Consider the following 115,343-nt stretch of genomic DNA (forward strand, 5'->3'; position numbering starts at 1 on the left):
AGCTTCGCCAAGTACCGTCATCGACCTCGAAGGCCAGACCTACTACGCCGAAAGCGCGGCGGATTTGCCAGCGCTGTTTCAGGAAGTAGCCGACGCCTGGGCCGACGCGCTGGAAAGCGGCGCGCGCTTTGGTGATATCCAGCAGGCCATTCGCGACCGCGATGTGCCGCGCCTCAAGGAGCTGTGGAACACCCTGGTACCGCTGTGGGACGACCGCACGTTCTATGACTTTGTCGCCACTTCCAAGGCCTTCGCCAAGCTCAGCTTCCAGCACCGCGAGGTGTTTGGTCAGGTTGGCTTCGGTACCGGCGGCTGGGACTCGGACTTCCCCAACTCGATGCTGGAAATCTTCCGCGTGGTAATGACCAACTGCGACGATCACCAGCACTTGATCGTCGGCGGTGTCGAGCAGGTGCCTCAAGGCATCTGGCGCCATGTGCCGGAGCGTTGCGCGCACTGGCCGGCAGGCACCAGCCTGAGCTCGCTGCATGGCGGCGCGCCGCGCACCGGGGTCAAACGGATTGCCCGTGCCAGCGATGGCCAACTGGCGGTCACCGATACCTGGGGCGGCTGCCGCCACTACGCCGCTGTGCTGACCACCTGCCAGAGCTGGCTGTTGACCACCCAGATCGACTGTGAAGAGTCGCTGTTCTCGCAGAAGATGTGGATGGCTCTGGACCGCACCCGCTACATGCAATCGTCGAAGACCTTCGTCATGGTCGATCGGCCGTTCTGGAAGGACAAGGACCCGGAAACCGGCCGCGATCTGATGAGCATGACCCTCACCGACCGCCTGACCCGTGGCACCTACCTGTTCGACAACGGCGACGACAAGCCGGGGGTGATCTGCCTGTCCTACGCGTGGATGAGCGACGCCCTGAAGATGCTCCCGCACCCGGTGGAAAAACGCGTGCAGCTGGCACTGGACGCCCTGCACCGGATCTACCCGAACACCGACATTGCCGGACATATCATCGGCGACCCGATCACCATCTCATGGGAGGCCGACCCGTACTTCCTCGGCGCCTTCAAAGGTGCGCTGCCGGGCCACTACCGCTACAACCAGCGGATGTACGCGCACTTCATGCAGGACCACCTGCCGAGCGCGCAACGCGGCATCTTCATCGCCGGTGACGATGTGTCGTGGACCCCGGCCTGGGTCGAAGGCGCGGTGCAGACTTCGCTGAACGCGGTGTGGGGTATCATCAACCACTTCGGCGGCAAGACCCACCCGGAAAACCCCGGCCCAGGTGACGTATTCGACGAGCTTGGGCCGATCGCCCTGCCCGACTGACCAGGAGGCGGCATGCACATCGCTCTGTTCCAAGGCCAGCCCGGCCCCCTCGACCTGGCTGGCAACCTCGAACGCCTGCAGCAGCAGGCGCACCAGGCAGCCGCCAGCGGCGCGCAGTTGCTGGTGTGCCCGGAGATGTTCCTGACCGGCTACAACATCGGCAGTGAACAGGTCGAGCAGCTGGCTGAGGAATCGGACGGGCCCTCGGCCATGGCCGTGGTCGAGATCGCCCAGGGGCTCGGGATTGCCATTGTCTATGGCTATCCCGAGCGCGGCGAAGACGGCGCCATCTACAACAGCGTGCAGTTGATCGACAGCCATGGCCGCAGCCTGGCCAACTACCGCAAGACGCACTTGTTCGGTGAGCTGGACCGGGCCATGTTCGATGCCGGCAGCAATCACTTCCCGGTGGTCGAGCTGAATGGGTGGAAGGTCGGCATGCTGATCTGCTACGACATCGAGTTTGCCGAGAACGCCCGGCGTCTGGCGCTGGATGGCGCCGAGCTGATCCTGGTGCCGACGGCGAACATGAAGCCATACGACTTCGTCTGCCAGGTGACGGTGCGTGCACGCGCCCAGGAAAACCAGTGCTACCTGGTCTACGCCAATTACTGTGGCGCGGAAGGCGATATCCATTATTGCGGGCAGAGCAGCATCATCGGCCCGGACGGCGCTGTGCTGGCGCTGGCTGGAGAAGATGAATGCCAGCTGCACGCGGAGCTGGACAGGCACCAGGTCGTGGCCGGGCGCCAGGCATTCCCGTACTTGCAGGACCTGCGGCGCGACCTGCACCAGCGCTGAGCGTGAATGCGCTAGCATGCGCACTCGCCCCGGGAGAATTCATGCCTGACGCCACTCGCCATCTGACCCTGGCCAACGGCCTGCACCTTACCTTGCGTCACGCGCCGCGCCTCAAGCGTGCGGCGGCGGCTTTGCGCGTGCATGCGGGCAGCCATGATGCAGCGACGCGCTGGCCTGGCTTGGCGCACTTTCTCGAGCACCTGTTTTTCCTCGGCACCGAGCGTTTCCCGCTGGAGGATGGCCTGATGCGCTACGTTCAGGGCGTTGGCGGCCAGGTCAACGCGGGCACCCGCGAACGCACCACTGACTTTTTCTTCGAAGTGCCGCCCGCTGCACTGGCCGGTGGTCTCGAGCGCCTGTGCCAGATGCTCGCCGAGCCGGACCTGAGCCTAGTGCGGCAAGTCAGTGAGCGCGAGGTGATCCACGCCGAGTTCATCGCCTGGTCGCGCAATCGTGAAGCGCAGGACCAGTTCACGCTGCTCCAGCGGCTAGCGGCGGATCATCCGCTGCGCGCCTTTCATGCGGGCAACCGATACAGCCTGAACCTGCACAATCCGCAGTTTCAGCGCGAGCTCAGGGGCTTTCACCAACGCTTCTATCAGGGCGGGCAAATGGTCCTGAGCCTGTGCGGGCCGCAGTCGTTGGACCAGCTGCAAGCCATGGGCGAGCGCTACGCCAGCGTTTTCGCCAGCGGCCAGCGGGTGATTCAGGCACTGCCACCGGCTTTGAAAGAGCAACTGCTGGTGCCGCCAGCGCCCAAGCACGGCCAACTCGAGCTGCTGTTCGCCCACGATGGATTGCCGGCGGGTGCACAGCAGGCCATGGAATTGCTGCTGGGGTGCATCAGCGACAGCCGCGAAGGCACTTGGCTGGACGCACTGCGCCAACGCGGCTGGGTGCGTGAATGCCAGCCAAAACTGTTGTATGCCTTCGCCGGCCAGTTGCTCTGGACGATACGTCTGCGCTTGACCGACACCGCGCAGGTCGATGAGGTACGAGCGCTGCTGCACGGCTGGTTGCAGTTCATCAGGCAAGCAGACTTCGACGCGTTGAACGCAGCCTATGCTCAGCTGCAACAGCGCCGGGCGATGTCCGCCAGCGCATTGGAGCTGGCGCAGCGAGACAGCCGTGAACACCCGCTGCAAGCACTCGATGCGCAATCGCTCCAGGCCCTGCCTGCAGTATTGGATAGCCTGCCGCTGCAGGCATACGGAAGCTGGCAACTGCCGCCCGCCAATCCTCTGCTGCTCGCGAGCCTGCCCAACACGACGGCAGCGCTACCAGCCGCCCTGAGCATCAGCGCCTGCCTGCCCAGCTCGCGTCAATACGCCGCGCTGTATCTGCGCTGGAGGATCGCAACACCTCTGCGCCAGCGCCTGCACGCAGTGCTGGTCAACGCACTGCGGCCGCTCACCGAGCGCGCCGAGCAGGCCTCGCTACAGATGGACTTCAGCAGCAGCGGCGAGTACTGGCAGTTACGCTGCGCCGGGCTCCCCGCGGCCGTGGTGCGGCTGGTTGAAGAGGCGCTGGCAGTGTTGAACCAACCTGCTGCTGACTGCTGGCAAGCACCCGTAGCGGATGAACCTGCGTTGATTCCGATCAGGGCGCTGCTCAAGCGTTGGCCCGACGAGGTAGCGATTGCGCCTACCGCTCAGCCAGATACTGCCCGAGTGCTGGATCAGGCGATCCTCGACCAAGTCTGGCGGAGCACCAGCTGCCGAGGCCTGGCGGTCGGCTTCGGCGACCCGGAACTGACAGCATTGGGCTCGGCAGTCACCCGCACGATGTGGGACGAGGCTGCCGACCAAGAGCGATTGCTCGGTACTGGCGCTGTACCGGGCAAACGCTGGCTATATGCCGACGTCACAGGCAGCGAACACGCGCTGTTACTTTTCTGTCCGCTGCCGGCGCAGCTACAAGGCGCCGGACGGCTGCTTGCACAACTGCTGCAGGGCCCGGTGTACCAGCGCCTGCGGGTCGAACTGCAATTGGGCTACGCAGTGTTCAGCGCCTTCCGCCAGACCGACGGCATCGGCGGCCTGCTGTTTGGCGTGCAATCGCCCCACGTCCGGCCGGAGCAGATCCTCGCACATCTGCTTGAGGTGTTCAGCGCAGGCGTGACTCTCGACAACGCCGCTCGGCAAGCTTTGGCTGATAGCTTTGACGAGGCAGCGATGCCCGACGCCGAGGTCGCGCAGTGGGCTTGGCAAAGCCACCTGGCCGGTGCAGCGGCCGATCTCGGGGGGCTGCAAGCAGCTATTCTGGACACCGATCAAGCCAGTCTGGACGCCTTGCTGACAGCCCTGATCACGGCCCAGCACGGCTGGTTATGCCTGGCCAACAGCCCAGCGCCTGACTCGCACTGACCGAGATTGTTACTCGCCACGCAACAACCCTTCTCGCAAAATGAACCTTCTGGTACATAATTATCTTGTAAGATAGCGCAACCTCAGCAAATGGAACCTCCTGCCTCAGGGGGTACCAAATAAGTAGCTGACAACCCTCAAGCCCCATCCTGAAGGAGTAATCCCATGTGGACCAAACCTGCTTACACTGATCTGCGTATCGGCTTTGAAGTGACCATGTACTTCGCCAACCGCTAAGCCTGGCTTGCGGTTAGACGCCTCGGTCCCGCCGGGGCGTTGTTGTTTTTGCCTACAGCATTTTGCATAGAGGGTGGCCATGTACGTCCAGATTCTTGGTTCAGCTGCCGGTGGCGGATTTCCGCAGTGGAACTGCAACTGCGTCAACTGCAAGGGTTTCAGGGATGGCTCGCTGCGCGCGCAGGCGCGTACCCAGTCATCGATCGCGCTGTCCGACGACGGCGAGCACTGGGTTCTGTGCAACGCTTCGCCAGATATCCGCGCGCAACTGCAGGCGTTTGCACCGATGCAGCCGGCCCGTGCACTGCGCGACAGCGGCATCGACGCGATCGTCCTGCTCGACAGTCAGATCGACCACACCACCGGCCTGCTCAGCCTGCGTGAAGGCTGCCCGCATCAAGTCTGGTGCACTGACATGGTCCATCAGGACCTGACCAGCGGTTTTCCGTTGTTCAACATGCTCAGCCACTGGAACGGCGGCCTGGCCTGGAACCGTATCGAACTCGAAGGCAGCTTCGTTATCCCTGCCTGCCCCAACCTCAAGTTCACCCCGTTCCCGCTGCGCAGCGCCGCGCCGCCGTATTCGCCGCACCGCTTCGACCCGCATCCAGGCGACAACCTCGGCCTGCTGGTCGAAGACCTGCGCACAGGCGGCAAGCTGTTCTACGCCCCAGGTCTCGGTCAGGTCGACAACTCCCTGCTGGAAATGATGCAGGGTGCCGACTGCCTGCTGGTCGATGGCACGCTGTGGCGTGATGATGAAATGCAGCAGCGTGGCGTCGGTACCCGCACCGGTCGCGAGATGGGTCATCTGGCGCAGAGCGGCCCAGGCGGCATGCTTGAAGTGCTGGACGGTTTCGCCAGCCAGCGCAAGGTCCTTATCCACATCAACAACACCAACCCGATCCTCGATGAAGACTCGCCCGAGCGCGCCGAAGTCGAACGCCGCGGCGTCGAAGTCGCCTACGACGGCATGAGCATCGAGCTGTAGGAGCCGCACATGAGCGACGCAACGCCGATGTCGCCTGCCGAATTCGAGCAGGCTCTGCGCGCCAAGGGCGCCTACTACCACATCCATCACCCCTATCACGTGGCGATGTATGACGGCCGCGCCAGCCGCGAGCAGATCCAGGGCTGGGTCGCCAATCGTTTTTACTATCAGGTGAATATTCCACTGAAGGACGCCGCGATCCTCGCCAACTGCCCGGATCGAGAGATTCGCCGCGAGTGGATCCAGCGCCTGCTCGACCACGACGGTGCGCCCGGTGAAGACGGTGGTATCGAAGCCTGGCTGCGCTTGGGTCAGGCGGTTGGCCTGGACCCGGAGCAACTGCGCTCGCAAGAGCTGGTGCTGCCCGGCGTGCGCTTCGCGGTCGACGCCTACGTCAACTTCGCCCGCCGCGCCAGCTGGCAGGAAGCCGCCAGCAGCTCGTTGACCGAGCTGTTCGCGCCGCAGATTCACCAGTCGCGGCTGGACAGCTGGCCACAGCATTACCCGTGGATCGATCCGGCTGGCTACGAGTACTTCCGCACCCGTCTTGGCCAAGCCCGGCGCGACGTTGAGCACGGCCTGGCGATCACCTTGCAGCACTACACCACCCGCGCCAGCCAAGAGCGCATGCTGGAAATCCTTCAGTTCAAGCTGGATATTCTCTGGAGCATGCTCGACGCCATGAGCATGGCCTATGAGCTGGACCGCCCTCCCTACCACTCCGTCACCCGCGAGCGGGTCTGGCACAAGGGGATCACACTATGAGTCTTGACCGTCAACAGGTGCCCAGCTGGCGCCCAGGCTACCGCTACCAGTATGAGCCGGCGCAGCAAGGCCACGTCTTGCTGTACCCGGAGGGCATGATCAAACTCAACGAGAGTGCCGCGCTGATTGGCGGCCTGATCGATGGCCAGCGCTCGGTCGCGGTGATCATCGCCGAGCTTTCCCAGCAGTTCCCCGATGTGCCCGAGGTCGCTGACGACATCGAGCAATTCATGGAGGTGGCCCGTGCCGAACACTGGATCGTCCTCGCCTGAAACAGCCGGCAAAGCCGGCGTCGGCCTACCGCTGTGGCTGCTCGCCGAGCTGACCTACCGCTGCCCGCTGCAATGCCCGTACTGCTCCAATCCGCTCGATTTTGCCGAGCAAGGCCAGGAGCTGACCACGGCACAGTGGTTCAAGGTCATGGCCGAAGCGCGCGAGATGGGCGCGGCACAGTTGGGCTTTTCTGGCGGCGAGCCGCTGGTGCGCCAGGACCTTGCCGAGCTGATCGGCGAGGCCCGCCGGCTGGGCTTCTACACCAACCTGATCACCTCCGGCATCGGCCTTACCGAAAAGCGCATCGCCGAGTTCAAGACCGCCGGGCTGGATCACATCCAGATCAGCTTCCAGGCCAGTGACGAGCAGGTCAACAACCTGCTCGCCGGCTCGAAAAAAGCCTTCGCGCAAAAGCTCGAAATGGCCCGCGCCGTCAAAGCCCACGGTTACCCGATGGTGCTCAACTTCGTCACCCACCGGCACAATATCGACAAGATCGACCGTATCATCGAGCTGTGCGTGGCGCTTGAGGCCGACTTCGTCGAGCTTGCCACCTGCCAGTTCTATGGCTGGGCGCAGCACAACCGCGCCGGGCTGTTGCCAACCCGTGCGCAGCTCGAGCGGGCCGAACGCATCACCAACGAGTACCGCGAGCGGCTCAAGGCAGCTGGCAACCCATGCAAGCTGATTTTCGTCACCCCTGACTACTATGAAGAGCGACCCAAGGGCTGCATGAATGGCTGGGGCAGTATCTTTCTTACCGTCACCCCCGACGGCACCGCACTGCCCTGCCATGGCGCGCGGCAGTTGCCGGTGCAGTTCCCCAATGTGCGCAAGCACGACCTTCGGCACATCTGGTATGACTCGTTCGGCTTCAACCGCTACCGCGGCTTCGACTGGATGCCCGAACCCTGCCGCTCGTGCGACGAGAAGGAAAAGGACTTCGGCGGCTGCCGCTGCCAGGCGTTCATGCTTACCGGCGATGCCAGCAACGCCGATCCAGTGTGCGCCAAGTCGGCCGAGCATGGCATCATCCTCCAGGCACGTGAGGAAGCCGAGCACGCCCATCAGGCCATCGAAGAGCTGACATTCCGCAATGAACGAAACTCCCGAGTCATCGCCCGCGGCTGAGTTCAGCGCCGCCCAGGCCGTCGCCGCCGGCACCGACTTCGCCGACCTCAAGGTCGGCGCGGCCGGGCTGTTCTGGAACGAATTCCGCCCTGCCGACGGCGCTTGCCGCCTGTGGCACTGGCGCGAGCAGCAAGCCCATTGCCTGACGCCGGACGGTTTCAGCGCACGCAGCCGTGTCTACGAATACGGCGGCGGCAGCTTCTGCCTGGGCGAAGAGCTGCTGGTATTCGTCAACGAGTCCGATCAGCAGATCTACCTGCAAGGCCTCGATGGCTCTGCGCCACGCGCCCTGACCGCTGCCGCCGACTGCCGCTATGGCGATGTGCTGTGGCATGCCGGCGCAGTGCTCGCTGTCGAAGAGCAGCACGCTGACAGCGTTGTCCACCGCTTGGTCTGCTTCGCCGATGAGGGCCGTCAAGTGCTGGCCGAAGGCGCCGACTTCTATTCGGCACCGACCCTGAGCGAAGACGGCCAGCGCCTGGCCTGGATCGAATGGGACCGCCCGGCACAGCCCTGGACCCGCACTCGATTGATGTGTCGCCAGCGCGACAGACACGGCGAGTGGACTGCCGCGCTATGCCTGGCCGGCGATATCGACCCAGAGCAGTCCTTGCAGCAACCCCGCTTCGACGGGCAAGGCAGGCTGTATTGCCTGTCTGATCGCAACGGTTTCTGGCAGCCATGGGGGGAGATCGAGGGCAATTGGAAAGCACTACCAGCAGTCGCCGCCGACCACGCCGCCGCGCCCTGGCAACTGGGTGCCAGCAGTTGGCTGGCAATCGCACCTGATAGCTATCTGGCCAGCTGGTTCGAAGACGGTTTTGCCCAGCTTGGCCTGCACAGCGGTGATCAGGTTCAGCGCTTCGCCAGCGAGTACACCCGCTTTCGCAGTCTGGCCCTGGACGACCGCCATATCTACGCCATCGCCGCCTCGCCGATCAGCCCAGCCGCAGTCATCGCCATCGAGCGTGTCAGCGGCCAGACCAGCGTGCTTAGCGGCGGTGGCCTGCCGCTGCCCGCCGAGCGGGTCAGTCGCCCGCAGCCGATCCGCTATCCCAGCGGCGACGCCCATGCCCATGGCTTCTTCTACCCGGCGGCCAACCAGCCGCAAGGCGCCGCGCCGCTGGTGCTGTTCATCCACGGCGGGCCGACCTCGGCCTGCTACCCGGTACTCGACCCGCGCATCCAGTACTGGACCCAACGCGGCTTTGCCGTGGCCGACCTCAACTACCGCGGCAGCAGCGGTCATGGCCGCGCCTATCGGCAAGCGCTGCACTTGCGCTGGGGCGAAGTCGACGTCGAAGACGCCTGCGCTGCAGTCAGTTACCTGGCGGGGCTGGGCCTGATCGACCCGCAGCAGGCGTTCATTCGCGGCGGCAGTGCTGGGGGCTACACCACCCTGTGCGCGCTGGCATTCGCCGATGTATTTCGCGCCGGCGCCAGCCTCTATGGCGTCAGCGACCCGCTGGCGCTGGCACGGGCGACGCATAAGTTCGAAGGGGATTATCTGGACTGGCTGATTGGCGATCCTGAACGAGACGCCGAGCGCTACCGCCAACGCACACCGCTGCTGCATGCCGAGCAAATCAAGGTGCCGATGATCTTCTTCCAGGGCGAACTGGATGCCGTGGTGGTGCCCGAGCAGACTCACGCCATGCTGGCGGCGCTGAAAGCTAACGGGATCGAGGCTGAAGGGCATTTTTATGCCGGTGAGCGGCACGGTTTCCGCAAGGCCGAGAACCTTGCGCATGCACTCGAGGAAGAATGGAAGTTCTATTGCCGGGTACTCGACCGTTGAGCCGAGTTCGCCGCAATTGCAACAGAGGGCCGCAGCGCGGCCCTCGTCACGTCAGCGCTTGGCGATGATATACACCGCGTGGATGATGCCGGGGATATAACCCAGCAACGTCAACAGGATGTTCAGCCAGAACGCACCGGCAAAGCCGACCTGCAGGAACACGCCAAGCGGCGGCAGAAGGATCGCGATAATGATGCGAATGAAGTCCATGCATGTTTCTCCGTCAGTGGTTACTACACAGACTCGCGCGCTTGCGCAGAGGTTCCGCAGGCACAACATCTTGCGCTAAAGGCAAAAAAACGCCCCGGGCCGAATAAGACAGGCCCGGGGCGATGCGCAGAAACGCCAGACGGTTCGTTGAAATAAGTGAGCGCTATTGCCGATCAGGCGCGCATCTCGCGACGGTTGTGCTGTTGCCCGTGCAGCCGGGCAAAGGCTCTGGCCAGCTTCAGCAGCATCTCGTCGACAAGCCCGCGGCTGATCGTCAGCGCCGGGGCAAAGCGGACTACATCAGGCTGGGGCGCCTGCAGCAACAAGCCCTCCTGCAATGCCGCCTGTACCAACGCTAGCGCCACCTCATCGTGTAACTGCAGCGCCCACAGCAGACCCTGCCCGCGCACCTCGCCATGACCATAACGGCCGGACAACCTGCTCAGACCTTCGCGCAGGTGGCGGCCGCGGTCCTTGATCTGCTCGAAGAAGCCAGGCGCGAGCACGCTCTGCAATACCGCCAGGCCGGCCGCGCACATCAGTGCATTACCGTGCTGGCTGCCTTGCAGCTCGCCAGGCTCGGCGCAGCAGGCGCTGCCGCGGGCCAGCAGCGCGGCGACCGGCACGCCACCCCCCAGCCCTGTGCCAAGGGCGATGATGTCGGCACGCACGTCATATCGCTGTTCGGCCAACAACGCACCGCAGCGGCCGATGCCGGTCAGTGCTTCGTCGAAAATCAGCAGAATGCCCAGCTCGCGGCACAGCCGTTCGACACCCTGGAGATACTCGCGGCTGGCCGGGATAACGCCGGCCTCGCCCTGGATCGGTTCGAGCATGATCGCGACTGTGCGCGAGTCGACGGCGGCGTGTAGTGCGCTCAGGTCGTTGAACGCCACCTGGCTGAAGCCCGACGTATCCAGACCGCGCCCGTGGCAGGCCTGGCTGGCCGTAATGACATGATCGGCGCCGCTGCGATGCAGTTGGCCCCATTTACGCGCCAGGCGGATCGCCGCTGCGCACGCTTCGGCACCGCTGTTGAGCAGGTACGCCTGGTCACTGCCGGTGCTCTGGCAAAGTTTCTGCGCCAGCAGCAACTGGTTGTGGTTGGTTAGCTGCCCGCCGCAGTTAAGCAATGTCTGGGCCTGAGCACTCAGCGCTTCGCTCACCACTTGCGGGCAATGGCCGAGACTGTTGCCTGCACTGCCTTGGGTGAAGTCCAGATAAACCCGACCGTCGTTGTCCCATAACCACGAGCCCTGCCCACGCACAAAAATCGGCGCAGGCAGCGCGGCGGACGCCATCAGCCATTCGCTCGATAGCGACGCGGCAGCTGCCGGTGCTGCTGGTACAGGTTCGACCACCGCGACAGCTGGCCGACGCAGCTTGAACAGATTCATCAGAACTCCAGACCGATATTTCAGCGTGGCCTATCAAAAGTGTTTTTCAGCGACTGCAACAATCGGTCGCTGCAACAGCAGGTAAATGCTTGAAAACGCCGCTAGACTAGGCACAACCGGGCACCCTGGCCATTTCGATTTCCCAGCTTTTTCGATAAGTGTTGCTTATGGATTTTCGCCAACTGCGTTATTTCGTCGCGGTCTATGAAGAAGGCCACGTGGGCCGTGCTGCCGAACGCCTGTCACTGTCGCAGCCGGCCTTGTCCCAGCAGATTCGGCAGCTGGAACACAGCCTCGACCTGAGCCTGTTCGAGCGCAGCAACAAGCGCCTGCTGCCGACACTGGCCGCGCACACCTTGTACAACCATGCCCAGCCCTTGCTCGACGGCTTGCAGCGCGCCCATGAGGCTATGCGCAGCTTCAAAGGCCAGGCACTGCGTACCCTCGCCATCGGTGTCCTGCAGACCGTCCGCCCCGGGCTGGTACCGCAGTTGCTGGAGCGCGTGCGCCGGGCGCAGCCGCACCTGGTGGTGCAGATCTACGAACTGTCGGGGCTGGAGATCGAGCGGCGTCTGCTCAATGGCAATCTGGATATCGGCATCAGCTATCTGCCGCCGCGCCAGGCAGGCCTGCACGGGCTGATGCTGTATGAAGATGAGCTGCAACTGGTCATCCCCAACACCCACCCGTTGAAGGACTTCAAGAAGGTCTCGATCAGGCAGGCAGCTGAATTGCCGCTGCTTATGCTGGGTGAAGAGTTTCAGATCCGCCAGATCTGGAAGGAGCAGCTGGCCAGCCAGGGCCGCAGGCCGCAGGTACAGGCCGAGATGAACAACATGGCGGGAATCCTCGACAGCCTGCCGCACACCTCGCTGGCAACCATCCTGCCAGGGCGCGCCAAGGCAGCGGCCGAGGATGATCAAGGGCTGCTGTGGAAGCCCCTCAGCGAGCCGCGCGTACCACTCAAGGTTGGCCTGGTGTTTCGCGATGCGCAGCGCCAACAGGCGTCGCTGGAGCTGTTGCGCACATTGCTCGAAGAAGAAACCGACGGGCGCCCGCTGGGCGTGTCGCCGCTGGACGTACTGGGCTGACGGTAAAAACCACGCAACAAAGAAAACCCCGCCTAAGCGGGGTTTTCCAGACTGTTTCCCTGACATCCCTATCGCCTCACCATCCTGGCGAGATTCCTTCGTGTCCCTGTTCTGTCCTTTACGCTTCCTGCGTTCCGTCCATGTGAGAAATATTAGCTGTGGATCCAATCTGAAGATAGAGGCGAAAAGTCACCACGTCGTGTAGGAAAAGGCTTACAAATCACCCCAGCTTTGTTACGGCATGTGATCGAGGCGTCAGAACTGCGCAGCGTCCAACAGATACAGCGACTCGCTACCCGCCTTGACTGACGCCACCAACGAATCCACCCGCGGCAGCAACCGCGCAAAGTAGAAGCGCGCCGTGCCCAGCTTGCCCTGATAGAAGGCCGCATCGCCCTCGCCTGCCTTGGCTGCCTGGGCCATGCGCGCCCACATATAGGCATAAGCGACATAGCCGAACGCGTGCAGGTACTCAACCGAAGCTGCACCGATCTCGTTCGGGTTGAGCTTGGCCTGCTCGATAACCCACTCGGTCAGCCCATCCAATTGATCCAGGGCAGTGGCCAATGGCTGAGTAAACTCGCCCAGCTCGCTATCGGCACCAGCCACGAACTGGCGAATTTCGTCGGCAAACACCTGGTAGAACGCGCCACCGCTGGCGACCACCTTACGGCCCATCAGGTCCAGCGCCTGAATGCCGTTGGTGCCTTCGTAGATCTGGGTGATGCGCGCGTCGCGCACCAGTTGCTCCTGGCCCCACTCACGGATGTAACCGTGGCCGCCAAACACCTGCTGGCCATGCACGGTGCACTCAAGCCCGGTGTCGGTCATGAACGCCTTGGCCACCGGTGTCAGCAACGCCACCAGGTCCTCGCTGCGCTTGCGCGTGGCCGGGTCTTCGCTGTACTTGGCGTTGTCCAGTTGCAGGGCGACGTAAGTGGAGAACGCCCGGCCGCCTTCGATCAAGGCTTTCATGGTCAGCAGCATGCGCCGCACATCCGGGTGGACGATGATCGGGTCGGCGACTTTGTCTTTTGCCTGTGCGCCGACTGGCGAGCGGCTTTGCAGGCGATCGCGGGCGTACTCGACGGCGTTCTGATAAGAGCGCTCGGCCGAGGCCAGGCCTTGAATACCGACGCCCAGGCGCTCGTAGTTCATCATGGTGAACATGGCCGCCAGGCCCTTGTTCGGCTCGCCGACCAGGTAGCCGACCGCGCCGTCGAAGTTCATCACGCAGGTCGCCGAGCCCTGAATGCCCATCTTGTGCTCGATCGAGCCGCAGTGGGCCGAGTTGCGCTCACCCAGGCTGCCGTCGTCGTTGACCAGGAACTTGGGCACCAGCAGCAGGGAAATGCCCTTGGGCCCCGCGGGTGCGTCCGGCAGCTTGGCCAGCACCAGGTGAATGATGTTTTCGGTCAGGTCGTGCTCGCCACCGGTGATGAATATCTTGGTCCCACTGACCTTGTAGCTGCCATCCGCCTGCGGCTCGGCCTTGGTACGGATGATGCCCAGGTCGGTGCCGGCATGGGCCTCGGTCAGGCACATCGAGCCCGCCCAGACGCCGCTGTACATGTTCGGCAGGTATTTGTGCTTGAGCGCTTCGCTGGCATGAGCGTTGATCGACAGGCAGGCGCCTGCGGTGAGCATCGGATACAGCCCGAACGACAGGCTCGAGGCGTTGATCATTTCCTCGACCTGAGCCGAGATCGCCTTGGGCATACCCATGCCGCCAAACTGCGGATCACCGCCAACACCGACCCAACCGCCTTCGGCGTAGGTCTGGTAGGCCTCGATGAAACCGGCTGGGGTGCGTACGCTGCCGTTGTCCCAGTGGCAGCCCTCTTCATCGCTGGCGCGGTTGAGCGGCGCGATGCTGCGGGCGGTGACCTTGCCGGCTTCTTCCAGCACCGCCAGAGCGGTGTCCTGGTCGACCGCCTCGGCCAGCTCGGGCAGCTGTGCCCACAGCGTGGCCACGTCGAAGACTTCATTGAGAACGAAGCGCATATCACGCAGGGGCGCTTTATAGTCAGCCATGGACAACCTCTCACTAGTCGGGTCGGGGCGGTCCTGGCAAGGACCGCGGCACTGGAGTGAAATCAGTGTAACCGAACAACTTTTGCGAGACATAGGGTCATCACGTGACCCTATAGTCAACCCCAGTCAACCTAAGTCATGCCATTCGCACAGCGCCGCGGCGTGATTGGTGGCCGAACATCACTACACAGTTACGCCCGGCAGCCTTGGCGCTGTACAGCGCCTCGTCGGCAGATTTGAGCACCGCCTCGGGGTTGCGGTGGTCGATCAAGCGTTCGGCCACGCCGATGCTGATGGTGACCGATACGGTAGCGCTGGCCGAGCCGCTGCGCCGTTGCCGGCCGGCGCTATCGTCCTGCGGGCGGCTGTTCTGGTCACGCAGCTGGATGGCGTAGTTGGCGATCATCTCGCGTACCGCTTCCAGGTGCGGCAGACACTCTTCGGCAGTCTTGCCGGCAAACACCAGGGCGAACTCTTCGCCGCCATAGCGGTAAGCCCGACCGCCCCCCGTCACTTTCGACAGCCGGCTGGCAACCAGCCGCAGCACCTGATCACCGACGTCGTGGCCGTGGGTATCGTTGAATTTCTTGAAGTGGTCAACGTCGGTCATGGCAATCACGTAGTTGCGCCCCAGGCGCTGCATACGCTCGTTCAGCGCACGCCTGCCGGGCAAGCCGGTGAGCTCGTCGCGGAAGGCCATCTGATAGGCCTCATGGGCGACCGCTGCGGCAATCATCAGCATGACCTGGCTGCACATGATGTTCAGGGTGAACGGCAGGATGAAGGTTTTCGGCAACATCCACAGCAGGCCCAGCAAGCCGATGATCTGCGCCGCATGCAGCGGTCGCGGCTGGCGCAGGTACTGCACCGCCAGCAGGATGAAAACGATGACGAAGACCGGGTACGCCAGCTGGATCAGGCTCATCCACTGACCGTGCAGCGACGGCCAGCGGATCTCCGCCAGCCAGCCCAGCAGCGCCTCCGGAAAGCTCTGCTGCAAGGCCACCGCCACGCTGCCGACGGCAAACAGTACGGCAAAGCGGGCGAGCATGTCCTGGGCCAGATGAGTGCGTTCCTGCCAGGCGGCGAACAGGCCGAACAACGCAGGTAGCAGCAGGCAGACCAGATGAAAGATCACTGCAGCGTCTTCACGCACGCGGCCGTTGTCGCGATAGAAGTCGGTCTGGGTGTCGAGCAGGTAGTAAGCGATATACACCGTGACCATCACAAACAGCTCACGCTGCCGGCGGTACACCGCGCAATAGGCGCCGCCGAGCAGCAGCACCATGGTTGGCAGCACATTGAACAAAGACGTGAAGAAGACGCTGAGGTCTCTCACATAGGCCGCCGCCAGCCCCGACACCAGTAACACCAGTGACGGCAGGAAATGGCTTACGCGTACAGCGGATAACTGAAACAAGGGTATCTCCAACCCGGCAGATCAATAATGGCATTGTGCCTTTACTTCATCGGCAGCGCACATGAATAGATGAATACACCAGATGTTTAACGGCAGGCGTGGAGCCAGGCTTAGCTTTTTCTGTGCATGGGGCTACGCGGCCCGGACGAGCGCTCACAAAAAAACCGCCTGCCGGTGAGGGCAGGCGGTTTTTGATGTTGCCAGCGCGGCTTAGATGGCCAGGCCGAAGTCTTCTTCTTTCATCGCCATCAGGTTACCGGCACCGGACAGCATGGTCGCTGCATGGGTGCGGGTACGCGGCAGGATGCGCTGGAAGTAGAAGCGTGCGGTCTGCAGCTTGGCGGTGTAGAACGCTTCTTCGCTGGTGCCGGCGGCGAGTTTTTCAGCTGCCAGACGGGCGATATCAGCCCAGAAGTAGGCCAGGCAGGCGTAGCCCGAGTACATCAGGTAATCGACCGACGCGGCACCGACCTCTTCACGGTCTTTCATGGCGGCCATGCCGACTTTCATCGTCAGTTCGCCCCACTCCTTGTTGATCGCCGCCAACGGCTCGACGAATTCCTTGACCGCTTCGTTGCCTTCCTGGGCCTGGCAGAACTTGTGCACGATTTTGGTGAAGCCCTTGAGCGCTTCGCCCTGGGTCATCAGCACTTTACGCCCGAGCAGGTCGAGGGCCTGGATGCCGGTGGTACCCTCGTAGAGCATCGAGATGCGGCTGTCGCGCACGTTCTGCTCCATGCCCCACTCGGCGATGAAGCCATGGCCGCCGTAGATCTGCACGCCATGGTTGGCGGCTTCGAAACCGACCTCGGTCATGAACGCCTTGGCGATCGGGGTCATGAAGGCCAGCAATGCATCGGCCTTCTTGCGAGCTTCTTCGTCCTTGCTGTACTTGACGATATCGACCTGCTGCGCGGTGAAGTAGACCATCGCCCGGTTGCCTTCGGCAAAGGCCTTCATGGTCAGCAGCATGCGCCGTACATCAGGGTGGACGATGATCGGGTCAGCGGCCTTTTCAGGTGCCTTGGGGCCGGTCAGCGAGCGCATCTGCAGACGATCGCGGGCGTATTTGAGGCCACCCTGGAATGCCACTTCAGCGTGGGCCAGGCCTTGCAGCGCGGTACCCAGGCGAGCGGTGTTCATGAAGGTGAACATGCAGTTCAGGCCTTTGTTGGCCGGGCCAATCAGGTAACCGGTAGCGCCGTCGAAGTTCATCACGCAGGTGGCGTTACCGTGGATGCCCATCTTGTGCTCGAGCGAGCCGCAGCTGACGCCGTTGCGCTCGCCGATGGCGCCATCGGCGCTGGGCAGGAACTTGGGCACGATGAACAGCGAAATACCTTTGGTGCCAGCAGGGGCATCCGGCAGCCGCGCCAACACGATGTGGACGATGTTGTCGGCCATGTCGTGCTCACCGGCCGAGATGAAGATCTTGGTCCCGGAAACCTTGTAAGAGCCATCCGCCTGCGGCTCGGCCTTGGTCCGCAGCATGCCCAGGTCAGTGCCGCAGTGCGGCTCGGTCAGGCACATGGTGCCGGTCCATTCACCGGTGACCAGTTTGCTCAGGTAGGTGTCCTGCTGCTCGGCGGTGCCGTGCTCGGAAATGGTGTTCATCGCGCCATGGGACAGGCCTGGGTACATGCCCCAGGACCAGTTGGCTTCACCGACCATCTCGCTGACCGCCAGGCCCAGCGACTCAGGCAGGCCCTGGCCGCCGTGAGCAACATCATGGGCCAGGCTCGGCCAGCCGCCTTCGACGAACTGTTTGTAGGCTTCCTTGAAGCCAGTCGGGGTCTGCACACCCGACTCGCTCCACTTGCAGCCTTCGAGGTCGCCAACGCGGTTCAGCGGCGCCAGCACGTTCTCGCAGAACTTGGCACCTTCCTCAAGGATCGCATCGACCATGTCGGGCGTGGCTTCCTCGCAACCCGGCAAGCTCTGGTAGTGCGCTTCATAGCCGAGCAGTTCGTCGCGAACGAAGCGAATATCACGCAGAGGGGCTTTGTATTCAGGCATTGCGATGAACCTCTTGAGGAGTCCGGTGGAGTGAGCGCCGACAGCAACCGGCACTCGGTCAAACAGTTGTTTGAAACTTACGTTTAGGTGCAAACAAAGTCAAGAAGGGACTATGGTGCCATTTACGTCGCGAAACATGGCGTATCTGCCATGTGCCCGTAAATGCAACTGCGGGCCTCACTGCAGAGGGCAACCGAGCAGACAACGGTGTTGTCTGGTCAGCGCCATCGCAGTCAGGCCCGCAGAGGTTTCAGCGAGATTAGCAATCAGGCGTAGGTGTCGATGAAGCGGCCGAGCAGTTCGTCGGAAGCCTTGGCGACTTTCACACCGAGCTCGACCTCAGTCTTGCCCAGCGCCAACTGCACCGTGCTGGTGGCCATGTCCATTTGCTGGCTGCGGTCGACGGCGCGCAAGCGCTCGGCCTGATAGTCGCTGGACTGGCTGGTGGCGGCACGTTCGACGGTGCCGTTGGCGATCTGGCTGGCGGCCTGATCAACGCGGTTCTGGCCCGCCTGAATGGCGCCAAGACCTGCGTAGTAGGCAGAGCTACCGGTGATTTCCATGTCAAAACTCCGATGACGCTGGATAACGGACAAACTTCATTAAAGCAGGCCAACGCCGAAAAGGCCCGTTTAAATCGCTAATAGCCTAGTGCCATTCGATAGACCGAGGGTATGCGCGCGGAGCTTAATCAAGCAGGTCAAGCTGCAGATGTTCGGCCACGGCATCGGCACTGGCTTGCTTGAGTTTGGGCACCCGCCCCAGGCACGGCGCGGGCAGGCGTTCAGCGAGGCTGGCCAGGTTTTCTTCCAGCCGCGAGGTGCGCGGCTCAATCACATTGGCCACCCAGCCGGCCAACTGCAGGCCATCGCGGGCAATCGCTTCGGCACTTAACAGCGCGTGATTGATGCAGCCCAGGCGCACGCCGACCACCAGGATCACCGGTAGCTTCAGCGCGATCGCCAGATCGGACAGGTTGGCATGGTCCGACAACGGCACCCGCCAACCGCCGGCACCTTCGATCAAGGTGAAGTCGGCGCCCTCTGCCAGAATCCCCTGCATCGCCTTGAGCAAAGCAGGCAGCGCCAGCGCCACGCCCGCTTCGCGCGCAGCCAGGTGCGGGGCGATTGCCGGCTCGAAAGCGAACGGATTGACCCGTTCATAAGGCAACTGGACGGTACTTTGATCAATCAGCGCTAACGCATCGGCATTGCGCAGGCCCTTGCTGGTCACCGCGCATCCCGACGCCACCGGCTTGGCCGCGAGGGTGCTCAGACCTTGCAGCCGGGCCGCATGGAGCAAGCCGGCAGCGATGGTGGTCTTGCCCACGTCTGTGTCGGTACCGGCAATGAAATACGCTTGGCTCATGTCATTCCCCAGCCTGCTGAGGCTTGCGCAGCACGGCATACACCACCTGATAGGTGGCCGGCAGGCCGGACGGCTGGCGCCAGTGTTCGTAGGCCTGCAGCAAACCCTGCATGCGCGCCCGCCCCGTTAGGCCAGCCGGCCGGCCAGGGTTGAGGTTATGCGCACCCAGCGCCTTCAGTTCATGGGTCAGGCTGCGTACATCGGGGTAGTGCAGCACCTGCGCACGCTGTTGCAGATCAAGCAGCTGCAGGCCGCTGCCGGCACACAGCCGCTGGTAATCGTCGAACCGGCGGAAGCGGTTGACGTGGACCATGCCGTCTACTGCCTGCCAACTGGCGCGCAACTCTTCCAGAGTGCCTACGCACAGGCTGCTGAACGCCAGCACTCCACCAGGGCGCAACACCCGCTGTGCTTCGCCGAGCACGCTGGCGAACTGGCTGCACCACTGCACGGCCAGGCTACTGAAAATCAAATCGACACTGGCGTCCTGCAGCGGCAGGCGTTCGGCATCGCCGACCACGTGGAACTGCGCGCCACCTTGCTGCCGAGCGTGACCTAGCATGCCTTCGGCAATGTCGACGGCCACGCCGACAGCGCCGGCAAAGCGCTCGGCCAGCACGCGGCTGAAGTGACCGGTACCGCTGCCCAGGTCGAGCCAGCGGCTTGGGGTCAGATCAGCCGGCAACTGCTCGAGCAAAGCCACACCGACGGCGCGCTGCAACGCGGCAACGCTGTCATAACTGGCAGCAGCCCGAGAAAACGACGCCGCCACCTGGCGTTTGTCAGGCAAGCCGCCCGGCAGGGTCGGATGGGACAGATCAGTCATCGCCGCTCTCGTGCAAAAAAATCTTGATGCCCGCCGCCAGGTCCTGCGGATATTCCAGCAGGAAGGCATGCGAGGTGTTTTCAACCAGACCGACCTCGACGTCCGGGACCAGCTCGCACAGCGCCTTGGCTGCCTCTGCCGGGACCAGCACATCGCTGCCGGCAAACAGGTGCAACTGCGGCCCGGTGTACTCCACCAAGGCGTCGCGGGTATCCAGCTTGCCCAACACCTCCAGGCCGCTCATCAGGTACAGCGGATCAGTGCTCGGCAGGCCGACATTGAGTTGCTTGAGCACGGCCAACTGATCCGGCGCACCCTGGGTGCACAGCGAGCGAAAGCGCTTCAGGGTGACCTGCAGATGGCTGCGACAGCCGTCGGCAAAGGTGCTGAAGGTGTCTGCCGGCATGCCGTGCGGCCAGTCGGCGCGGCTGACGAAACTAGGATTACTGGCCAGGGTCAGCAGGCCGCAGCAGCGATCACCGCGTTTGCGGGCCAGCTCGCTGGCGAGCATCCCGCCCAGTGACCAGCCACCCAGCCAGGTGTCCTGGGGCAGGGTGCGATCAAGATGGTCGACCCAGGCCTGGACATCGCCGTCGGGCAATTCCGGCAGCGCCAGCAGGTCGACCTGCAAGCGCGGATCCTGCGCGCGCAGGCTTGCCGCCAATGGATGCAGTGCAGCAGTACCCAGCCCCCAGCCGGGCAAGAGAATCAGGCGATTACGCATCGGCGCGCTCCAGTTGTGGATAACAGTCTGCCAATGCATTCAACAATAGCTGCACCTGCGCCTCGGTGTGCGCCGCGCTCAAGGTCACCCGCAGCCGCGCACTGCCGGCCGGCACTGTCGGCGGGCGGATAGCGGTCACCAGCAAGCCGCGTTCGCGCAGCATCTGCGACAGGCGCACAGCACGGCCGCTGTCGCCGATCAGGATTGGCTGAATCGGCGTCTGGCTGTCCATCAGTTGCAGGCCGATCTGCTCTGCGCCCTCGCGGAACTGGCGGATCAACGCCGCCAACTGCTCGCGCCGCCAGCTTTCGTCACGCAGCAGCTGCAGGCTCTTGAGCGTGGCGCAGGCCAGCGCCGGCGGTTGGCTGGTGGTGTAGATGTAGGGCCGAGCGAACTGCACCAGTGCCTCGACCAAGTCATCACTGCCGGCAACAAACGCACCTGCGGTGCCGCAGGCTTTGCCGAGGGTGCCGATCAACACTGGCACCTGATCCAGACCAAGGCCGAAGTGCTCGACGATTCCGCCGCCGTTGGCGCCCAGGGTGCCGAGGCCGTGGGCATCATCGACCATCAGCCAGGCATTCGCTGCGCGGGCGGTCGCGGCCAGTGCGGGCAAGTCGGCGAGATCGCCATCCATGCTGAACACGCCATCGGTAACCACCAGGGTATTGCCGGTCGCCCGCTGCAGGCGGCTGGCCAGGCTCTGCGCATCGTTGTGCAGATAACGATTGAAGCGCGCACCGCTGAGCAGGCCGCCATCGAGTAGCGAAGCGTGGTTGAGGCGGTCTTGCAGCACCGTATCGCCCTGCCCGACCAATGCGGTAATGGCACCGAGGTTGGCCATGTAGCCGGTGGAAAACAGCAGCGCACGCGGCCGCCCGGTCAGCTCGGCCAGGGCTTCTTCAAGCTGGTGATGCGGGGTGCTGTGGCCGATGACCAGATGCGAAGCACCGCCACCGACCCCCCAGCGCTCGGCGCCGGCGCGCCAGGCAGCGATCACCTCAGGGTGATTGGCCAGGCCGAGGTAATCATTGTTGCAGAAGGCCAGCAGCGGCTGGCCATCGACCACCACCTGCGGCCCCTGCGCGGTCTGCAGCAGCGGCCGTTGCCGATACAGGTCGGCCGCACGCCGTTCGGCCAGGCGCGCGGTGAGGTCAAAGGCCATTTCAGGCCGACGCTGCGTCGTAGAACATCTCGCTGCTGCGCTGCTCGACCAGGGCCTGCTCGATGGCTGCCTGATGCACTTCGTCAGCATGCTCTTCGCGCGCTTCCGGCTTGATCCCGAGGCGGGCGAACAGCTGCATGTCCTTGTCGGCTTGTGGGTTGGCCGTGGTCAGCAGTTTTTCGCCGTAGAAGATCGAGTTGGCCCCGGCCATGAAGGCCAGCGCCTGCATCTGCTCATTCATCTGCTCACGCCCGGCCGACAGCCGTACGTGCGACTTGGGCATGAGAATCCGCGCGACCGCAAGCATACGGATGAAATCGAATGGGTCGACGTCGGCTTCTTCAGCCAGCGGCGTGCCGGCAACCTTGACCAGCATGTTGATCGGTACCGACTCAGGATGCTCGGGCAGGTTGGCCAGCTGAATCAGCAGCCCGGCGCGGTCGTCCAGCGACTCACCCATGCCGAGGATGCCGCCGGAGCAGATCTTCATGCCGGCGTCGCGCACATAGGCCAGGGTCTGCAGGCGCTCGCTGTAGGTGCGGGTGGTGATGATGCTGGTATAGAACTCAGGCGAGGTGTCGAGGTTGTGGTTGTAGTAGTCCAGGCCAGCCTGAGCCAGCGCGACAGTCTGGTCCTGGTCCAGCTTGCCGAGGGTCATGCAGGTTTCCAGGCCCAATGCCTTGACCCCTTTGACCATCTCCAGCACGTAAGGCATGTCTTTGGCCGACGGATGCTTCCAGGCCGCGCCCATGCAGAAGCGCGTCGAGCCAATGGCTTTGGCGCGGGCGGCCTCTTCCAGCACCTTTTGCACTTCCATCAGTTTTTGCTTTTCCAGCCCGGTGTTGTAGTGGCCGGACTGCGGACAGTATTTGCAGTCTTCCGGGCAGGCGCCGGTCTTGATCGACAGCAGGGTCGAGACCTGCACACGGTTGGGATCGAAATGCGCGCGGTGCACGCTTTGCGCCTGGAACAACAAATCATTAAAGGGCTGCTGGAACAGCGCCTTGACCTCGGCCAGGCCCCAGTCGTGACGTGTTGTAGCAATTGTGCTGGCGCTCATCGGCGTTTCCTTATCTAGGCTCTGACTGGCGCGCAGGCCAAGAAAGCCGCCAGCGCATCACGGATAGGCGCAATATTTACGGAAGGGCCATGGACTGTCAACCAATACTCAGATGGCTGGTTTACAAGTGTACAAATATTAATCAAATGTGTTTGCTGTGTGATGAACACGCTTATCAGCCCTACCCGCTGTGCAGCGCCTGCGAGCAGGAATTGCCCTGGCTGGAGGAACAATGCCTGCGCTGCGCGTTACCGCTGGCCATTGCCGGCCTGTATTGCGGCCCCTGCCACCGCAGGCCACCGGCCTTCAGCCAGGTGATTGTGCCGTGGCATTTCGGCTTCCCGCTGGACAGCCTGATCAGTCGCTTCAAGCATCGCGGGCAGTGGCCCCTCGGTCGTTTGCTGGCGGGCTTGCTCGGGGATGCGTTGGCGCATCGCTACGCCGAAGGCTTGCCCAGGCCGGAATACTTGTTGCCAGTGCCTTTGGCGGCGCGTCGGCTGCGCCAGCGCGGCTTCAATCAGGCCGGTATGCTTGCGCGCTGGCTGTCAGGCCAACTGGGCATCGCCTGCAACGAGCGCTGGCTGCTGCGCACTCGCGACACCCCGGCCCAGCAAAAACTCGGCGCCAAGGCGCGCCGGCGCAATCTGCGCGAGGCGTTTACCCTGGCGCCAGGCGTTGATGTCGAAGGGCGGCACCTGGCAGTGGTCGACGACGTGCTGACCACCGGCGCCACTGCCCAGGCCATTGCCAAGCTGCTGCGCAAGGCCGGCGCCCAGCGGGTCGATGTCTATTGCCTGGCGCGCACGGCCAAACCTGGCCAGGCCTGAGCGGGCGCCGGGGTTGACTGATGACGCTACGGGAGGCAACTTCGCCAGTCTCACACCGCCTGGCTCAAGCGCATGTCTCTGCCCACCCAGCTCACCCAACACATCGCCCGCCGCCCGCAGCGCATCGCCCTGCTGCAGCACATCGCCGAGCAGGGCTCGATCACCCGCGCGGCGAAGGCTGCCGGGATCAGTTACAAGTCCGCCTGGGACGCCATCGACGAGCTCAACAACCTTGCCGCGCAGCCCCTGGTCGAGCGCAGCACCGGCGGCCGTGGTGGTGGCGGCGCGCAGTTGTCGTCAGAGGGCCAGCGCGTGCTGCGCCTTTACTTGCGCCTGCAAGCGCTGCAGGCGCAAGTGCTCGAGGCCGCCGAACACAGTAGCGACCTCGACCTGCTCGGCCGGCTGATGCTGCGCACCAGCGCGCGTAATCAGTTGCAGGGTGAGGTCAGCGCAGTGAGCAGCGAAGGTCGGCATGACCGGGTGACCCTGGCGCTGAGTGGCGGGCTGCAGATTCAAGCGCTGATCACCCGCGACAGCACCGAGCGGCTGGAACTGGCGCCAGGCAGCCAGGTAGTGGCCTTGCTCAAGGCCGGCTGGGTGCACCTGCTCGGCCCGGAGGACACCGCAGAACCAGGCAGCAACACGCTCGGCGCCACGGTCGCCGAAGTGCTCGCTGAAGAAGAGGCCAGCTGCGAAGTGCGCCTGCAACTGAGTAATGGCCAGACCCTCTGCGCTTTTGCCGAGAGCCAGTGGCTGACAGCTCATGGGGTGACCACCGGCAGCGAACTACGTGCGCAGTTCCATCCGGCTTATGTACTGCTGGGCGTGCCGGCCTAGCGACCTCCGGTGCGCGGGGTAATGGAGTACCATGGTGCTCACGATGTCGCCCTGCGGAGCTCCAATGTCCCACCCTTTCGATACCCTCACCCCCGACCTGGTCCTTGATGCGGTAGAAAGCCTGGGCTTTCTCAGCGATGCCCGCGTGCTGGCGCTCAACAGTTACGAGAATCGGGTCTATCAGGTGGGCATCGAAGACCAGCAGCCGCTGATCGCCAAGTTCTACCGGCCGGGGCGTTGGACCGACGCACAGATCCACGAAGAACACGCCTTTACCGCCGAGCTTGCCGACTGCGAAGTGCCGGTCGTGGCGCCAATCAGCCATGAAGGCCAGAGCCTGTTCGAACATCAGGGCTTTCGCTTTGCCTTGTTCCCACGCCGCGGCGGCCGGGCGCCAGAGCCGGGCAATCTCGACCAGCTGTATACCCTAGGCCAGTTGCTCGGGCGCCTGCACAAAGTCAGCGCCACGCGGCCGTTCGTGCACCGTGAGTCGCTCGCTGTGGATAACTTCGGGCATGCCTCGCTGCAGACCTTGCTCGACGGCAACTACGTGCCCAAGGAACTGCTGCCAGCTTATGAATCGGTCGCTCGCGATCTGCTCAAACGGGTTGAAGCGATCTACGCGCGCACCCCGCACCATACCATCCGCCTGCACGGCGACTGCCACCCAGGCAACATCATGCACCGCGAAGACGCCTACCACCTTGTCGATCTGGACGACTGCCGGACGGGCCCGGCAGTGCAGGACCTGTGGATGATGCTCGCCGGCAGCCGCGAAGAACGCCTGGGCCAGTTGGCCGAGCTGATCGACGGCTACAACGAGTTCCACGACTTCGACCCGCGCGAACTGCCGCTGATCGAGCCGCTGCGGGCCTTGCGTCAGTTGCACTACAGCGCCTGGCTGGCGCGGCGCTGGGACGACCCGGCGTTCCCGCGCAGCTTCCCCTGGTTTGGTCAGCCGCGTTACTGGGGCGATCAGATCCTTGCCCTGCGCGAGCAGATCTCGGCGCTGGACGAAGCGCCGCTGAAATTGTTCTAGGAGCAGGTGCAGGTCTGTCTACAATAGGTGCTGTTATTTAGCTACCTAAGCAAGGATTCGGCATGCACGCTGCAAACCCGCGTCGCGGGTATATTCTCGGCCTTACGGCCTACATCATCTGGGGCCTGTTCCCGCTGTACTTCAAAGCCATTCAGAGCGTGCCGGCGGTCGAGATCATCGTCCACCGGGTGCTCTGGTCGGCGTTGTTCGGTTCGCTGTTACTGTTGGTGTGGAAGCACCCCGGCTGGTGGCGCGAGTTGCGCGATAACCCCAAGCGCCTGGCAATCCTCGCCTTGAGCGGCACATTGATCGCCGGCAACTGGCTGACCTATGTCTGGGCGGTAAACAACGGGCGCATGCTCGAAGCCAGCCTCGGCTATTACATCAACCCATTGATCAACGTGCTGCTGGGCATGCTCCTGCTCGGCGAGCGTTTGCGGCGACTGCAGTGGCTGGCGGTCGGCCTGGCAGCGGTCGGGGTCGCACAGCAGGTGTGGCAGGTCGGCAGCCTGCCGTGGGTGTCGCTGGTGCTGGCGCTGACCTTTGGCTTCTATGGGCTGATCCGCAAGCAGGCACCCGTCGCGGCACTGCCCGGGCTGGTAGTGGAGACCTGGATGCTGGTGCCGCTGGCTGCGGGCTGGCTGTTGCTGCACCCGGCTGCCAGCAGCACGCAGGGGGATTTCTTCAGCAGCACTGAAGCGCTCTGGCTGATTGCCGCCGGGCCGGTCACGCTGGTCCCGTTGGTGTGCTTCAACGCAGCCGCGCGACACCTGCCCTACACCACCTTGGGTTTCCTGCAGTACCTGGCACCGAGCCTGGTGCTGTTGCAGGCGGTGCTGCTGTTCGACGAGCACTTGTCGTCGAGCACGCTGGTCGCATTCATGTTCATCTGGGCCGGTTTGGCGCTGTACAGCGTGGATGCCTGGCTTAGAGTGAGCAAGCGCACCTGATCAATAAATAACCAAAAGCCTGCAGGCCACAGCTGGCGTGGCCTGCAGCAACCTCTCCAGAGGTTATCCACATGCTGATCCCCGCGCTTTGTGCACAAGCGCCTGATTACTGAGCGTTTTTTGCTCAATCCTCGGCAAGCGGCATGGGCATTGGGCTGAAGCGGTACGCCCCCAGGTTATCCACAGGGACGTCCCCGTAAATCAGGGATAACCGCACCGCCCTGGCTGTGGACTATTCTTCGGCGCGCAGCTCAAGTTCGACCATCAAATCATCGGCCAGCGCTTCCAGGCTCTGCTGCAGATCCTCCAACGAAAGCGCCATCGGCAACGCCAGCAGCGCGTTGGCGTGGAACAATGGCTCGCTGCTCATCGGCGCCGGGCGTACTTCAGTGGTGAAGCGCTCCAGATTTACCCCCTTGTCTGCCAGCAATCGGGTAATGTCGCGAACGATACCTGGGCGGTCATTGCCCACCAGTTCCATACTGATTGGCTTCCAGTTAGCCGCAGGCTCGGCGCCGCTCTCGGCGACCAGTACGCGGATGTTGTGGCTGATCAGTTGCTCCAGCGCTTTGACCAATTCAGCGTGGGACTCAGCCGGCACCGCCACCCGCAGGATCCCGGCAAACTGCCCGGCCATGCGCGACATGCGGCTTTCCAGCCAGTTGCCGTTGTGGCTGGCGATGCACTGGGCAATGCGTTCTACCTGCCCAGCCTGGTCGGGGGCGATCACGGTCAATACTAGGTGGTCCACTGCGTACTCCTCTGCCCTGCCAAGGTTTCAGCCAGGCCGAACATGGCGCAAAGGCTGGCAATCGAGTGAGTATAGGCAAGCTGTGGCAACCTGCCGCAGGGCAGTCTGAATGACTAATCGTGTACTGTTTCAAGATTTATCTGGAACAATCTACCTGTTTTTTGCGAACATGCGGCTTCCCAGCGTGACCCTATGCGACCAAATGGTCGCACAGCGACGCTTTTAGTCTGATGTTCACCCGCCTGCTGCTTCATGTAGTATGCCCCGACGCGGACTACAAAACGTCGCTGGATGTCTGCCGATGGCGCCTGTGAAAATACGCAAACCGCCCGCCAGCGCGTCTGGCAGGCCGCACCCAGCCGCCTGCGGGCATGTACTGGTGCGTGTTTGAAGAAGCGCTACAGGCTTAATACGATGAGCGAAATAGCTGAGCAGAGTGAGGCAAGCAATGACTGAACACGTTCAAGTCGGTGGCCTTCAGGTCGCCAAGGTGCTGTACGACTTCGTCAACAACGAAGCCATTCCAGGCACCGGCATCGTCGCCAAGGATTTCTGGCTCGGTGCGGAAAAGATCATCAACGACCTCGCTCCGAAGAATAAAAACCTGCTCGCCAAACGCGACCAGCTGCAAGCCCAGATCGACGCCTGGCACCAGGCGCGTCAAGGCCAGGCTCACGACGCCGCAGCCTACAAGGCATTCCTCCAGGAAATCGGTTACCTGCTGCCAGCAGCTGAAGACTTCCAGGCAACCACGCAAAACGTCGACGAAGAAATCGCCAGCATGGCCGGCCCACAGCTGGTAGTACCGGTGATGAACGCGCGCTTCGCCCTCAACGCCGCCAACGCGCGCTGGGGTTCGCTGTATGACGCGCTGTATGGCACCGACGCCATCAGCGAAGAAGGTGGCGCCGAAAAAGGCCAGGGCTATAACAAGGTCCGTGGTGACAAGGTCATCGCCTTTGGCCGCGCCTTCCTCGACCAGGCTGCGCCACTGGCTGCTGGCTCGCACGTCGACTCCACCGGCTACCGCATCGATGCCGGCAAGCTCGTGGTTGCGCTCAAGGGCGGCAGCAACAGCGGCCTGCGCGACGATGCACAGTTGATCGGCTACCGTGGCGAGGCCGCGGCGCCAACCGCAGTCCTGCTCAAACACAACGGTCTGCACTTCGAAATCCAGGTCGACGCCAGCACCCCGGTCGGCAGCACTGACGCCGCCGCCGTCAAAGACATCCTGATGGAATCGGCCCTGACCACCATCATGGACTGCGAAGACTCGGTTGCTGCAGTCGATGCCGACGACAAGGTGGTGGTTTACCGCAACTGGCTGGGCCTGATGAAAGGCGACCTGTCCGAAAGCGTCAGCAAGGGCGGCAAGACCTTCACCCGGACCATGAACCCGGACCGCGAGTACACCGCACCGAACGGCGGCGGCAGCGTAAGCCTGCACGGTCGCTCGCTGCTGTTCGTGCGCAACGTTGGTCACCTGATGACCAACCCCGCAATCCTCGACGCGCAGGGCAATGAGATCCCGGAAGGCATCCAGGATGGCCTGTTCACCGGCCTGATCGCCTTGCACAACCTCAAGGGCACCACCACCCGCAAGAACAGCCGCACCGGCAGCGTCTATATCGTCAAACCGAAAATGCACGGCCCGGAAGAAGTGGCGTTTGCCGCAGAAATCTTCAGCCGCGTCGAAGACGTGCTGCAGATGCCGCGCAACACCATGAAGGTTGGCATCATGGACGAGGAGCGCCGTACCACGGTCAACCTCAAGTCGTGCATCAAGGCTGCGGCCGAGCGCGTGGTGTTCATCAACACCGGCTTCCTTGACCGTACCGGTGACGAAATCCATACCTCGATGGAAGCCGGCGCCGTTGTGCGCAAGGGCGCCATGAAGAACGAGAAGTGGATCGGCGCCTACGAGAACAACAACGTCGATGTCGGCCTCGCCACTGGCCTGCAAGGCCGTGCCCAGATCGGCAAGGGCATGTGGGCCATGCCTGACCTGATGGCGGCCATGCTCGAACAGAAGATCGCTCACCCATTGGCCGGTGCCAACACCGCCTGGGTGCCGTCACCGACCGCCGCGGTACTGCACGCCCTGCACTACCACCAGGTTGATGTGCAGGCGCGTCAGGCGGAACTGGCCAAGCGCCCGCCGGCCTCGGTCGATGACATTCTGACCATCCCGCTGGCAGCCGACACCAACTGGTCCGACGAAGAAATTCGCAACGAGCTGGACAACAACGCCCAGGGCATCCTCGGCTATGTCGTGCGCTGGATTGACCACGGTGTGGGCTGTTCGAAGGTGCCGGACATCAACAACGTCGGCCTGATGGAAGACCGCGCGACCCTGCGTATCTCCGCACAATTGCTCGCCAACTGGCTGCGCCACGGCATCGTGCGCGAAGAGCAGGTGCTGGAAAGCCTCAAGCGCATGGCGGCAGTGGTCGATCAGCAGAACGCTGCCGACAGCTCGTACCGGCCAATGGCGCCGAACTTCGACGACAACGTTGCCTTCCAGGCAGCGCTGGAGTTGGTGCTCGAAGGTGCCAAGCAGCCGAACGGCTACACCGAGCCGGTGCTGCACCGTCGCCGCCGCGAGTTCAAGGCGCGCAACGGGCTGTAAGTGGAGAATGCTAGGGCCGCTTTGCGGCCCTAGCTTCACTCAATCCGCAATTCCTTCCTCACCAGCCGCAACAGCTTGTCCAGATCCGGCGGCTTGACCATGAAGTCCAGCACCCCAAGGTGCATCGCCTTGACGGCCTCTGGCACCTGCGACTCCCCCGACACCACCACAATGGGCAAATCTGCCCGCACCGAACTGCGAATCTGCTTGATCAGTTCAAGCCCATCCACTGGCCCCATGCGCAGATCGGTGATCATCATGCCAATACGCGGTTCACGCCTGAGTGCCCGCAACGCAGCCAATGCGCTCGACGCACTGATGCAGCGAATACCTTTGCGATTCAGATACCAGGCCAGGGCCCTACGGCTGAGGATGTCGTCGTCGACCACCAGCACCAGCGGCAGTTGCGGCGGTGGCGCGCTGACCAAGGCCAACGCCTCGCGCTCGGCGTCACTCAGAATGTCGTCATGCTCACCCATGGTCTTCCCGTTGAAATATCGTCTGCACAGCGTATGACCACAAATTCGCCGAATGTGCTATCCGCCCGTGCAGCCAACGTCGCCGAACGGGCGTTATGCCCTCATAGACTTACGTCCAATGGGCACGAACCGGCCGCCAGCCGACCATGGGGACCGAGAACAACAAGGCCGACTTCACTATATATAGTTAGATATATATAGTTCGGCACAGCGATACGGTCAGCTCATGAGTAAAAAGGACGCCTACAGCCAAGCCGGCAGAACCGCGGTGTTGCAGAACATCCAGGGCACATTGCAGTTCCTGCAGCGCTTTCCGCCGTTCAAGCAGATGGAACACAGCCATCTGGCCTTTATGGTGGAGCAGTGCCAACTGCGCTTCCACGCCAGCGGCGAAAGCATCATCAAGCCCGCCGATGGCCCGGTCGAGCACTTCTATATCGTCAAGCAAGGGCGGGTCGTCGGTGAGCGCCAGCACGTCAGCCAGGCCGGGGTAGAAACCACCTTCGAGATCACCAGCGGCGAATGCTTCCCGCTGGCGGCCTTGCTTGGCGAGCGTGCGACCCGCACCGAGCACGTTGCCGGCGAGGACACCTTCTGCCTGCAGCTGAACAAAGCTGCGTTCATTCGCCTGTTCTCGATGTCGGATGTGTTCCGTGATTTTGCTCTGCGCGGCGTCAGCAGCCTGCTCGATCAGGTTAATCAGCAGGTGCGCCACCGTGCGGTAGAAAATCTCGGCAGCCAATATTCCCTGAATACACCTCTGGGCGAGCTGGCCATGCGTCACCCGGTGGTGTGCACTCCGGACATGCCCTTGCGCGAAGCGGTGCGCCTGATGCACGAACAGCAGGTCGGCAGCATCGTGATCATCGATCCGCAGCGCTTTCCGATCGGCATCTTCACCCTGCGCGACCTGCGTCAGGTAGTGGCCGATGCCAGCGCCGAACTGAGCGCGCCGATTGCCCTGCACATGACCGCCGCGCCGTTTTACCTGGCGCCGGATGCAACTGCGTTCGATGCGGCCATGGCGATGACCGAACGACATATTGCCCACGTCTGCCTGGTACATGAGCGGCGCCTGTGCGGGGTGGTGTCCGAACGCGATCTGTTCTCCTTGCAGCGGGTCGACCTGGTCCATCTGGCGCGCACCATCCGCCATGCGCCACGGCTGGACACATTGGTGTCGCTGCGCGGCGAGATCAGCCAGCTGGTCGAGCGCATGCTCGCCCACGGTGCTTCGTCGACGCAGATCACCCAGATCATCACCCTGCTCAACGACCACACCGTGTGCCGGGTGATCGAGCTGGCCCTGGCCGAGCGTGGCGATCCCGGCGTAGCATTCAGCTGGTTGTGTTTTGGCAGTGAAGGCCGCGGTGAACAAACCCTGTTCACCGATCAGGACAACGGCATCCTGTTCGAGGCCGACGATACTGCCCAGGCCGACGCCCATCGGCGCGCTCTGCTGCCGCTGGCGCAGTACATCAACCAGTGCCTGGCGCAGTGTGGTTTCAGCTTGTGCCAAGGCAATATCATGGCCGGCAACGCCGACCTGTGCCTGTCGCGCAGCGAGTGGGCGCGGCGCTTTGCCGGGTTCGTCCGCGAGGCCAGCCCGGAAAACCTGCTCGGGTCTTCCATCTACTTTGACCTGCGCGCGGTCTGGGGCGATGAGCAGGCGGTCGAACAATTGCGCCAGGGCATGCTTGCCCAGGTCCGCGACAATCGCATTTTCCAGCGCATGATGGCCGACAATGCCTTGCGCCAGCGGCCACCGGTGGGGCGCCTGCGCGACTTCGTACTGACCCGTCAAGGCAACGACAAGGCCGCCACCCTCGACCTCAAGGTGCAGGGCCTGACGCCGTTTGTCGACGGCGCCCGTCTGCTCGCCCTGGCCAACGGCATTGGCGCCTGCAACACCCTCGAACGCCTGCGTCAGCTGGTCGCCAGAGAAGTCATCGATGCCCTGGACGGCGCCGCCTTCGAAGAGGCATACCACTTCATCCAGCAAACCCGCATGCAGCAGCATCAACGCCAGAGCCGCGCCAACCAGGCCTACTCCAACCGGCTTGACCCGGACAGCCTCAACCAGCTCGATCGACGCATCCTGCGTGAGTCGCTGCGCCAGGCTCAACGCCTGCAAAGCAGCCTGGCCCTGCGGTATCAGCTATGAGTCTGTTTACCTGGCTGCGCCCTTCCCTGCCTGCCGCCGTCGACCCGGCCATGCGCCAGCGCCTGGCGCAATTGCCCAAGCCAGCGCCGCCAGGCGTGCATTCGCTGCGCGAGCAGCGCTGGGTGGTCATCGACCTGGAAACCAGCGGGCTCAACCTAAACCGTGATCAGGTGCTGTCGATCGGCGCAGTGGCTATCGAAGACGGCGCCATCGATTTCAGCCAGCAGTTCGAACGCACCTTGCACCGCCCGGCGCAGAAGACCAACCCCAGCGTGTTGATCCACGGCCTCGGCCCGGATGCCCTGGCCGCCGGCTCAGCGCCGGCAACGGCGCTGCTGGAGTTGCTCGAGTTCATCGGCGACAGCCCACTGCTGGCGTTCCACGCGCCGTTCGATCAGCACATGCTCGGCCGCGCCTTGAAAGACAGTCTTGGCCATCGCTTGCAGCACAGCTTTTACGACGTGGCCGAAATCGCGCCGATGCTCAACCCCGACACGGTAATGCGCGAGGCCGGCCTGGACGACTGGATCGGCCACTTCGGCCTGCAGGTGGATGAGCGCCATCACGCCAGTGCCGACGCCCAGGTCACCGCCGAGTTGGCCCTGATCCTGTTCAGCCAGGCCCGCCGGCAGCAGCTCGACAGCCCCCTGCAACTGAGCACGCGCCTGCAGCAATGGCGGCGGCGCAAGGCTCAGAGTCACAGTTGGTAATAGCTATCCGATAGACGTGGATTGCGTGCGGCCACCCGCCTCTGTAACAATCGCGAATAATTATCGTTAGTTAACGCATTCTTTCCGGGGAACGCTCTTGCCGTCTGCGCACAGTCCACATGCTGATCTGATCGGTGCGCTTTATCGCGACCACCGCAGCTGGCTGCTGGCCTGGCTGCAACGCAGCACGCGCTGCCAGCAACGCGCCGAAGACCTGAGTCAGGACACCTTCGTGCGCTTGCTCGGGCGTGACCAGTTGCCGGTGCCGCGTGAGCCAAGGGCGTTTCTTGCTGCAGTGGCCAAGGGTTTGCTGTTCGATCATTTCCGCCGGGCTGCGCTGGAGCAGGCTTACCTGGCTGAACTGGCGCAGATGCCCGAAGCCGAACAGCCCTCGCCGGAACTGCAACTACTGATTCTCGAAGACCTCAAGGCCATCGACCGCTTGCTTGGCAAACTGTCGAGCAAAGCCCGCGCTGCGTTCCTGCACAACCGCCTGGATGGCATGGGCCATGCCGAAATCGCCGAGCGTCTGGGCGTTTCCGTCTCCCGTGTGCGTCAGTATCTGGCCCAGGGGATGCGCCAGTGCTACATCGCTCTGTATGGCGAGCCGACGTGAGCACCAGCCCGGTCTCGAACAAGGTGCTGGACGCTGCAATCGCCTGGAAGCTATGCCTGGACGACAGCCCCGGCGTGCCAGAGCAGCGTAGTGAGTTTCTACGTTGGCACGCTGCCAGCGAAGAGCACGCTCGCGCCTGGCGCCAACTGGGCATGCTCGACCAGCGTTTCAGCGCCGCAGTCGGCCCAGCGCGCAAGGCACTGCTGCAGTCGCGGGTCAGCTTGCGCCGGCGGGTTGGTACCCTTGGCGGCGGGCTCGCCAGCGTGCTACTGGTCGCCGCGCTGGTCCTGCAACTCGATGCACCGTCGCTGTCGCCGGGTTACTGGCTGGCAGATCAGCGCACCGCCACCGGCGAATTGCGCACCCTGCGCCTGGAAGACGGCACGTTGCTCAGCCTCAATACCCATAGCGCCGTGGATATCGATTTCGAAGGCAGCCAGCGCGTGATCGTTCTGCATCAGGGCGAAATCTCGGTTGAAACCGGCCATGACGACCTGCGGCCGCTGCTGGTGCGTACCGATGATGGTCGCCTGCGCCCACTAGGCACACGCTTCCTGGTCAAGCGCGAAGCGCAAGGCACGCGTCTTGAAGTGCTCCAGTCGCAAGTCGCGGCAATGCCGTCCAACCGTGCAGATGAGCAGGTCCTGGCAGCAGGCCAGCAGGTCATGATGACGGCCAATGGCCTCAGCCAGATCAGCCCGGTTGCGGCCGGCGCCGATGCCTGGACCCGCGGCATGCTGGTGGTGGACAACGTGCGCCTGGCAGATCTTATCGCTGAGCTGGGCCGCTACCGCAGCGGCCATCTGGGCGTCGCGCCCGAGGTAGCCGACCTGCGCGTGACCGGCAGCTTCCCGCTGACCGATATCGACCTGGCACTGGCCTCACTGACCCCTGCATTGCCGGTCAAGGTCGAGCAGCGCACGCCATGGTGGGTCAAGGTCGTCGCGCAATGAGCCGCTAGCGGCAGCGCCGATAAATTTATTTCGACAGGCCCCTGTCACTTTTCAATTCTCGCCCGGCAAGGAAGCACAAAGCACTTATCCGTCGAGGAGCCGCTGCATGTCCCGTGCCGTTGATCGTATCCTGCGCCCCAGCCTGATGGCTCTGGCGATTGCCCTGTCTATCCCGATGGCCAGCCCTGCTCTGCATGCTGCCGAGCAATCGCAACTCGCCTATGACTTGCCCAGCGCGCCACTGGCGACGACCCTGAATCAGATCGCAAGCCAGGCGGGTATCGCCCTGGCGATCGACCCAGCCCTGGTCAGCGGGCGCACCGCGGCGCCGGTCAAAGGCCAGTACGATGCCCTCGGCGCACTGCAGGCGGCCCTGCGCGGCAGCGGCCTGCAACTGCAGCAGAGCAGTGTCGGCAGTTACAGCCTGGTGGCCACGCCGGAAGGCAGCCTGGCGTTGCCGGAGACAAGTATCAATGCCAACTCCAGCTATGAAAGCGCATGGGGCGCGGTCGACGGCTACACGGCAACGCGCACCGCAGCCGGCAGCAAGACCGACACCGCCATCGCCGAACTGCCGCGCTCGGTCTCGGTGATCACCCGCCAGCAGATGGACGATCGCCCGGTGCTCAGCCTCAACGACGCCTTGCGCTACACCGCTGGCGTACAAAGCAGCGGCTACGGCTCCGACTCGCGCAACGACTGGTTGCTGGTGCGAGGTTTTGTCCCGACCCAGTTCCTCGACGGCCTGCCGTTGCCCCGAGGCAATTACGCGACTCCCAAGATCGAGCCGTGGAACCTGGAGCGCATCGCCGTGTTGCGCGGGCCGGCTTCATCGGTTTACGGGCAGACGCCGCCCGGCGGTCTGCTCGACATGACCTCGCGCCGGCCGCAGGCGCAGAGTGCACACGAGATCGAAGTGCAGGCTGGCAGCAATCAACACAAGCAGATCAACTTCGACAGCACCGGCAAAGTCGACGAGCAAGGTGAGTTTCTTTACCGCGTCAGCGGCACGGTGCGTGACAGCAATTCCCCGGTTGATCACATTCCAGACAAGCGCTACAACCTGGCTCCAAGCCTGACCTGGAACATCAACGACGATACCAAGCTGACCCTGATCACTCAGTTCACCCGCGACGATACCGGCATTACCGGGCAGTTCCTGCCGCTGCAGGGCACCAAGCTCGACAGCCCGGCGGGCAAGATTTCCCATCACAAGAACCTCGGTGATCCGGACTGGGAATCCTACGACCGCACTTACTATCACCTGGGCTACGCCTTCGAGACCCGTTTGAACGATGTCTGGCAGTTCCGCCAGAACCTGCGTTACGCGCGCAACGAGCTGGACTTCAAGGGTATTACTGCAGGCGGTCAGATCTGGCCCGCCGGTCCGGATGAAGCGGTAAGCGCCGACGGCACCGTGCAACGCACCGCCGGTATCGTTGAAGAAGACATCAGCCAGTTTGCCGTGGACAACAACTTCCAGGCCGACTTCAACACCGGCGTCGTCAGCCACACCGTGCTGCTGGGCCTCGATCACCAACGCTCCGACAGCAATGCTCGCTGGCGCTGGGGCTCGGCTGGCGTGCCGGCGAGCAACATCCACAACCCGATCTATGGTCAGGACTTCTCCAACGTCCAGTACTTCGACATGTACGACTACGACCAGAAGACCCAACAGACCGGCTTGTACGTGCAAGACCAGATGGCCTTGGACAATTGGCGCCTGACCCTCGGTGGTCGTGAGGACTGGGTTCACACCGGCACCACCTTCCACAATCAGGGTGATGCCACCAGCACCCAGCGCGACAAGAAGTTCAGCAGCAACGCCGCCCTGAGCTACGTCTTCGACAACGGCATCACGCCGTATATTTCCTATGCCGAATCATTCCAGGCGGCCATGGGTTCAGTGGTCAACAGCACCACTGCCTTCAAACCCACCGAGGGCAAGCAGTACGAGTTGGGCATCAAATACCAGCCACCGGGCAGCAGCGCGTTGTTCAGCGCAGCCGTGTTTGACCTGACCCAGGAAAACATCTCGGTTACCGAAGGCGGCGTGACCCGCCAGGTAGGCGAAGTGCGGGTCAAGGGCGTGGAGCTCGAAGCCACTGCCGACGTCAACGAAAACCTCAAGCTGGTGGGTTCCTACACCTACAACGATAGCGAAATCGTCAAAGGGCTCAGCGCTGAAGAAGGCAAGCGCATGGCTCAAGTACCGCGTAACCAAGCCACTGCCTGGGCGGACTACACTTGGCACAGCGGTGCGCTGGACGGCTTCGGGGTGGGTGTCGGCGTACGCTATGTGGGCGATACCTACGGCAACACGATCAACAGCGACTGGGGCCATGTCGGCTCGTACACCGTCTATGACGCCTCCGTGCATTACGACCTTGGCCGCTTGAACAACTCCTTCAAAGGCGTAACCGTCGCGGTAGACGCCAAGAACCTGTTCAACAAGGACTACCTGTCGACCTGTGATGGCTACTACTGCTATTACGGCGACGAGCGCAACGTGGTCGCCAGCGTGAATTACAAGTTCTGATGCAACGCTCAGCGGGCCTGCCGCAGTCTGGCATGCCCACTGACGCCCTCGTCAAGAGCCCGAAAAGATGAAAAGCCTCACCATCCGCCGCTGGTCGCAGGTCCACACCTGGAGCAGCCTGGTATGCACCGTGTTCCTGCTGTTGCTGGCAATCACCGGCCTGCCGCTGATCTTCCATCACGAACTGGAACACCTGCTCGGCGACGCCCCCGTACTGCGCCAGATGCCTGCCGATACCCCGCACCTGGACCTGCAGCAACTGGTGCTCAAGGCAGAACAGTATCGTCCTGGCGAAGTCATGCAGTACTTCGGCTATGACGAGGACGAGCCCAACGGCGTAGTCGCCATCACTGCCGCCACGGCAGGCAGCGATCCCAACGACTCGCACACCTTCATGCTCGATGCGCGTACCGGCGAAGCCGTGCCCATGCCGGCTGCCAACGGCGGCTTGATGATGACCATCCTGCGCCTGCACGTGGACATGTTCGCAGGGCTTGCCGGCAAACTATGGCTGGCGTTCATGGGCCTGTTGTTCGTCGTCGCGATCATCTCCGGCACGGTGCTGTATGCGCCGTTCATGCGCCGCTTGCCGTTCGCCAGCGTGCGCCAGGACAGATCGCCGCGCCTGCGCTGGCTCGACCTGCACAACCTGATCGGCATCGTGACCCTGACCTGGGCGCTGGTGGTTGGCGTCACCGGGGTGATCAGTGCCTGTGCTGACCTGGTCATCGCCGCCTGGCGCAACGACAGCCTGGCAGCAATGGTTGCACCCTACCGCGACGCGCCGCCGCTGACCGAGCGTGCGTCGGCCAGCCAGCTGCTGCAGATCGCAACTGCCGCTGCACCGGGGATGCGTGCCGACTTCATCGCATTCCCCGGCACACGCTTCTCCAGTGAGCACCACTATGCCGTGTTCATGAACGGCGCCACGCATCTGACCTCGCACCTGTTCACCCCAGTCCTGATCGACGCCACCACCCTCGCCGTCACAGCAGTCGGCGAGCGGCCCTGGTACATGGACGCGATGGGCCTGTCGCAACCGCTGCACTTTGGCGACTACGGCGGACGGCCGATGCAGATCCTTTGGGCACTGCTCGACGTGCTGACCATCGTCGTGCTCGCCAGTGGCGTTTATCTCTGGTGGGGCAAGCGCCGTACCGGCGCGAAGGCCAAGCCATGAGCCATCGCTCGCAATCCACCTGGCGGATCTTTACCTGGCCTGTGCTGATCGCGCTGCTGGGTGCAGGGGGGCTGTTCGCCGCGCTGCTGGGTGACGATGGCTGGGATGTTCTGGCCTGGGTCGGCCTGGGCATTCCTGGCGTGCTCGGCGTGCGGGCACTGATCAGGCGCAGTTGAGTTATCTGGCTACAACCACAGCAGGTTTGCCGTACCTAGGATGCAGGGTCCCCCATGACAAGGAGCGGGCCATGCAACCTCTCGAACTTATCCAAACACTCACCGGCCAGATCAAGGCGCTGCTCGAACCCCTGCCGGTCATCGAGCAGCCGCTGCACAATGATCTGCAGACGCGACGCAAGCTCCACAGCAACCTGGCCAGCTACTGGTCAGAACTCAATGCTCAAGGCTTGAACCGCAAGCAGTCGCTGATCGCCCTGCGCCAGATTTACCTGCTGGCCGAAATCGACCTGCGCATCACTGACGACACGCTGAGCGCCGATCAGGCCGCACCGCTGCGCACTTGCATCGAGCAACCGCGCGCCTGGCAACGCCAGCAGATAGCGGCAGCACACCGACCTCAGGTCTACCGGCCCCTGCTGGTGAACCTGCAGCCCAACTGGCGCAGCTACCTGCCGGGGGTGATGGTGATCGTCGCGGGCACCCCTGAGGGCACGCTGCTCGACGCCGACAGCGAAACCGGCGAGGCACTGCTGTGCTGCCTGTCACAAGGCATCGAGGTATTTCCCTCGCTCAAGGCCTTGCATGACGAACTGTGCGAACGGCTGGACGACCCTCTACTCAGCAGCACGTTGCTGCACCTGTACGCCGACCCGCAATCCGCCGAGCAGGCGCGTCTGGCTGAGCGTCTGCGTTATGAGTGGTATGCCGATGATCCGATCGAAGCGCAGGTACAGCAACTGATCGACACCCAGCGCCAGCGCCTGAACCTGCCGTCGCTATGGGGCGACGACCAGCCGTCATCGACCACCACGCGACACGCGCAGGTCATGGCGGCACTCAGGCTCGAGGATGATCTTGGTAGCAAGGCAACGCTGAACACGCGCTATTCGCGGTTACTGGAAAAACACATGCCGGCATGGCTGCGCGATGCTGACACGCAAAGCCTCAGCCACATCATGCAGACCATGCAGGAACTGGTGGTGGCCAGTGAAAGAGCAGCGGCTCCAGGCATCCCCACCCAAGCGCAGTTTATTCAGCAGAACGATCTCAGGACATGGACGCGAGCCCGCCTGCAAGAGCGCCTGCTCGATGATTTCGGCCTGCAACTACTACCACAGGACATAACGGTGAGCATCACGCGCGCCCGCCAGGTCGGGCCGCAGCCCTACCCGTTCAACCCATCCCTGTTCATTACCTGGCAAGGCCTCAAACAGGTCGGCAATGAAACCATTGAGATGGTCACCGAGCGCTTGCCACTGGACGATCTGGCCTTGGTCAACCTCGCCTGGTTCAATTACGACTACTGGTTGACCGCCCGTGTCAGCCATACCGAGGCACGCACGCTGCCCCCGGAGCTGACGCCGGCCTACGTGAAGACACTGGTGCGCAGCCTCAATGCCGGCGGGCGCTATGCAGATTTTCTCTACACCCAACTGGTCGACTCGCGCACGGGCCGCTGGCGCCTGCTGGCCCATACTCGAATCAACCGCGCCCGAATGCGTGCCGAAGCGGTCAAGGCCCGGTATGCCGGGCACTTCGCCGAACATCGCGCCGAGCGTGGTTACCGCTGGGCAACGGCGGTACTGGACCAACCCCACAACGCGCTCCGCCCGCCGGTAGATGGCCATACGGTCGTGGTGCGGCAGCTACTGATCCAGGGCCATACGGTGCAGGGGGTGCTACTGATAAACACTGCACAAGGCAGTGTGCCGTCGTTTCTCATGTACACCCCAGACGCGCCAGACCGACGCAACTGGCGCGAGTTTTCCAGCACCCGGCAATTGCTGCGCACCCTGCGCGACAAACCGGCGCTGCGCCAGTACCTGGCCGCTCGGCTACCACAGGTCGAGGAGAGCGAGCTGCAACGGCTGTTGCTCAAAGGGGGCCTGGGCAGTTCTCTACGCCTGCCAGCCATTCACGACGATCTGTTCTTCGCATTGTATATGGCAGAGGTCCGCGCCCAACTTGCAGCAGTCGACACCAGCAGCCGGACGACCCGCGAGGTCAATGTTCAGTCAGTCATCGACCTGTCCTGGCGGTTGCTGGACCTGATAAGCCTGGTACTGCCTGCCAAGCCCCTCATGGCGTTATCGATCGGGCGAATGATCCTGGACATCTGCGATGGCATCCAGGCACACCAGCGAGGCGATATGGAAGGCGTGTTGCGCCATCTCTACAACACCATCAGCCATGCCACGGATGCGGGCGGCAGCTTCTTCGCTACCAGCGTCCTGCGCCGAGCGCTGCGCGGCTTGCCCAAGCAACCGCCACTGCCATTGCCGGCCCGCTACCAAGTCAATGTCGACACCAGCTCGTTGCGCTATCGCATCGATGGTGTGCATGACATCGGTGTCTACGAGCAGGTTTCGGCGTTTGGGGGCTTGTCGTTGTACTTCGTCAGGGACAACCACGGCAGTCATTACAAAGTCAGCTTCGATGGCGAACGCTGGCGGGTTATCGACCCTGAGCAACCGGATGCCTATCTACAGCAGCCGATCAAACGCCTGCGCAGCGGCGAGTGGGTGATCGATTCACCTGTGCTCTGGTATGACGGCCTGCCAGATCTGGCAGCGTTGTGTCATGACTGCCTGCTCACGCCAGCCCGCGCCGGCACCCCTTTGAGCAGCGCAGCGGGCTTGCACGCTGATGGCCAGCAGCTGTACCTGCAGACCCGCAGCGGGCAACTGGGCTTGCGCAGGCATTTGCTGGCAGACCAGTACCACCTGCTGATTCCCCCGGCTGAGCAGACAGGCGTCAAGCCTTGGGCGGTGCTACGCTGGCAGGCGGACGAATGGCGCATCCGGGTGCGCCAGTCGGGCCGCAGCAGCGACTGGCTGGCGCTGCCCGAAGCCTATTCGGCGAGCCGCGGCAACAGCTGATCAATCCGCTTGTGCAAGGCGCTGTCACTCGGCCAGTTTCGCAGCATGCGCGCCCGGTCACGGGCATAGGCAGCCGCGAAGCTGAGTTGAGTGGCGTGCTGGCACATGGCGTCGAGGTCGATCAACGACCATTGGCCGTGCTGCCAGAACAAATTATGGCCTTTCATATCGCCATGGCTGATGCGCTCGCGGATCAACTGCTGCATCAACCTCAGCAAGGCCTGCAACTGCTCGTCGGGCGCATCGCCACTGGTGACGAAGGGCGCAAAACACTCGAGCAGATCCGGTCCATCGGCGTATTCGGTGACCAGATAGGCACGGCTGCGCAGGCCCATGACCCGTTGTTCAAGCACCGCCAGCGGCTTTGGCGTGGCGATGTCGAGAAAGCGCAGACGCTGCCCTTCGATCCACGAATGCCAGGCCCGGCTCGGGCGCCAGAAACGCTTCAACCAGTGCACGGTGTTCTTGATGTTGTAGCGCTTGAGCACCAGCGGCCGGCCGCCAACGTCGACCCGGGCAACGCTTGCGGCGCCACCGGTCTTGTACAGGTGGCCTTGGGCGATCAGCGCATCGGCCTGCTCCAGCACCGGCTGCATGGCTGCCACTTCGCTACGATCGATAGCACGCAGGCCAGACAGGCTGCGTTCGACGCTGAACAGGCTGCACTCGCGACCGGCCTTGTCCAGGAAGTCCTTGAGGCGCCAGGCGCGAACCTTGTCGACCTGCTTCTGCAGGGCTTCCAGCGGCAGCGCGTGCTCACCGTTGGCCAGCAGGTAATGCACCAGCAGCTCTTCGGTGAACGGCTCGAGGCGCTTGGGTAACTGGGCGAAGAATACGCCGAGGTTTTCCAGCACGCGCGGGCGCGACAGGTTTTGCCCCGGCGTCTCGGCCTTGATCCCGGCACCATCGATCAGGTACAGCTGGCCACCGTGGCGGAGCAGGTTATCCAGATGCAGATCAGCCTGCCACAAGCCCTTGGCGTGCATCTGCGCAACCGCCCCAAGCGCCTCTCCCAGTACCTGTTGCTGCTCATCGGCCAGCGGCGCCAGCGCCTCGACCTCAGCCCAGGCAGCGCCCAGGCTCTGGGCGTTTTCCAGGTACTCGAACAACAGCCAGCCGCCCTCGCCCTCTTGCAGACCGTCAGCCAGCAGTTGCGGAGTGGTCAAGCCTTGCGCGGCAATCAGCTTGACGCCATCCAGCTCGCGCTGAAAATGCCGTGCAGCATTGCTGCCGACCAGCAGCTTGGCCAGCACCGGCTTGCCGCGCCAAATACCAGCACCGACGTAGCGTTGCCCAGGCAGCACCCGCAGCAGGCTGAGCAGCTGCAGCTCAGCGCTGCCAGCAGCATCGGCCAAGGTAATGTTCAGCGGCAGGCTCGGCGTGCGCCCAGCCGCCTTGAGTTCAGACAAACGCATCAACGGGCCTCTTTTTCATGCTGGCGGCGCACCAGCCGCTGCAGCCAGGTAGTCACCAGCGCGCTGTCGGCCGGTTGCTGCAGATAGGCCGCCAGCAGACTGCGCACATCGCCTTCGCTCCAGGCGCGGGCACGGCGCAGCAAAGGTTCCAGATCTTTCAGCCGGTCGCGCATGCCAAGCAGCAGCGGCCGGGTCTTTTCCAGGTCGATCAGTTGCGCCTGCCAGCCTTCGCGGCGCTCGCGCAGGAAGATGTGCTTGGGATAGAAGCAACCGTGCACCTGACCGGCGGCGTGCAAGGTACGCCCCAGTTGGCCGCAGGCCTGGAGGATGCCCAGGCGTTTTTCGGCGGCCAGTTGCGGCCACTGCGCCAGCAGGCTGTCGAGGTCGTTCCACTCATCCAGGGCGCGAGTCATGAGCATCGCGCGGTGCTCGCCGTTGCCCTTGCGCTCACCGTAGAACACCGCCTGCAAGGCCGGGATCTTCAGCTTCTGGTAGCGCGTGATATTGCGAAACTCGCGGGCAAATGTCGGCTCACCGAAGGGCCGATGCAGGGTGCGAGTGAAGTAGTTGAGCTGGCGTTTGAGGTAGTAGCCCTTGCCCTCCAGCTCCAGGCGAAACACGCTGCTCCAGCCGCCACGGCCGGTATTGGGTTCGTCCACCGCATCGAGTTGCAGCGCCCACAGCGCTTCGAAATCGTTCAAGCCGTGGCGTTGCAGCAGGGCAAGCTCGCTACTGGCCAGATAGTCGGTCATTCCCTTCCCTCGAAAAAGCGCACCACTTCGCGTACCCGTTTTTTGTCGCTCGCGTTCAACCGCTGGTGCCCGCGGTACTGCAGGTAGAAGCGCAGGCGCTGAGTCGCCGACAGGTGATACTTGGCGACCTTGTCCAGGCAGGCCAGGTCCTTGATCACTCGATGGCGGAGCATGAAGCCGCGCCAGAAATCGCCGGTCGGGCAATCGATGAAGAATAGCGTGCCCTGATCGTCCACCAGCAGGTTGCGCCACTTCAGATCGTTATGGGTGAAGTGGTTGTCGTGCATGACCCGCGTATGCCGGGCCAACTGACGGCTGACGTGGTCGACCCAAGCGCGGTCGGCCAGGCGCGGATCATTGCGCTTGGCCAGTTCGGACAGGTCTTCGGTACGCGGCAGCTCGCGGGTGATCATCGCCCCACGGCCAAAGGCCAGGCCATTGCGCTCCAGGCCCCAGCCGATCACTTCGGCGGTGGGAATGCCCCACTTGGCGAACTGCTTGAGGTTCTGCCACTCGGCCTTGATCCGCGGCCGGCCCAGGTAGCGGCGCAAGTGCTTGCCGGCGCCGGTATAGCGTTTGACGTAGTAGTACACGCCATCGCGCTGGATCCGCACCACTTCGCTGAGCGGGTCGCGGGTCAGGCGCTCGCCGTCGATGGCGAACACTGCCTCGAGGCTGCCGAAATCTGCTGCCAGGTGTTGATACTCCGGCAGCAGCGTCCAGCCCGCCATCAGAGTGCATCCCCGTAGCGTTGTTTGCGCGCGTACAGTTTCTGCGCCTTGCCTTCGAGCCAGGCCAGCAGGCGCGCCTCCTCGGTGAGGATCTGACGCAGCGGTTGCTGGAAGTAACCGCGCAGGAAGCGCAGCTTGTCGCGCCGGGTCAGGCCGATATCCAGCGCCGAGAAGTACAGCGCGGCCAGGTCCTTGTCGCGCCAGCGGCGGCTGATGCTGCTGCGGGTCTGGGCGCGGTGCAGGTCGATTACCGACAGTTTGAAGTCGTCGGCACTCACCGGGCGATCAGTATGCAGAAGGAAATGGCAGATGTAGCAGTCGCGGTGGTTGACCCCGGCGCGGTGCATGCCGCCGGTCATCTTCGCCACTTCGGCGATCAGCGCGTGTTTGAGGCGCGGCAGCGGCGGCTGCTTGACCCAGTCGATGCTGAAGTCTTCCAGGCTGATGGTCGGCGCCAGCTCTTCGGTGATGATGAACGAGTGCTGCTGCGCCGGATTGCTGCCGCGCTCGCCGTAGGCGACTGCGGTCATGGTCGGCACGCCGACTTCATGCAGGCGCTGGATGGCGCGCCATTCCTGGCCGGCACCGAGTACCGGCAGCTTGGCGCTGAACAGGTTCTTGAAGATCTCGCCCCAGCCGATGCCACGGTGAATCTTGACGAAGTAACCTGCGCCCTCGACCTCGGTGCGCAGCGTGCGCCGGCCTTCCAGTTCGCGGAACACTTCGCCCTGCAGTTGCTCGGCGGCCTCGAAGGCATCGCGCCCGGCCCACAGCCGTTGGAACGGCTGCGCCAATATCAGCTTCATGCGCGCTCCTGGTTAAGGATCACATCGGCGGCATGCTGCGGCATGCTGTAGAGGTCGGCGCTGTCGGCAAACGCCAGGCCATTGCGCGACCAGGCCGCACGGGCCTCGCCGTCTTCGAGCATGCGTTGCAGGTAGCGGTCGAGCTGCTCCTGCGCGAACGGCTCATCGAGCACCAGGCCGCTGTCGGCCTCGGCGATGTAATGGGCATAACCGCATACTTTCGAGACCAGCACCGGCAAGCCGGCGACCAGCGCTTCGAGCAGCACGGTGCCGGTGTTTTCGTTGTAGGCCGGGTGGATCAGCAGGTCAGCACCCAACAGGAAGCGCGGGATATCGCTGCGCCCCTTGAGAAATTGCACCTGCTCGCCCAGGCCCAGCCCGGCACTTTGCAGCTGGAACACTTTGGGGTCGTCCTGGCCGATGACCATCAGCCGGGTGCGCTTGCGCAACGCCGCCGGCAGCGCAGCCAGCGCCTTGAGGCTGCGGTCGACGCCCTTGGTCTTGAAGCCGGAGCCGATCTGCACCAGCAGCAGGTCATCGTCAGCAAGCTTGAACTCCTGACGGAACTGCGCACGGATTTCAGCGGCGTTGGCCGGCGCCCGACGGTCCTGGGAAATCCCTGGTGGCAGCAGATGAAAACGCTCCACCGGTGTACCGTAGTGTTTGATGAACAGCGGCTGCTGCACTTCGGAGATCATCAGGATCTCGGTGCGGGCATCCTTGGCGAACACCGCACGCTCGTATTCGGCGAAGTGGCGGTAACGGCCCCAGCGCCGGTACAGGCTGCCGCGCAGGGTCTGCGCCTTGTCTTCGAAGCAGCCGTCGGCAGCGTAGTAGACGTCCAGTCCGGGCATCTTGTTAAAGCCGATCAGGCGGTCGACCGGGCGCTTGGCCAGGTCAGCGGCCATCCAGGCGCTGAGCTTCTCGTTGCGGCGATGGTTGAAGATCGCCTTGACCGGCGCCACCAGCACTTCGAAGCCAGGCGGAACCTCGCCCTCCCAGATCAGCGTATAGACGCGGATCTGATGACCACGCTGCTGGCACTCCAGGGCAATGCGCATGAAGTCACGCTGCAGCCCGCCAAACGGGAAGTATTTGTACAGTACGAAAGCCAGTTGCATTAACGAACATCCTCAGCCAGCAGCAACGCGCTCAAGCGGCTCGCCACATGCTCGGGATTCAGGCGAGTGAAGCACAGCGGCCACTCGCGTTTGATATCGAACCGGCGCAGATCCTCGGCGCTCGGTTTATAGGTGCACTTCTTTTGCAGGCAGGGCGCGCAAGGGAAGTCGCTGGCCTGGTGGACCTGGACACGTCCGTAGGCGCCGGTCAAACCAGGGTTGGTGGGTCCAAACAGGGAAATGGTCGGTACATCCAGTGCTGCAGCCAGATGACCCAGGCCGGTATCCACCGCCACGCAGGCCTTGGCGGCGGCCAACACGCGAGCCACCCCTACCAGATTCAATTTGGGCAGTACCTGGCAATTACTCAAGCCCTGGGCGATGCGCTCGGCACGGTCTTTTTCGGCCTGATTGCCCCACGGCAGGCAGACCTGCAGGTTGCGCCGGCCCATGCGTTCGGCCAACTCGCGCCAGTAGGCCTCTGGCCAATGCTTGGTTGCCCAGGTCGTGCCATGCAGGAACACCACGAACGGCGCCGTGGGTGGCAATTGCAGACGGTCGAGGTCCAGGCCGTAGTTGCCGATGCCTTCGGGCAGGTCGTAAGCCAGCGCCAGGGCAAACAGCTGGCGCAGGCGCTCCACCGCATGCTGGCCGACCGCAACCGACAACGGCCGGTCATAGAAGCGGCTGGACAGGCCTTCACGCGCCGAGAAGCGATCTAACCCAGCCACCGGCGCCTTGACATAACGGGTCAGCCAAGCCGATTTGACCAGGCCCTGGGCGTCGATCACCAGGTCATACTGGCGCTCGCGCAGGCGCTGCTTGAAGGCTTTCCATTCACCGCTCTTGAGGGTCTGCCAGATGTTCTTGCGCCAGCGCCGGATCGCTACCGGAATCACCCGGTCGACCGCTGGGTGCCAGCTCGGGATCTCGGCAAAACCCTCTTCCACCACCCAGTCGAAACGGATGCCGGGGATGGCGTGAGCGGCATCGGTCAGCGCCGGCAAGGTATGAATCACGTCTCCCAACGAAGACGTCTTGATGATCAGAACCCGCACTCAGTCGACCTCAGCCAGAACATCGATACGGTTCGGCCCAGCCAGATTATGCAGCGCGGCAATGACCTTGCCCGGCTCAAGCAGACGCAGGCAGTTGTAATGACCAAAGCGGCAGGTGCGGTCGAAGCACGGGCTGCATTCCAGGCCCAGGCGGACCACTTCGACTTGTTCGGCCAAGGGCGGGGTGAAGCCCGGCGAGGTCGAGCCGTACACCGCCACCAGCGGGCGGTTAAGCGCCGCGGCGACGTGCATCAGCCCTGAGTCGTTGGAAACCACCGCATCGGCGCAGGACATCAGGTCGATGGCCTCGGCCAGCGAGGTTTCGCCGGAAAGGTTGTAAGACTCTTCGCGCAGGCCGGGGATCAACCGCTCGCGGATGGCTTCGCCAACCGGGTGGTCTTTCTTCGAGCCAAACAGCCAGACCTGCCAGCCCTGGCGGATCATGGCGTCGGCGACTTCGGCGTAGTGCTCGGCCGGCCAGCGCTTGGACTCGCCAAACTCGGCGCCCGGGCACAAGGCCAGGACCGGCCGGTCCAGCGCCAGGCCGAACTTGGCCAGCGCGGCGTCGCGGCTCGGCGCCTCGATCTGCAGGCTTGGCCGCGGATACGGCTGCGGCAGCTCGGCGCCGGGCGCATAGGCCAGGGCCATGAAGCGCTCGATCATCAGCGGGTAACGCGCCTTGTCCAGCTTGCGCACGTCGTTGAGCAACAGGTAGCGCATCTCGCCGCGCCAACCGGTGCGTTTGGGGATGCTGGCAAAGTACGGCACCAGCGCCGACTTCAACGAATTGGGCAACAGGATCGCCTGGTCGTACTGGCCCGCCAGCGACTTGCCGATCCGCCGGCGCGTGGCCAGCTCCAGCGCGCCGTGGCCGAGCGGGAAGCTCAAGGCCTGGCGCACTTCGGGCATGCGTTCGAGCAGCGGCCGGCTCCATTCGGGCGCCAGCACGTCGATCTCACACTCAGGGTGCTGCTGCTTCAGGCACTGGAACAAGGTCTGCGCCATTACCATGTCGCCGACCCAGCTGGGGCCAATGATCAGTATTCTCATGCTTTGTCCAGGAACGCTGGGGGAAAGTGCAGCACGGTCTCCCCTCTTTATATTCAGGCTAGGTGGCGTGCAGTGTACCACTGGTGGTGGAGCAAGGCTTTTAGCGCCTGTAACGCAAAAGAACACGAGCTCAGCACGCCGCTCATAACCCGCTCCCACAAGTTTTTGCGGCGCAGCCTAACCCTGTGGGTTTACCGGGACGCCGGACTGCCGCGAAGGGCCGCCCTGCGGCCCCAGCGATTTCAGCTCAAACCCAACTCACCCCAGATCCGGCGCACTTCGGCGCGTTCAGTGGCGAACTGCGCGGCGTCGATCACCCCGGCCTGCTTTTGCAGGGCCTGGCGGTGCGAGGCCGAGCGAAACGCCTTGTACACTTCTCGCAGCAATATTGCATCGCTGGCCGGCACCAGCCCGGCCTGTTCGAGTTCTTCGAGGATGCGGATGTTGTCGGTCCAGCGCAGCAGCGCCGGGTGCGCGTGCGACCAGGCCAGCGCCGCGTACTGGACCATGAACTCGATATCGACGATGCCGCCGGCATCTTGTTTGATATCGAACGGCACGCCAGCCTCGAAGGCATTGCTCGCAGTGCCTGCCGCAGTCTGCTTGGTGCCCAGGCTGCCGCGCATCTTGGCGCGCATCTCGCTGACCTCGGCGCGCAGTTTGTCCAGATCACGTGGCTGGCCGAGCACCCTCGCCCGCACCGCTTCAAACGCGCTCGCCACGTCCTTGCAGCCAACCAGCACCCGCGCCCGTACCAGCGCCTGATGCTCCCAGGTCCAGGCTTCCCCTTGCTGGTAACGCTCGAACGCACCGAGCGAGCTGACCAGCAAGCCGGCAGCGCCCGAGGGACGCAGGCGCATGTCGACGTCATACAGCTGGCCGGAGTTGGTCTGGGTGGTCAGCAGGTGAATGATGCGCTGGCCCAGACGGGTGTAGAACTGCGCGCTGTCGATCGGCTTGGCGCCGTCGGTTTCAGCCTGCGGATCGCCGTCATGGATAAACACCAGGTCGAGATCAGAGCCGTGGCCCAGCTCGATGCCGCCGACCTTGCCGTAACCGACGATGATGAAACCTGGATCACACAGGCTGCCATCGCTGCGTTTGGGCTGACCGTGACGGGCCACGGTCTGGCGCCAGGCCAGGGCCAGCACCTGGTCAAGAATCGCCTCGGCCAGCCAGGTCAGGTAGTCACTGACCTTCATCAATGGCAGGTTGCCGCTGATTTCCGAGGCAGCCACGCGCAGGCTGTGCGCCAGCTTGAAGTGGCGCAGGGCTTCCATCTGCTGCTCGAGGTCGTCTTCGGGGATGCGGGTCAGCCGCTCGCGTAGCTCGCTGGCCAATTCCGGCGCCAGCGGCGGGCTGAACAGACGGCCCTCGTTGAGCAGTTCATCGAGCAGCAGCGGATAGCGGGCAATCTGTTCGGCGATCCACGGGCTGGCTGCGCACAGCGTCAGCAGACGGCGCAGGGCACTTGGGTTCTCGGTCAGCAACACCAGGTACGCCGAGCGCCGCGCCACCGCCTCGACCAGCGGCAGTACCCGCTCCAATACCAAGTCGGGATTGTCGTGTTCAACGGCCTGAGCCAGCAGGCGCGGGATAAATGCATCCAGGCGTTCGCGGCCCAGACGCTGCATCGAACGCAGCTGCGGGCTGGCGCGCAGCCCGGTCAGGCGGCGCAAGGCATCGGCTGGCTGGCCGAAGCCGGCTTCTTCAAGCTGGCGGCAGGCGGCCTCTTCATCCTGGGCCTGCTCCCACAGCGGCGACCATTCGCCACCCACCACCAGTTCGCCCTCGGCCTCGTCTTCATCCGGGTCAGCAATGACCTGGCGGAAGTGCCAGTCGATGCGCCCGCGCCAGTACATCAACTGGGCATGGAAGCTGTCCCAGTCGGCAAAGCCGAGGATGAATGCAACCCGCGCCCGATCGATGTCGCTGTCGGGCAACATCTGCGTCTGCCGGTCGGCAATGGCCTGGATGGCGTGTTCGGTATAACGCAGGAATTCATAACCTTCGCGCAGCTCGGTAATCACTGCAGGCGGCAAATAGCCCTGCCCTTCAAGGGTGGCCAGCACCTTCAGCAGTGGCCGCTGCTGCAGGCTCAGGTCGCGCCCACCATGGATCAGCTGGAAAGCCTGGGCGATGAACTCGACCTCGCGAATGCCTCCGGCGCCCAGCTTGATGTTGTCGGCCATGCCCTTGCGCCGCACTTCCTGCTGAATCAGCTGCTTCATGGTGCGCAGCGCTTCGATTGCCGAGAAGTCCAGGTAGCGCCGGTACACGAACGGCCGCAGCATCTCCTGCAACTGGGCGCCGGCAGCCTGATCACCGGCCACAACACGCGCCTTGATCATGGCGTAGCGTTCCCAGTCGCGGCCCTGGTCCTGGTAGTACTGCTCCAGTGCATTGAACGACAGCACCAGCGCGCCGGCCGAGCCGTAGGGACGCAGGCGCATGTCGACGCGAAACACAAAGCCATCGACGGTGACCGGATCGAGTGCCTTGATCAGGCGCTGGCCGAGGCGGGTGAAAAACTCCTGGTTGTCCAGCGAGCGCTTGACCCCCTCGGTCTCGCCGCCCTCGGCAAAGGCGAAGATCAGGTCGATGTCCGAAGACAGGTTCAGCTCGACCGCACCCAGCTTGCCCATGCCCAGTACGACCATGTGCTGCGCCTCGCCACTGCGGTTGCCGATAGGCGTGCCGAACTGCTGGCAATGCCGCGGGTACAGCCATTGGTAAGCCTGATCGATGCAGGCGTCGGCCATACCTGACAGGTCGCGGCAGGTTTCCCCCAGCGCCGCCTGGCGGGTAATGTCGCGCCAGATGATGCGCATCTGCTGACGGTTGCGGGCCCGGCGCAGGTTGCGCGCCAGCTCTTCTTCGCTCTGCGCCGCCTGGGCCACTGCGGCAATCCGCGCGGTCATCTCGCCCGGCGCATAGGCCTGCTCCAGGTCACCGCTGGCCAGCAGCTCGAGCAACATACCCGGCTCGCGCTGAGCCTGATCGAAGATGAACTCGCTGGCGGCAGCCACCTGCTCGAACTGCTGCCGATGCTCGGCGCTCAACGTAGACAGGCCAGGGTCGTCCTGACTGCTCAGCGCCTCGTTCAGCAGCTGTTGGTTACGGGCGACCAGTGGTTGCAAGCCAGCGGGCAGATCGAGAGGCAAAGGCAGACGCATGGGCTATCCTTGATCGGCAACAAAGAGAGGGGTGTAATTGGCTACGGGGAAGCGGGACCGCGGTTGAAGTGTCATACAAAAGTTGTAAATAGCTGAAATCAACGAATCATTGGCATTAAATATCAAGATCCACCCGCCTCAGCTACATCGCCAACCAACATGAACGTTTTTCCCCACAAGCCAGGGTGCGACCAAACGTCGCATTTCTGTAGTATTACTACTACCCCAACCGTGTAAAAGCATGAAATGCGAAAGCTTTTGTAGTAAAACTACACGGCGCCGGGTCACACTCCGGTAATCCAAGAATTCACGACGTCTGCCCATAAGGCCAGTCGCAAACTCAGGCAGCCGATTCTGGTTGCCTTTCCGCCCTGGAGCAAGCCATGCAAGACCTCGATCCAATCGAAACCCAGGAATGGCTGGATGCCCTGGAGTCGGTCCTCGACAAAGAAGGCGAAGACCGCGCTCATTACCTGATGACCCGTATGGGCGAGCTGGCCACCCGCAGTGGGTCCCAGCTGCCGTATGCCATCACCACGCCATACCGCAACACCATCCCTGTCACCCACGAAGCACGCATGCCTGGCGACCTGTTCATGGAACGCCGCATTCGCTCGTTGGTGCGTTGGAACGCACTGGCCATGGTCATGCGCACCAACCTGAAGGATTCGGACCTGGGCGGACACATCTCGAGCTTTGCCTCCAGTGCCACCCTGTATGACATCGGCTTCAACTACTTCTTCCAGGCCCCGACCGACGAACACGGCGGCGACCTGATCTTCTTCCAGGGCCACGCCTCGCCTGGCGTCTACGCCCGTGCCTTCATGGAAGGCCGGATCAGCGAAGAGCAGATGAACAACTTCCGTCAGGAAGTCGATGGCAAAGGCCTGTCGTCCTACCCGCACCCATGGCTGATGCCTGACTTCTGGCAGTTCCCGACCGTTTCGATGGGTCTGGGCCCGATCCAGGCGATCTACCAGGCGCGCTTCATGAAGTACCTCGAAGCCCGCGGCTACATCCCGGCCGGCAAGCAAAAGGTCTGGTGCTTCATGGGCGACGGCGAGTGCGACGAGCCGGAATCCCTGGGCGCGATCTCCCTGGCTGGCCGCGAGAAGCTGGACAACCTGATCTTCGTCATCAACTGCAACCTGCAGCGCCTCGACGGCCCAGTGCGCGGTAACGGCAAGATCATCCAGGAACTCGAAGGCGTGTTCCGTGGCGGTGGCTGGAACGTCAACAAAGTGGTCTGGGGCCGTTTCTGGGACCCACTGCTGGCCAAGGACGTCGACGGTATCCTGCAACGTCGCATGGACGAAGTCATCGACGGCGAGTACCAGAACTACAAGGCCAAGGACGGCGCGTACGTCCGTCAGCACTTCTTCAACACCCCAGAGCTCAAGGCCATGGTCGAAGACCTGTCCGATGACGAGATCTGGAAGCTCAACCGTGGCGGCCACGACCCGTACAAGGTCTACGCGGCGTACCACCAGGCTGTGAACCACAAGGAACAGCCGACCGTCATCCTGGCCAAGACCATCAAGGGTTACGGTACCGGTGCTGGCGAAGCCAAGAACACCGCGCACAACACCAAGAAGGTCGACGTCGACAGCCTGCGTCACTTCCGTGATCGTTTCGACATCCCGGTCAAGGACGACGAGCTGGAGAACCTGCCGTTCTTCAAACCAGAAGAAGGCAGCGCCGAGGCCCGTTACCTGGCCGAGCGTCGCTCCGCCCTGGGTGGCTTCGTACCACAGCGCCGCGCCAAGAGCATGAGCATCCCGACCCCGCCCCTGGAAACCCTCAAGGCTATCCTGGACGGCTCGGGCGACCGTGAAATCTCCACCACCATGGCCTTCGTGCGGATCCTCGCGCAGCTGGTCAAGGACAAAGAGATTGGCCAGCGCATCGTTCCGATCATCCCGGACGAAGCCCGTACCTTCGGTATGGAAGGCATGTTCCGCCAGCTGGGCATCTACTCGTCGGTCGGCCAGCTCTACGAGCCAGTCGACAAAGACCAGGTGATGTTCTACCGCGAAGACAAGAAAGGTCAGATTCTCGAAGAAGGCATCAACGAAGCCGGCGCCATGTCGTCGTTCATCGCTGCCGGTACTTCGTACTCGAACCACAACCAGCCGATGCTGCCGTTCTACATCTTCTACTCGATGTTCGGCTTCCAGCGTATCGGTGACCTGGCCTGGGCCGCTGGCGACAGCCGCACCCGTGGCTTCCTGATCGGCGGTACCGCCGGCCGTACCACCCTCAACGGTGAAGGCTTGCAGCACGAAGACGGTCATAGCCACCTTCTGGCCGGGACCATCCCGAACTGCCGCACCTACGATCCAACCTACGGCTATGAGCTGGCGGTGATCATTCAGGACGGCATGAAGAAGATGACCGAAGAGCAACAGGACATCTTCTACTACATCACCGTGATGAACGAATCCTACCAGCAGCCGGCAATCCCGGCCGGTGTCGAGGAAGGTATCGTCAAGGGCATGTACCTGCTCGAAGAAGACACCCGCGACGCGGCACACCACGTTCAGCTGATGGGTTCCGGCACCATCCTGCGTGAAGTCCGTGAAGCTGCGAAGATCCTGCGCGAAGAGTTCAACGTCGGTGCCGACGTGTGGAGCGTTACCAGCTTCAACGAACTGCGTCGCGACGGCCTCGCCGTAGAACGCGCCAACCGCCTCAAGCCTGGCCAGAAGCCACAGCAGACTTACGTCGAGCAGTGCCTGACCGGTCGCAAAGGCCCGGTTATCGCATCGACCGACTACATGAAGATTTTTGCCGAGCAGATCCGTCAGTGGGTGCCGAGCAAAGAGTTCAAAGTCCTGGGTACCGATGGTTTCGGTCGCAGCGACAGCCGCAAGAAGCTGCGTCACTTCTTCGAAGTTGACCGTCACTTCGTGGTGCTGGCTGCCCTGGAAGCCTTGGCTGACCGTGGCGAGATCGAACCGAAGGTGGTAGCTGATGCCATCGTCAAGTTCGGCATCGACCCGGACAAGCGCAACCCACTGGACTGCTGAGGAGTATTTTTAAGTGAGCGAACTCATTCGCGTACCTGACATCGGCAGCGGTGAAGGTGAAATCATCGAGCTGTTCGTCAAGGTTGGCGACCGCATCGAGGCTGACCAGAGCCTGCTGACCCTGGAGTCCGACAAGGCCTCCATGGAGATTCCGGCGCCTAAAGCCGGCATCGTCAAAGAGCTCAAGGTCAAGCTGGGCGATCGCCTGAAAGAAGGCGACGAACTGCTGGTTCTGGAAGCCGAGGGCGCTGCGGCGTCCGAGGCTCCAGCCGCTGCTGCGCCTGCCGCCGAACAACCGGCTGCCGCGCCTGCGCCAGCCGCCGAGGCTGCTCCTGCGCCGGCCGCAGCTCCTGCTGCTGCCACCGTGCAGGACATCCACGTGCCGGACATCGGCTCGTCGGGCAAGGCCAAGATCATCGAAGTACTGGTCAAGGCCGGCGACACCGTCGAAGCTGACCAGTCGCTGATCACCCTGGAGTCCGACAAGGCCTCCATGGAGATCCCTTCGCCTGCCGCTGGCGTGGTTGAAGAAGTGATCGCCAAGCTGGACGACGAAGTCGGCACCGGTGACCTGATCCTCAAGTTGAAGATCGCTGGCGCCGCACCTGCTGCGGCCCCTGCCCAGGCGGCTGCCGCACCGGCCAAGGCTGAGGCTGCTCCGGCTGCCGCACCGGCCAAGGCTGAGGCTGCTCCGGCTGCCGCACCTGCCGCCGCACCGGCTCCAGCTGCTGCACCGGCCCAGGCTGCTGCCCCGGCTGCTGCCAGCAACGCCAAGGTCCATGCCGGCCCTGCGGTACGTCAGCTGGCCCGTGAATTTGGTGTCGAGCTGGGCGCTGTTTCGGCTACTGGCCCGCACGGTCGCATCCTCAAGGAAGACGTGCAGGTCTACGTCAAGGCGATGATGCAGAAGGCCAAGGAAGCGCCGGCCGCCGCCGGTGCAACCGGTGGTGCTGGTATCCCGCCGATCCCGGTGGTCGACTTCAGCAAGTTCGGTGAAGTCGAAGAAGTGGCCATGACCCGCCTGATGCAGGTCGGCGCTGCCAACCTGCACCGCAGCTGGCTCAACGTGCCGCACGTGACTCAGTTCGATTCGGCTGACATCACCGAGCTGGAAGCCTTCCGTGTCGCGCAAAAAGCCGTAGCGGAAAAGGCCGGCGTCAAGCTGACCGTACTGCCGCTGCTGCTCAAGGCCTGCGCCCACCTGCTCAAGGAGCTGCCGGACTTCAACAGTTCGCTGGCACCAAGCGGCAAGGCAATCATCCGCAAGAAGTACGTCAACGTCGGTTTCGCCGTCGACACCCCGGATGGTCTGCTGGTCCCGGTCATCAAGAACGTCGACCAGAAGAGCCTGCTGCAACTGGCTGGCGAAGCTGCGGCACTGGCTGAAAAAGCCCGTACCAAAAAGCTTTCGGCCGACGAGATGCAGGGCGCCTGCTTCACCATCTCCAGCCTCGGTCACATTGGCGGCACTGGCTTCACGCCGATCGTCAACGCGCCGGAAGTGGCGATCTTGGGTGTATCCAAGGCAACCATCCAGCCAGTCTGGGATGGCAAGGCCTTCCAGCCCAAGCTGATGCTGCCGCTGTCGCTGTCGTACGATCACCGTGTGATCAACGGCGCTGCTGCTGCGCGCTTCACCAAGCGCCTGAGCGACTTGCTGGGTGATATCCGCACCATCCTGCTGTAATGCTGCAACTGCTGCCCCGGCACATGCCGGGGCAGCAGGCACCACTTTCGAGCTGCCACGCTCGTACCTCAACCCCGCCCCTGGCGGGGCTTTTTTTTGCCCGCAAAACTGCAACCGGCTGCAGAAACTCACACCCCTGCCGATAAACTGCCAATAGCCCGACATGGCCGCTTGCCAGCCTTCGGGACATGATGCAACCTTGCCAGATGCGCTGCCTGCCAGGCCCTGTCACCCTCTTCAAGCGAGTCTTCGATGAAAAGCCAACCCGATGCCGCGACCCGAGTGGCGGCCGAGGTCGTGACCCAGCTACCCGTGCCCTCGCGGCTGGGCATGCTGCGTTTCGAAAGGCTCAACGAAGCCAACTGGGCGATGCTCTACCTGGACCCCAACTGCGACCGCCAATTCGGCCTGCCTGCCGCTGAGCTGTGTGCGCTGGTCAGCTCGCCGTATGCCAGCCTGATGGAGCCCGAAGCACGCTATCGCCTGCATGACGAGATCCAGCTGCAGCTGTCGCGCCGTGGTCATTACCGGGTGCGCTACACCCTGCACGTTGGCCCGGCGCCATTGCGTTTGCTGGAGTGCGGCGAAGTCTACAAGCAGCATGGCCGGCAGCTGCTGCGCGGGTACCTGACGGTGCTCGATGATCACGCCGAAGACAGCATCAACATGACCGCCAGCGACCTGGAAACCCGCAACAACCGCCTGCAGATCGCCCTGCAGCTGAACCAGCGCGCGCAGCAGGAACAGCTAGAGCATCTGGAGCGGGTACGGGCCCAGCAAGACTTGATTCTGCGCCTGGCGCGGCAGCGCTACAGCGCCGACAACTCGCTGCTCGAAGCCGCCGAGCTGATCACCCGCAGCGCCTGTGAAATCTACAACGTCGACTGCTCGAGCATCTGGTACCTGCATGACCAGCAGCTGGAGCCGATTACCGCTTGGTACCGGCTTGACCAGGAGCACCGCCTACCGGCCCCGATCGACGCCAGCCAGTTCCCCGACTACATCGAAGCGCTGCATGCCAGCCGCGCCATCGACGCGCACAACGCCAGCCACGACCCGCGCACCCGCGACATGGCGCAGAGCCTGTTCCCGGCCTCCGACAACGCCATGCTCGACGCCAGTATCCGCGTCGACGGCCAGGTAGTCGGCGTGCTGTGCCTGGAGCAGACCGGCATGCCGCGGGCCTGGCAGTCGGATGAAATCGCTTTTGCAGGCGAGCTCGCCGACCAGTTCGCCCAGGTCATCACCAACCACAACCGGCGTACCGCTGCCAGCGCGTTGCACCTGTTCCAGCGCGCGGTCGAGCAGAGCGCCAGCGCCTTTTTGCTGGTCAACCGCGACGGCGTGGTCGAGTACGTCAACCCAAGTTTCACCGCGATCACCCAGTACAGCACCGATGAGGTCCAGGGCCATCGCCTGTCCGAACTGCCGGCCCTGGAAAACCTCAGCGAGCTGCTGTTCGATTCGCCGTCGAGCCTGGATATGGGCAACAGCTGGCAGGGCGAATTCAAGAGCCGGCGCAAGAACCTCGAACCCTACTGGGGTCAGCTGTCGATTTCCAAGGTGTACGGCGACAACCGCGAGTTGACCCACTACATCGGCATCTACGAAGACGTCACCCAGAGCAAGCTGGCTCAGCAGCGCATCGAGCGCCTGGCCTACACCGACAACCTGACCAACCTGGGCAACCGCCCGGCGTTCATTCGCAACCTCGATGAGCGCTTCAGCCGCGACAGCGCCAGTTCGCTGTGCCTGCTGCTGGTCGACATCGACAACTTCAAGCGGATCAACGACAGCCTTGGCCACCAGACCGGCGACAAGCTGCTGGTGAGCCTGGCCCGACGCCTGCGCAACAGTCTGACCGTCGGCGGCATCCTTGCGCGCTTTGCCAGTAACGAATTTGCCGTGCTGCTCGACCACACCAGCCTGGAGGGCGGCCAGAGCATTGCCCTGCAACTGCTGCGCACCCTCGACAAGCCGATGTTCGTCGACAACCAGCTGATCAACGTCACCGCCTCGGTCGGCCTGGCCTGCGCGCCGCTGCACGGCAGCGACCCGCAGACCCTGATGAAAAACGCCGGCCTCGCCCTGCACAAGGCCAAGGCCAACGGCAAGCATCAGGTGCAGGTGTTCACCGAAGTGCTCAACGCCGAAGCCAGCTACAAGCTGTTCGTCGAGAACAACCTGCGCCGCGCCCTGACCCAGAACGAGCTGGAGGTGTTCTACCAGCCCAAGCTGTGCCTGCGCAGCGGGCGCCTCCTCGGGCTGGAAGCGTTGCTGCGCTGGAACCACCCGGAGCGCGGCATGATCCGCCCGGATCAGTTCATCAGCGTGGCAGAAGAAACCGGCCTGATCATCCCCATCGGCAAGTGGGTGGTGCGCCAGTCGTGCCGCATGAGCCTTGAACTGAGCGCCGCTGGCCTGGGTGACCTGCACGTCGCCATCAACCTTTCACCCAAGCAGTTTTCCGACCCGGAGCTGGTCAGCTCGATCGGCTCGATCATCAAGGAAGAAGGCCTGCCTTCGCACTTGCTGGAACTGGAGCTGACCGAAGGCTTGCTGCTTGAGGCAACCGAAGACACCCACCGCCAGCTGATCGAACTGAAGACATTGGGGCTGACCCTGGCGATGGACGACTTTGGTACCGGCTACTCGTCGCTGAGCTACCTGAAGAAATTCCCGATCGATATCATCAAGATCGACCGCAGCTTCATCAACGAAATCCCGGACAACCAGGACGACATGGAAATCACCTCGGCGGTGGTGGCCATGGCCCACAACCTCAAGCTCAAGGTAGTCGCCGAGGGCATCGAGACCCCTGCGCAGCTGGCCTTCCTGCGCCGCCATCGCTGTGACGTCGGCCAGGGCTACCTGTTCGATCGGCCAATCCCCGGCCGCGAACTGGTTGAGCGCCTCAAGCGCTACCCGCGCGGACCAGTGGCCTGACAGCGCGCTCAGTCTCGGGCACTATACAAGTCATTCGGGCCGCAGCAGCGCGCTGACGGCCCCTGCCTACATCTACTGAATATACAGAGGAGCGGCCATGGTCCTGCGTTCGGAAATCCTGGTGAACAAAAACGTCCTGCCTACTGCGGAACAGGCCCTGCCTGGCCGCGAGACGCCGATGAGCCTGCCCGAGATGCATTACGTCTTCAACGAGACGCCGCTGCTTGGGCCGTTCTTCCAGAACGTCGATTTCGCCATCTTTGGCCTCGGTTGCTTCTGGGGCGCCGAGCGCCGCTTCTGGCAGCGCGAAGGCGTGGTCAGCACGGTGGTCGGCTATGCCGGCGGCTTCACTCCGAACCCAACCTACGAAGAAGTCTGCTCGGGCCTGACCGGCCACACCGAAGTGGTGCTGGTCGTGTTCGACAAGGACAAGGTCAGCTATCAGGAGCTGCTGGCGATGTTCTGGGAGCTGCACAACCCGACCCAGGGCATGCGCCAGGGCAACGACGTCGGCACCCAGTACCGTTCGGCGATCTTCTGCACCAGCCCCGAGCAGCTCGAGCAAGCCAACGCGAGCAAAGCGGCCTACCAGGCTGAGCTGGACAAGGCCGGCTTTGGCTCGATCACCACCGAGATCGAGCAGGCGCCAACGGTGTACTTCGCCGAGGCCTACCACCAGCAATATCTGGCCAAGAACCCCAACGGCTACTGCGGCATCGCTGGCACCGGCGTGTGCCTGCCGCCCAGCCTGCAAGGCAACTGAGGCCCGGCCATGAGCACGATGACCCTGTTCCACTCGCCGCTGTCGCCGTTCGTGCGCAAGGTCATGGTGGTGCTGCACGAAACCGGGCAACTGCCGCGGGTACAGTTGCAGGCAGTGAATATCAGCCCGGTGGCTGGCGACGCGCAACTCAATCAGGACAACCCGATCGGCAAGATCCCGGCCTTGCGCCTGGAAGACGGCACTGTGCTGCATGACAGCCGGGTGATCTGCGAGTACCTCGACAGCCAGCACGTCGGCACCCCGCTGATCCCGCGTGAGGGCTCGGCCCGCTGGCGCCGGCTGACCCTGGCGGCGCAGGCCGATGCGATCATGGATGCGGCGGTATCGAGCCGCTACGAGAGCTTCCTGCGCCCGCAGGACAAGCGCTGGGATGGCTGGCTCGAAGCGCAGAGCGAGAAGATCCGCCGCAGCCTGGCCAACCTGGAGCAGGAGCACCTGGCCGAGCTGATCTCCGGGTTCGACATGGTCGCCATCGGCGTCGCCTGCGCGCTGGGTTATCTGGACCTGCGCCAGCCTGAGTTCGGCTGGCGTGAGCGCCAGCCCGGCCTGGCGGCCTGGTACGCCGAAGTGTCGCAGCGGCCTTCGCTGCGCGCCACTGCGCCAGCTGCCTGACTGACGGCAAAGGGGCCGCAATGCGGCCCCTCTTTCAGCGCTGGCCTGGCGCAAACAGCAGGCCGATCTGCAGCGCCAGCCGGCGCCCCAGCTCACGTTCCTCCCTCATGCCGACCTCCCCACCCGCGACCAGTCCAGGCGCCGGGTCAGGACCATGAATACGCCGAGCAAGCCAAAGCACAGCAGCGAGCCCATCAACAGTGCGTAGTCCTCGGCGCTGAGCAACCCGAACAACATCGCGTAGAGCACCGCCAACCCGCCAGCGAAGCCCAACCCGCGCCAGGCACTGCGCAGCACGTGGCTGAGGTAGAAGCCGATCAGCAGCACACAAGCCGACGCCGACAAGCCGTAGGCAGCGCCAAAACCCAGGTGCTCGGACAGTGACAGCAACAGCAGGTAGAAGAACGCCAACGCCACGCCAACCAGCACGTACTGCACGGGGTGCACGCTGAGGTTTTTCAGCACCTCGAAGAGGAAGAATCCGGCAAAGGTCAGAGCAATGAACAGCAGCGCATATTTGATCGCTCGCTCGCTCTTGAGGTACTGGTCGACCGGGTCGACAAAGCTCACGCCAAAGGTGCGCTGCTTGTACTCGCTACAGTCGGCGACCGTCGCACACTGGCGCAGGGCATCTTCCAGGTTGGTGGCAAAGAACGAGGTCTGCCAGTGGGCCTTGAAGCCCTCACCGCTGATCTCGCGCCGGCTTGGCAAGTAACTGCCGACAAAGCTTGGGTGCGGCCAGTTGGCCTGCATGTCGACACTGCTGCTGCGCCCGATCGGCAGCACGTACAGCTGCCCGGTGCCTTGCAGGGCAAGCTCGAAGCCATAGGTGAACTCGCGCGCCTGGTGGCCATCGAACTGCGGCAACGGCACGTGTACACCGCCACGCATCCAGTCCAGGCCAGTACCTGCAGCGAAAGGCAGGCGTTGATCGTCCAGCTGCAGTTCCAGGTTGCTCTCGATGCCGCGGATGTCGCTGATGCCAACCACCAGGAACGGCTTGTCGAAACGGTAGTCCTCATAGTCCTTGTCGATGCCCCAACGCTCGGGCAGCTTGAACCGCCCGGCTATCTGACTCTTGGCGTGGAACAGCCGCGCCTGATAGATGCCGCGGGCGCGCAGTTCGGTATCGATGTTGATGTCAGCGTCGAACGTCGACGGCAGGAAGTACAACTGGCCGTTAACGGTGACCGTCTCCTGTACGCTCTGGCCGTCCTTGTCGATCCAGCGCCGCTCGTACTTGCGGTACGGCACCACCAGCAGTGGGCCGGAGATCAGCTGATCGAAGCTTGAGCTCTGGGCGATGTCGGCCAGCACATTGTCGCGCAGGTTCTGCCGGTCCTCGATCAGGCCACCGATCATCAGCAGCGGTATCAACAGCAGCAACATCAGCAAGGCGATCATGCCGAGCTTGAAACTCAGGGTCTTGTTCATGGGTGGAGGCTCCGTTGGCGATGGGCACAGTCTGTGCCGCGCCTGTGGAGCCAGCAGGGAGCCAATGTGGAGATTGCGTGGAGATACTGTGGTGAGTTGCAGTTACCAGCTTCGCCGCCGACACCGCCGGGCCAGCTACGCTGGCCTTGTGTCGCGACAGGGTCGCGAAGCGGCCCCAGCAATTCAACAGACGCGCCGCAGCGGCAGCCACAACCTCACCCGCACGCCGCCTTCGACGTTATCCACCGCCAACTCGCCACCATGCAGCTGCATCACCTCGGCGACAAAGTTCAGCCCCAGACCGCTGCTCTTGCGCCCACTGCCTGGTCGCGGCAGCGAATAGAAGCGCTCGCTGACGCGCCCTATCGCGTATTGCGGAATTGCCTCACCCTGGTTGAACAGGCTCAACGCGACCCGCTCGCCGCCCTGCTCCAGCTCGAACAGCAAAGTCCCACCCGCCGGGGTGAAGTCCAGTGCATTCTCGAGCAGGTTGGCCAACGCCTGGCGCATCAGGTACGGATCACAACGCAACCGCACCGCCGCTGGCACGCGCTGGCGCACCTGCAAGCCAGCGCTGTCGATACGCGCTGCGTGGGCCAGCAGCAACTCGTCGACCAGCGCCGCCAGCGCCACCTCCTGCTCATCCTCCAGAGCCTGCATCTGCTCGACCTGGGCGAGATTCAGCAAGCGTTCGATCATCTGCTGCAAGCGCCCGCTCTCACGTTCGATATTGCTGGCGAAACGCAGCCGCTGCTCGGCGGGCATGTCGCCCTGCAGCAGCTCGGAGGCGCCACGAATCGCCGCCAGCGGGCTTTTCAGCTCGTGGGTCAGGGTATGCACATAGCGCTCGACATAGGCCTTGCCGGCAAGCTCGGTACGCATCCGCTCGACTGCGGTGGCGAGTTGCTCGAGCTCGCCGCCCTTGTAATGCGGCAACGCCGCGCGCTGACCCTCGCTGACCGCCTGGGCGTAGTGGGTGAGCCTGCGCAGCGAGCGCGCCAGCCACCACGACAACAGCGCACCGACCAGCAGGCCGAGGATGATCAAGCCCAGGCCAAGATTGAGCAGGCGCCGCTCGGCGCGGTCGATGTACGGCTGCAGCGAGCTGTTGGGCTTGGCCACGGTGACCACGCCGATGATCTTGCCGGCATCCATGATCGGCGCCGCGACGTGCATCACCGAGGTGCTTTCGTCATCCGGATCGCTGCGTGAAGAGCGCGCACCGTATTGCCCGTGCAAAGTCAGGTAGACGTCGTTCCAGCGTGAGTAATCCTTGCCCAGATCGACCCCGGCCGAGTCGAGCAGGACGATGCCATTGGCGTCGGTCACGTAGATGCGGTGGCTGACCTGATTCTTCGCCAGACCCCAGATCTGCGCGCCGGGGCGGCGCTGGCCGTACGATTCAAGCAACTGCGGCAAGCGGCTCTGGCCAAGGGTCCCGGCCTTGACGTCGTCGTGGAGGATCTCCGCCAGCAGGTTGGCAGTGTCGACCAGGGTTTCTTCGGAAGCCTGGCGCACCACCGGGCGAATCTGCTCACGCACGGTATTGAGCAAAAAATAGCCAGCCAGCCCGACAAACAGGAAGTACACCAGAAAGATCCGAATACCCAGGCGCATCAGGCGTGTTCCGGGCTGTAGCTGTAGCCCAGGCCGCGATGGGTCTGGATCGGCTCGGCGTCAGCGGCGACCTGGCGCAGCTTGGCGCGCAGGCTCTTGATATGGCTGTCGATGGTGCGCTCGTAGCCAGCGTCCGCCGCTACCCCCAGCGCGTCGAGCAACTGCTCGCGGCTGAACACTCGCTGCGGCTGCTCAAGCAAGCACTGCAGCAGGCGAAACTCGTGACGGGTCAGGGCCAGGCTGACACTGCGGTAAACGATCTGCATGCGCAGCGTGTCGACCTGAAACAGCGTCGCCACAGCGGGCGTTTCGCTGCGCGGCGCCATGCGCTTGAGGATCGCCCGCACCCGCGCGGCCACTTCGCGGGGGCTGAACGGTTTGACCACGTAATCGTCGGCACCGATCTCCAGGCCCAGCACCCGATCGATCTCGGCGTCGCGGGCGCTGAGAAACATCACCGGCACTTCGCTGAAGCGGCGCAGCTGGCGGCAGGTTTCAAAGCCACTGATGTCGGGCAGGCCGATGTCGAGAATGACCAGGTCGGCCGGCTGCAGGCGCTGGCGCTCGACGGCGGCGCTACCCAGGGTCACCCACTCGGTGCTGTGGCCGTCGGCTTGCAGGGCGTAGATCAGGGTGTCGGCGATGGCGGATTCATCTTCGACGATGAGGATATGGGGCATTCTTGGCGACAAGCCTCAAGCTGCAAGCTTCAACTAGAAGCGGATCGCGTGAACTTACACCGATCCGCTGTTTCTTGCAGCTTGTGGCTCGCAGCTTGAAGCTGCTCCGTCAGCACTCAGGCTTGCCAGCGGTAAACCTGCGCGCGGGGTTTACCGCCGCCTTGAACTCGCGCAACGCCTTGGCGCCAATCAGCAAGGGGTAGTTGAAGCTGCTGCGGTCGGTCAGGTTGACCTCGACGGTGCGCTTCTCGCCGCCCAGGCACAGTTCCAGGTCGACCACCGGCCGGCGTGCCGCCTCTGCGCTGTCGCCTTCCTCATCATCCTCGTCGGCGCGGCTCTTGATCTTGCTGATGCGCGCAACCTTGTGCTCGTAGACCTTGCCGTCGGCATCCTTGGTTGCCAGCTTGAAGCGCACCCAGTCCTCGCCATCACGGGTAAAGCGCTCGATATCCTTGGCCGACAACGAGGCTGTCAGCGCACCGGTGTCCATCTTGGCCTTGAGCGTTTCACCGCCGATCTCCGGCAGGCTGATGTACTCGTAGCGACCATACAGGGTCGGCTCGGCGGCCATGACCGGCAGGGCGAGCAGCGATAACAGGGCAAGCAGTGGTTTCACGGGCTAACTTCCTTGAGACGGGACAGTGCTTAGACTGCACAAGCGCGATAGGTTCGTCGCAAGAGCTTATCCAACATAATGTGAAACATTTGTCCCGGTCGTAGGCCATTGGAGGTTTGGCGTAGGCGATAACCACACTTATCATTGTCGACCGCTTATTTCACACAACAAGAGTCTCCTTATGCGTCGCCTGCTGACCGGCATCCTCACAACCATTCTGCTATTGCTCAACACCGTGGTGATGATCTGCCCGTTGATGGTCTTCGCCCTGCTCAAGCTGGTGCTGCCGGGCCGAGGCCGTGACTATGCGTCTGCAGGCGTGATGTGGATGGCCGAGACCTGGTCGGAGATCGACAAGGTCATTTTCGCCCTGTGCATCCCTACCCAGTGGGATATCCGCGGCGTCGACAAGCTGCGCCAGGACACCTCCTACCTGTGCGTGAGCAACCACCAGAGCTGGGTCGATATCCCGGCGCTGATCGAAAGCCTCAACCGCCGGGTGCCGTTCTTCAAGTTCTTCCTCAAGAAGGAACTGATCTGGGTGCCGCTGCTGGGCCTGGCCTGGTGGGGCCTGGACTACCCGTTCATGAAGCGCTACAGCAAGGCGTTTCTGGCCAAGCACCCGGAGCTCAAGGGCAAGGACCTGGAAATCACCAAGGCCGCCTGCGAGCTGTTCAAGCGCCAGCCGGTGACCGTGGTCAACTACCTTGAGGGCACGCGCTTCAGCGAGGCCAAGCGCCTTGAACAGCAGTCGCCGTACAAGCACTTGCTCAAGCCCAAGGCCGGTGGCGTGGCGTTCGTGCTGGCGGCGCTGGGCGAACAGCTCGACGCTCTGCTGGATGTGACCATCGTCTACCCGGGCGACCAGGCGCCGGGCTTCTGGGCCCTGCTCAATGGCAGCATCAGCCGGGTGATTATCGACATTCGCGTGCATGAGCTGGACCCGGCGTTGTGGGCGGGCGATTACGAGAACGACCCGGTGTTTCGCGAGACCGTGCAGGCCTGGGTGAACCAGCTGTGGGTCGAGAAGGACCAGCGCATCGAGCAGTTGCGCGCCGAGATGCGCTGAGGCTTGCAGCGGCTGAGTCGGCCTCTTCGCGGGGCAAGCCCGCTCCCACAGGATGTGCGCTTGTGGGAGGGGATCAATGTCCATCAGCCGCAGACGGACAGGAACGTAGGAAGCGCCCTAACACTTCTGCCAGTTATGCAACATCTCGCAGGCCGGGAAACTGAGCTGATCAAAGACTCAGCGCCTGCGAGGCCAGCCCCGTGAACAAACGCCTTAACTTCTACCAAAGCGGACAGATCAATCTCGAGATCACCGGCAACCAGAACTGGAAGCTACTGCAGGGGGCCGGTCAGCCGTTGGCTGAGCGGCGCGACAGCCACTCGGGCATGGACATTCAGCTGTTGATAACGGACAGCCAGAAGTCCGTGTTGAAGACGCACGGCGGCCTTGGCGCAGCCACTTGCATCTATACCGCCTATGGGCATGACGCTCGGTCACAGCCTGCGGCGCCGCGACTTGGGTTCGCGGGTGAACCTCCCGAGCCATTGACCGGCAACTACCTGCTGGGCCAGGGGTATCGCGCTTATAGCCCGGTACTGATGCGTTTCCTCGCACCTGACAGTCTGAGTCCGTTCGAGGAAGGTGGGTTCAATGCTTATGGCTACTGTGCGGGCGACCCCGTCAACTATTCAGACCCGACAGGGCACCATCCAGCGGTGTCAGCGGAGCTTCTGAAAGCCCAGATAGCAAAAATGCGCTCGGCTTCCGCAAAACGTTCCACCCCGCAACCGGTCAAGAAACTGCCCGGCAAAGACGCATCAGTAGAACCCCTGCGCTCCATATTGATAAAAGAGAAGCGCGCTGACCGACCGAAAAAGTCAGTACGCATCGCTGACACGCCGGGTCGCAGTGATGTGAAAGCGGATACCCCGACCGCCTTGGTGGCAGCACCAACGGCCCAGTCCATCTTCAAACAAAGGATGGCGCTCTCGAGAGCGTCAGGGAATATCTACGCTGAGCTTGAAAAACTGGAGCACCACTATGTAGGGGCTTTGCATTACTCCGGAAGTTCGCCCCAAGCCAGACGCCCGCCAGGCAAACTGATATCAGCAAAACTGAAAAGCATCGGCGAGCTAATCGGCAACAGGCGCCAACGGCTATTCGAGCTTCGCGACGCCGCCGAACGCCTTAGAACCTGATCAAACCGAAGGTGTTGTTGCAGGCGCCGGAGTGGTCCACAGGCTACCCAGGTTCTGCAGTAGCGAACCGGCGATGCCTTGTTGACCGAGGTACTGGAGAATCAGCGGGGCGAACTGGCCGATCATGCCGGTATCCATGCCCAGGGCCTTGAAGGCGCTGTCCAGATCGCTGCGGTCTTCGACGTTGTTGCCCAGCGCGTTGCTCAGGGCCGATTGTTTGTCGCTGTTCTTGCCGAGCAATTCGCCCAGGCCACTGAGGCCACCGAGGGCGTTGGCGCCGGAGAGCAGGTCCAGGCCGGGCACGGCCTTGGTCAACTGGCCGTAGTCGTCGCTGCTGAGGTTGTTGCGCGCCAGGCCGAGCATTGCCCCGGCGCCGCCCACGGCCTGTTCGGGGGTGATGTTCAATTCGCTGCCCAGGGTGTTGAGCAGATTGGCCGATTCGGCGGGTGCCTGCACTTTGCCTTGTGACTGCTGGCTTTGCGCGGCGGACACGGCATTGGCGGCGTCGCTGAAGTTGAAGGCGAACGCTGGCGTTGCGGCCAGGGTCATCAGGGTTGCCAGGGTGAACGCTTTCATCGGGGGGACCTCGTCGGCCGGAATGGCCTGGGAAACGAGGCATTCGACTGGGGGTTTGGAGGTTTGTTCCGGGCCGGGTATCGGGCCGTTTTCATCCAGCGGGGGGTGGTTTTCGGGCTTCCAGCTTGACGGCAGATTGCCGGGGCTGCTGCACGCTGGGCGGAAAACCAAGTCACAAGGCAACCCTGGCAGGCCGCACTGACTCCTGCGTACAACTGCCATAAACAGCCATCTAATTAACCGAGTTCGCACAGGGCATTTCCTAAGGCCATGTATGGCTACCAACCGTGCGCAGGAAGTTTTGCATTCTAAAGCGGGAATTCAGAAAGCACGCCAAACAGAACTAGTACTTTTGCCAGTTGTGCCCGCTCATTCACTCGCCCGACACTGGAGCAAACTCCCCCTGCACCAAGATCGCAGGCAACTCACATGAGCATGCACTAATGACCAAAACCAATGCGGGCGACCGCCTGTACTTTCATCAGGGCGACAAACTCGCCACCGTAAAACAAGGCACGCAAAATCACAGCGTATTCCGTAGCCTCGATACCGCCTTGGCAGAGCAATTAAACTGTGACAGCGAACCCGTGAGGTTCCTGACTACCGATGGCAATGGATCAGTGCTCCAGGTAAAAACTGACCAGCAACTGGAGAGCCTCCCTTACACCGCCTATGGGCACTCCGCATCACAGCCCTCAACCCTGTCACTCCTGGGATTCAATGGTGAGTGCATTGATCCGGCAGAGCTTTATATTCTAGGCAATGGTTATCGCTCACATAACCCTCGCCTTATGCGCTTCTTATCGCCAGACAGCCTCAGTCCGTTTGGCAAGGGGGGCCTCAACAGCTACGCTTACTGCGGTGCAGACCCTGTAAACTTCACCGACCCGTCTGGACACTTCCGACTGTTCGGTCGCTTGTTCGCCCCCAAACTACCCAAACATGTAAAAAACGCGCCTACGCGAGAATTACCCAGCTACTCAGAGGCGCAAAGATATGCCGTGCCCGGCGAGAGGCTACCCAGTTACGATGAGACTCTCAGAAATTACCCCAAAGAGAGAGATATAAGAATCACAAAGACCGCACCCCTTTTAAATAAATTAGAAGCTCGCGTCAAGAAGTACGACAGCTACATTGAACGCCAGCACGTAAAAGCTGATAAAGCCAACAGTGAATACACAATTTACCAAGCCAGTGCCAACCAATACGTCAACGGCTCTGACATGTGGCGCTTCTATACAAGCAAGGCAAATTTGGCCTACGACAAGGAAGCCTATTACAACGTGAAATCAAGAGACTTTACTGCCGATAGGGATAAGATAATTGCGGCCATTGCAGAGCTAAGACAGACTTAATCCTATTATCATTACGGCTGCACAGCATCTATCAGCGGATGAATACTGGGGTTTGCGAGGACAAACGAAGATCAAAAACAGCAACTTATACTTTTATCAAGGCGGCACCCTCGCCTCCGTCAAACAAGGCACCCAAACCCGCACAATCCTGCGCGGCGCTGATATGCCGCTTGCCGAGCGGCATTCAGAGGCCACACAAGGTACGGAGCTTTTAGCAGCCAACGCGCTAGCCGACAGGTCACCTGCGGTCTAGGGATCGAGCATCAGAACAAATCCTGACATTCACCCTGCCAATCATCCCGGCCTCCCCTAAAAAAAGCCCCTGAAAAGGGGCTTTTTTCTCGATGTCACATCACGCCGCACTAAACGTCTTATGCGGATCAATCACAAACTTCTTCGGCACCCCAGCATCAAACTCGCCATAGCCTTCCGGCGCCTGATCCAGGCTGATCACCTGCACGCCCACCACTTCAGCAATATTGATTCGATCCCACATGATCGCCTGCATCAGCTGGCGGTTGTACTTCATGGTTGGGGTCTGGCCGGTGTGGAAGCTGTGCGATTTCGCCCAGCCCAAGCCAAATCGAATGCTCAGCGCGCCGATCTTGGCGGCGGCATCTACCGCGCCCGGGTCTTCGGTCACGTAAAGCCCCGGGATACCAATGTTGCCGGCAACGCGGGTCACCTGCATCAGCGAGTTCAGCACGGTGGCCGGCGCTTCATGCTTGGCGCCCTCGTGGCCATGGCCGCGCGCCTCGAAGCCGACCGCGTCAACGGCGCAGTCCACTTCCGGCTCGCCGAGGATGTCGACGATCTGCTCGTGCAGCGGGGTGTCCTTGGACAGGTCGACCACCTCGAAGCCTTGCGACTTGGCGTGCGCCAGGCGGGCCGGGTTGAGGTCGCCGACGATCACGCAGGCGGCGCCCAGCAGCCGTGCCGACGCAGCAGCCGCCAGCCCCACCGGGCCGGCACCGGCGACATACACGGTGCTGCCAGGGCCAACCCCGGCCGTCACGGCGCCGTGGTAGCCGGTAGGCAGAATGTCGGACAGGCACGTCAGGTCACGGATCTTTTCCATGGCCTTGTCGCGGTCCGGCAGTTTCAGCAGGTTGAAGTCGGCGTAGGGCACCAGCACGTATTCGGCCTGGCCGCCGGTCCAGTCACCCATGTCGACGTAGCCGTAGGCGCCACCGGCGCGGGCCGGGTTGACGGTGAGGCAGACGCCGGTGTGCATCTCTTTGCACGAGCGGCAGCGGCCGCAGGCAACGTTGAACGGTACCGAGACCAGGTCGCCGATTTTCATCCGCTCGACGTCACGGCCCATCTCGATGATTTCACCGGTGATCTCGTGGCCCAGCACCAGCCCGACCTGGGCGGTGGTACGGCCACGAACCATGTGCTGGTCGGAGCCGCAGATATTGGTGGAGACCACCTTGAGGATCACACCGTGCTCGATCTTCTTGCCGCGTGGGTCCTGCATTTTGGGGTAGTCGATGTTCCGCACCTCGACTTTACCGCCGCCGAGATACACCACTCCACGGTTACCAGACATGCTCTTACCTCGCTTGATTTGTACTTATGCAGCGTTGGTTGAAGCGCCGCCATCCATGGGCGGCATGTGTTACTGGAATGGGGGAATTGTGGGCTTGTGGCGGGGAAATGCCGTGACTGGAAACGACAGTGGCTTGCCCGCAGGCGTCAGGTGGGTCTGGAGATAGCCGGGGGCGCTTTGCGCCCCTTTCGCGACACAAGGCCGCTCCTACAAGGACCGCGTCGGCCCAAACTACGCGGTCTTTGTAGGAGCGGCCTAGTGTCGCGAGAGGGCCGCAAGGCGGCCCCGACGATCTCAGAGCACCACCGTCCGATTGGCGTTGAGAAACACCCGCCGTTCAATGTGATACCCCACCGCCCGCGCCAAGGTCAGGCCTTCGATATCACGCCCCTTGGCAATCAGGTCTTCGGGATAGTGACTGTGATCGACCACTTCGACCCCCTGGGCAATGATCGGCCCTTCATCCAGGTCGTTGTTGATGTAGTGCGCCGTGGCACCGACCATCTTCACACCCTTGTTGTAAGCCTGGTGATACGGCTTGGCACCCTTGAACCCAGGCAGCAACGAGTGATGAATGTTGATCGCCCAGCCATCCAGGCGACGGCACAGTTCAGGCGACAGCACCTGCATGTAGCGCGCAAGAATCACCAGCTCGGCACCACTCTCCTCGATCACCTGCAGCACCTTGCGCTCTTGCGCAGGCTTGTCCTTGGGGTCGAGGGCGAAGTGGTAATACGGGATCTTGTGCCAATGAGCCAATGGCTCGAGATCGGGGTGATTAGAGATCACCGCGACCACGTCCATCGCTAGCTGACCAATGCGCTGACGGTACAACAGGTCGTTCAGGCAGTGATCGGCCTTGGACACCATGATCACCACCTTGGGGCGGTGATTGGGCGCGGTCAGCTCGAAGGTCATGCCAAACGCATCGCTGCGCTCGGCCAGGCCATCACGAAAACCCGCCTCATCGAAATCATCTGGCTGGCGGAACTCGACGCGAATGAAGAAGCGCCCCGACAGCCGATCATCGAAGGAGTGGTGCTCGGTGACATAGCAACGCTGCTCGTAGAGAAACCGCGTCACCACATCGACCGTGCCGAGCATGCTCGGGCAGTCGGCGGTGAGAATCCAGGTATCCGGTGCCCGACTCATGTGTCTCTCCTTAGGCTTCGATGCTCAGGCCGTATTCAGCCGAGGCGTCCTGCAGCCACATCCACCAGTAATCGGCGAAGCTGCGGCGAATCACCAGTTCCCAGGTATCTTCACCGGTGCGGCGGATCACCAGCTGCGACTTGGCGAACACCGTGCCGACCGCTTTGCCCACCGGGAAGTTGTTTGGATGTACATCATAGCTGGTGGATTTCATCAGCACGTCGCGCACGTTGGCGCCCTGCAACTCGAGCAGGGTCTGCCCGCCGCTGACATTGACCACCTGAATGTGCAAGCCCGCGAGGGCGTCGCGCAGTTGCTGCTCGACCACAAACTCCTGCCCGCCCGGGACGATCAGCAGCCACTCATCCGGGCCAACCCACTGCAGCGAGGTCTCGCCCTTGGCGACCACGGTCAGGGCTACCGGCAGCTCCAGGCCGAGGGCCTTGTGTACACCGCTGGCAAAGGCCGGATCATGGCCGTCGCCACGCAAGGTCAGATGACCAAGCAGTTTTTTCTCGCGCAGGGTCACGCCTGCGTTGTTGCGGCCCTTGCCCACCAGGCTGGCGAGGTCTGCATGATGCAGCGGCGTCTGGGCCTTGGCCTCGGCGCCGGGGTTTTGCTGGAAGACGTTGATAGCGCTCATTGTTACCTGCCTTGAATTCTTGTGTTCAGGCGTGGCAGCGGCGCTCGGCCGCGGCCACGAGAGTTGAGCATCGGTCTGGCGTCAGACGTTCTGCCGCTCACCCTTCGGATCGAAGAACACCGAAGACACAATCTCTGCTTCGATCACGCTGCCATCGGCCTGCGGCGAATACACCCGCTCACCCATGCGCTTGAGACCACCCTTGACCACACCCATGGCGAACGAATAGCCGAGGGAGTTGGAGGCATAGCTGGAGGTGACGTGACCGACCATGTCCATCGGGATCGGCTGCTTCGGATCGAACACCAGCTGAGCGCCTTCCGGCAGCCACTGTTTAGGGTTGATCGGCTTGAGCCCGACCAGTTGCTTGCGGTCTTCGCGCAGGCAGTCCTCGCGGTTCATGCCACGCAGGCCGATCCACGAGTACGGCTTGTTGCGTCCGACACACCAGCTCATGTTGAGGTCGTCGGCGTTCATCGAGCCATCGGTATCCTGGCCAACGATGATGAAGCCCTTCTCGGCACGCAGCACGTGCATGGTCTCGGTGCCATACGGGGTCAGGTTGTACTGTTTGCCAGCCGCAACGATCTTCTCCAGCACACCCATGGCGTAGTTGGCCTGGACGTTGACTTCGTACGACAGCTCACCGGTGAACGAGATGCGGAACACCCGCGCCGGCACGCCGCCAACGGTGCCTTCCTTCCAGGTCATGAACGGGAAGGCGTCCTTGTCCAGGTCGATGTCGCTGATCTCGGCCAGCAGCTTGCGGCTGTTGGGGCCAGACAAGGTCATGGTTGCCCAGTGGTCGGTGACCGAGGTGAAGTACACCTTCAGTTCCGGCCATTCGGTCTGCAGGTACAGCTCCATCCAGCCCAGCACGCGCGCTGCGCCGCCGGTCGTGGTGGTCATGATGAAGTGGTTGTCGCCGACGCAGGCGGTCACGCCGTCGTCGAAGACCATGCCGTCTTCCTTGCACATCAGGCCATAACGGGCCTTGCCCACATCGAGCTTGGTCCAGGCGTTGGTGTAGATACGGTTGAGGAACTCACGCGCATCCGGGCCTTGAATGTCGATCTTGCCCAGGGTCGAGGCGTCCAGCAGGCCGACGCTGTCGCGCACGGCCTTGCACTCACGCTCAACGGCGGCATGGATGTCTTCACCGGGTTTTGGGAAATACCACGGACGTTTCCACTGGCCGACATCCTCGAACTCGGCGCCGTTTTTAACGTGCCAGGAATGCAGTGCGGTGAAGCGTACCGGCTCGAACAGGTGACCACAGTGACGACCCGCTACCGCACCGAAGGTAACCGGCGTGTAGTTGGGGCGGAACATGGTGGTGCCCATCTGCGCAATGCTGATACCCAGCGAACGGGCGGCGATGGCCAGGCCGTTGATGTTGCCCAGCTTGCCCTGGTCGGTACCAAAGCCCAGCGCGGTGTAGCGCTTGACGTGTTCGACCGACTCAAAGCCTTCACGGGTCGCCAGCTCGATGCCGGCAGCGGTGACGTCGTTCTGCTGGTCAACGAACTGCTTCGGCCCACGAGTGCCTTTGTCATGCGGCACCTGGAACAAGGCCAGGGTAGGCTCCTCGGTTCGCTGGACGGCTTTGGGCAGGGTACCGACCACGGCCTTGAAGCCGGCTTCGGTAGCGGCGCGCACGCCACCTTCAAAACCATCGGCCAGGACATCACCAAGCGGGTAGACGCCATTCATGCCGCCAACACAGACGCGCTTTTGCGGCGCATCACCCGGGACGAAACCGAGGATGTCTTCACGCCATACCGGACGCCCGCCAAGGTGCGAGGCCAGGTGGACGATCGGGCTGTAGCCGCCGGAGGTCGCAATCAGGTCGCAGGCCAGGGTTTCGCCAGGGCTGGTCACGGTGAACGCCTGGGCGTCAATGGCGGCAACCCGCGCACCGGTCACATGCTTGCTGCCAGTCGCTTCAACCACAGCGCTGGAGGTGAGGATGCGAATGCCCTTGGCGCGTGCTTCTTCCACCAGCGAACCGCGTGGGTTGTGGCGTGCATCGGCGATCGCGACCACTTGCAGGCCGGCATCGTGCCAGTCCAGCGCAACGCGATAGGCGTGGTCGTTGTTGGTCGACAGCACCAGCTTGCGCCCAGGCGCCACGCCGTAGCGACGCACGTAGGTCGATACAGCGCCGGCGAGCATGTTGCCCGGCACATCGTTGTTGCCGTACACCAGCGGACGCTCGTGGGCGCCAGCCGCCAGCACAACTTGCTTGGCACGCACGCGGTGGACGCGATGACGCACCTGGCCAATCGGCGCGCGGTCACCTAGGTGGTCGGTCAGGCGCTCGTGGATGGTCAGGAAGTTATGGTCGTGGTAGCCGTTGACGGTAGCGCGTGGCAGTACCAGCACTTCGGCCATGCCTTGCAGCTCGGCCACGGTAGCCGCGACCCAGTCGGTGGCAGGCTTGCCATCGAGAGTCTCACGGCTGTCGAGCAGGCTGCCGCCGAACTCTTCCTGCTCATCGGCGATGATCACCCGCGCACCGCTGCGGCCAGCGGCCAGCGCTGCGGCCAGGCCGGCAGGGCCAGCACCGACGATCAGCACGTCGCAGTGGTGGTTCATGTAGTCGTAGCTGTCCGGATCGTTCTGCAGCGGCGCACGACCGAGGCCGGCGGCTTTGCGGATGTACTTCTCGTAAGTCATCCAGAACGATTTCGGGTACATGAAGGTTTTGTAGTAGAAGCCCGGCGGCATCATGCTGCCACCGACCTTGCCAAGGATGCCCATCACGTCGTTGTTGACGTTCGGCCAGCCGTTGGTGCTGGTCGCGACCAGGCCGGCATACAGCGGCTGCTGAGTGGCGCGCACGTTGGGGATCTGGGTGGCTTCGCTGGAACCGATCTGCAGGATCGCATTCGGCTCTTCGGTGCCGGCTGCAATGATCCCGCGAGGCCGCGAATACTTGAAGCTGCGGCCGACCACATCGACGCCGTTGGCGAGCAACGCGGCAGCCAGGCTGTCACCTTCGTAACCCTGATAGGTCTTGCCGTTGAAGCTGAAATTGAGGACTTTGCCGCGGTTGACACGGCCGCCGCTGGCAAGGCGATAACTCTGGCTCATACTTTTTCCCCCAGGCCTTTGACGGTCGACGGCGCGGCGCTAGCCTTGCTGGCGGCAGTGATCTGCGGCTTTTCGCCGATCTTGTAGGTTTCCAGAATTTCGTAGGTCACGGTGTCGCGGGTGACGTTGAAATACTGGCGGCAACCGGCGACGTGATCCCACAGTTCGTGGTGAATGCCACGCGGGTTGTCGCGGAAGAACATGTAGGTACCCCACTCCTCGTCGGAGCAGGCCGCCGGATCGAGCGGGCGGGCAATATGGGCCTGGCCTGAGGCGTGAAACTCTTCTTCGGAGCGCAGCTCGCCGCAGTGGGGACAGAAAATATGCAACATGACGATTGTCTCCGATTAGTGGGCGACGGCCGCAGCGCCGTGTTCATCGATCAGCGCACCGTTGTAGAAGCGGTCGATGGAGAATGGCGCAGCCAGTGGGTGCATTTCGCCTTTGGCCAGGCTTGCGGCAAACACGTTGCCTGAGCCTGGGGTGGCCTTGAAGCCGCCGGTGCCCCAACCGCAGTTGAAGAACAGGTTCTTCACCGGGGTCTTGGAGATGATCGGGCAGGCGTCCGGGCAGGTGTCGACGATGCCGCCCCATTGGCGGTTCATGCGTACCCGCGAGAGGATCGGGAACATCTCGACGATCGCCTGCAGGGTGTGCTCGATCACCGGGTACGAACCGCGCTGGCCGTAGCCAACCCAGCTGTCGATACCGGCGCCGATGACCAGGTCGCCTTTGTCCGACTGGCTGATGTAGCCGTGTACCGCGTTGGACATGATCACGCTGTCGATGATTGGCTTGATCGGCTCGGAAACCAGCGCCTGCAGCGGGTGCGACTCGAGCGGCAGACGGAAGCCAGCCAGGCGCGCCATGTGCCCGGAGTTACCGGCAGTGACCACGCCGACGCGCTTGGCGCCGATGAAGCCCTTGTTGGTCTCGACACCGATCACCGCGCCGTTTTCCTTGCGGAAACCGGTCACTTCGGTCTGTTGAATCAGGTCGACGCCGAGGGCGTCGGCAGCGCGGGCAAAGCCCCACGCCACGGCATCGTGACGGGCCACACCACCACGGCGCTGAACGGTTGCACCGAGGATCGGGTAGCGGGTGTTCTTCGAGCAGTCCAGGTACGGGATCTCGGCCGCGACCTGGTCGGTATTGAGCAGCTCGCCGTCGACGCCGTTGAGGCGGTTGGCGCTGACTCGACGCTCCGAATCACGGATGTCCTGCAGGGTGTGGCAGAGGTTGTAGACGCCGCGCTGGGAGAACATCACGTTGTAGTTGATGTCCTGCGACAGGCCTTCCCACAGTTTCATGGCGTGCTCGTAGAGCTTGGCCGACTCGTCCCACAGGTAGTTGGAGCGCACGATGGTGGTGTTGCGCGCGGTGTTGCCGCCGCCCAGCCAGCCTTTTTCGACCACGGCAACGTTGGTGATGCCGTGCACCTTGGCCAGGTAGTAAGCCGTCGCCAGGCCATGCCCGCCGCCGCCTACAATCACCACGTCATAGACCTTTTTCGGGGTCGGCGTGCGCCACATGCGCTGCCAGTTTTCGTGGTGGCTGAGGGAGTGTTTGAAAAGGCCGAAGCCCGAATAGCGTTCCATTGTCTGTTACTCCACTCAGCGGTAAACCGGGAAGTCGGCGCACAGTGCGGCGACCTGCTTGGCAACGTCGGCTTCGACGTCGGCGTCGCCCAGGTTGTCGAGGACATCGCAGATCCAGCCGGCCAGTGCCACGCACTGAGCCACCTTGAAACCGCGGGTTGTGACCGCCGGGGTGCCGATGCGCAGGCCCGAGGTAACGAACGGCGACTGCGGGTCGTTGGGTACGGCGTTCTTGTTGACAGTGATGTGCGCGCGGCCCAGGGCTGCGTCAGCGTCCTTGCCGGTCAGGCCCTGACGGATCAGGCTGACCAGGAACAGGTGGTTGTCGGTACCGCCGGACACCACGTCATAACCGCGCTTGATGAACACTTCGGCCATGGCCTGGGCGTTGTCGATGACCTGCTGCTGGTACTGCTTGAAGCCAGGCTCCTGCGCTTCCTTGAAGCACACTGCCTTGCCGGCGATGACGTGCATCAGCGGGCCGCCCTGGGCGCCGGGGAATACCGCCGCGTTGAGCTTTTTCTCGATGTCCGGGTTGGCCTTGGCCAGGATCAGGCCGCCACGTGGACCGCGCAGGGTCTTGTGAGTAGTGGTGGTGACCACGTCGGCATACGGCAGCGGGTTCGGGTACAGGCCAGCGGCAACCAGGCCAGCAACGTGGGCCATGTCGACGAACAGCAGCGCACCCACCTTGTCGGCAATAGCGCGGAAGCGCGGGAAGTCGAGGGTCTTGGAGTACGCGGAGAAACCAGCAACGATCATCTTCGGCTGATGCTCGACCGCCAGGCGCTCGACTTCGTCGTAGTCGATCAGGCCGGTGTCGGTGTCGATGCCGTATTGCACCGCGTTGTACAGCTTGCCCGAGGACGAGACCTTGGCGCCGTGGGTCAGGTGGCCACCATGGGCCAGGCTCATGCCCAGAATGGTGTCACCGGCTTGCAGCAAGGCCAGGTATACAGCGCTGTTGGCCGACGAACCGGAGTGCGGCTGGACGTTGGCGTAATCGGCACCGAACAGCTGCTTGGCGCGCTCGATAGCCAGCGCCTCGACCTTGTCGACGTGTTCGCAGCCACCGTAGTAGCGCTTGCCCGGATAGCCTTCGGCGTATTTGTTGGTGAGGCCGCTGCCCTGGGCCTGCATCACGCGCTTGCTGGTGTAGTTTTCCGAAGCGATCAGCTCGATATGATCTTCCTGACGTTGTTCTTCGGCATTCATCGCCGCCAGCAGCGCGTCGTCGTAACCCTGGATCTGGTCTTGCTTGCTGAACATCATGTGTCTCCCGGCAGCGATCATTTTTTGTCAGTAGGGTTCAGTGCCCCTTTGTGCCGATGGTATGACTGCGGCGGGTGGGTCAGATGCCTGCGCACGCCTTGCAATGGCGCGTTTACGACATTCGCCGGTGGGCTGTCGCGCGCGGGCATGCTTGCCAAAATCAGCCATCGGCCTGCGCCCGCGTGCCTGAGCCGCCGGCGGGCCGGGCAATTGCGCCGTGCACGGTTGTATAGGCAACCGGGTAAATGATCGTTTAGAGTGCATCTCTGCGTCGTTCACAGGACCGTGTCATGACAGATAACAGCCAGCAATTCGCCAGCGACAACTATTCCGGCATCTGCCCCGAAGCCTGGGCGGCGATGGCCAAGGCCAATCAGGGCCACGAGCGCGCCTACGGCGATGATCAGTGGACCGAGCGTGCGGCGGCGTACTTTCGCAAGATCTTCGAAACCGACTGCGAAGTGTTCTTCGCCTTCAACGGCACCGCAGCCAACTCGTTGGCCCTGGCCTCCTTGTGCCAGAGCTACCACAGCGTGATCTGCTCGGAGACCGCCCACGTCGAGACCGACGAATGCGGCGCTCCGGAGTTTTTCTCGAACGGCTCCAAGCTGCTCACCGCGGCCAGCGTCAACGGCAAGCTGACGCCGGAGTCGATCCGCGAAGTGGCGCTCAAACGCCAGGACATCCACTATCCGAAACCACGCGTGGTGACCCTCACCCAGGCCACCGAAGTCGGCACCGTGTACCGCCCCGACGAGCTCAAGGCGATCAGCGCCACCTGCAAGGAGCTGGGCCTCAACCTGCATATGGATGGCGCGCGCTTCACCAATGCCTGCTCGTTCCTCGGCTGCTCGCCGGCCGAGCTGACCTGGAAGGCCGGCGTCGATGTGCTGTGCTTTGGCGGCACCAAGAACGGCATGGCCGTGGGCGAGGCGATCCTGTTCTTCAACCGCGAGCTGGCCGAAGACTTCGACTACCGCTGCAAGCAGGCCGGCCAGCTGGCATCGAAGATGCGCTTCCTCTCCGCGCCTTGGGTGGGGCTGCTGGAAGACGGCGCCTGGCTACGCCACGGCAACCACGCCAACCACTGCGCGCAGTTGCTGGCCTCGCTGGTCAGCGACCTGCCTCAGGTGAAGCTGATGTTCCCGGTGGAAGCCAACGGGGTGTTTCTGCAAATGCCGGAGCCGGCGCTCGAGGCGCTGCGCAACAAGGGCTGGCGCTTCTACACCTTCATTGGCAGCGGCGGCGCACGCTTCATGTGCTCGTGGGACACGGAACTCACGCGCGTGCGTGAGCTGGCGGCGGATATCCGCGCAGTTGTGGCGGCCACCCCTCTGTAGAGCCATCCCTGTAGGAGCGGCCTTATGTCGCGAAAGGGTCGCGCAGCGGCCCCAGATTCTCAGCTTCGCCGCCACTATCGCCGGGCCAGCTTCGCTGGCCTTTCGCGACACAAGGCCGCTCCTACAGGCTCGCGGCAACCGCCGGCGCTGCCCTTTACAGCCTGAAACCACCCATCTGCCGCGCCAGGTCATCGGCCAAGCGGCGCAGTGCCTGGCATTCCTCGCGACAACCAAGCACCTCGGCGGCGGTCTGCCGGGCCAGGTCGGAAATCCCCTGCACGTTGCGATTGATCTCTTCAGTCACCGCTGACTGCTGCTCGGTCGCGGTGGCCACCTGCTGGTTCATGTCACTGATGCGCTCGACCTGATCGGTGATCGCCCCCAGCGAGGCGCCGGTGCGCTGGCTTGCTTCAACCCCGCTACCGGTGGCCAGCTGGCCTGCCTGCATTGACGTCACAGCCACGCCGGCGCCCTGCTTGAGGCGCTGAATCATCTGCTGCACCTGATCGGTAGACAGCTGCGTGCGCCGGGCCAGGGTGCGCACTTCATCGGCGACCACGGCAAAGCCGCGGCCCATTTCACCGGCGCGGGCCGCCTCGATGGCCGCATTGAGGGCGAGCAGGTTGGTCTGCTCGGAAACGCTGCGAATCACCGCCAGCACCTCATCGATCGAGGCCACTTCCTGCGCCAACTGGCCCACCGCCTCGGCGGCCCGGCTGATTTCACCGGACATGCCATGGATACCCTGTACCGACTGCTGCACCTGCTGGCGCGCCTGCACCGCTTCGTCACGCGCCGACTGCGAGGCGTACGCCGCATGTCCTGCGTTTTGCGCAACGTCCTGCACAGTCAGGCCCATCTGGTGCACGGCGGTGGCGACCATCTCGGTCATCTGTTGCTGACGTTCCGAGCGGTCGGCGGTGTTGCCGACTACCTGCGTCACCTGTTCGACCGAACGGTGCAGGCGCTCGGTAGTGCTCAGCACCTCGGCGATCAGCGCCCTCTGGCTGTCGAGAAAGCGGTTGAAGCCGCGAGCCAGGTCACCCAGTTCATCCTCGCGGGAATCATCCAGGCGATGGCTCAGGTCGCCGGCACCGCCACCAATCTGCACCAGCGCCGTGGTCACCTGACGGATCGGGCGCACCAACCCGCGCGCCAGCAGCACCACCAGCAGCAATGAGAGCAAGGCTACTGCCCCACCAATCAAGCTGGTCAACCATACCGCCTGGCGCATCTGCGCGTAGATCTGCGCCTGTGGCACTTCGGCCACCAGCGTCCAGTTGAGATCACGCAGCGGCAGGCTCAGGGCCAGATACTGCTCGCCGTCACGTTCGAACTGGCTACGCTGCAAGCCTGCGCCCTGCCCCAGTAAACGCTTGGCGGCGTCGCCACCGACCTGTTCGGCGAGCGTGCGTTTGGCGCTGTATTGGTTGTCCGGGTGGACCTGGATGAGGCCGTCGTTGCGCACCAGCATGACCCTGCCCTGCTCGCCAAAGCTGAAGTCGTGGATCAGCTTGGACAACTCGGTCAGGCGCAAGCCCATGCCGGCGATGCCGACCAGCTGCCCGGCCTTTTCGATGCGATAGTCGATGAACAGCGCCACCTCGCCGGTGGCGCCATCCACGTCGATATTGATCAGCCGCTCGGCACCACTGTCGATGTAGCCATAGAACCACTGGTCCTTGGGGTTCTGCCGGCTAAGGGTGCGATCCAGGCCTTTCTCGTTGTAGTAGTGGCCGCTCGCAGTGGCGGCGAACAAGGCGGTAAACGCATGGTTGCGCTGCTTGGCAGCGTCCAGGTATTCGATGAAGCGCGCCGCCTCGGCGGGATTCTCACCGGCAGCGAGCCAGTCACGCAGCAGGGTATTGCCGGCAATATCGGCGGCCGCCACCAGCGGCTGGCTAAGCATGCGCTCGATATCGTTGCGAATGGCCTCGATGCTGGCCGGCAGAGCGGTGTCGAGCAAATAGCGCTCGGTCAGGCGATTGACCGCCACGGTATAGATCGCAACCACCACCAGGATGCTCACCAACAGGGCCGTGCCCATGCCTGCGATCAACTGCAACTGGATACTTCGCCGCCAGATACGCATACGTTTTCCTCCCCCAGGATTCTTGTTTTGGGGGATTGTATACACTTACGTATCCATTCAATCCAGCAATCATCGACAAACGCTAACGCAAAACGGGGAACAGCCACGCGTCACCGCATGGCTGCCCCCCGCTCGAATTTTGCCTGTTGGCTGGTGCTTTACTGCTCGCCGATGGTGCGTGCGATGGCATCTACCGTGGCATCGATCTGCGCCTGGGTGCGGGCGAGCGTCACTTGATGCTCTTTTTGCAGTTCGATCTGCCGCGAGCACAGATTCAGCGCCGCCAGCACCAGCAGCTTGTCACCGATCAGGGTCGGGTACTGGCGCTTGGTTTCGTTGAGGGCGGTGTTGAGCATCCGCACAGCCTGCGAGAGGGTCTCTTCCTGGCCTTCAGGGGCCTTGATCGAATAGTCGATACCCAGAATCGACACGACATTGATCGGCTGCGCTTGCAGTTTCATCCGTTGACGACACCTGCGCTGGCGCGCTCAACCAGCGCCTGGATACGCGCAGCAGTGGCGCCGTGTTTCTCTTCCTGTTCCATCAGCGACAGCTGCAGGCTGTCGTTGTCTTCCTTGGCCTGGGCCAGTTCCTGGGCGATGGCAGCGTTCTGCTCGCTCAGCTGGGTGTTTTTCTGCATCAGGTCGTTGACCAGCTGCTCGAGTTGATTCAGGGAAGTTTCCAACATGGGGTATGTCTATCTCGGGTTGTTGCAGAGGGCGCACACGATAAAGAAAAGCACGCGCCCCCGCCATTAAATATCGGGTCAAAAGGCTTCAGCCAGGCCAGATTGACAGGGGATCGGCCACCTTGTTCCGGCCTGGGTCAACCGCCGGTCAGGATTTGTCGCGGCCAACTCGGGCTTTTGCTCATCGAACTCAAGACTGGCCGGTCATGACCGATAGCCATACAGGTCTTATCTCGACGCAAGGATTGCGCGCCACCTTACCTTGCCCGGATTGTCCAAATCATGTCCCTACGCAATATGAATATCGCCCCGCGCGCCTTGCTCGGGTTTGCCTTGATCGGCGCATTGATGCTCGGCCTTGGCGTGTTTTCGCTGGTCCAGATGGGCAAGATTCGCCAGGCGGGTGTCGCCATCGAAAGCATCAACGTGCCGAGCATCAAAACCCTCGATGAACTGACCGCGTTGAGCCTGCGCTTGCGTACGCTGTCCTATCGTCTGCTGGTCAATCGTGACCCGGCCGCTCAGCAAGACACCCTGCGCCTGCTGGACGAGCGCAACGCGCAAATCGACAAGGCCCAGAGCCGTTACCAGACGTTTATCGTCGACGTCGAAGAACAAGCCGCGTTCGATCAGTACGGCCAGTTGCTGACCCAGTACCGCCAGCTGGAAACCCGCATGCGCAACCTGAGCCAGGCCAACCGCATCGAGGAACTGGCCGACCTGCTCAACCGCGACCTGCTGACCAACTCCGAGCAGATCAACAAGGTCATGAACACCCTGCTGGAAATGAACACCGAGCAGGCGCGCAACGCTAACGCCACCGCCGCCAATCAGTACAGCACGGCGTTCACCCTGGTGATCGGTCTGCTCATCGCCGCCACCGTGCTGACCCTGATCTGCGCATTGCTGCTGACCCGCAGCATCGTCAAGCCGATCGAAGAAGCCTTGCAGGCAGCTGAACAGGTAGCCGACGGCGACCTCACCCACACCATTCGCGCCGAAGGCAGCGACGAAGCAGCGCGCCTGCAGCGAGCCATGGCCCGCATGCAGGAAAAGCTGCGCGACACCCTGCACCTGATCGCCGGCTCCTCTACCCAGCTGGCCTCGGCGGCCGAAGAGCTCAACAGCGTGACCGACGAGAGCGCGCGCGGCCTGCAGCAGCAGAACGCCGAAATCGAACAGGCCGCCACTGCCGTTACCGAGATGACCAGCGCGGTCGAGGAAGTGGCGCGCAATGCCGTCAGCACCTCGGAGGCTTCGGCTGAAGCCAGCCGTTCCACCAGCGATGGCCGTGACCTGGTACTGGAAACCGTCAGCGCCATCGAGCGCATGAGCGGTGACGTACAGGGTACTGCCAAGCTGATCACTCACCTGGCCGAACAGTCGCGTGATATCGGCAAGGTACTCGACGTGATTCGCGGCCTGGCCGATCAGACCAACCTGCTCGCCCTCAACGCCGCCATCGAGGCAGCCCGGGCCGGTGAGGCCGGGCGTGGTTTTGCCGTGGTGGCTGACGAAGTGCGTGCACTGGCGCATCGCACCCAGCAGTCGACCAGCGAGATCGAGCGCATGATCGGCACCATCCAGGGCGGCACCGGCCAGGCGGTCGAGTCGATGCGCACCAGCACCGAACGCGCCGAATCGACCCTGAACATCGCCCGCGGCGCGGGCCTGGCGCTGGACACCATCGCCACGGCCGTAGCACACATCAACGAGCGTAACCTGGTCATCGCCAGTGCGGCCGAAGAGCAGGCTCAGGTCGCCCGCGAAGTCGACCGTAATCTGGTCAACATCAACGACCTGTCGGTGCAAAGCGCCACCGGGGCACACCAGACCAGCGCGGCGAGTGCCGAGCTGTCGCGCCTGGCAGTTGACCTCAGCAGCCTGGTTGCACGCTTCCGCGTCTGACCCAGGCTGCAGCGCTCACGCGGCCTCGGCTTAGTACTCGATACGAACGTCGCCGCGCGGCACGCTGCAGCAGGAGAGGATGTAGCCCTCGGCTTCATCCTCTTCGGTGATGCCGCCGTTGTGCTCCATGTCCACTTCGCCGCCCAGCTTGAGCACCTTGCAGGTGCCGCAGATGCCCATGCCGCAGGCTTTCGGGATCATCAGGCCAACCTTGGCCGCCGCCGCATGCACGGTCTCGCCCGGGGCCACGCGGATGCTCTTCTCGCTGCCGACGAACTCCACCAGGTTCAGATCGGACAGATCCACTTCCGGTGCATCGGCTGCCTGTTCGGCGTGCTCGACAGCGTCGGCCTTGGCCTCCGCCGGGGTCGCGCCAAACGACTCCTCGTGGTAGTTCTTCATGTCGAAGCCGACCGCCTCGAGCATACGCTTGACCGCGCTCATGTACGGCGTAGGCCCGCAGCAGAACACCACGCGCTCCATGTAATCCGGGGCGATCAGCTCCATCAGGCGCTGGTTCAGATACCCCCGATAACCTGCCCACGGCTCGCCCAGCCCGTGCTTCTCACAAATGATGTGCAGGCTGAAGTTGGGAATGCGCGAGGCCATCTGTTCCAGCTCGCGGTGGTAGATGATGTCCTTCGGTGAACGCGCGCTGTGGACGAACACCATGTCGACATTGGCGTTGGTGTCATAGAACCAGCGCGCCATCGACATCACCGGGGTGATACCGACGCCACCGCTAAGGTAGAGCACCTTCGGTGCCGGGAAATCGATTGCGTTGAACAAGCCGACCGGGCCGTGCACCGGCAGTTCGGCGCCTTCGTGCATGGTGTCGTGCAGGTAGTTGGAAACATGCCCACCCGGTACCCGCTTGACCGTGATCGAGAAGCTGTACGGCACCGACGGCGAACTGGAGATGGTGTACGAGCGCATCACCTGCTTGCCTTCGATTTCAAGCTCCAGGGTGACGAACTGGCCGGGCTTGAAGAAGAACATGATCGGCTGGTCGGCCATGAAGCAGAAGGTGCGCACATCCCAGGTTTCCTGGATGACCTTGACGCAGCGCACGATGTGGCGGCCGTTGGCCCAGGTCTGGGTGCTGACCGGGTTGAGGAATGTTTCGGACATGTTGTTCTCCAACGGCCGACTACCGGCCTTTTATGGCTCCGATAATGCTCAAGGCCGTGGCCCGGCACATTCCCATCAGCGACATCGGCGTGCTTATCGCGACCAGCCCCGCACGACAAGGGCTGGCGCGTCGGAATTCGATTCGGCCATGTCGCCCATGGATACGGCTCAAGGCGCCCTTGATCGCACACTCCACGGCAAATAGACCTGATGTTTTCTGCACCTGCCTTGCGGCACTAAAACAACGATTAGCCACCTTTCGCCGGCCTTTATCGGCCTTGAGGATTACAACGATGGACGTCACCGCAACCCTGAGCCTGGGCGATCCACTGGAAGCTGCACGCAAGGCCACCGCCGAGATGCTGCAGACCCGCGAGCGCACCTACTCGCTGCCCCAGCCGTTCTACACTGACGAGCGTCTGTTTCAGATCGACATGCAGGAAATTTTCCAGAAGGAATGGCTGATCGCGGGCATGACCTGCGAGATCCCGACCAAGGGCAACTTCCTCACCCTGCAAGTCGGCAAAAACCCGATCATTGTCATCCGCGGCGCCGAAGGCAAGGTGCATGCGTTCCACAACGTCTGCCGCCACCGCGGCTCGCGGCTGTGCACCAGCGAGAAGGGCAAGGTCGCCAAGCTGGTCTGCCATTACCACCAGTGGACCTACGAGCTGGACGGTCGCCTGCTGTTTGCCGGCACCGAAATGGGCGATGACTTCGACATGAAGGAGTACGGCCTCAAGCCGGTCAACGTCAAGGTCGCTGGTGGCTACATCTTCATCAGCCTGGCGCAGAACCCGCCGGCGATCGACGAGTTCCTGGCTACGCTCGACCACTACATGGAACCGTACGACATGGAGAACACCAAGGTGGCGGTGCAAACCACCTTGCTGGAGAAAGCCAACTGGAAGCTGGTGCTGGAGAACAACCGCGAGTGCTACCACTGCTCCGGTTCGCACCCAGAGCTGCTAAAGACCCTGCTCGAGTGGGACGACACCAACGACCCGCGTGCCGATCAGTCGTTCAAGGACCACGTCGCCGCCTGCGCTACGGCCTGGGAAGCGGAGAAGATCCCTTACCTGCACAAGAGCCACGGCCTGCGTAACCGCATCGTGCGCATGCCGCTGCTCAAGGGCACCGTGTCGATGACCATGGACGGCAAGCAGGCGAGCAAGAAGCTCATGGGCCGCATCCAGAACCCAGACCTGGGCTCAATGCGCATCCTGCACCTGCCGCACTCCTGGAACCACTGCATGGGCGATCACATGATTGTCTTCACGGTGTGGCCGATCAGTGCTCAGGAGACTTTGGTCAGCACCAAGTGGCTGGTCCACAAGGACGCTGTTGAAGGCGTTGATTACGACCCAGAGCAGATGCGCAAAGTGTGGGACGCGACCAACGACCAGGACCGCCGTCTGGCTGAAGAGAACCAGCGCGGGATCAACTCCACTGCTTATCAGCCTGGGCCGTACTCCAAGACTTACGAGTTTGGTGTGGTCAACTTCATCGACTGGTACAGCCAGCGCGTGCTGGAAAACCTCGGGGCGGAACCTGCGCCTTATCTGAAAGAAGTCGTTACGCAGTAATAGACCTGCCGGGCATGCCTATGGGTGTGCCCGGCAAGTTGTCCACAGGTACCCGGCAGCATCCTCAGACCTCGCTCCACTCCCCTCCTGATCAATTATTGATCAATCCCATGCAGGCCTTTAGATACGTGGCTTGCAGCGGATGCCGAACATGTTGTCCACAGAAGCGCCAACAGACTTTGTGAACAACGCTCGCTACGCATGTGGATAAGCTATCGAGAGCCCTGAATCTCAGGCATCTGAGCATCTTGTGAACAAGATTGATCGAATTTTGATCAATTCTCTGTAAGCCACGGACTACGTGCCCTAGCGAGTTAGCCGAACAGTTTATCCACAGGCCGGCTAACAGCGATTGTGGGCAACTTCAAAGCTTGAACACGCAAAAAAGCCATGAAAATCCATGGCTTAGCCTGATCAATTATTGTACAGCTGGCTGTAAGCCGCGAATTCAAAGGGCTGCAGGCATTAGCGAACACTTTATCCACAGCCTGGCTAACAGCAAATGTGCGTAACACCACTGCCCCCTGTAGGAGCGGCCTTGTGTCGCGAAAGGCCCGCAGAGCGGGCCCAACGATGTCAGCGGTGAAGTTGAAAATGTAGGGCCGCTTCGCAGCCCTTTCGCGACACAAGGCCGCTCCTACAGGGACCGCGCGCCACCGCCGTACCCGCATGAGTCGGGAGGCCGCTACTAGCGCAGCACTCCTTCCTCTACCAGCAGCTTGAGGATGGCCTCGGCGCCTTCCTGGGGGGAAACATCCTTCAGCACCTTGCCGCCACCACCGCTGGCCTTGGCTGTTGCAGCCTTCATCCGATCCGCGCCGCTCTTGGCCTTGATCACCTTGAGCCGCTTGGGCCGTGGTCGGGCCGGTTGCAGCTCGGCATCCGCCAGCAGCTCATCTTCGACAATCGCCACATCACGAGCAGCCAGCACACCGCGTCGCGCAGGACCGAACGCGCTCTGGCGTGGCTTGGGCGCTGCGTTATCCACAGTGGCCAGCAACGGCAAGCGCACTTTCAACCGGCGCCGCTGACCACGCGGCAGCGCCTGCAATACCTGGGCGGTGCCATTCTCGATCGACTCGACCTCGGCCAGCCCGACAATCAATGGCCACCCCAGCTTCTCGGCGAGCAAGAACGGCAACATGCCGGAACCCTCGCCGGTCTCGGCCTGGCTGCCGGTCAACACCAACTGGGCGCCAGCATCACGTAGATAGTCGCCAAGCACTTCGAGCACGTCAGCCCCTTCCGGTTGCTCAAGTACATCCAGATGATCCAGGCCCATGCCCAGATAAGCGCGCAGCGCCTCCTGGCGGTGATCGCCAGCATGCACCACCTGCAAGTTATCCCCAGCCAGCTGCAACCCCAGCTCGACCGCACGGGCATCCTGCTCGGCCCGGCGACTACGGCCAGAGCCGGGATGAGCACCAATGGAAACCAGGCTAATGACCTTTGTACTCATGTTGGAACCCTTATGCCGCGTCGCGCTGGCCGCCGCTGCGGTAGTTATCCACAGCTTCGATCAGAGCCTGAAGAATCGCCGCGCTGTCGCCAATCACTGACAGGTCGGCCCGTTTGATCATGTCGCAGCCAGGGTCCATGTTCACCGCCACCACCTTGTCACAGGCACCAATGCCCTGCAGGTGCTGGATCGCGCCTGAGATGCCGATCGCGACGTACACCCGTGCGGTAACCCAGGTACCGGTGGCACCCACCTGGCGCGTACGCGGCATGAAGCCGTCGTCGACCGCCACCCGCGAGGCACCTTCGGTGGCGCCCAATGCAGCGGTGGCACGGTGGAACAGCTCCCAGTCCTTGACGCCGTTACCGCCAGAGACGATGAATTCCGACTCGGCCATGGCAATGGCGGCCGGGTCGACCGCCACCGAGCCAAGGTCCTCGATGCGCGACAAGCTGCGCGCAACGCTTGTGGACAACTCGACCGGCAGCGCTTCATGGCGGGTTTCACTGACCGGCTCGGCGCATTCGGCAGCAGCCAGAATCAGCCGTGCCATGCCCCGTTGCAGGTCTTGTTGGCCCGCGCCAGCACGGCCGATGCACTGGCCATCCTTGATCTGCCAGACCCGCGTCGCCGGGCGTTCACCCAGTGATGCAGCAAAGCGCCGGCCAAGCTCACCGCCACCGGTGCGGCTGTCGGGCAGCAGCCAGTGCTGCGGGGCAAACTGGTTATCCACTGCGCGCAGGCCCTGCACCAGTTGCTCCGGTGCATAACCCTGGAATGCCTCGCCTTCGATCACCAGCAGGCGATCGACACCGGCGGCGCCGAAATTGCCTTCCTTGTGCTCGCCAAAAACAATTGCCAGCACAGCGCCATCCTTGCCGGCCAGGCTGTGGGCCAGGCCGAGCAAGTCGCGGTCGTGAGGGCCAAGGCGGCCGCCGACCATGTCCGGGACCACGGCGATGTAGAACGCAGGATCTGCCACCTGATGTAGCGGCAACTGCACTTCAGCTGCAGCCGTACGCCGGCCCCCGGTAGCGGTGCCTTGCTGGGCACCGCTGCGGTCCAGCCGCTTGAGGCCGCTGGCCGCAATGAAGCCTGCGGCAATTGCGTGGGGGTTCTTGCGGATGATGCCATTGGGCCCCATCCAGCTGGTTTGCTGGGTCTGCATCGCTGCGTGCAGCGGATGCAGACGGTTACGGGCGATCCACTCGGCGCGTGGGTCGCGGCGGATGATGTCGCTCATCAATGCACCTCCGCAGGTTCACGTTTGGCTGCTGCAGCTTTCGCAGTAGCTGGAGCATCGGCTTCGATCAGCACATCGGCGACCAACTCGGCGAGGTCCTTGATCAGTGGCCGTGGTTCGACCACGCCTTCAAGCATCGCGGTGCACTGTGGGCAACCCACGGCGACCACTTCGGCCTCGGTTTCGCGGATGTCGTCCATGCGCATATCGGGGATCCGTTGCTTGCCCGGGATGTCGGTGATCGGCGCACCGCCACCGCCGCCGCAGCAGCGTGAACGGAAGCCCGAGCGCTGCATCTCGCGCACTTCGATGCCCAGCGCCTTGAGCACTTCGCGCGGCGCCTCGTACTCGCCGTTGTAGCGGCCCAGGTAGCACGGGTCGTGATAGGTCACGCTGGAACCTTTGTGCTGGCCTAGGTTGAGCTTGTTGGCGGCGATCAGCTCGGCGATATAAGTGCTGTGATGCAGCACCTGATAGTCACCACCGAGCGCGCCGTATTCATTCTTCAGCACATGGAAGCTGTGCGGGTCGCAGGTGACGATGCGCTTGAAGCGGTACTGCGCCAGGGTCTGGATATTGCGTTTGGCCAGTTGCTGGAAGGTAGCTTCATCGCCCAGGCGACGGGCAACGTCGCCGCTGTCGCGTTCTTCCAGGCCGAGCACGGCAAAGTCCACGCCTGCCGCCTTGAGCACTTTGACGAAGGCACGCAGGGTGCGCTGGTTGCGCATGTCGAAGGCGCCATCACCGACCCAGAACAGCACCTCGGTGGTTTTCACCTCGCTGAGCAGCTGCAAGTTGAGGTCGGCGGCCCAGTTCATTCGCCCACCCGGGTTGAAGCCGCCCGGGTTGTCGGTGGCGATCAGGTTGTCGAGCACCTCGGCGCCCTTGTTCGGCGTGGCGCCGCGTTCCAAAGTCAGGTGACGGCGCATGTCGACGATGGCATCGACGTGCTCGATCATCATCGGGCATTCCTCGACGCAGGCACGGCAGGTGGTGCAGGACCACAGCGTGTCGGCATCGACCAGGCCATTGACGATCGGCTGATGCGGATGGCCGCCATGCTCGCCCAGCGGCTTGCCCGGATACGGGCTGCCGGCGAACTTGGCGTCGGTGCCACCGGCCAGGCCGATGACCATGTCCTGGATCAGCTTCTTCGGGTTCAGTGGCTGACCGGCGGCGAACGCCGGGCACATCGCCTCACACTTGCCGCATTGCACGCAGGCGTCAAAACCGAGCAGCTGGTTCCAGGTGAAATCGGCAGGCTTTTCCACACCGAGCAGCGCGTTCGGGTCTTCCAGATCGATTGGCTTGAGCCCGGTCGAGCGGCCACCGCCAAAGCGTTCGGCGCGGCGGTGCCAGGCCAGGTGCAGGGCACCGGCGAAGGCGTGCTTCATCGGCCCGCCCCAGGTCATGCCGAAGAACAGCTCGGACACGCCCCACAACACACCAAGGCCCAGCACCGCGACCATCACCCAGCCGCCAGTATTGGCGGGCAGGATGCCGGCCACCGGCAGCGTCGCAATGAAGAAGCTCGCCGCGAATACCAACAGGCTTTTCGGCAGGCGCATCCACGGCCCTTTGGACAGCCGCGCAGGCGGATTGAGGCGCCGCTTGAAGACGAACAGTGCGCCGGTGAACATGATCACGGTGGCGACCAGCAGGGCGTAGCCAAGGATCTTGTTCTGCAGGCCAAAGCCATGCACCAGAATCGCCAGCGCTGCCGACAACACAAAGCCACCTGCAGTGGCGACGTGGGTGTTGGACATGTACTTGTCGCGCTCGACCACATGGTGCAGATCCACCAGGTAGCGCCGCGGCATGGCCAGCAGGCCGCCGAGCAGGTTGACCTTGGACGGCCGGCCACGGCGCCACATGCGCACCCGGCGCAACGCGCCGAGCACTGCCAGGCCAAGGGCCGCGAACAGCAGAATGGGTAGAAGGGTGTTCAACATGGGAGGCTCCCACAACAGCTGAAATCGTGCGCCGCGCTCAAGCAAGCGCGGCGCGGACCCCTGTAGGAGCGGCCTTGCGTCGCGAAAGGGCTGCAACGCAGCCCCAGGATCTATGTAGCGTCACAAGATCGCCGGGGCCGCTTCGCGACCCTTTCGCGACACAAGGCCGCTCCTACAGGAGGGCCAGTTCATGTGCGATCGATCAGAAGTCCTTGCACAGGCGCAAGGCGTCGTAGATCGCCGCGTGCACGTTGCGCTGGGCCACGCAGTCACCAATGCGATAGAGCAAGTAGCCTTCGCCCGGCTGGCTGAGGATCGGCTGTGGCTTGATGGCAAACAGCGCCTCCACATCGATCTGGCCCTTGTTGCGCGCCCCCTCTTTGAGCCCGTAGTACAGCTCTTCGTCAGGACGCACACCGTTCTCGATCACCACTTGGTCAACCACCCGCTCTTCCTTGGCGCCGGTGTATTCGTTTTCCAGCACCGCGATCAGCTTGTCGCCTTCGCGGTAGACCTTTTCCAGCATCAGGTCGCCGGTCATGATCACTTCTTTCGGGTACATGCTGCGGTAGTAGGTCGGGAAGGTGGTACCGCCCATGGCCACGCCTGGCTTGATGTCGTCGGTGACGATCTCGACCTGGCTGCCTTTGTCGGCAATGAAGTCCGCGGTCGACATACCGGTGAATTCGCAGATGGTGTCGTACACCAGCACGTTCTTGCCCGGCGCAACCTTGCCATCGAGCACGTCCCAACTGCTGACCACCAGGCCTTCGGCAGCGCCCCAATGCTCGTTCTGCTCGACGAACGGATGGCCGCCGACCGCCAGCACGATCACGTCCGGGCGCAGGTCCTGGATGGTCGCGATGTCGGCCGCAGTGCCCAGGCGCAGGTCGATCTTCAAGCGGGCGAATTCGAGCTGGTACCAGCGGGTGATACCGGCAATCTGGTCGCGTTGCGGAGCCTTGGCAGCAATGGTGATCTGCCCGCCCATCTGCTCTTTCTTCTCGAACACGGTGACGTCGTGGCCACGCTCGGCGGCAACCCGCGCCGCTTCCATGCCGGCAGGGCCGGCACCGACCACCACCACCTTGCGTTTGACGCCGGTAGTCTTCTCGATGATGTGCGGCACGCCCATGTATTCACGGGAGGTCGCGGCGTTCTGGATGCACAGCACATCCAACCCTTGATACTGGCGGTCGATGCAGTAGTTGGCACCGACGCATTGTTTGATCTGATCGATCTGGCCCATCTTGATCTTGGCGATCAGGTGCGGGTCAGCCATGTGCGCCCGAGTCATGCCGACCATGTCGACATAGCCGCCCTCGAGGATGCGCTGCGCCTGGTTCGGGTCCTTGATGTTCTGCGCGTGCAGCACCGGGACCTTGACCACTTCCTTGATGCCGGCTGCCAGGTGCAGGAACGGCTCCGGCGGGAAGCTCATGTTGGGGATGACGTTGGCCAGGGTGTTGTGGGTGTCGCAGCCCGAACCGATCACACCGAAGAAATCGAGCATGCCGGTCGCATCGTAGTACGCGGCGATCTGCTTCATGTCTTCGTGGCTGAGGCCATCGGGGTGGAACTCGTCACCACAGATGCGCATGCCCACGCAGAAATCGTCACCAACCTCGGCGCGCACGGCTTTGAGCACTTCCATGCCGAACTTCATCCGGCCTTCGAAGCTGCCGCCCCATTCGTCGGTACGCTTGTTGACCCGCGGGCTCCAGAACTGGTCGATCATGTGCTGGTGCACCGCCGACAGTTCGACGCCATCCAGGCCACCTTCCTTGGCCCGGCGCGCGGCTTGTGCATAGTTGCCGATCACCCGCCAGATCTCTTCCGGCTCGATGGTCTTGCAGGTCGCACGGTGCACTGGCTCACGCACACCCGACGGCGACATCAGGGTTGGCCAGTTGAAACCGTCCCAGCGTGAGCGACGGCCCATGTGGGTAATCTGAATCATGATCTTGGCGCCGTGCTTGTGCATGGCGTCGGCAAGGTTCTGGAAGTGCGGGATGATCCGGTCGGTCGACAGGTTGACCGAAGCCCACCATTCCTGCGGGCTGTCGATGGCGACCACCGACGAGCCACCACAGATGGCCAGGCCGATACCGCCCTTGGCCTTCTCTTCGTAGTATTTGACGTAACGGTCGGTGGTCATGCCGCCGTCGGTGGCATACACCTCGGCGTGAGCAGTACTCAGCACGCGGTTACGGATGGTCAGTTTGCCGATCTGGATCGGCTGGAACATTGCTTCGAAGGCCATGACGCTATCTCCGGCTCAGGCTTACAACGGCTTTGTAACGAACAGGCCATCTTCGTGGCCCTCTTCCGACCCGCCGTAGACCTGCTCTGCCACGGTGCGCAGCGAGCTGCCACGGGCGGCGAGAATCTGGTCCATGGCGCCGGCAAACCAGCCGGTGAACATGTAGTCGACCTTGCGGCCAACCTTGCCGTACACATAGACGAACGCCGAGTGCTTGAGCCTGACGCTGCAGGTGCCCTTGTCGAGGTCGATGGCTTCGATTTCAAACAGGCCCCAGCCGCGCTGGGACAGGCGCTTCATGTAGTGTTCGAACACCGCCACGCCTTCCAGGCCATGGCATTCGGCTTCTTTTTCACACCAGTGCCAGGCCGACTTGTAGCCGGCCTTGTAGAGGATCTCGGCGTAGGCGTCGGCGCCCAGTACTTCTTCGATACCCATGTGGTTGTTGACGAAGAAATGGCGTGGCACATACAGCATCGGCAGCGCGTCGGAAGTCCAGACACCGGTCTCGCTGTCGACTTCGATTGGCAATTGCGGGGCGATCTTGGCCATGGAAACTTAACTCCAGAAATTTTTGAGAGATGGCCCAGACTGTTTTGGCCTGGGCAGAACGGTTTGGAGTGCGGCTTACTCGCCCCACACATCCTTGAGCACGTTGACCCAGTTCTCGCCCATGATCTTGCGCACCACGCGTTCGCTGTGGCCGCGCTTGAGCAGGGTTTCGGTGAGGTTGGGGAACTCGCCTACAGTGCGGATGCCAAGCGGGTTGATGATCTTGCCGAAGTTGGTCAGACGGCGGGCGTAGCCCTTGTCGTGGGTCAGGTATTCGAAGAACTCCTGGCCGTGACCCTGGGTAAAGTCGGTGCCGATGCCGATGGAATCTTCACCGACGATGTTCATGGTGTATTCGATCGCCTCGGCGTAATCGTCGATGGTCGAATCGATGCCCTTGGCCAGGAACGGCGCAAACATGGTCACGCCAACGAAGCCGCCGTGATCGGCGATGAACTTGAGTTCGGCATCGGACTTGTTGCGCGGGTGTTCCTTCAGGCCCGACGGCAGGCAGTGCGAGTAGCACACCGGTTTTTTCGATTCGAGGATGACTTCTTCGGAGGTTTTCGAGCCGACATGGGACAGGTCGCACATGATCCCGACACGGTTCATCTCGGCGACGATTTCGCGGCCGAAACCAGACAGGCCGCCATCACGCTCGTAGCAACCGGTGCCGACCAGGTTCTGGGTGTTGTAGCACATCTGCACGATGCCGACGCCGAGCTGCTTGAACACATCGACGTAGGCGATCTGGTCCTCGAAGGCGTGGGCGTTCTGGAAGCCGAAGAGGATGCCGGTCTTGCCCAGCTCCTTGGCCTTGCGGATGTCGGCGGTAGTGCGTACCGGCATCACCAGGTCGCTGTTGTCGCGGATCAGCTTCTGGCTGGCGGCGATCTGGTCGACGGTGGCCTTGAACCCTTCCCACACCGACACTGTGCAGTTGGCTGCGGTCAGGCCGCCTTTACGCATGTCCTCGAACAGCTCGCGGTTCCACTTGGCGATGATCAGGCCATCGATGACGATGCTGTCGGCGTGTAATTCGGCTGGGCTCATCAGGCTGTCCCCTTTTTGATATGGGTTGCGCCGAATCAGGTGTCGGCGTTTAGGGCCAGCATATGCCTGCGCGAACGACGAGCCGGATGCAAAAACGACAAGGGCCATACCGAAAGCGTCAAAGCCCTCATCGCGACAGTTGGCTTCATGACAAATGTCGTTCAAGCCTGTTCAAGGGGGCAGCGCTGAGCGAGAATTGCCCGACTTTTTCATGGGAAGTGAACATGCTGCGGATCAATTCATTGATAGGCCTGACTTTATTGTTGAGCGCGCCGTTCGCGTTCGCCGCCGACGATGAGTCCACCCCATGCGACAACGTCGACAGCGATGCCCAGGGCTACGCCTGCGCCGCCTACAACAAGCAGACCGCCGAGCGTGAGCTGCAAGCGGCGTTCGATGACCTGATCCAGCGGATTCGCGACCAGTATCCGGATGAGGGCGACAAGGTGCAGAGCCTGTCCGAGCGTTTCCGCGCTGCGCAGACCCTGTGGACGCAACTGCGCGATGCCGACTGCAAGGTCGAGACCGCCGCTGAAAAAACCGGCAGCAAGGCCTTCGAAGCCGCCTGGAACACCTGCGTGGCGCAGCGCAGCGATGATCGCTCCGAATACCTGCAGTCGATCGGCCAGCAATGATCCGCCGCCTTCATGACGCCGCACTGGTGTGGCGGTCGGCCCGCGGGCAGCGCTCGAAGCGCGCCCGGTAACAGCGGGTAAAGTATGACGCCGAGTCAAAGCCGCAGGCGATGCTGACCTGCAGTACGCTCATGTCGGTCTGGCGTAGCAACTGGCGCGCCTTGTCCAGCCGCAGGCGCAGATAGAAGCCGCTCGGCGTGTCGTTCAGGTGCAGCCGGAACAACCGCTCCAACTGGCGCCGGGTGACCTGGATCAGGTCGGCCAGCACCTGGGTATGTAACGGCTCCTCGGTATTGCGCTCCATCTCGCCGATCACCTTGACCAGCTTCTTGTTGCTCAGCCCGTAGCGCGCGGCAATCTGCATGCGCTGGTGATCCTGGCGTGGGCGGATGCGGCCGAGCACGAACTGCTCCGAGACCTGTACCGCCAACTCGCTGCCATGGGCCTGGGCGATCAGATCGAGCATCAGGTCGATCGAGGCCGTACCACCGGCACAGGTGATCCGCCGCCGGTCGATCTCGAACAACTCCTGCGTGGCCTGCAAGCGTGGGTAGCGCTCCTTGAACGCTTCCAGCGCTTCCCAGTGCAAAGTCGCCCGGTAGCCTTCGAGCAGGCCGGCTTCAGCCAGCAGCATCGCGCCGGTATCGATCCCGCCGAGGATCACTCCTTCATGCTCGAGCCGGCGCAGTGCCTGCTGCAAACCCAGGCTGTAGTGCGCCAGCGGGTCAAAGCCGGCCACCACCAAGAGCATCTGCGGCGCCGCCTCCCCCGCCAATGCAGCATCGGCATTGACCGACATGCCATTGCTCGCCTGCACCGCGCCGCCGTCCAGGCTGAGCACGCGCCAGCGATATAACGTCCCGCGAAAGCGGTTGGCCACCCGCAACGGCTCCAGGGCACTGATAAAGCCCATCGCGGAAAAACCCGGCAACAGCAGAAAGTGAATGGTAACGGCCATCGAGGGCTCCCGCACAAGGTAGTCGCCAGGGTGCAAATGTTGGTCGCCAGCGTGCGACTTTTGCCTGGGCTTGCCGGGTAGCTTAGTCACACGGCCCGCAGAGGTCGCCCACCATAACAACATGCACTGCCGATGGAGAGCCACCATGCACAGCTTGATCCGCCGCAGCCTGTTACCCCTTGTGTTGAGTACCAGCTTTGCCCTGCCAGTATTTGCTGGCGAACCTGCGGTGTGCCAGAAGGTCCGCCTCGGCGTGGTCAACTGGACCGACGTCATCGCCACCAGCGCGATGGCTCAGGTATTGCTCGATGGCCTGGGTTACCAGACCAAACAGACCAGTGCCTCGCAACAGATCATCTTTGCCGGCATCCGCGACAAGCGCCTGGACATGTTCCTCGGTTACTGGAACCCGATCATGAACCAGACCATCACCCCGTTCGTCGAGGCCAAGCAGGTCAAGGTGCTCGCTGAGCCGAGCCTGAACGATGCCCGCGCTACCCTGGCGGTGCCGAAGTACCTGGCCGATCAGGGCCTGCAAAGCTTTGCCGACATCCACAAGTTCGAGAAGCAGCTGGGCGGCAAGATCTACGGCATAGAGCCTGGTTCAGGTGCCAATACCCAGATCAAGGCAATGATCGCCAAGAACCAGTTCGGCCTGGGCAAGTTCCAGCTGGTCGAGTCCAGCGAGGCCGGCATGCTCGCAGCGGTTGACCGCGCGGTACGGCGCAAGGAAGCGGTGGTGTTCTTCGGTTGGACCCCACACCCGATGAACGTCAACATCGACATGGTCTACCTGGGCGCCAGTGAAGACGCCCTCGGCCCGGACGAAGGCCGCGCCACAGTGTGGACAGTGACCGCGCCTGACTATGCCGAGCGCTGCCCCAACGCCAGCCGGCTGCTGGCCAACCTGACCTTCAGCGCCGAGACCGAGAGCCGCATGATGCAGCCGCTGCTCGATCACAAGGACGCGCTGGAATCAGCCCGCAAGTGGCTGCAGGAGCACCCCGAAGACAAAGCCCGCTGGCTTGAAGGGGTGACCACCTTCGACGGCAAGCCGGCTGCCGACAACCTCAAGCTCAGCGCCAACTGATTCGGCTTTTCCGCCCACTGACCGGTTCAACCGGTCGGTGCGGGAGCCCTGCACCCGTATTTTGACCAGGAACCCCCAGCATGAACCACGACGTCATCATTACCTGCGCCCTCACCGGCGCTGGCGACACGGTCGCCAAGAGCCACCTGGTGCCGATCACCCCGGCGCAGATCGCCGCCGCCGCGGTCGAGGCCGCCAAGGCCGGCGCCACGGTCGTCCACTGCCATGTCCGCGACCCGCAGACCGGCCGTTTCAGCCGCGATGTCGAGCTGTACCGCGAAGTCATGCAGCGCATCCGCGAGGCCGACGTCGACATCATCGTCAACCTCACCGCCGGCATGGGTGGCGACCTGGAAATCGGCCCGGGCGAGTCGCCGATGGACTTCGGCCCCGGCACCGACCTGATCGGCCCGCTGGAGCGGCTGGCGCACATCGAGGCGCTGCTGCCGGAAATCTGCACGCTGGACTGCGGCACGCTCAACTTCGGCGATGGCAACGCCATCTACGTGTCGACTCCGGCGCAACTGCGCGCGGGCGCCAAACGGATCACCGAGCTGGGGGTCAAGGCCGAGCTGGAAATCTTCGACACCGGCCACCTGTGGTTCGCCAAGCAGATGATCAAGGAAGGCCTGCTCGATGACCCGCTGTTCCAGCTGTGCCTGGGCATCCCCTGGGGCGCGCCAGCCGACACCGGCACCATGAAGGCGATGGTCGACAACCTGCCGCAGGGTGCGACCTGGGCTGGCTTCGGCATTGGCCGCATGCAGATGCCGATGGCCGCGCAAGCGGTGCTGCTCGGCGGCAACGTGCGGGTCGGCCTGGAAGACAACCTGTACCTGGACAAAGGCGTGCTGGCCAGCAACGGCCAACTGGTCGAGCGTGCAGTGGAGATCCTCAGCCGGCTTGGTGCACGCGTGCTCACGCCGGCTGAAGGTCGGGCAAAAATGAACCTCAAGCGCCGGTAATTGCCTCAGGAGTCGAACATGCCTTTCATTACCGATATCAAGATTTTTGCCGCGCTTGGCAGTGGCGTCATCGGCAGCGGCTGGGTCGCCCGCGCCCTCGCCCACGGCCTTGATGTAATCGCCTGGGACCCAGCCCCCGGTGCCGAACAAGCCCTGCGCCAACGGGTTGCCAATGCCTGGCCCGCGCTTGAGAAGCAAGGCCTTGCCGCAGGTGCCGCGCAACAGCGGCTGCGCTTTGTCGACAGCATCGAAGACTGCGTGCGCAACGCCGACTTCATCCAGGAAAGCGCACCCGAGCGACTGGAGCTCAAGCTCGATCTGCATGCGCGCATCAGCGCTGCCGCCAAGCCCGCTGCAATCATCGCCTCGAGCACCTCAGGGCTGCTGCCGAGTGAATTCTACGAGTCGGCCAGCCACCCCGAACGCTGCGTGGTCGGCCACCCGTTCAACCCGGTGTATCTGCTGCCGCTGGTCGAAATCGTTGGCGGCCGCAATACCGCTGCCGAGGCCATCGAAGCCGCCAAGGTCATCTACACCGCGCTCGGCATGCGCCCGCTGCACGTGCGCAAGGAAGTCCCCGGTTTTATCGCCGACCGCTTGCTTGAAGCGCTCTGGCGCGAGGCCTTGCACCTGGTCAACGACGGCGTCGCCACCACCGGCGAGATCGACGATGCGATCCGCTTTGGCGCCGGCCTGCGCTGGTCGTTCATGGGCACCTTCCTCACCTACACCCTGGCGGGTGGCGACGCTGGCATGCGCCACTTCATGGCCCAGTTCGGCCCGGCGCTGAAGCTGCCCTGGACCTACCTACCCGCGCCGGAGCTCAGCGAACAGTTGATCGAAGACGTGGTTGCCGGCACCTCGGAGCAACTCGGCGAGCGCAGTATCGCAGCCCTTGAACGCTACCGTGACGACGCCCTGCTGGCCGTGCTGGAAGCGGTGAAAACCAGCAAAGCCCAGCACGGCATGAGCTTTGCCGACTGAGGAGCAGATGATGCCTGCACTGATTACCTACCGCACCCCAGTCCAAGCGGACTGGGTCGACTACAACGGCCACCTGCGCGATGCCTATTACCTGTTGATCTTCAGCTACGCCACCGATGCGCTGATGGAGCAGATCGGCCTGGACGCCGACGCGCGTGGGCACAGCGGCCATTCGCTGTTTACCCTCGAGGCGCATATCAATTACCTGCACGAGGTCAAACTGGGCAGCGAGGTGTGGGTGCAAACCCACATCCTCGGCTTTGACAGCAAACGCCTGCACCTTTACCACAGCCTGCACCGGGCAGACCTCGAACAGGCACTGGCGGCCAGCGAGCAGATGCTCTTGCACGTGGACCTGGCCGGGCCCAGTGCGGCGCCGTTCAGCGACTACAGCCGGTCGCAACTGCAGGCCATGGTTGCGGCTCAAGCGCCATTGCCAGCAGACACATGGATCGGTCGTACCTTGCAGCTACCGGGCAAAAAAAACCCCGACAAGCCGTGAGCTGCCGGGGCGGGAGAGTGAGCGATATTCACTGTGACGAGTCAGGGTGACCAAACCCCACGTTGCGGTGAATGACCCCAGTGTGCGGGCCCATTGGTTGATCGAGTTAGCCATGAGCGACCTGTTCATAGCCAAAGCAGCCACGTCGGCATTCTGTTGTTGCGGGCATGTCGCGGTCGTCACAGAATCGGTCGTAAATCACAGCAGCACTCTCTTGGCGATAAGAAGGGACAACAACCATGATGCATGCGGATTTGATTGATCAGGACGACCTGCTGGGGCAAATGCGCGCTCGCGGCTTTGATATTCCCGCCGGCGCCAGCGCCGAGCAAGCCTGCGAAGTGGTCGTGCGCGGGCTGACCGAACCCAACGCACGTGCACTCAAGGGCATGGTCGAGCAGATGTACACCGGCAGCGCGACAATCCTCCCGGCAGTGCGCCAGGCCATCGAAAAACAGCTGCTGCCGGCGTTGGCGCAGTTCAACAAGCGCGCCTGATTCGGCTCATGCGGGCTGGGGCTGGGGCTCCAGCTCCAGCGTGCGCTCGAACAATTCGCCGAGGCCGACCTGGTGGGTCACCCCTACCACGGTACACTGCGGCAACTCGCGACGGAGCATGCGCAACAGGCCATAGGCGGCGTTGAAGTCGAGCTGGCTGGTGGCTTCGTCCAGGTACAGCGTGTCGGGTTGGTACAGCAACGCCCGCGCCAGGCTCAGGCGCTGTTGTTCACCGCCACTGAGCACCCGCTCCCACTCTGCTTCGTCACCCAGGCGGCTGACCAGTTCGCTCAAACCGACCTTGACCAGTGCGTCGATCAACAGCACATCGTCGAAGCGCTGCAACTGCGGATACGCCAGCAGTTCATCCAGGCGCATCTGCGGCAGATACGGCTTTTGCGGCAGCAGCAGGCTGCGCCCGGGCGGCAACTGCCAATTACCCCGGCAGTACGGCCACAAGCCTTGCAGGGTGCGCAGCAGGGTCGACTTGCCCAGTCCGCTGCGGCCGGCCAGGCGCAGCCACTGGCCCGGGCCAACCCGCAGATCGAGATTACTCAGCAGCGCACTGCCATCTGGCCGGCACAGGGTCAGCCCTTGCGCGCACAGGCAACTGCCCTGCGGCGCGCTGACTACCTGCTGCCGGCTGGCTTCGATGGCCCGCTCGAACTGATCCAGCCGCTCCAGCGCCGCGCTCCAGCGCACCAGCTTGTTGTACAGCTTGATGAACCAGCTCAACGAATCGTGCACGGCGCTGAACGCGCTGCGGATCTGCATCAAGCCACCCAGGGTGATGGCTTTGCTCATGAACGCCGGCATGGCCGCGAACACCGGAATGATCAGGCTCAAGCGCTGGTAGGCGACGGTAAACAAGCTCAGGTCGCGCTCACGGCCGATCAACTGCCGCCAGTTGCTCGCAATCGCCTGAAAACGCCGGGCCAGTTGCTCGCGCTCGACCCCTTCGCCGCGGTACAGGGCGATCTGCTCGGCATGGTCGCGCTTGCGCAGCAGGCTCGCGCGAAAGTCCGCCTCACGGTGCTCGCGTTCGTAGTTCAGCGCGTGCAGCGGCTTACCGATCAGGTGCGTAAGGACACTGCCGGTCAGGGTATAGATGACCACGATCCACAGCAGATAGCCGTGCACGGTAACGGTCGCGCCGAACAGGCTGAAGGTCTGCACCCCGGACAGGTTCCACAGGATCAGCGCAAAGGCGCCAACCTGGGCCAGGTTGATCACCAGTGACGCCACCAATTCGATGCTCAGCCCCACCATCAGGTCGACGTCCTGGGCGATACGTTGGTCAGGGTTGTCCGGCTCGCCGCTCAGGCCCAGCCGATAGAAGGCGTGATCGGCCAGCCAGGCATCGGTCAGGCGTGCGGTCATGGCCTGGCGCCAGCGCAGTTCAAGACGTTTGCGGATGTAATCGAGGCCGACGATGATCAGTACGTAAGCGCCCAGGTAGAGCGCGTACTGGCCCACCAGCCCATACAAGGCAGCGGTATCGAACGCCGCCAGGGTGTCGTAGAAAGTCTTGCTCCAGCTGTTGATCAGCACGTTGATCTGCACCACCAGCAAGCCCAGGCCGATCACTGCCGCCAGCATCAACCAGCCCTGCCACTGGCCGCGATCATGCCAAAAGGGCCGGCTCAGACGGACGAATCTGCGCAGCGTATTCACAGCGCCTGCTCCAGCGCAGTCACCGACGGCAGCAAGCGCAATTGCACCTGATTATCCTGCGGGAACAACAGCCGCGCCTGCTGCTGCAGGGCCGGCAAGCTTAGCGCTGCCGGCAACTGCGCCTGGGTGCGCAGGTAGCGTGGGTCTTGCCAGTGACGTTCGCTGAGGATCAAGCGCTTGAACTGAGTCTGCGGGTCGTCGCGGCGCTTGGCTTCCTGGCGGGACAGTTCGCTTCGTTGCACGGCGACCCACTGTGCATCCACATCCAGTTCGGCCAGGGTCTGCTGCGCCAGCGCCCACAGCTCATCGACCCGGGCCGGGTCGCAGGTGAAGTTCAAGCGGCTCTCGATGCGCTGGGTCTGTGGGTTGAGTTCGCTGTCGAACTGCAAGCGGTAGATCCCCGAGGCTTCCCCGCGCAGGCGCTGCTTGAGGCGCTGGTTGGCCAGATCGCGCAGGGTGGCCACGCGCATGGCCGCTTCAGGGCTCCAGGCCTGCGGCTGATAACTGCTGGCCTCGAGCACGGCCCTGGGCTCCAGCGCGATGGCCAGGTCATGCCGACGCTGGCCGGGTTGCTGCATAACCGGCTTGCTCGGCAAGGCGGACGTGCGCGGCACGCTGGCAAGCTGCTCGCGCACCAGCGGCTCCAGTTGGGCAGGGTCAATGGCGGCCATCAGGTAATAGGTGACAGGCGCACCCGCCAAGCGCTGCCAATCAGCACGCAGTTGCTCGCGGGTCAACGCTTGCAGCGTGGCAGGCGTTGGCGACTGCCAGGCATCGGCGCCGAACTTGAGCCGGCGCTGCTGGCTGTCCTGCTGGCTGCGCACATCATCCGGGCGGCTGTTGCTGCGTGCCAGCAGATCAGCGCGTGCCTCGCTGAACAGCGCCGGGTCGATGTTCGCCTGCTGGCTCAGGCGATAGCTCTGAAACAGGCTTGGCAGCTGCTCGGGCGCTGCGCTGAGGTTCATCTGCAGGCGCTGCGGTGAGTGCTCCAGGCTGATGGTGGCGCGCTGCTGTTTGCGCCACTCGGTCAACGCCTGGCTTGCGCCGGCCTGCGGGGCACTGGCCAGCGCCAGTTGCGCCGCCATCTGCAAGCGCCAGGCCGGCGCACCGTCGATGTTGTAGCCCGCCGATGATTCCGCTTGCAGCAACCACTTGCCGTCCGGGCCATTGCGGCGCAGCCAGACCAGCCGATCACCGTTGCTCAACTGCCAGTGCTCGACCTGCTCTTGAGCAAAAGCCTTGCGCGCAACGATGGTGCCGGCCGGGCCGGGTGCAGGCAGCTCGAAGCGAGGCGTTGCAGCGACCTTGGGCGCTTCGCTGACGGGTGCCGACAGGCGTGTCTGGGCAATGCTTGCCTGCAGCGCTTCGACTTGCGCGACCGTCGGCAGGCGCACCAGGCTGGCCTCTGGCGCGCTGATCTGCAGCACCCGGTCACGGCTGGCGAGCCAGCGCTGCAGGCGCTGCTCAAGGTCGCTGCGATCGATCTGCTCAAGCACTTCAAGATAACGCCCGGCGGTGGCCTGACGATCAGTCACCCGCCCCTCAGGGGCAGTAGCGTTGCTCAATTGCTCGACCCACTGTTCGAAGCTGCGCGGTTTGGTATTGGCCACCGTCTTCTCACCGAGGCCGCGAATATGCGCCTGCTCGCGTTGGAAATCGGCCTCGCTGAACCCATGCTGGCGCAGCCGCTCGATCTCGCTGAGCAACTGGCGTAGCGCCTGATCGTGGGCCTGGCCCTCGACACCGGCGGCGATCCCCAGCACGGTCGACTGACTGCCAATCAGGGTCTTCTGCGCAATCAGACTACGCACGCCCGGTTGCAGCGGTTGACGGCGCAGGCTGTCGAGCAGGACGGCCAGGGTCATGCGGTCGATCAGCCGCTCACGCAAGGCATTGCGGCTGCTGCCGCGGCTGTCCGGCTCATGCAGGCGCAGCAGCAGCGAGACTTGATTGCTGCCCGACTGCGGGTCGTGCAGGTGGAAGACCTTGAGGCTGTTGTCCAGCGGCAGGTCGCGATAGGCCCGCGCCGGGCTGCCAGTGCCAGCGGCCTTGCCGAAGGCCTGCTCGATCTGCGCCAACATCGCCGCCGGTTCAAAGTCACCGACCGCCGAGATGACCATGTTGCCAGGCTGGTACCACTTCGCCTGGTAGGCCTGCAGGCTGCCCAGGCTGGCACTGCGGATCGCCGCTTCATTGCCGATGGTGCGGTGTTCGGGGTAGCGCGAGCCGACCCGCTGCGACGCCGTGCGTTGCTGGTTCATGCGCTGGGCCACGCCAAGGCCGCCGCGCCATTCTTCGATGACGATCGGCCGCTCGCGCTCAAGGTCCGCCGCCGTGTAGTCAGCCGCAAAAACCATGTCTGCAAGTACCTGCAAGGCCTGCGGCGTCTGCTTCACGCCAGCCGGCGGGCTGAGCATGTACTGGGTGCGTTCATAGTTGGTCATGGCATTGAAGTGCCTGCCCTGCACCCAGCCCAGCTCGGTCATGCGCTCGCGCACGTTGCTGTTCTGCCCGGCGCGGCTGTGGAACAGCAAGTGCTCGACCATGTGCGCGACGCCAACCTGGTCTTCAGCTTCGTCGATGGAGCCGGCGTTCACCGCCAGACGCAAATCGAGCCGGCCGGGCTGGCTGGTCTCGCGCACCAGCCGGTATTGCAGGCCGTTGGCCAGGGTGCCCTGGCTGACTGCCGTGTCCCACGGCAGCGGTGTATCGGCGTCAGGCAGCGCTGCGCAGGCGCCGAGCAGCAGCGGGCCAAGCAGGCCGGCAATGAGCTTTTTCATCAGGGTGTCCACGGTTTTTTATAGGAGGATCAGAAGCGGTAGCCGACTTCCAGCCAGTACTGGCGGCCGACTTCGTAGCTGACCAGGCTGACCGACTCGCGGCTGGCGATCTTGTTGACCCGGTCAGTGACGTTGGTCACGTCGACATTGACGAACATCGCCTGGTCCTTGCCGGTCGGGATCTCCCAGGCCACACGCATGTCCCAGGTTGGCGCGCCGGGGGTGGCTACGGTTTCGTAACGCTTGAGCACCTCACCGTTGACCTCGGCATCCGGGCTGACCCCGACTACCTGGTCGTACGGGCCGCGGTAGCGGAAGAAGTTGCTTACCGACAGGTTCCACTGAGGGATGTCGGTGATGGTGGTCAGGCGCCCGGTCCACGGCCGATTGAAGTCGCTGGCCGGTAGTTCGTGGTAAGCGATGCGCTTGCCGTCGAGCACCACGTCTTCGTTGTCCAGCTGGTCGCCGTCCAGGCCTGCTTCGTAGGTGGCGCCATAAGCATTTTTGGAACGCGACCAGTCCAGTGCCAATTGCACACTGGTGCTGGTGCCATGGAAACGCAGCGGCTGCATCGGCGTGACCGTCAGGCTGAGGTTTTCACTCTTGCTGCTGCCCGCATTGAGGTAGGTGTAGTAATCCTTGCTGTAGCCCTCGGGGATGTCCTTGGCGTCGAGGTAGTAATACGGACGAGTCCGGTAGATCTGCCCCTTGCCGGTGCGGTTGACGTACTTGAGCTGGAACTCGGTGTTGAACCAGCGTTGATTTAGACCCAGCATCCACTCATCGTCGTAGGGGATGTCCATCGTCGAGAACTTGCTCAGGTTCGGGTTGCGGCTGGCCAGGGTCCAGTCGTCAGACTGGGCAGTGCGGGTATAACGATTGGTAAAACCCTGGCGCCCATCGGCAAGTCGGTACTTGAACAGGTTGCGACCGTAGTAACGGTTGGCGCCGAACACCAGCACTGTGCTGCGATCACCGAAGAAGTCGTAGTCGCCGGCAAAGCGCGGCGCCAGGCTTTTCTTCTCCATGTAGTCGTCACCCTCATAGCGCAGGCCCGGGCGCAGGGTAAGGTTGCCGTAGCCGATTTCATCCTGAATGAACAAAGCGTACTTCTTCTGCGCCATGTCGATTTTGCCGGCACCGTAGTTCATCATCGCCGAGCCCCATTGGCGATTCTGACCAGTAAGCAGCAACCCGTTGGAGCACCATGGGTCGCTGCCGCCGCAGGCACCGTTGTCGCGTTTGAGGGTGGTGATAGACAACGCCGAGTCTTCCCGCTCCCAAGTGGCTTGCTGGTAGCCAAGTTCAAGGCCTGTGGTCAGGCTGTGGGTACTGCTGCCCAGGTTGAAGGTCTGCCAGTCGGCCTTGAGCTTGTAGTCGAGGCTGCGCTGGGTCTGGTAGATATCACCAAAACCACCCTCCGAGCTGCGCGCATTGTTCAGCCCCGGGTTACCCCAGTCCTTGCTATCGGACCAGTACCACTTGATCTCCTGATCGCGATCAGACTCGCGCGACGCATACAGATCGCTCATGGCCAGTTGCTGAGTCCAGCGCGCGTTGTCGCCCTCATAGATGGCCTTGAACGAGCCCTGCCAGCCGCCATTGATATTGGTGTAGCCGGAGTCCCGGTAGTCTTCCCGGTAGTAGGTGTTTTCCTGTGGCGCGTAGACGATCGAGGTGTCCAGGGTCAGGCGGTCGTTGACCGTCCAGTAGGTCTTGAGCAGGAAGTTGTCGAGCTGGCGGGTCTGCTCCTGGTCGTTGTCGCTGGTGGGGCTGCTGTAGCCGTTGGCGTAGCCGCGCAGGGGCAGGTACGAGCGCTTCTGCGAGAAGTTCAGCAACGCGCCGAAGTTGTCGGTGAGGTGGCCCTCGAGGGTGCCGCGCAATGTCGTCTTGGTGAACTCAGGCTGATTTTTCTCGTTCGACGAGGTCTCGAAGTTCTCTTTGTTTTCCCGGGTGATGTGGTAGCTGGTCCACTCCGAACGGGTCATGGCGTAGGAAATCTTGCCGTGCAGATCCTGGCTCGGGCGGCGGGTAATGGCATCGACCACACCGCCATTGAAGCCGCCAAACTCGACCGGCACGTTGCTGTCGTAGACCTTCACTTCTTCAAGCAGGTCGGCGTCCAGCGCGATGCCGTGGGAGCGGCTCGGCGCCGAGTCGAACTGGCGGGTTTCGTTGTAACCGTGGGCACCGGGGTCAAGGTCATTGTTGATCGAGATGCCATCGATCATGAAGTTGTTCTGATAGAACCTGGCGCCGTTGATGCTGATGTCGGCCGGGTCGATTTCGCCGGGCGTGTTCGAGCTTTTCTGGTCGGTGCTGAACTGCACGTTGGGGTGCATCTGCAGCAGCGTGGTGATGTCGCCGTTGGCCCCGGGGAAGGCTTTGATCGCCTTGCGGTCGATGACCGTGGCGCCCATGTAGCTGTTTTCTTCGGTATCGCCGAGAACTACCGTGTTATGCAGCTCCAGCGCGCCGTCGGCGGCGCTTTGCAGGCGACGAAAGACCAGCGCGCCGTACTCGTAGTCCCAGGCCAGGCCGCTGCCCTGGAGCAAGCGCGACAGGGCGATTTCGCTGCTGAACTGGCCGCTGATGGCGCTCGATTGCAGGCCGTCGAGCAGGTCTGGGTCGACCGTCACCTGCAGGTTGCTCTGCTGGCCGAAGTTGATCAGCGCGATAGCGAGGTTCTGCGCGGGGATGTCGAACATGTGCACCTGGCTCAACAGCGTGCGCTCGGCGGCCTCTTCGGCATGCGCTGGCAGCGCGCCAAACAAGCAGCACAACCCAAGCATGCCGCTGCCTGCGACGTTCTTCAGGCGCAACGACCAACCCCGCGCTGGGCGCGACCTACGGCTTGTTACTACAGTCATCCCACGTCCCCGCCCCGAACACAGTCCGGGTAGCAAATAGAATACGAATCGATCTCAGTTATTGCGCGCGGGGTAGAAGACGGGGTGGTTCGGGGATTTTTCAGAAAATTTTGAAATATTTTTTCTGGGAATGGCTTCAGGGCTTTCGCTCAGCCCCGACCAGGCCTCAAGGCCGGCTGACGACAAGCAACCAGGGACCAAAATTTTCGACCTTGCCGCCATGTGGCCGCAACACGGCGTTCAGCGCCGCCTGGGGTTTGCGCAGGTCATACACGCCGGTCACGCGTTTGCTGCCAAGGCTCTGGTCACGCAACAGCACCTTGCCTGGCAGGTAACGCTCAAGCTCGCCGATCAGCTCGGCTATCGAGACGTCATCGGCAATCAACTGGCCCTTGCGCCAGGCGGCCGCCTGCGACGGCTGGAACGTGCGGACCTGGACCAACCCGTCGATATAGCGCAGGCGCTCCCCCGCCGTCAGCGCGCTGGACAACACCCGCGCCTGGCTGGCATCAGCGACGCGCACCGAGCCGTGCTCGACCTCGACGTCCACCTGCTGCGGGCGCAGCTCAACATTGAAAGCAGTGCCGGTAACCGTCACCTGCACAGCGTCGGCGCGGACATGAAACGGCCTGGTAGCGTCCGGGATGACTTTGAAGAAGGCCTGCCCGGCGAGCAGACGCACATCGCGTTGAGTGCCGGCGTACTGGACGGCGATGGCGCTGTCGCTGTCCATCTGCACCACACTGCCATCTGCCAGGGTAATGTCGCGGGTCTCGCCCTGGCCGGTGCGGTAGTCGGCCTGCATGCGCAAGCTGAGCGAAGGCGCCAGCGCCACCAGCAAGCAGGCAGCTACAGCCGCGCCGAGCCAGCGCCGCCGGCGCCGCGTTGGCCGAGCCGCTGGCGGCAGCGAAACGGGATTGCTGGTTACCGGCAGCGGCCACTGGGCAGCGCTGGTCGGCGTCAGTTGAGCGGTCAGGCGCCAGACCCGCTCGGCCTTGCCATAGGCCTCGGCATTGGCCACATCGCTGGCGCACCACTGCGCAAGCTCAGCCCGCAGCTGAATGTCGTCGGGCGCCTGCTGCACACGCAGGAGCCAGTCCAGCGCCTGGTCACGACGGCTGGAAGCGGGGTCTGCTGACGTCATGTGCGGCCAGTCTCCTGTGGATTAGCGGGCGCGAAGGGTCGCATAGAGTCGGCCCGTTGAGCAAAAGACGCGGCAGCGCGTGGTTTTTTCACAGATGCTTTCAAAGATCGCCCTCCAGCCGCTCCAGACAATGGCGCAGGGCATCGTGCACTAGTTGATGGACGAGGCTGACCGAGACGTTCAGGTGATTGGCCACCTGCTGCAAGGTGAAGCCGCCGAGGCGATGCATCTCAAACGCCAGACGCGTGCGCTCGGGCAGCTCTTCCAGCGCGCGGCTGATGGCCACCAGCTCATTCTGCTGGCTGACGGATTGCTCCGGGGAGGCGCTACTGGAGGGTATATCGGCAAGCAGCTCATCGCCGCCGGGCTGGGCCTTTTCGGTGGCATTGCGGCGGGTTTGATCGAGCGCCAGGTTGCGCACGATGCGGTACAGGTAGCTGGCTGGGTGGCGGATGTCGGCGCTGTCGTCCTGGCGGCTGAAACGCAACCAGGCCTCCTGCACAACATCCTCGGCGCGGGCGCGACAACCTACGATCGGCGCGGCGTAATCAAGCAACGCCGCCCGGTGGCTCAGGTACAGCTGCAGTTTGTCGTCCGCCACGGGGTGGTATGCCAGCAATGCTCGGGGCGGCGATGTTACCTGTAGTCGAGAATCATTATCAACCGATTCACGCTACCTAGCCCCGCCTTCGCGGCAAATCCGCGAAGGCCTGCTGAGAGTTACAGCCTTACGCTGGCAAACGTAGACTCGTTGCGCGCCTGGCTCAGTGCAGCCAACGGCCCACTGTGCGGCGACAGGGTCATGGCCTGCGGAATTGGCATCATTGCCACCTGCTGGGTGGTGTTGGAGCCGACGCGCTCATCGCGCGGCGGAATGCCGAAGTACTCGCGGTAGCACTTGGAGAAATGCGGCGTGGAAACGAAACCGCACACCGAAGCCACTTCGATGATCGACATCGGCGTCTGCTTGAGCAACTGGCGAGCGCGGATCAGGCGCAGCTTGAGGTAGTAACGCGACGGCGAGCAATGCAGGTACTTCTGGAACAGGCGCTCGAGCTGACGACGCGAGACGGCGACATAGACTGCCAGCTCGTCGAGATCGATCGGCTCTTCGAGGTTGGCTTCCATCAGCGCGACGATCTCTTGCAGCTTCGGCTGGTTGGTGCCGAGCATGTGCTTGAGCGGCACGCGCTGGTGATCCTGTTCGTTGCGGATGCGCTCGTAGACAAACATCTCGGAGATGGCTGCCGACAGTTCACGGCCGTGATCACGGCTGATCAGGTGCAGCATCATGTCCAGCGGCGCGGTGCCACCGGAGCTGGTGAAGCGGTTGCGGTCGAGGGTGAACAGGCGGGTGCTCATGTTGGCCCGCGGGAACGCCTCCTGCATCGACGCCAGGCACTCCCAGTGCACGCTGCAATCAAAGCCGTCGAGCAGGCCGGCACAAGCCAGGGCCCAGCTGCCGGTGCACACCGCACCGAGGCGACGCGACTGACGCGCTTGCGCCTGCAGCCAGGTGACGTGCTCGCGGGTAACCGTGCGCTGAATGCCGACACCGCCGCAGACAATCACCGTATCGATCTGCGGCGCGGCGTGCATGGAGGCATCCGGGGTGATCTGCAAGCCATCGCTGGCCCACACCTGGCCGCCATCGACGGTCAGGGTATGCCAGCGATACAGCTCGCGACCCGACAGTTGGTTGGCCATGCGCAGCGGCTCTACCGCCGACGCCAGAGATATCAGGGTGAAGTTGTCCAGGAGAAGAAATCCGATGGACTGGGGTGCGCTGCGGTTCTGGGTTTGGGTCCCGGAAGTGTACGACGTCATCGCGATTTCTCCTCACTCAAATACAGGGGTGCCTCAGGCGGGCACTGGTTCTTGTCATGGCCCCAGTTCGTCTGCGGGGGCTCTGTTAATAGCACTACCGATTACAACGCAATTGGCATGCCTAAATTGAATGGCCCGCCAACAAAGTCCAAAAACGACCTTGCGCACCAGCGGCCATGGGCTTCTGCTACCGCGATAGTTCTAGCCGCAAGCCCCGCCGTAGGGCTTTTCGTTATCGCCAGTGAGCATTTAAGTAGCAGTGCTGGGAAACATGTCTCTAAACGACATGTAACCCTGTCACCGCTCCAGTATCAGCCTGTTAAACAACTTGTTTGAAAATACAGATGACCGGCGCACCAAAAAGAGGCGCAGTGGTCATTAATGGCAATTTCGAGTTGTGCGAGGTGCACATTCGGCTGCAAAAAAGGGCCGCATGCGGCCCTTGGGAATCAACGCTGAATCAGCATTCGATGACGCTGACGGCAAGACCTCCGCGGGAGGTCTCCTTGTACTTGTCGTGCATGTCGGCGCCGGTATCGCGCATGGTGCGGATTACCTGATCGAGCGAGATGAAGTGCTCGCCATCACCGCGCAAGGCCATCTGCACTGCGTTGATTGCCTTCACTGCGGCAATTGCATTGCGCTCGATGCACGGCACCTGAACCAACCCGCCGACCGGGTCGCAGGTCAGGCCGAGATTGTGCTCCAGAGCAATTTCGGCGGCGTTTTCCAGTTGCGCCGGAGTTGCCCCAAGCACTTGAGCCAGGCCGGCGGCGGCCATCGCGCAGGCGGAGCCGACTTCACCCTGGCAGCCCACTTCGGCGCCCGAGATCGAGGCGTTCTTCTTGCACAGAATGCCTACCGCAGCTGCAGCCAGGAGGAAGTCAACGACGTGGCTTTCATCGACCACGTCGGAGAAGCGCATGAAGTAATGCAGCACCGCCGGGATGATCCCGGCAGCGCCATTGGTAGGCGCGGTGACCATGCGCCCGCCGGCGGCGTTTTCTTCGTTGACCGCCAGGGCGAACAGGTTGACCCACTCCATTGCACTGAGGGTCGAGCCGATCACGTTGGGCTTGCCCAGCTCTTGCAGGCTGCGGTGCAGCTTGGCTGCCCGGCGACGCACATTGAGCCCACCAGGCAGGATCCCTTCATGCTTCAAGCCGTTGTTGACGCAGTCCTGCATGGCGCTCCAGAGCTTGATCAGGCCGGCGCGAATCTCTGCCTCGCTGCGCCAGACCTTCTCGTTGGCCAGCATCAATTGCGACACGCTGAGGTCGTTTTGCTTGCACAGCCGGAGCAACTCGGCAGCGCTGTTGAAATCGTACGGCAGCTCGGTCTGATCTGCATCGAGCACACCGCTGGCAGCCTGCTTGGCGTCGACCACAAAGCCGCCGCCAACCGAGTAATAAGTGTCCTGGTGCAGCTCGCCGTGCGCGCCCTCGGCCTTCAAGGTCATGGCGTTGGGGTGGTACGGCAGGTTCTCGTCGAGCAGCAGCATGTCGCGCGCCCAGACAAATTCGACCGGCAGGCGGTTGTCCAGCAACAGGGTATTGGTTTCGCGCAGATCGGCAATACGCGGGACGATCTGGCTTGGGTCAATGGCGTCTGGCCATTCGCCCATCAGGCCCATGATGGTGGCGTGATCGGTGCCATGGCCGATGCCGGTGGCCGACAGCGAGCCATACAGGCGCACCTCGATACGCGTCACTTGTTCAAGCTCGCCGCGCTCACGCAAACCCTCGACGAACAGCGCTGCGGCGCGCATTGGGCCGACAGTGTGCGAGCTGGAAGGCCCTACACCAATCTTGAACAGGTCGAACACGCTGATGGCCATGGTCGGAACACCTCTTGCTGGGCTTGTCTGGCCGCGCCATGTGGCGCGTCTGGCAACTGCTAGGCTGAACCTGCGAGCTGCCGCTATTACCCGCATCATCAGCCTTTTGCGCCGCCACTCGCCGTCTGCAACCGACGTACTTTTGTCAGGCCGCGCCGCGATGTACTGGCGCTGCTACGCCACTGTTCAAGCCGTTTTCGGCTGGGCAAATGCCGCAAAGAGGGGGTGCAGGGGGTGGAAAAATCCATATGCGACATTGCCCGTACTGGATACGACCCATCCTGTACTGGATGCGACTCAGGCAGTAGGCGATTGCCCGGCGCTGGAGGATTATCGAAAGCGACTCGTATTGCACGGCCACGCAACCTGCCCTCTGCAGGCCTGGTCGACCGGACCCTGAGAAGCCCCGGCGACCCACGCGAACCCGAAGAAAAAACTACAGGAGTCCACCTATGAAAGGTTCACCCTCGCTGTTGCTGGTTGCGATGCTCACGGCACCGTTGCTGGCTCAGGCTGCAGAGCCGGAACAGTGTCAGACGGTACGTTTTTCCGATGTCGGCTGGACCGACATCACGGTAACCACGGCGGTTACCAGTGCGGTGCTCGAAGCGCTGGGTTACAAGACCCACACCACCATGATCTCGGTCCCGGTAACCTACAAGTCGCTGGCCGCAGGCAAGGATCTGGATGTATTCCTCGGCAACTGGATGCCGACCATGGAAAACGACATCAAACAGTACCGCGACGCCGGTACCGTCGAGACCGTACGCGCCAACCTGGAAAACGCCAAGTACACCCTGGCAGTGCCACAGGCGCTGTATGACAAGGGCCTGAAAGACTTCGCCGACATTGCCAAATTCAAAGACGAACTGGGCGGCAAGATTTACGGCATCGAGCCTGGCAACGATGGCAACCGCACCATCCAGAGCATGATCGACAAGGATGCCTTCGGCCTCAAGACGGCCGGTTTCAAGATCGTCCAGTCCAGTGAAGCAGGCATGCTGTCGCAGGTCGATCGCTCGCAGAAGCGCGGTGAAGCGGTGGTGTTCCTCGGCTGGGAACCGCACCCAATGAACAAGCGCTTCAAGATGCAGTACCTGACCGGCGGCGACGACTTCTTCGGCCCTGATTTTGGCAAGGCCACCGTGCTGACCAACACCCGCAAGGGCTACACCCAGGAGTGCAGCAACGTTGGCCAGTTGCTGAAGAACCTGTCGTTCTCGCTCAACATGGAAAGCGAGCTGATGGGCAATGTGCTCGACGACAAGATGAAGCCTGATGCCGCGGCCAAGGCGTGGCTGAAAAACAACCCACAAGTGCTCGATACCTGGCTCGCCGGAGTCACCACCGTAGATGGCAAACCAGGGCTGGAGGCAGCCAAGGCCAAGTTGGCGCAATAACCAACACACAACCGGCACTCTCTCGGGGCAGGACCGTGCCTGCCCCGGACTGATTCCAATCTATGCAGGTGGAAGCTCGCTATCATGCTTATTGATCAGAAAATACCTCTGGGGCAGTACATCGCGTCGTTCGTCGAATGGCTGACTCAGAACGGCGCAGATTATTTCGATGCCATCGCTCAAGGCCTGGAGTTCATGATTCACGGGGTGACCAGCGCCCTGACCTGGTTCAACCCACTGGTGCTGAT

General features: G+C 62.9%; 93 protein-coding genes and 1 pseudogene (2 of these 94 cut by a window edge). 42 read left to right on the forward strand and 52 right to left on the reverse strand.

Features of this window, described 5'->3' with window-relative positions:
• From K3F44_RS17465 to K3F44_RS17505, 9 genes are all read left to right on the forward strand, one after another.
• Nucleotides 1-1,294: the 3' portion of an NAD(P)/FAD-dependent oxidoreductase gene (locus K3F44_RS17465; RefSeq protein WP_220632661.1), read on the forward strand. It extends 386 nt beyond the left edge of the window; the window shows 1,294 of its 1,680 coding nt (coding positions 387-1,680); its start codon lies off the left edge, out of view; the stop codon is at nucleotides 1,292-1,294.
• A 12-nt stretch (nucleotides 1,295-1,306) separates the two neighbouring features.
• Nucleotides 1,307-2,095, forward strand: a complete 789-nt coding sequence (locus K3F44_RS17470; protein WP_220632662.1) for a carbon-nitrogen hydrolase family protein — start codon at nucleotides 1,307-1,309, stop codon at nucleotides 2,093-2,095.
• 41 nt (nucleotides 2,096-2,136) lie between these two features.
• Nucleotides 2,137-4,461, forward strand: a complete 2,325-nt coding sequence (pqqF, locus tag K3F44_RS17475; protein WP_220632663.1) for a pyrroloquinoline quinone biosynthesis protein PqqF — start codon at nucleotides 2,137-2,139, stop codon at nucleotides 4,459-4,461.
• Between the two features lie 165 nt (nucleotides 4,462-4,626).
• A complete protein-coding gene (pqqA, locus tag K3F44_RS17480; RefSeq protein ID WP_003243383.1) occupies nucleotides 4,627-4,698 on the forward strand; it encodes a pyrroloquinoline quinone precursor peptide PqqA in 72 nt (23 codons plus the stop codon).
• A gap of 79 nt (nucleotides 4,699-4,777) precedes the next feature.
• Nucleotides 4,778-5,689: a pyrroloquinoline quinone biosynthesis protein PqqB gene (gene pqqB / locus K3F44_RS17485; RefSeq protein WP_101322409.1), complete on the forward strand. Its 912-nt coding sequence runs from the start codon at nucleotides 4,778-4,780 to the stop codon at nucleotides 5,687-5,689.
• A 9-nt stretch (nucleotides 5,690-5,698) separates the two neighbouring features.
• A complete protein-coding gene (gene pqqC, locus K3F44_RS17490) occupies nucleotides 5,699-6,454 on the forward strand; it encodes a pyrroloquinoline-quinone synthase PqqC (RefSeq protein ID WP_101322410.1) in 756 nt (251 codons plus the stop codon).
• Nucleotides 6,451-6,726, forward strand: a complete 276-nt coding sequence (pqqD, locus tag K3F44_RS17495; protein ID WP_101322411.1) for a pyrroloquinoline quinone biosynthesis peptide chaperone PqqD — start codon at nucleotides 6,451-6,453, stop codon at nucleotides 6,724-6,726. The genes pqqC and pqqD overlap by 4 nt, the downstream gene beginning before the upstream one ends.
• Nucleotides 6,698-7,858, forward strand: a complete 1,161-nt coding sequence (pqqE, locus tag K3F44_RS17500) for a pyrroloquinoline quinone biosynthesis protein PqqE (RefSeq protein ID WP_220632664.1) — start codon at nucleotides 6,698-6,700, stop codon at nucleotides 7,856-7,858. Before pqqD ends, pqqE begins: the two co-directional genes overlap by 29 nt.
• Nucleotides 7,824-9,656 carry a S9 family peptidase gene (locus K3F44_RS17505; protein WP_220632665.1) on the forward strand — a complete coding sequence of 611 codons (1,833 nt, stop codon included), beginning with the start codon at nucleotides 7,824-7,826 and terminating at the stop codon, nucleotides 9,654-9,656. The genes pqqE and K3F44_RS17505 overlap by 35 nt, the downstream gene beginning before the upstream one ends.
• Nucleotides 9,657-9,707: 51 nt before the next feature.
• On the opposite strand, the gene K3F44_RS17510 is transcribed toward K3F44_RS17505, so the two are convergent.
• Together K3F44_RS17510 and K3F44_RS17515 are read right to left on the reverse strand one after the other, a co-directional pair.
• A complete protein-coding gene (locus K3F44_RS17510; protein ID WP_101322414.1) occupies nucleotides 9,708-9,866 on the reverse strand; it encodes a YqaE/Pmp3 family membrane protein in 159 nt (52 codons plus the stop codon).
• Between the two features lie 173 nt (nucleotides 9,867-10,039).
• Nucleotides 10,040-11,263 (reverse strand): aspartate aminotransferase family protein, encoded by a 1,224-nt coding sequence (locus K3F44_RS17515; protein ID WP_220632666.1) that lies wholly within the window; start codon nucleotides 11,261-11,263, stop codon nucleotides 10,040-10,042.
• Nucleotides 11,264-11,430: 167 nt separating this feature from the next.
• On the opposite strand from K3F44_RS17515, the gene K3F44_RS17520 reads away from it, so the two are divergent.
• Nucleotides 11,431-12,354 (forward strand): LysR family transcriptional regulator, encoded by a 924-nt coding sequence (locus K3F44_RS17520; RefSeq protein WP_220632667.1) that lies wholly within the window; start codon nucleotides 11,431-11,433, stop codon nucleotides 12,352-12,354.
• A 255-nt stretch (nucleotides 12,355-12,609) separates the two neighbouring features.
• Here the strand turns inward: K3F44_RS17520 and K3F44_RS17525 are convergent, their stop codons facing one another.
• From K3F44_RS17525 to bioB, 9 genes are all read right to left on the reverse strand, one after another.
• Nucleotides 12,610-14,388: an acyl-CoA dehydrogenase C-terminal domain-containing protein gene (locus K3F44_RS17525; protein WP_150573412.1), complete on the reverse strand. Its 1,779-nt coding sequence runs from the start codon at nucleotides 14,386-14,388 to the stop codon at nucleotides 12,610-12,612.
• Between the two features lie 136 nt (nucleotides 14,389-14,524).
• Nucleotides 14,525-15,808, reverse strand: a complete 1,284-nt coding sequence (locus tag K3F44_RS17530) for a diguanylate cyclase (protein WP_101322418.1) — start codon at nucleotides 15,806-15,808, stop codon at nucleotides 14,525-14,527.
• 210 nt (nucleotides 15,809-16,018) lie between these two features.
• Entirely contained in the window at nucleotides 16,019-17,824 is a 1,806-nt protein-coding gene (locus K3F44_RS17535) for a phenylacyl-CoA dehydrogenase (RefSeq protein WP_101322419.1), read from the reverse strand.
• A gap of 266 nt (nucleotides 17,825-18,090) precedes the next feature.
• Entirely contained in the window at nucleotides 18,091-18,387 is a 297-nt protein-coding gene (locus tag K3F44_RS17540; protein ID WP_101322420.1) for a pyrroloquinoline quinone biosynthesis protein PqqE, read from the reverse strand.
• Nucleotides 18,388-18,511: 124 nt separating this feature from the next.
• The gene (gene bioD, locus K3F44_RS17545; protein WP_101322421.1) at nucleotides 18,512-19,192 is read right to left on the reverse strand and encodes a dethiobiotin synthase; all 681 of its coding nucleotides are present in this window, start codon (nucleotides 19,190-19,192) and stop codon (nucleotides 18,512-18,514) included.
• 1 nt (nucleotide 19,193) lies between these two features.
• Nucleotides 19,194-20,018 (reverse strand): malonyl-ACP O-methyltransferase BioC, encoded by an 825-nt coding sequence (bioC, locus tag K3F44_RS17550; RefSeq protein WP_220632668.1) that lies wholly within the window; start codon nucleotides 20,016-20,018, stop codon nucleotides 19,194-19,196.
• Nucleotides 20,011-20,742: an alpha/beta fold hydrolase gene (locus K3F44_RS17555; RefSeq protein ID WP_101322423.1), complete on the reverse strand. Its 732-nt coding sequence runs from the start codon at nucleotides 20,740-20,742 to the stop codon at nucleotides 20,011-20,013. Before K3F44_RS17555 ends, bioC begins: the two co-directional genes overlap by 8 nt.
• On the reverse strand, nucleotides 20,735-21,907 hold the full coding sequence (bioF, locus tag K3F44_RS17560; RefSeq protein WP_220632669.1) for an 8-amino-7-oxononanoate synthase: 1,173 nt from the start codon (nucleotides 21,905-21,907) through the stop codon (nucleotides 20,735-20,737). Before bioF ends, K3F44_RS17555 begins: the two co-directional genes overlap by 8 nt.
• Before the next feature lies 1 nt (nucleotide 21,908).
• Nucleotides 21,909-22,967 carry a biotin synthase BioB gene (gene bioB, locus K3F44_RS17565; protein WP_150571154.1) on the reverse strand — a complete coding sequence of 353 codons (1,059 nt, stop codon included), beginning with the start codon at nucleotides 22,965-22,967 and terminating at the stop codon, nucleotides 21,909-21,911.
• An 89-nt stretch (nucleotides 22,968-23,056) separates the two neighbouring features.
• On the opposite strand from bioB, the gene K3F44_RS17570 reads away from it, so the two are divergent.
• From K3F44_RS17570 to rarD, 4 genes are all read left to right on the forward strand, one after another.
• Nucleotides 23,057-23,794 (forward strand): ComF family protein, encoded by a 738-nt coding sequence (locus K3F44_RS17570; RefSeq protein ID WP_220632670.1) that lies wholly within the window; start codon nucleotides 23,057-23,059, stop codon nucleotides 23,792-23,794.
• Nucleotides 23,795-23,866: 72 nt separating this feature from the next.
• Entirely contained in the window at nucleotides 23,867-24,631 is a 765-nt protein-coding gene (locus K3F44_RS17575) for a TOBE domain-containing protein (RefSeq protein WP_181089440.1), read from the forward strand.
• A 64-nt stretch (nucleotides 24,632-24,695) separates the two neighbouring features.
• Nucleotides 24,696-25,670 carry a serine/threonine protein kinase gene (locus K3F44_RS17580; protein WP_220632671.1) on the forward strand — a complete coding sequence of 325 codons (975 nt, stop codon included), beginning with the start codon at nucleotides 24,696-24,698 and terminating at the stop codon, nucleotides 25,668-25,670.
• Between the two features lie 62 nt (nucleotides 25,671-25,732).
• Nucleotides 25,733-26,620: an EamA family transporter RarD gene (rarD, locus tag K3F44_RS17585; protein WP_101322429.1), complete on the forward strand. Its 888-nt coding sequence runs from the start codon at nucleotides 25,733-25,735 to the stop codon at nucleotides 26,618-26,620.
• 232 nt (nucleotides 26,621-26,852) lie between these two features.
• Here the strand turns inward: rarD and K3F44_RS17590 are convergent, their stop codons facing one another.
• Nucleotides 26,853-27,371 carry a glycine cleavage system protein R gene (locus K3F44_RS17590; protein WP_220632672.1) on the reverse strand — a complete coding sequence of 173 codons (519 nt, stop codon included), beginning with the start codon at nucleotides 27,369-27,371 and terminating at the stop codon, nucleotides 26,853-26,855.
• A 448-nt stretch (nucleotides 27,372-27,819) separates the two neighbouring features.
• Between K3F44_RS17590 and K3F44_RS17595 the strand changes: the two genes are divergently transcribed.
• Complete coding sequence (locus tag K3F44_RS17595) at nucleotides 27,820-30,000, forward strand: malate synthase G (protein WP_220632673.1); 2,181 nt, start codon at nucleotides 27,820-27,822, stop codon at nucleotides 29,998-30,000.
• Between the two features lie 35 nt (nucleotides 30,001-30,035).
• Here the strand turns inward: K3F44_RS17595 and K3F44_RS17600 are convergent, their stop codons facing one another.
• On the reverse strand, nucleotides 30,036-30,479 hold the full coding sequence (locus K3F44_RS17600) for a response regulator (RefSeq protein WP_101322432.1): 444 nt from the start codon (nucleotides 30,477-30,479) through the stop codon (nucleotides 30,036-30,038).
• Nucleotides 30,480-30,705: 226 nt separating this feature from the next.
• Between K3F44_RS17600 and K3F44_RS17605 the strand changes: the two genes are divergently transcribed.
• From K3F44_RS17605 to K3F44_RS17640, 8 genes are all read left to right on the forward strand, one after another.
• Nucleotides 30,706-32,643, forward strand: a complete 1,938-nt coding sequence (locus tag K3F44_RS17605) for a putative nucleotidyltransferase substrate binding domain-containing protein (protein ID WP_101322433.1) — start codon at nucleotides 30,706-30,708, stop codon at nucleotides 32,641-32,643.
• On the forward strand, nucleotides 32,640-33,353 hold the full coding sequence (locus K3F44_RS17610) for a PolC-type DNA polymerase III (protein WP_101322434.1): 714 nt from the start codon (nucleotides 32,640-32,642) through the stop codon (nucleotides 33,351-33,353). The genes K3F44_RS17605 and K3F44_RS17610 overlap by 4 nt, the downstream gene beginning before the upstream one ends.
• A gap of 97 nt (nucleotides 33,354-33,450) precedes the next feature.
• Entirely contained in the window at nucleotides 33,451-33,969 is a 519-nt protein-coding gene (locus K3F44_RS17615) for an RNA polymerase sigma factor (protein ID WP_150571148.1), read from the forward strand.
• Nucleotides 33,966-34,922: a FecR domain-containing protein gene (locus K3F44_RS17620; protein WP_101322436.1), complete on the forward strand. Its 957-nt coding sequence runs from the start codon at nucleotides 33,966-33,968 to the stop codon at nucleotides 34,920-34,922. Before K3F44_RS17615 ends, K3F44_RS17620 begins: the two co-directional genes overlap by 4 nt.
• Nucleotides 34,923-35,028: 106 nt before the next feature.
• A complete protein-coding gene (locus K3F44_RS17625) occupies nucleotides 35,029-37,461 on the forward strand; it encodes a TonB-dependent siderophore receptor (protein ID WP_101322437.1) in 2,433 nt (810 codons plus the stop codon).
• Nucleotides 37,462-37,528: 67 nt separating this feature from the next.
• Nucleotides 37,529-38,641 (forward strand): PepSY domain-containing protein, encoded by a 1,113-nt coding sequence (locus K3F44_RS17630; protein WP_220632674.1) that lies wholly within the window; start codon nucleotides 37,529-37,531, stop codon nucleotides 38,639-38,641.
• Nucleotides 38,638-38,817, forward strand: coding sequence for a hypothetical protein (locus tag K3F44_RS17635; protein ID WP_101322439.1), 180 nt, complete (start codon nucleotides 38,638-38,640; stop codon nucleotides 38,815-38,817). Before K3F44_RS17630 ends, K3F44_RS17635 begins: the two co-directional genes overlap by 4 nt.
• A gap of 71 nt (nucleotides 38,818-38,888) precedes the next feature.
• Nucleotides 38,889-41,699, forward strand: a complete 2,811-nt coding sequence (locus K3F44_RS17640; protein ID WP_220632675.1) for a dermonecrotic toxin domain-containing protein — start codon at nucleotides 38,889-38,891, stop codon at nucleotides 41,697-41,699.
• On the opposite strand, the gene K3F44_RS17645 is transcribed toward K3F44_RS17640, so the two are convergent.
• The 8 genes from K3F44_RS17645 to glnE all read right to left on the reverse strand — a co-directional run bounded on the left by K3F44_RS17645 (nucleotide 41,672) and on the right by glnE (nucleotide 51,808).
• Nucleotides 41,672-43,114, reverse strand: a complete 1,443-nt coding sequence (locus tag K3F44_RS17645) for a lipopolysaccharide kinase InaA family protein (protein WP_220632676.1) — start codon at nucleotides 43,112-43,114, stop codon at nucleotides 41,672-41,674. The genes K3F44_RS17640 and K3F44_RS17645 overlap by 28 nt on opposite strands.
• A complete protein-coding gene (locus K3F44_RS17650; RefSeq protein WP_150571142.1) occupies nucleotides 43,114-43,866 on the reverse strand; it encodes a lipopolysaccharide kinase InaA family protein in 753 nt (250 codons plus the stop codon). The genes K3F44_RS17645 and K3F44_RS17650 overlap by 1 nt, the downstream gene beginning before the upstream one ends.
• A complete protein-coding gene (locus K3F44_RS17655; protein WP_150571141.1) occupies nucleotides 43,863-44,597 on the reverse strand; it encodes a lipopolysaccharide kinase InaA family protein in 735 nt (244 codons plus the stop codon). Before K3F44_RS17655 ends, K3F44_RS17650 begins: the two co-directional genes overlap by 4 nt.
• On the reverse strand, nucleotides 44,597-45,403 hold the full coding sequence (rfaP, locus tag K3F44_RS17660) for a lipopolysaccharide core heptose(I) kinase RfaP (protein ID WP_101322444.1): 807 nt from the start codon (nucleotides 45,401-45,403) through the stop codon (nucleotides 44,597-44,599). Before rfaP ends, K3F44_RS17655 begins: the two co-directional genes overlap by 1 nt.
• Nucleotides 45,400-46,524, reverse strand: a complete 1,125-nt coding sequence (locus tag K3F44_RS17665; protein WP_188036796.1) for a glycosyltransferase family 4 protein — start codon at nucleotides 46,522-46,524, stop codon at nucleotides 45,400-45,402. Before K3F44_RS17665 ends, rfaP begins: the two co-directional genes overlap by 4 nt.
• A complete protein-coding gene (gene waaC / locus K3F44_RS17670; RefSeq protein WP_150573398.1) occupies nucleotides 46,524-47,582 on the reverse strand; it encodes a lipopolysaccharide heptosyltransferase I in 1,059 nt (352 codons plus the stop codon). The genes K3F44_RS17665 and waaC overlap by 1 nt, the downstream gene beginning before the upstream one ends.
• Complete coding sequence (waaF, locus tag K3F44_RS17675; protein ID WP_188036797.1) at nucleotides 47,583-48,632, reverse strand: lipopolysaccharide heptosyltransferase II; 1,050 nt, start codon at nucleotides 48,630-48,632, stop codon at nucleotides 47,583-47,585. It abuts the gene before it with no gap.
• Between the two features lie 242 nt (nucleotides 48,633-48,874).
• Nucleotides 48,875-51,808: a bifunctional [glutamate--ammonia ligase]-adenylyl-L-tyrosine phosphorylase/[glutamate--ammonia-ligase] adenylyltransferase gene (glnE, locus tag K3F44_RS17680; RefSeq protein ID WP_220632677.1), complete on the reverse strand. Its 2,934-nt coding sequence runs from the start codon at nucleotides 51,806-51,808 to the stop codon at nucleotides 48,875-48,877.
• Between the two features lie 383 nt (nucleotides 51,809-52,191).
• Between glnE and aceE the strand changes: the two genes are divergently transcribed.
• The 5 genes from aceE (at nucleotide 52,192) to K3F44_RS17705 (ending at nucleotide 60,866) form a co-directional block, all read left to right on the forward strand.
• Nucleotides 52,192-54,837: a pyruvate dehydrogenase (acetyl-transferring), homodimeric type gene (aceE, locus tag K3F44_RS17685; protein ID WP_101322449.1), complete on the forward strand. Its 2,646-nt coding sequence runs from the start codon at nucleotides 52,192-52,194 to the stop codon at nucleotides 54,835-54,837.
• Between the two features lie 13 nt (nucleotides 54,838-54,850).
• Nucleotides 54,851-56,524 (forward strand): dihydrolipoyllysine-residue acetyltransferase, encoded by a 1,674-nt coding sequence (gene aceF, locus K3F44_RS17690; RefSeq protein ID WP_220632678.1) that lies wholly within the window; start codon nucleotides 54,851-54,853, stop codon nucleotides 56,522-56,524.
• Nucleotides 56,525-56,776: 252 nt separating this feature from the next.
• On the forward strand, nucleotides 56,777-59,470 hold the full coding sequence (locus tag K3F44_RS17695; protein WP_220632679.1) for a bifunctional diguanylate cyclase/phosphodiesterase: 2,694 nt from the start codon (nucleotides 56,777-56,779) through the stop codon (nucleotides 59,468-59,470).
• 97 nt (nucleotides 59,471-59,567) lie between these two features.
• Complete coding sequence (gene msrA / locus K3F44_RS17700) at nucleotides 59,568-60,233, forward strand: peptide-methionine (S)-S-oxide reductase MsrA (protein WP_188036800.1); 666 nt, start codon at nucleotides 59,568-59,570, stop codon at nucleotides 60,231-60,233.
• 9 nt (nucleotides 60,234-60,242) lie between these two features.
• A complete protein-coding gene (locus K3F44_RS17705) occupies nucleotides 60,243-60,866 on the forward strand; it encodes a glutathione S-transferase (RefSeq protein WP_181089459.1) in 624 nt (207 codons plus the stop codon).
• Nucleotides 60,867-60,971: 105 nt separating this feature from the next.
• Here the strand turns inward: K3F44_RS17705 and creD are convergent, their stop codons facing one another.
• The 4 genes from creD to K3F44_RS17725 form a co-directional block, all read right to left on the reverse strand.
• Complete coding sequence (gene creD, locus K3F44_RS17710) at nucleotides 60,972-62,300, reverse strand: cell envelope integrity protein CreD (RefSeq protein WP_220632680.1); 1,329 nt, start codon at nucleotides 62,298-62,300, stop codon at nucleotides 60,972-60,974.
• Nucleotides 62,301-62,483: 183 nt separating this feature from the next.
• A complete protein-coding gene (creC, locus tag K3F44_RS17715; RefSeq protein ID WP_150570457.1) occupies nucleotides 62,484-63,917 on the reverse strand; it encodes a two-component system sensor histidine kinase CreC in 1,434 nt (477 codons plus the stop codon).
• Entirely contained in the window at nucleotides 63,917-64,597 is a 681-nt protein-coding gene (creB, locus tag K3F44_RS17720; RefSeq protein ID WP_220632681.1) for a two-component system response regulator CreB, read from the reverse strand. The genes creC and creB overlap by 1 nt, the downstream gene beginning before the upstream one ends.
• A 109-nt stretch (nucleotides 64,598-64,706) precedes the next feature.
• Nucleotides 64,707-65,213, reverse strand: a complete 507-nt coding sequence (locus K3F44_RS17725) for an ATP-dependent zinc protease (RefSeq protein ID WP_220632682.1) — start codon at nucleotides 65,211-65,213, stop codon at nucleotides 64,707-64,709.
• Nucleotides 65,214-65,394: 181 nt separating this feature from the next.
• On the opposite strand from K3F44_RS17725, the gene K3F44_RS17730 reads away from it, so the two are divergent.
• Nucleotides 65,395-66,282 carry an acyltransferase gene (locus tag K3F44_RS17730; RefSeq protein WP_101322458.1) on the forward strand — a complete coding sequence of 296 codons (888 nt, stop codon included), beginning with the start codon at nucleotides 65,395-65,397 and terminating at the stop codon, nucleotides 66,280-66,282.
• A 200-nt stretch (nucleotides 66,283-66,482) separates the two neighbouring features.
• Nucleotides 66,483-67,421 (forward strand): RHS repeat-associated core domain-containing protein, encoded by a 939-nt coding sequence (locus tag K3F44_RS17735; RefSeq protein ID WP_259407000.1) that lies wholly within the window; start codon nucleotides 66,483-66,485, stop codon nucleotides 67,419-67,421.
• On the opposite strand, the gene K3F44_RS17740 is transcribed toward K3F44_RS17735, so the two are convergent.
• The gene (locus K3F44_RS17740; protein ID WP_101322460.1) at nucleotides 67,422-67,997 is read right to left on the reverse strand and encodes a DUF2780 domain-containing protein; all 576 of its coding nucleotides are present in this window, start codon (nucleotides 67,995-67,997) and stop codon (nucleotides 67,422-67,424) included.
• A 443-nt stretch (nucleotides 67,998-68,440) separates the two neighbouring features.
• Between K3F44_RS17740 and K3F44_RS17745 the strand changes: the two genes are divergently transcribed.
• Nucleotides 68,441-69,352, forward strand: coding sequence for an RHS repeat-associated core domain-containing protein (locus tag K3F44_RS17745; protein ID WP_220632683.1), 912 nt, complete (start codon nucleotides 68,441-68,443; stop codon nucleotides 69,350-69,352).
• Between the two features lie 352 nt (nucleotides 69,353-69,704).
• Here the strand turns inward: K3F44_RS17745 and fdhA are convergent, their stop codons facing one another.
• The 7 genes from fdhA to glyA all read right to left on the reverse strand — a co-directional run bounded on the left by fdhA (nucleotide 69,705) and on the right by glyA (nucleotide 78,662).
• A complete protein-coding gene (fdhA, locus tag K3F44_RS17750; protein WP_119137581.1) occupies nucleotides 69,705-70,904 on the reverse strand; it encodes a formaldehyde dehydrogenase, glutathione-independent in 1,200 nt (399 codons plus the stop codon).
• A gap of 294 nt (nucleotides 70,905-71,198) precedes the next feature.
• Complete coding sequence (gene purU, locus K3F44_RS17755; RefSeq protein WP_101322464.1) at nucleotides 71,199-72,056, reverse strand: formyltetrahydrofolate deformylase; 858 nt, start codon at nucleotides 72,054-72,056, stop codon at nucleotides 71,199-71,201.
• 10 nt (nucleotides 72,057-72,066) lie between these two features.
• A complete protein-coding gene (locus K3F44_RS17760) occupies nucleotides 72,067-72,699 on the reverse strand; it encodes a sarcosine oxidase subunit gamma (protein ID WP_220632684.1) in 633 nt (210 codons plus the stop codon).
• Between the two features lie 81 nt (nucleotides 72,700-72,780).
• Entirely contained in the window at nucleotides 72,781-75,795 is a 3,015-nt protein-coding gene (locus K3F44_RS17765; RefSeq protein WP_220632685.1) for a sarcosine oxidase subunit alpha, read from the reverse strand.
• Nucleotides 75,792-76,127 carry a sarcosine oxidase subunit delta gene (locus K3F44_RS17770; protein WP_101322467.1) on the reverse strand — a complete coding sequence of 112 codons (336 nt, stop codon included), beginning with the start codon at nucleotides 76,125-76,127 and terminating at the stop codon, nucleotides 75,792-75,794. Before K3F44_RS17770 ends, K3F44_RS17765 begins: the two co-directional genes overlap by 4 nt.
• A gap of 15 nt (nucleotides 76,128-76,142) precedes the next feature.
• Entirely contained in the window at nucleotides 76,143-77,393 is a 1,251-nt protein-coding gene (locus K3F44_RS17775; protein WP_101322468.1) for a sarcosine oxidase subunit beta family protein, read from the reverse strand.
• Nucleotides 77,394-77,408: 15 nt separating this feature from the next.
• A complete protein-coding gene (gene glyA / locus K3F44_RS17780) occupies nucleotides 77,409-78,662 on the reverse strand; it encodes a serine hydroxymethyltransferase (RefSeq protein ID WP_188036804.1) in 1,254 nt (417 codons plus the stop codon).
• A 293-nt stretch (nucleotides 78,663-78,955) separates the two neighbouring features.
• On the opposite strand from glyA, the gene K3F44_RS17785 reads away from it, so the two are divergent.
• Nucleotides 78,956-80,005: a low specificity L-threonine aldolase gene (locus K3F44_RS17785; RefSeq protein ID WP_220632686.1), complete on the forward strand. Its 1,050-nt coding sequence runs from the start codon at nucleotides 78,956-78,958 to the stop codon at nucleotides 80,003-80,005.
• Between the two features lie 154 nt (nucleotides 80,006-80,159).
• Here K3F44_RS17785 and K3F44_RS25150 read toward each other — a convergent pair whose 3' ends face one another.
• The 4 genes and pseudogenes from K3F44_RS25150 to K3F44_RS17800 form a co-directional block, all read right to left on the reverse strand.
• Nucleotides 80,160-80,897, reverse strand: a complete 738-nt coding sequence (locus K3F44_RS25150) for a methyl-accepting chemotaxis protein (RefSeq protein ID WP_371918947.1) — start codon at nucleotides 80,895-80,897, stop codon at nucleotides 80,160-80,162.
• 126 nt (nucleotides 80,898-81,023) lie between these two features.
• Nucleotides 81,024-82,097, reverse strand: a pseudogene (locus K3F44_RS25155) (cache domain-containing protein); the annotation flags it as partial.
• 158 nt (nucleotides 82,098-82,255) lie between these two features.
• A complete protein-coding gene (locus K3F44_RS17795) occupies nucleotides 82,256-82,558 on the reverse strand; it encodes a cell division protein ZapA (protein WP_101322472.1) in 303 nt (100 codons plus the stop codon).
• Nucleotides 82,555-82,785 (reverse strand): hypothetical protein, encoded by a 231-nt coding sequence (locus K3F44_RS17800; protein ID WP_101322473.1) that lies wholly within the window; start codon nucleotides 82,783-82,785, stop codon nucleotides 82,555-82,557. The genes K3F44_RS17795 and K3F44_RS17800 overlap by 4 nt, the downstream gene beginning before the upstream one ends.
• Nucleotides 82,786-83,067: 282 nt before the next feature.
• On the opposite strand from K3F44_RS17800, the gene K3F44_RS17805 reads away from it, so the two are divergent.
• Nucleotides 83,068-84,693, forward strand: a complete 1,626-nt coding sequence (locus K3F44_RS17805) for a methyl-accepting chemotaxis protein (protein ID WP_101322474.1) — start codon at nucleotides 83,068-83,070, stop codon at nucleotides 84,691-84,693.
• A gap of 30 nt (nucleotides 84,694-84,723) precedes the next feature.
• Here K3F44_RS17805 and gbcB read toward each other — a convergent pair whose 3' ends face one another.
• Nucleotides 84,724-85,824 (reverse strand): glycine-betaine demethylase subunit GbcB, encoded by a 1,101-nt coding sequence (gene gbcB, locus K3F44_RS17810; protein ID WP_101322475.1) that lies wholly within the window; start codon nucleotides 85,822-85,824, stop codon nucleotides 84,724-84,726.
• Nucleotides 85,825-86,117: 293 nt separating this feature from the next.
• Between gbcB and gbcA the strand changes: the two genes are divergently transcribed.
• Nucleotides 86,118-87,410: a glycine-betaine demethylase subunit GbcA gene (gbcA, locus tag K3F44_RS17815; protein WP_103435265.1), complete on the forward strand. Its 1,293-nt coding sequence runs from the start codon at nucleotides 86,118-86,120 to the stop codon at nucleotides 87,408-87,410.
• A gap of 688 nt (nucleotides 87,411-88,098) precedes the next feature.
• Here gbcA and K3F44_RS17820 read toward each other — a convergent pair.
• The 6 genes from K3F44_RS17820 to K3F44_RS17845 form a co-directional block, all read right to left on the reverse strand.
• A complete protein-coding gene (locus K3F44_RS17820; RefSeq protein WP_150572817.1) occupies nucleotides 88,099-88,869 on the reverse strand; it encodes an electron transfer flavoprotein subunit beta in 771 nt (256 codons plus the stop codon).
• Between the two features lie 10 nt (nucleotides 88,870-88,879).
• The gene (locus K3F44_RS17825) at nucleotides 88,880-90,112 is read right to left on the reverse strand and encodes an electron transfer flavoprotein subunit alpha/FixB family protein (protein ID WP_220632688.1); all 1,233 of its coding nucleotides are present in this window, start codon (nucleotides 90,110-90,112) and stop codon (nucleotides 88,880-88,882) included.
• Nucleotides 90,112-92,064 (reverse strand): dimethylglycine demethylation protein DgcB, encoded by a 1,953-nt coding sequence (gene dgcB, locus K3F44_RS17830; protein WP_101322480.1) that lies wholly within the window; start codon nucleotides 92,062-92,064, stop codon nucleotides 90,112-90,114. The genes K3F44_RS17825 and dgcB overlap by 1 nt, the downstream gene beginning before the upstream one ends.
• Nucleotides 92,065-92,266: 202 nt before the next feature.
• A complete protein-coding gene (dgcA, locus tag K3F44_RS17835) occupies nucleotides 92,267-94,327 on the reverse strand; it encodes a dimethylglycine demethylation protein DgcA (protein WP_220632689.1) in 2,061 nt (686 codons plus the stop codon).
• Between the two features lie 21 nt (nucleotides 94,328-94,348).
• A complete protein-coding gene (locus tag K3F44_RS17840) occupies nucleotides 94,349-94,879 on the reverse strand; it encodes a DUF5943 domain-containing protein (protein ID WP_101322482.1) in 531 nt (176 codons plus the stop codon).
• Between the two features lie 75 nt (nucleotides 94,880-94,954).
• Nucleotides 94,955-95,932 (reverse strand): dipeptidase, encoded by a 978-nt coding sequence (locus K3F44_RS17845; RefSeq protein WP_086976918.1) that lies wholly within the window; start codon nucleotides 95,930-95,932, stop codon nucleotides 94,955-94,957.
• Nucleotides 95,933-96,165: 233 nt separating this feature from the next.
• Between K3F44_RS17845 and K3F44_RS17850 the strand changes: the two genes are divergently transcribed.
• Nucleotides 96,166-96,567: a lysozyme inhibitor LprI family protein gene (locus tag K3F44_RS17850; protein ID WP_409077678.1), complete on the forward strand. Its 402-nt coding sequence runs from the start codon at nucleotides 96,166-96,168 to the stop codon at nucleotides 96,565-96,567.
• A 10-nt stretch (nucleotides 96,568-96,577) separates the two neighbouring features.
• Here K3F44_RS17850 and K3F44_RS17855 read toward each other — a convergent pair whose 3' ends face one another.
• Nucleotides 96,578-97,525: a GlxA family transcriptional regulator gene (locus K3F44_RS17855; protein WP_086976920.1), complete on the reverse strand. Its 948-nt coding sequence runs from the start codon at nucleotides 97,523-97,525 to the stop codon at nucleotides 96,578-96,580.
• Between the two features lie 145 nt (nucleotides 97,526-97,670).
• On the opposite strand from K3F44_RS17855, the gene choX reads away from it, so the two are divergent.
• The 5 genes from choX to K3F44_RS17880 all read left to right on the forward strand — a co-directional run bounded on the left by choX (nucleotide 97,671) and on the right by K3F44_RS17880 (nucleotide 101,563).
• Nucleotides 97,671-98,615 (forward strand): choline ABC transporter substrate-binding protein, encoded by a 945-nt coding sequence (gene choX, locus K3F44_RS17860; protein ID WP_220632691.1) that lies wholly within the window; start codon nucleotides 97,671-97,673, stop codon nucleotides 98,613-98,615.
• An 80-nt stretch (nucleotides 98,616-98,695) separates the two neighbouring features.
• Nucleotides 98,696-99,580: a 3-keto-5-aminohexanoate cleavage protein gene (locus K3F44_RS17865; protein WP_101322485.1), complete on the forward strand. Its 885-nt coding sequence runs from the start codon at nucleotides 98,696-98,698 to the stop codon at nucleotides 99,578-99,580.
• 18 nt (nucleotides 99,581-99,598) lie between these two features.
• Nucleotides 99,599-100,564, forward strand: coding sequence for an L-carnitine dehydrogenase (locus K3F44_RS17870; RefSeq protein WP_150572813.1), 966 nt, complete (start codon nucleotides 99,599-99,601; stop codon nucleotides 100,562-100,564).
• Nucleotides 100,565-100,574: 10 nt separating this feature from the next.
• Nucleotides 100,575-101,066 carry a thioesterase family protein gene (locus tag K3F44_RS17875; protein WP_220632692.1) on the forward strand — a complete coding sequence of 164 codons (492 nt, stop codon included), beginning with the start codon at nucleotides 100,575-100,577 and terminating at the stop codon, nucleotides 101,064-101,066.
• A gap of 239 nt (nucleotides 101,067-101,305) precedes the next feature.
• Complete coding sequence (locus K3F44_RS17880) at nucleotides 101,306-101,563, forward strand: hypothetical protein (RefSeq protein ID WP_101322488.1); 258 nt, start codon at nucleotides 101,306-101,308, stop codon at nucleotides 101,561-101,563.
• Between the two features lie 6 nt (nucleotides 101,564-101,569).
• Here K3F44_RS17880 and K3F44_RS17885 read toward each other — a convergent pair whose 3' ends face one another.
• The 7 genes from K3F44_RS17885 to K3F44_RS17915 all read right to left on the reverse strand — a co-directional run bounded on the left by K3F44_RS17885 (nucleotide 101,570) and on the right by K3F44_RS17915 (nucleotide 113,695).
• Nucleotides 101,570-103,237 carry an ABC transporter ATP-binding protein/permease gene (locus K3F44_RS17885; protein ID WP_188036810.1) on the reverse strand — a complete coding sequence of 556 codons (1,668 nt, stop codon included), beginning with the start codon at nucleotides 103,235-103,237 and terminating at the stop codon, nucleotides 101,570-101,572.
• Complete coding sequence (locus K3F44_RS17890; protein WP_220632693.1) at nucleotides 103,234-106,017, reverse strand: M16 family metallopeptidase; 2,784 nt, start codon at nucleotides 106,015-106,017, stop codon at nucleotides 103,234-103,236. Before K3F44_RS17890 ends, K3F44_RS17885 begins: the two co-directional genes overlap by 4 nt.
• 29 nt (nucleotides 106,018-106,046) lie before the next feature.
• On the reverse strand, nucleotides 106,047-108,839 hold the full coding sequence (locus tag K3F44_RS17895; protein ID WP_259407001.1) for a TonB-dependent receptor: 2,793 nt from the start codon (nucleotides 108,837-108,839) through the stop codon (nucleotides 106,047-106,049).
• A gap of 214 nt (nucleotides 108,840-109,053) precedes the next feature.
• Nucleotides 109,054-110,031 carry a FecR domain-containing protein gene (locus K3F44_RS17900; protein ID WP_188036812.1) on the reverse strand — a complete coding sequence of 326 codons (978 nt, stop codon included), beginning with the start codon at nucleotides 110,029-110,031 and terminating at the stop codon, nucleotides 109,054-109,056.
• Nucleotides 110,032-110,131: 100 nt separating this feature from the next.
• Nucleotides 110,132-110,632 carry a sigma-70 family RNA polymerase sigma factor gene (locus K3F44_RS17905; RefSeq protein WP_150570473.1) on the reverse strand — a complete coding sequence of 167 codons (501 nt, stop codon included), beginning with the start codon at nucleotides 110,630-110,632 and terminating at the stop codon, nucleotides 110,132-110,134.
• A 119-nt stretch (nucleotides 110,633-110,751) separates the two neighbouring features.
• Nucleotides 110,752-111,858, reverse strand: a complete 1,107-nt coding sequence (locus K3F44_RS17910; RefSeq protein ID WP_101322493.1) for a GlxA family transcriptional regulator — start codon at nucleotides 111,856-111,858, stop codon at nucleotides 110,752-110,754.
• A gap of 460 nt (nucleotides 111,859-112,318) precedes the next feature.
• On the reverse strand, nucleotides 112,319-113,695 hold the full coding sequence (locus tag K3F44_RS17915; protein ID WP_101322494.1) for an L-serine ammonia-lyase: 1,377 nt from the start codon (nucleotides 113,693-113,695) through the stop codon (nucleotides 112,319-112,321).
• 452 nt (nucleotides 113,696-114,147) lie between these two features.
• Here K3F44_RS17915 and K3F44_RS17920 point away from each other — a divergent pair, with 452 nt between their 5' ends.
• Both K3F44_RS17920 and choW read left to right on the forward strand, forming a co-directional pair.
• Nucleotides 114,148-115,095 carry a choline ABC transporter substrate-binding protein gene (locus K3F44_RS17920; protein WP_101322495.1) on the forward strand — a complete coding sequence of 316 codons (948 nt, stop codon included), beginning with the start codon at nucleotides 114,148-114,150 and terminating at the stop codon, nucleotides 115,093-115,095.
• Nucleotides 115,096-115,176: 81 nt separating this feature from the next.
• A protein-coding gene (gene choW, locus K3F44_RS17925) for a choline ABC transporter permease subunit (RefSeq protein ID WP_178080849.1) crosses the window boundary here: on the forward strand, nucleotides 115,177-115,343 show its 5' portion. It continues 682 nt past the right edge of the window; only the first 167 of its 849 coding nucleotides appear in the window; its start codon is at nucleotides 115,177-115,179; its stop codon lies beyond the right edge, outside the window.

Source organism: Pseudomonas sp. S07E 245, assembly GCF_019599025.1.
Taxonomy (GTDB): domain Bacteria; phylum Pseudomonadota; class Gammaproteobacteria; order Pseudomonadales; family Pseudomonadaceae; genus Aquipseudomonas; species Aquipseudomonas shirazensis.

What these genes read in the sequence shown, in the direction of transcription:
- K3F44_RS17705 (WP_181089459.1), top strand. Translation starts at nt 60,243, where the DNA reads ATGAGCACGATGACCCTGTTCCACTCGCCGCTGTCGCCGTTCGTGCGC.
- K3F44_RS17470 (WP_220632662.1), top strand. Translation starts at nt 1,307, where the DNA reads ATGCACATCGCTCTGTTCCAAGGCCAGCCCGGCCCCCTCGACCTGGCT.
- K3F44_RS17665 (WP_188036796.1), bottom strand. Translation starts at nt 46,524, where the DNA reads ATGCAACTGGCTTTCGTACTGTACAAATACTTCCCGTTTGGCGGGCTG.
- fdhA (WP_119137581.1), bottom strand. Translation starts at nt 70,904, where the DNA reads ATGTCTGGTAACCGTGGAGTGGTGTATCTCGGCGGCGGTAAAGTCGAG.
- K3F44_RS17915 (WP_101322494.1), bottom strand. Translation starts at nt 113,695, where the DNA reads ATGGCCATCAGCGTGTTCGACCTGTTCAAGATTGGTGTAGGGCCTTCC.
- K3F44_RS17595 (WP_220632673.1), top strand. Translation starts at nt 27,820, where the DNA reads ATGACTGAACACGTTCAAGTCGGTGGCCTTCAGGTCGCCAAGGTGCTG.
- K3F44_RS17760 (WP_220632684.1), bottom strand. Translation starts at nt 72,699, where the DNA reads ATGAGCGCTATCAACGTCTTCCAGCAAAACCCCGGCGCCGAGGCCAAG.
- K3F44_RS17740 (WP_101322460.1), bottom strand. Translation starts at nt 67,997, where the DNA reads ATGAAAGCGTTCACCCTGGCAACCCTGATGACCCTGGCCGCAACGCCA.
- choX (WP_220632691.1), top strand. Translation starts at nt 97,671, where the DNA reads ATGCACAGCTTGATCCGCCGCAGCCTGTTACCCCTTGTGTTGAGTACC.
- gbcA (WP_103435265.1), top strand. Translation starts at nt 86,118, where the DNA reads ATGGACGTCACCGCAACCCTGAGCCTGGGCGATCCACTGGAAGCTGCA.
- rfaP (WP_101322444.1), bottom strand. Translation starts at nt 45,403, where the DNA reads ATGAAGCTGATATTGGCGCAGCCGTTCCAACGGCTGTGGGCCGGGCGC.
- K3F44_RS17795 (WP_101322472.1), bottom strand. Translation starts at nt 82,558, where the DNA reads ATGAAACTGCAAGCGCAGCCGATCAATGTCGTGTCGATTCTGGGTATC.
- K3F44_RS17845 (WP_086976918.1), bottom strand. Translation starts at nt 95,932, where the DNA reads ATGAGCCCAGCCGAATTACACGCCGACAGCATCGTCATCGATGGCCTG.
- glyA (WP_188036804.1), bottom strand. Translation starts at nt 78,662, where the DNA reads ATGTTCAGCAAGCAAGACCAGATCCAGGGTTACGACGACGCGCTGCTG.
- K3F44_RS17650 (WP_150571142.1), bottom strand. Translation starts at nt 43,866, where the DNA reads ATGACCGACTATCTGGCCAGTAGCGAGCTTGCCCTGCTGCAACGCCAC.
- K3F44_RS17745 (WP_220632683.1), top strand. Translation starts at nt 68,441, where the DNA reads ATGACCAAAACCAATGCGGGCGACCGCCTGTACTTTCATCAGGGCGAC.
- K3F44_RS17535 (WP_101322419.1), bottom strand. Translation starts at nt 17,824, where the DNA reads ATGCCTGAATACAAAGCCCCTCTGCGTGATATTCGCTTCGTTCGCGAC.
- K3F44_RS17510 (WP_101322414.1), bottom strand. Translation starts at nt 9,866, where the DNA reads ATGGACTTCATTCGCATCATTATCGCGATCCTTCTGCCGCCGCTTGGC.
- K3F44_RS17520 (WP_220632667.1), top strand. Translation starts at nt 11,431, where the DNA reads ATGGATTTTCGCCAACTGCGTTATTTCGTCGCGGTCTATGAAGAAGGC.
- purU (WP_101322464.1), bottom strand. Translation starts at nt 72,056, where the DNA reads ATGAGTCGGGCACCGGATACCTGGATTCTCACCGCCGACTGCCCGAGC.
- bioB (WP_150571154.1), bottom strand. Translation starts at nt 22,967, where the DNA reads ATGAGCGCCAGCACAATTGCTACAACACGTCACGACTGGGGCCTGGCC.
- glnE (WP_220632677.1), bottom strand. Translation starts at nt 51,808, where the DNA reads ATGCGTCTGCCTTTGCCTCTCGATCTGCCCGCTGGCTTGCAACCACTG.
- msrA (WP_188036800.1), top strand. Translation starts at nt 59,568, where the DNA reads ATGGTCCTGCGTTCGGAAATCCTGGTGAACAAAAACGTCCTGCCTACT.
- dgcA (WP_220632689.1), bottom strand. Translation starts at nt 94,327, where the DNA reads ATGGCCTTCGAAGCAATGTTCCAGCCGATCCAGATCGGCAAACTGACC.
- aceE (WP_101322449.1), top strand. Translation starts at nt 52,192, where the DNA reads ATGCAAGACCTCGATCCAATCGAAACCCAGGAATGGCTGGATGCCCTG.
- K3F44_RS17730 (WP_101322458.1), top strand. Translation starts at nt 65,395, where the DNA reads ATGCGTCGCCTGCTGACCGGCATCCTCACAACCATTCTGCTATTGCTC.
- K3F44_RS17900 (WP_188036812.1), bottom strand. Translation starts at nt 110,031, where the DNA reads ATGACGTCAGCAGACCCCGCTTCCAGCCGTCGTGACCAGGCGCTGGAC.
- K3F44_RS17785 (WP_220632686.1), top strand. Translation starts at nt 78,956, where the DNA reads ATGACAGATAACAGCCAGCAATTCGCCAGCGACAACTATTCCGGCATC.
- K3F44_RS17605 (WP_101322433.1), top strand. Translation starts at nt 30,706, where the DNA reads ATGAGTAAAAAGGACGCCTACAGCCAAGCCGGCAGAACCGCGGTGTTG.
- K3F44_RS17920 (WP_101322495.1), top strand. Translation starts at nt 114,148, where the DNA reads ATGAAAGGTTCACCCTCGCTGTTGCTGGTTGCGATGCTCACGGCACCG.
- K3F44_RS17855 (WP_086976920.1), bottom strand. Translation starts at nt 97,525, where the DNA reads ATGGCCGTTACCATTCACTTTCTGCTGTTGCCGGGTTTTTCCGCGATG.
- K3F44_RS17825 (WP_220632688.1), bottom strand. Translation starts at nt 90,112, where the DNA reads ATGAGCGACATCATCCGCCGCGACCCACGCGCCGAGTGGATCGCCCGT.
- K3F44_RS17775 (WP_101322468.1), bottom strand. Translation starts at nt 77,393, where the DNA reads ATGGAACGCTATTCGGGCTTCGGCCTTTTCAAACACTCCCTCAGCCAC.
- K3F44_RS17910 (WP_101322493.1), bottom strand. Translation starts at nt 111,858, where the DNA reads ATGACGTCGTACACTTCCGGGACCCAAACCCAGAACCGCAGCGCACCC.
- bioF (WP_220632669.1), bottom strand. Translation starts at nt 21,907, where the DNA reads ATGGCCTTTGACCTCACCGCGCGCCTGGCCGAACGGCGTGCGGCCGAC.
- K3F44_RS17840 (WP_101322482.1), bottom strand. Translation starts at nt 94,879, where the DNA reads ATGGCCAAGATCGCCCCGCAATTGCCAATCGAAGTCGACAGCGAGACC.
- K3F44_RS17870 (WP_150572813.1), top strand. Translation starts at nt 99,599, where the DNA reads ATGCCTTTCATTACCGATATCAAGATTTTTGCCGCGCTTGGCAGTGGC.
- pqqD (WP_101322411.1), top strand. Translation starts at nt 6,451, where the DNA reads ATGAGTCTTGACCGTCAACAGGTGCCCAGCTGGCGCCCAGGCTACCGC.
- K3F44_RS17655 (WP_150571141.1), bottom strand. Translation starts at nt 44,597, where the DNA reads ATGGCGGGCTGGACGCTGCTGCCGGAGTATCAACACCTGGCAGCAGAT.
- K3F44_RS17805 (WP_101322474.1), top strand. Translation starts at nt 83,068, where the DNA reads ATGTCCCTACGCAATATGAATATCGCCCCGCGCGCCTTGCTCGGGTTT.
- K3F44_RS17570 (WP_220632670.1), top strand. Translation starts at nt 23,057, where the DNA reads ATGGACTGTCAACCAATACTCAGATGGCTGGTTTACAAGTGTACAAAT.
- K3F44_RS17880 (WP_101322488.1), top strand. Translation starts at nt 101,306, where the DNA reads ATGATGCATGCGGATTTGATTGATCAGGACGACCTGCTGGGGCAAATG.
- K3F44_RS17765 (WP_220632685.1), bottom strand. Translation starts at nt 75,795, where the DNA reads ATGAGCCAGAGTTATCGCCTTGCCAGCGGCGGCCGTGTCAACCGCGGC.
- K3F44_RS17580 (WP_220632671.1), top strand. Translation starts at nt 24,696, where the DNA reads ATGTCCCACCCTTTCGATACCCTCACCCCCGACCTGGTCCTTGATGCG.
- K3F44_RS17770 (WP_101322467.1), bottom strand. Translation starts at nt 76,127, where the DNA reads ATGTTGCATATTTTCTGTCCCCACTGCGGCGAGCTGCGCTCCGAAGAA.
- K3F44_RS17625 (WP_101322437.1), top strand. Translation starts at nt 35,029, where the DNA reads ATGTCCCGTGCCGTTGATCGTATCCTGCGCCCCAGCCTGATGGCTCTG.
- waaF (WP_188036797.1), bottom strand. Translation starts at nt 48,632, where the DNA reads ATGAGAATACTGATCATTGGCCCCAGCTGGGTCGGCGACATGGTAATG.
- K3F44_RS17875 (WP_220632692.1), top strand. Translation starts at nt 100,575, where the DNA reads ATGCCTGCACTGATTACCTACCGCACCCCAGTCCAAGCGGACTGGGTC.
- pqqC (WP_101322410.1), top strand. Translation starts at nt 5,699, where the DNA reads ATGAGCGACGCAACGCCGATGTCGCCTGCCGAATTCGAGCAGGCTCTG.
- K3F44_RS17540 (WP_101322420.1), bottom strand. Translation starts at nt 18,387, where the DNA reads ATGGAAATCACCGGTAGCTCTGCCTACTACGCAGGTCTTGGCGCCATT.
- K3F44_RS17640 (WP_220632675.1), top strand. Translation starts at nt 38,889, where the DNA reads ATGCAACCTCTCGAACTTATCCAAACACTCACCGGCCAGATCAAGGCG.
- rarD (WP_101322429.1), top strand. Translation starts at nt 25,733, where the DNA reads ATGCACGCTGCAAACCCGCGTCGCGGGTATATTCTCGGCCTTACGGCC.
- K3F44_RS17525 (WP_150573412.1), bottom strand. Translation starts at nt 14,388, where the DNA reads ATGGCTGACTATAAAGCGCCCCTGCGTGATATGCGCTTCGTTCTCAAT.
- K3F44_RS17635 (WP_101322439.1), top strand. Translation starts at nt 38,638, where the DNA reads ATGAGCCATCGCTCGCAATCCACCTGGCGGATCTTTACCTGGCCTGTG.
- K3F44_RS17600 (WP_101322432.1), bottom strand. Translation starts at nt 30,479, where the DNA reads ATGGGTGAGCATGACGACATTCTGAGTGACGCCGAGCGCGAGGCGTTG.
- pqqF (WP_220632663.1), top strand. Translation starts at nt 2,137, where the DNA reads ATGCCTGACGCCACTCGCCATCTGACCCTGGCCAACGGCCTGCACCTT.
- creC (WP_150570457.1), bottom strand. Translation starts at nt 63,917, where the DNA reads ATGCGCCTGGGTATTCGGATCTTTCTGGTGTACTTCCTGTTTGTCGGG.
- dgcB (WP_101322480.1), bottom strand. Translation starts at nt 92,064, where the DNA reads ATGTTGAACACCCTTCTACCCATTCTGCTGTTCGCGGCCCTTGGCCTG.
- K3F44_RS17800 (WP_101322473.1), bottom strand. Translation starts at nt 82,785, where the DNA reads ATGTTGGAAACTTCCCTGAATCAACTCGAGCAGCTGGTCAACGACCTG.
- bioC (WP_220632668.1), bottom strand. Translation starts at nt 20,018, where the DNA reads ATGACTGATCTGTCCCATCCGACCCTGCCGGGCGGCTTGCCTGACAAA.
- bioD (WP_101322421.1), bottom strand. Translation starts at nt 19,192, where the DNA reads ATGAGCCAAGCGTATTTCATTGCCGGTACCGACACAGACGTGGGCAAG.
- K3F44_RS17820 (WP_150572817.1), bottom strand. Translation starts at nt 88,869, where the DNA reads ATGAGTACAAAGGTCATTAGCCTGGTTTCCATTGGTGCTCATCCCGGC.
- K3F44_RS17575 (WP_181089440.1), top strand. Translation starts at nt 23,867, where the DNA reads ATGTCTCTGCCCACCCAGCTCACCCAACACATCGCCCGCCGCCCGCAG.
- creB (WP_220632681.1), bottom strand. Translation starts at nt 64,597, where the DNA reads ATGCCCCATATCCTCATCGTCGAAGATGAATCCGCCATCGCCGACACC.
- K3F44_RS17645 (WP_220632676.1), bottom strand. Translation starts at nt 43,114, where the DNA reads ATGCGTTTGTCTGAACTCAAGGCGGCTGGGCGCACGCCGAGCCTGCCG.
- K3F44_RS17865 (WP_101322485.1), top strand. Translation starts at nt 98,696, where the DNA reads ATGAACCACGACGTCATCATTACCTGCGCCCTCACCGGCGCTGGCGAC.
- K3F44_RS17610 (WP_101322434.1), top strand. Translation starts at nt 32,640, where the DNA reads ATGAGTCTGTTTACCTGGCTGCGCCCTTCCCTGCCTGCCGCCGTCGAC.
- creD (WP_220632680.1), bottom strand. Translation starts at nt 62,300, where the DNA reads ATGAACAAGACCCTGAGTTTCAAGCTCGGCATGATCGCCTTGCTGATG.
- K3F44_RS17630 (WP_220632674.1), top strand. Translation starts at nt 37,529, where the DNA reads ATGAAAAGCCTCACCATCCGCCGCTGGTCGCAGGTCCACACCTGGAGC.
- K3F44_RS17890 (WP_220632693.1), bottom strand. Translation starts at nt 106,017, where the DNA reads ATGAAAAAGCTCATTGCCGGCCTGCTTGGCCCGCTGCTGCTCGGCGCC.
- pqqB (WP_101322409.1), top strand. Translation starts at nt 4,778, where the DNA reads ATGTACGTCCAGATTCTTGGTTCAGCTGCCGGTGGCGGATTTCCGCAG.
- K3F44_RS17695 (WP_220632679.1), top strand. Translation starts at nt 56,777, where the DNA reads ATGAAAAGCCAACCCGATGCCGCGACCCGAGTGGCGGCCGAGGTCGTG.
- K3F44_RS17505 (WP_220632665.1), top strand. Translation starts at nt 7,824, where the DNA reads ATGAACGAAACTCCCGAGTCATCGCCCGCGGCTGAGTTCAGCGCCGCC.
- K3F44_RS25150 (WP_371918947.1), bottom strand. Translation starts at nt 80,897, where the DNA reads ATGACCGAGATGGTCGCCACCGCCGTGCACCAGATGGGCCTGACTGTG.
- K3F44_RS17515 (WP_220632666.1), bottom strand. Translation starts at nt 11,263, where the DNA reads ATGAATCTGTTCAAGCTGCGTCGGCCAGCTGTCGCGGTGGTCGAACCT.
- gbcB (WP_101322475.1), bottom strand. Translation starts at nt 85,824, where the DNA reads ATGTCCGAAACATTCCTCAACCCGGTCAGCACCCAGACCTGGGCCAAC.
- K3F44_RS17555 (WP_101322423.1), bottom strand. Translation starts at nt 20,742, where the DNA reads ATGCGTAATCGCCTGATTCTCTTGCCCGGCTGGGGGCTGGGTACTGCT.